The 112597-nt window shown below is 63.5% G+C and carries 111 protein-coding genes (2 of these 111 cut by a window edge); 54 read left to right on the forward strand and 57 right to left on the reverse strand.

Going from position 1 to position 112597, the window contains the following annotated elements; translation table 11 throughout:
* The 8 genes from P0D96_RS07540 to P0D96_RS07575 form a co-directional block, all read right to left on the reverse strand.
* Positions 1-3, reverse strand: partial view of an ion channel gene (locus P0D96_RS07540; protein ID WP_408180440.1) — the 5' portion only. 969 nt of this gene lie to the left of the window's left edge; 3 of the gene's 972 nt are visible here — the first part of the coding sequence; it begins with the start codon at positions 1-3; the stop codon falls past the left edge of the window.
* 232 nt (positions 4-235) lie between these two features.
* Entirely contained in the window at positions 236-481 is a 246-nt protein-coding gene (locus P0D96_RS07545) for a hypothetical protein (protein ID WP_012431489.1), read from the reverse strand.
* 68 nt (positions 482-549) lie between these two features.
* Positions 550-780 (reverse strand): hypothetical protein, encoded by a 231-nt coding sequence (locus P0D96_RS07550; RefSeq protein WP_132376293.1) that lies wholly within the window; start codon positions 778-780, stop codon positions 550-552.
* A gap of 121 nt (positions 781-901) precedes the next feature.
* The gene (locus P0D96_RS07555; RefSeq protein WP_132376292.1) at positions 902-1819 is read right to left on the reverse strand and encodes a carbohydrate kinase family protein; all 918 of its coding nucleotides are present in this window, start codon (positions 1817-1819) and stop codon (positions 902-904) included.
* Positions 1816-3099 carry an AGE family epimerase/isomerase gene (locus P0D96_RS07560; protein WP_408180442.1) on the reverse strand — a complete coding sequence of 428 codons (1284 nt, stop codon included), beginning with the start codon at positions 3097-3099 and terminating at the stop codon, positions 1816-1818. Before P0D96_RS07560 ends, P0D96_RS07555 begins: the two co-directional genes overlap by 4 nt.
* A complete protein-coding gene (locus P0D96_RS07565; protein ID WP_408180443.1) occupies positions 3096-4082 on the reverse strand; it encodes a LacI family DNA-binding transcriptional regulator in 987 nt (328 codons plus the stop codon). Before P0D96_RS07565 ends, P0D96_RS07560 begins: the two co-directional genes overlap by 4 nt.
* A 196-nt stretch (positions 4083-4278) precedes the next feature.
* Complete coding sequence (locus P0D96_RS07570) at positions 4279-6129, reverse strand: EAL domain-containing protein (protein ID WP_408312762.1); 1851 nt, start codon at positions 6127-6129, stop codon at positions 4279-4281.
* Between the two features lie 284 nt (positions 6130-6413).
* Positions 6414-7442 carry a bile acid:sodium symporter family protein gene (locus P0D96_RS07575; RefSeq protein ID WP_408180445.1) on the reverse strand — a complete coding sequence of 343 codons (1029 nt, stop codon included), beginning with the start codon at positions 7440-7442 and terminating at the stop codon, positions 6414-6416.
* Positions 7443-8006: 564 nt separating this feature from the next.
* On the opposite strand from P0D96_RS07575, the gene P0D96_RS07580 reads away from it, so the two are divergent.
* The gene (locus tag P0D96_RS07580; protein WP_408313008.1) at positions 8007-8549 is read left to right on the forward strand and encodes a hypothetical protein; all 543 of its coding nucleotides are present in this window, start codon (positions 8007-8009) and stop codon (positions 8547-8549) included.
* Between the two features lie 389 nt (positions 8550-8938).
* Here P0D96_RS07580 and P0D96_RS07585 read toward each other — a convergent pair whose 3' ends face one another.
* Positions 8939-9277 carry a hypothetical protein gene (locus P0D96_RS07585; RefSeq protein WP_408289696.1) on the reverse strand — a complete coding sequence of 113 codons (339 nt, stop codon included), beginning with the start codon at positions 9275-9277 and terminating at the stop codon, positions 8939-8941.
* Here P0D96_RS07585 and P0D96_RS07590 point away from each other — a divergent pair.
* The 3 genes from P0D96_RS07590 to P0D96_RS07600 all read left to right on the forward strand — a co-directional run bounded on the left by P0D96_RS07590 (position 9276) and on the right by P0D96_RS07600 (position 14995).
* A complete protein-coding gene (locus P0D96_RS07590) occupies positions 9276-10361 on the forward strand; it encodes a porin (protein WP_408180447.1) in 1086 nt (361 codons plus the stop codon). The genes P0D96_RS07585 and P0D96_RS07590 overlap by 2 nt on opposite strands.
* A 203-nt stretch (positions 10362-10564) precedes the next feature.
* Positions 10565-11503, forward strand: a complete 939-nt coding sequence (locus P0D96_RS07595; RefSeq protein WP_132376284.1) for a LysR family transcriptional regulator — start codon at positions 10565-10567, stop codon at positions 11501-11503.
* A gap of 81 nt (positions 11504-11584) precedes the next feature.
* Entirely contained in the window at positions 11585-14995 is a 3411-nt protein-coding gene (locus tag P0D96_RS07600) for a methylmalonyl-CoA mutase family protein (RefSeq protein ID WP_408312767.1), read from the forward strand.
* A gap of 105 nt (positions 14996-15100) precedes the next feature.
* Here the strand turns inward: P0D96_RS07600 and P0D96_RS07605 are convergent, their stop codons facing one another.
* Positions 15101-16060 carry an NAD(P)H-dependent flavin oxidoreductase gene (locus P0D96_RS07605; RefSeq protein WP_132376282.1) on the reverse strand — a complete coding sequence of 320 codons (960 nt, stop codon included), beginning with the start codon at positions 16058-16060 and terminating at the stop codon, positions 15101-15103.
* Positions 16061-16341: 281 nt separating this feature from the next.
* Between P0D96_RS07605 and P0D96_RS07610 the strand changes: the two genes are divergently transcribed.
* A complete protein-coding gene (locus P0D96_RS07610; protein ID WP_408312770.1) occupies positions 16342-17232 on the forward strand; it encodes an alpha/beta fold hydrolase in 891 nt (296 codons plus the stop codon).
* 53 nt (positions 17233-17285) lie between these two features.
* On the opposite strand, the gene P0D96_RS07615 is transcribed toward P0D96_RS07610, so the two are convergent.
* On the reverse strand, positions 17286-17756 hold the full coding sequence (locus P0D96_RS07615; RefSeq protein ID WP_408289683.1) for an Lrp/AsnC family transcriptional regulator: 471 nt from the start codon (positions 17754-17756) through the stop codon (positions 17286-17288).
* 113 nt (positions 17757-17869) lie between these two features.
* On the opposite strand from P0D96_RS07615, the gene P0D96_RS07620 reads away from it, so the two are divergent.
* Positions 17870-18769 (forward strand): DMT family transporter, encoded by a 900-nt coding sequence (locus P0D96_RS07620; protein WP_408312773.1) that lies wholly within the window; start codon positions 17870-17872, stop codon positions 18767-18769.
* Between the two features lie 317 nt (positions 18770-19086).
* Here the strand turns inward: P0D96_RS07620 and P0D96_RS07625 are convergent, their stop codons facing one another.
* The 6 genes from P0D96_RS07625 to P0D96_RS07650 are packed head-to-tail and all read right to left on the reverse strand — an operon-like array spanning position 19087 to position 23228.
* Positions 19087-20007 carry an MBL fold metallo-hydrolase gene (locus P0D96_RS07625; RefSeq protein WP_408289679.1) on the reverse strand — a complete coding sequence of 307 codons (921 nt, stop codon included), beginning with the start codon at positions 20005-20007 and terminating at the stop codon, positions 19087-19089.
* A complete protein-coding gene (locus P0D96_RS07630; RefSeq protein WP_132376277.1) occupies positions 20004-20489 on the reverse strand; it encodes a MaoC family dehydratase in 486 nt (161 codons plus the stop codon). Before P0D96_RS07630 ends, P0D96_RS07625 begins: the two co-directional genes overlap by 4 nt.
* Complete coding sequence (locus P0D96_RS07635) at positions 20486-20710, reverse strand: DUF1289 domain-containing protein (RefSeq protein ID WP_408180465.1); 225 nt, start codon at positions 20708-20710, stop codon at positions 20486-20488. The genes P0D96_RS07630 and P0D96_RS07635 overlap by 4 nt, the downstream gene beginning before the upstream one ends.
* Before the next feature lie 13 nt (positions 20711-20723).
* Complete coding sequence (locus tag P0D96_RS07640) at positions 20724-21245, reverse strand: YbaK/EbsC family protein (protein WP_132376276.1); 522 nt, start codon at positions 21243-21245, stop codon at positions 20724-20726.
* 54 nt (positions 21246-21299) lie between these two features.
* On the reverse strand, positions 21300-22226 hold the full coding sequence (locus P0D96_RS07645) for a hydroxymethylglutaryl-CoA lyase (protein ID WP_408180454.1): 927 nt from the start codon (positions 22224-22226) through the stop codon (positions 21300-21302).
* Positions 22227-22286: 60 nt separating this feature from the next.
* The gene (locus P0D96_RS07650) at positions 22287-23228 is read right to left on the reverse strand and encodes a 2-hydroxyacid dehydrogenase (protein ID WP_408180455.1); all 942 of its coding nucleotides are present in this window, start codon (positions 23226-23228) and stop codon (positions 22287-22289) included.
* 349 nt (positions 23229-23577) lie between these two features.
* On the opposite strand from P0D96_RS07650, the gene P0D96_RS07655 reads away from it, so the two are divergent.
* Positions 23578-24180, forward strand: coding sequence for an RBBP9/YdeN family alpha/beta hydrolase (locus tag P0D96_RS07655; RefSeq protein ID WP_408180456.1), 603 nt, complete (start codon positions 23578-23580; stop codon positions 24178-24180).
* A 136-nt stretch (positions 24181-24316) separates the two neighbouring features.
* Positions 24317-25342 carry a sulfate ABC transporter substrate-binding protein gene (locus P0D96_RS07660; RefSeq protein ID WP_408180457.1) on the forward strand — a complete coding sequence of 342 codons (1026 nt, stop codon included), beginning with the start codon at positions 24317-24319 and terminating at the stop codon, positions 25340-25342.
* 90 nt (positions 25343-25432) lie between these two features.
* On the opposite strand, the gene bioB is transcribed toward P0D96_RS07660, so the two are convergent.
* The 5 genes from bioB to P0D96_RS07685 all read right to left on the reverse strand — a co-directional run bounded on the left by bioB (position 25433) and on the right by P0D96_RS07685 (position 32151).
* The gene (gene bioB / locus P0D96_RS07665; protein WP_408180458.1) at positions 25433-26515 is read right to left on the reverse strand and encodes a biotin synthase BioB; all 1083 of its coding nucleotides are present in this window, start codon (positions 26513-26515) and stop codon (positions 25433-25435) included.
* Between the two features lie 34 nt (positions 26516-26549).
* Positions 26550-27281, reverse strand: coding sequence for a dethiobiotin synthase (bioD, locus tag P0D96_RS07670; RefSeq protein ID WP_408180459.1), 732 nt, complete (start codon positions 27279-27281; stop codon positions 26550-26552).
* Positions 27278-28462: an 8-amino-7-oxononanoate synthase gene (gene bioF / locus P0D96_RS07675; protein WP_408312776.1), complete on the reverse strand. Its 1185-nt coding sequence runs from the start codon at positions 28460-28462 to the stop codon at positions 27278-27280. Before bioF ends, bioD begins: the two co-directional genes overlap by 4 nt.
* The gene (gene bioA, locus P0D96_RS07680; protein ID WP_408312779.1) at positions 28462-29823 is read right to left on the reverse strand and encodes an adenosylmethionine--8-amino-7-oxononanoate transaminase; all 1362 of its coding nucleotides are present in this window, start codon (positions 29821-29823) and stop codon (positions 28462-28464) included. The genes bioF and bioA overlap by 1 nt, the downstream gene beginning before the upstream one ends.
* Before the next feature lie 1050 nt (positions 29824-30873).
* The gene (locus P0D96_RS07685) at positions 30874-32151 is read right to left on the reverse strand and encodes a dienelactone hydrolase family protein (RefSeq protein ID WP_408312782.1); all 1278 of its coding nucleotides are present in this window, start codon (positions 32149-32151) and stop codon (positions 30874-30876) included.
* 286 nt (positions 32152-32437) lie between these two features.
* On the opposite strand from P0D96_RS07685, the gene P0D96_RS07690 reads away from it, so the two are divergent.
* A complete protein-coding gene (locus P0D96_RS07690) occupies positions 32438-32686 on the forward strand; it encodes a hypothetical protein (protein ID WP_408312784.1) in 249 nt (82 codons plus the stop codon).
* Between the two features lie 37 nt (positions 32687-32723).
* Here the strand turns inward: P0D96_RS07690 and P0D96_RS07695 are convergent, their stop codons facing one another.
* The 7 genes from P0D96_RS07695 to P0D96_RS07725 form a co-directional block, all read right to left on the reverse strand.
* Complete coding sequence (locus P0D96_RS07695; protein WP_132376266.1) at positions 32724-33173, reverse strand: YchJ family protein; 450 nt, start codon at positions 33171-33173, stop codon at positions 32724-32726.
* Positions 33174-33180: 7 nt separating this feature from the next.
* Complete coding sequence (locus P0D96_RS07700; protein ID WP_132376265.1) at positions 33181-34311, reverse strand: acyl-CoA dehydrogenase family protein; 1131 nt, start codon at positions 34309-34311, stop codon at positions 33181-33183.
* Positions 34312-34378: 67 nt separating this feature from the next.
* Positions 34379-35056, reverse strand: coding sequence for an SDR family oxidoreductase (locus P0D96_RS07705; RefSeq protein ID WP_408181140.1), 678 nt, complete (start codon positions 35054-35056; stop codon positions 34379-34381).
* Between the two features lie 44 nt (positions 35057-35100).
* On the reverse strand, positions 35101-36294 hold the full coding sequence (locus P0D96_RS07710) for an acetyl-CoA C-acetyltransferase (protein WP_408312789.1): 1194 nt from the start codon (positions 36292-36294) through the stop codon (positions 35101-35103).
* Positions 36287-37063 carry a carbonate dehydratase gene (gene can / locus P0D96_RS07715; protein ID WP_408312792.1) on the reverse strand — a complete coding sequence of 259 codons (777 nt, stop codon included), beginning with the start codon at positions 37061-37063 and terminating at the stop codon, positions 36287-36289. Before can ends, P0D96_RS07710 begins: the two co-directional genes overlap by 8 nt.
* Before the next feature lie 94 nt (positions 37064-37157).
* Entirely contained in the window at positions 37158-38996 is a 1839-nt protein-coding gene (aceK, locus tag P0D96_RS07720) for a bifunctional isocitrate dehydrogenase kinase/phosphatase (RefSeq protein ID WP_408181143.1), read from the reverse strand.
* Positions 38997-39207: 211 nt separating this feature from the next.
* A complete protein-coding gene (locus P0D96_RS07725) occupies positions 39208-39612 on the reverse strand; it encodes a MerR family transcriptional regulator (protein ID WP_408248749.1) in 405 nt (134 codons plus the stop codon).
* 187 nt (positions 39613-39799) lie between these two features.
* On the opposite strand from P0D96_RS07725, the gene P0D96_RS07730 reads away from it, so the two are divergent.
* A complete protein-coding gene (locus P0D96_RS07730; protein ID WP_408284023.1) occupies positions 39800-40873 on the forward strand; it encodes an MBL fold metallo-hydrolase in 1074 nt (357 codons plus the stop codon).
* A gap of 78 nt (positions 40874-40951) precedes the next feature.
* Here P0D96_RS07730 and P0D96_RS07735 read toward each other — a convergent pair whose 3' ends face one another.
* The 6 genes from P0D96_RS07735 to argS all read right to left on the reverse strand — a co-directional run bounded on the left by P0D96_RS07735 (position 40952) and on the right by argS (position 47873).
* Positions 40952-42538, reverse strand: a complete 1587-nt coding sequence (locus P0D96_RS07735) for an ABC transporter substrate-binding protein (protein ID WP_408181145.1) — start codon at positions 42536-42538, stop codon at positions 40952-40954.
* A gap of 245 nt (positions 42539-42783) precedes the next feature.
* A complete protein-coding gene (locus tag P0D96_RS07740; RefSeq protein ID WP_408284029.1) occupies positions 42784-43602 on the reverse strand; it encodes a cobalamin-binding protein in 819 nt (272 codons plus the stop codon).
* 3 nt (positions 43603-43605) lie between these two features.
* Positions 43606-44385: an SDR family oxidoreductase gene (locus P0D96_RS07745; protein ID WP_408284031.1), complete on the reverse strand. Its 780-nt coding sequence runs from the start codon at positions 44383-44385 to the stop codon at positions 43606-43608.
* Positions 44386-44400: 15 nt separating this feature from the next.
* Positions 44401-45039, reverse strand: coding sequence for a thiol:disulfide interchange protein DsbA/DsbL (locus P0D96_RS07750; RefSeq protein WP_408312794.1), 639 nt, complete (start codon positions 45037-45039; stop codon positions 44401-44403).
* A 172-nt stretch (positions 45040-45211) separates the two neighbouring features.
* Complete coding sequence (locus tag P0D96_RS07755; protein WP_408181148.1) at positions 45212-46021, reverse strand: SPOR domain-containing protein; 810 nt, start codon at positions 46019-46021, stop codon at positions 45212-45214.
* A gap of 61 nt (positions 46022-46082) precedes the next feature.
* A complete protein-coding gene (argS, locus tag P0D96_RS07760; RefSeq protein ID WP_408312797.1) occupies positions 46083-47873 on the reverse strand; it encodes an arginine--tRNA ligase in 1791 nt (596 codons plus the stop codon).
* Positions 47874-48309: 436 nt separating this feature from the next.
* Between argS and P0D96_RS07765 the strand changes: the two genes are divergently transcribed.
* Positions 48310-48636, forward strand: coding sequence for a DUF1840 domain-containing protein (locus P0D96_RS07765; protein ID WP_408284039.1), 327 nt, complete (start codon positions 48310-48312; stop codon positions 48634-48636).
* A gap of 146 nt (positions 48637-48782) precedes the next feature.
* On the opposite strand, the gene P0D96_RS07770 is transcribed toward P0D96_RS07765, so the two are convergent.
* The 7 genes from P0D96_RS07770 to P0D96_RS07800 form a co-directional block, all read right to left on the reverse strand.
* A complete protein-coding gene (locus tag P0D96_RS07770; RefSeq protein WP_012431543.1) occupies positions 48783-48992 on the reverse strand; it encodes a hypothetical protein in 210 nt (69 codons plus the stop codon).
* 159 nt (positions 48993-49151) lie between these two features.
* The gene (gene metH / locus P0D96_RS07775; RefSeq protein ID WP_408181152.1) at positions 49152-51869 is read right to left on the reverse strand and encodes a methionine synthase; all 2718 of its coding nucleotides are present in this window, start codon (positions 51867-51869) and stop codon (positions 49152-49154) included.
* A gap of 87 nt (positions 51870-51956) precedes the next feature.
* On the reverse strand, positions 51957-53027 hold the full coding sequence (locus P0D96_RS07780; RefSeq protein WP_132376251.1) for a homocysteine S-methyltransferase family protein: 1071 nt from the start codon (positions 53025-53027) through the stop codon (positions 51957-51959).
* A 311-nt stretch (positions 53028-53338) separates the two neighbouring features.
* The gene (locus P0D96_RS07785) at positions 53339-53596 is read right to left on the reverse strand and encodes a BTH_I0359 family protein (RefSeq protein WP_007179533.1); all 258 of its coding nucleotides are present in this window, start codon (positions 53594-53596) and stop codon (positions 53339-53341) included.
* Between the two features lie 117 nt (positions 53597-53713).
* Entirely contained in the window at positions 53714-54502 is a 789-nt protein-coding gene (locus P0D96_RS07790) for an alpha/beta fold hydrolase (RefSeq protein ID WP_408312802.1), read from the reverse strand.
* Between the two features lie 187 nt (positions 54503-54689).
* Positions 54690-55979, reverse strand: coding sequence for a DUF3108 domain-containing protein (locus tag P0D96_RS07795; RefSeq protein WP_408181154.1), 1290 nt, complete (start codon positions 55977-55979; stop codon positions 54690-54692).
* A 277-nt stretch (positions 55980-56256) separates the two neighbouring features.
* Complete coding sequence (locus P0D96_RS07800) at positions 56257-57150, reverse strand: IclR family transcriptional regulator (RefSeq protein ID WP_408312806.1); 894 nt, start codon at positions 57148-57150, stop codon at positions 56257-56259.
* 128 nt (positions 57151-57278) lie between these two features.
* Here P0D96_RS07800 and P0D96_RS07805 point away from each other — a divergent pair, with 128 nt between their 5' ends.
* From P0D96_RS07805 to rfaE2, 6 genes are all read left to right on the forward strand, one after another.
* On the forward strand, positions 57279-58262 hold the full coding sequence (locus P0D96_RS07805) for a fumarylacetoacetate hydrolase family protein (protein ID WP_408181156.1): 984 nt from the start codon (positions 57279-57281) through the stop codon (positions 58260-58262).
* A 254-nt stretch (positions 58263-58516) separates the two neighbouring features.
* Complete coding sequence (locus P0D96_RS07810; RefSeq protein ID WP_408312810.1) at positions 58517-59752, forward strand: ABC transporter substrate-binding protein; 1236 nt, start codon at positions 58517-58519, stop codon at positions 59750-59752.
* Between the two features lie 49 nt (positions 59753-59801).
* Entirely contained in the window at positions 59802-60689 is an 888-nt protein-coding gene (locus P0D96_RS07815; RefSeq protein ID WP_408181158.1) for an enoyl-CoA hydratase/isomerase family protein, read from the forward strand.
* Positions 60690-60771: 82 nt separating this feature from the next.
* Complete coding sequence (locus P0D96_RS07820; RefSeq protein ID WP_408312813.1) at positions 60772-61578, forward strand: PhaM family polyhydroxyalkanoate granule multifunctional regulatory protein; 807 nt, start codon at positions 60772-60774, stop codon at positions 61576-61578.
* A 555-nt stretch (positions 61579-62133) separates the two neighbouring features.
* Positions 62134-63006 carry a ferritin family protein gene (locus P0D96_RS07825; RefSeq protein WP_132376243.1) on the forward strand — a complete coding sequence of 291 codons (873 nt, stop codon included), beginning with the start codon at positions 62134-62136 and terminating at the stop codon, positions 63004-63006.
* A 156-nt stretch (positions 63007-63162) separates the two neighbouring features.
* Positions 63163-63645 (forward strand): D-glycero-beta-D-manno-heptose 1-phosphate adenylyltransferase, encoded by a 483-nt coding sequence (rfaE2, locus tag P0D96_RS07830; protein ID WP_012431554.1) that lies wholly within the window; start codon positions 63163-63165, stop codon positions 63643-63645.
* A 114-nt stretch (positions 63646-63759) separates the two neighbouring features.
* Here the strand turns inward: rfaE2 and P0D96_RS07835 are convergent, their stop codons facing one another.
* From P0D96_RS07835 to P0D96_RS07845, 3 genes are read right to left on the reverse strand one after another with little or no spacing between them, the layout of a single operon-like run.
* Positions 63760-63999 carry a hypothetical protein gene (locus tag P0D96_RS07835; protein WP_132376242.1) on the reverse strand — a complete coding sequence of 80 codons (240 nt, stop codon included), beginning with the start codon at positions 63997-63999 and terminating at the stop codon, positions 63760-63762.
* Between the two features lie 53 nt (positions 64000-64052).
* On the reverse strand, positions 64053-64865 hold the full coding sequence (locus P0D96_RS07840; RefSeq protein WP_408312818.1) for a type III pantothenate kinase: 813 nt from the start codon (positions 64863-64865) through the stop codon (positions 64053-64055).
* Positions 64862-65755, reverse strand: a complete 894-nt coding sequence (locus P0D96_RS07845; RefSeq protein ID WP_408312820.1) for a biotin--[acetyl-CoA-carboxylase] ligase — start codon at positions 65753-65755, stop codon at positions 64862-64864. Before P0D96_RS07845 ends, P0D96_RS07840 begins: the two co-directional genes overlap by 4 nt.
* A 105-nt stretch (positions 65756-65860) precedes the next feature.
* On the opposite strand from P0D96_RS07845, the gene P0D96_RS07850 reads away from it, so the two are divergent.
* The 7 genes from P0D96_RS07850 to P0D96_RS07880 all read left to right on the forward strand — a co-directional run bounded on the left by P0D96_RS07850 (position 65861) and on the right by P0D96_RS07880 (position 71811).
* Positions 65861-66994 carry an MlaE family ABC transporter permease gene (locus tag P0D96_RS07850; RefSeq protein WP_132376239.1) on the forward strand — a complete coding sequence of 378 codons (1134 nt, stop codon included), beginning with the start codon at positions 65861-65863 and terminating at the stop codon, positions 66992-66994.
* Positions 66991-67869, forward strand: a complete 879-nt coding sequence (locus P0D96_RS07855) for an ABC transporter ATP-binding protein (protein ID WP_132376238.1) — start codon at positions 66991-66993, stop codon at positions 67867-67869. Before P0D96_RS07850 ends, P0D96_RS07855 begins: the two co-directional genes overlap by 4 nt.
* A 16-nt stretch (positions 67870-67885) precedes the next feature.
* The gene (locus P0D96_RS07860; protein WP_132376237.1) at positions 67886-68848 is read left to right on the forward strand and encodes an MlaD family protein; all 963 of its coding nucleotides are present in this window, start codon (positions 67886-67888) and stop codon (positions 68846-68848) included.
* 30 nt (positions 68849-68878) lie between these two features.
* Entirely contained in the window at positions 68879-69505 is a 627-nt protein-coding gene (locus tag P0D96_RS07865; RefSeq protein WP_132376236.1) for an ABC-type transport auxiliary lipoprotein family protein, read from the forward strand.
* Between the two features lie 31 nt (positions 69506-69536).
* Positions 69537-70694, forward strand: coding sequence for a VanZ family protein (locus P0D96_RS07870; RefSeq protein WP_132376235.1), 1158 nt, complete (start codon positions 69537-69539; stop codon positions 70692-70694).
* Positions 70695-70833: 139 nt separating this feature from the next.
* Positions 70834-71157, forward strand: a complete 324-nt coding sequence (locus P0D96_RS07875) for a (2Fe-2S) ferredoxin domain-containing protein (RefSeq protein WP_408312825.1) — start codon at positions 70834-70836, stop codon at positions 71155-71157.
* Positions 71158-71166: 9 nt separating this feature from the next.
* Positions 71167-71811 (forward strand): alpha/beta hydrolase, encoded by a 645-nt coding sequence (locus P0D96_RS07880; protein ID WP_132376233.1) that lies wholly within the window; start codon positions 71167-71169, stop codon positions 71809-71811.
* Positions 71812-71860: 49 nt separating this feature from the next.
* Here the strand turns inward: P0D96_RS07880 and P0D96_RS07885 are convergent, their stop codons facing one another.
* Complete coding sequence (locus tag P0D96_RS07885; RefSeq protein WP_408313012.1) at positions 71861-72235, reverse strand: hypothetical protein; 375 nt, start codon at positions 72233-72235, stop codon at positions 71861-71863.
* On the opposite strand from P0D96_RS07885, the gene P0D96_RS07890 reads away from it, so the two are divergent.
* From P0D96_RS07890 to P0D96_RS07900, 3 genes are read left to right on the forward strand one after another with little or no spacing between them, the layout of a single operon-like run.
* Positions 72132-73361 carry a D-alanyl-D-alanine carboxypeptidase family protein gene (locus tag P0D96_RS07890; RefSeq protein WP_132376232.1) on the forward strand — a complete coding sequence of 410 codons (1230 nt, stop codon included), beginning with the start codon at positions 72132-72134 and terminating at the stop codon, positions 73359-73361. The genes P0D96_RS07885 and P0D96_RS07890 overlap by 104 nt on opposite strands.
* 13 nt (positions 73362-73374) lie before the next feature.
* Positions 73375-74340, forward strand: a complete 966-nt coding sequence (locus P0D96_RS07895; protein ID WP_408312827.1) for a D-amino acid aminotransferase — start codon at positions 73375-73377, stop codon at positions 74338-74340.
* A complete protein-coding gene (locus P0D96_RS07900) occupies positions 74312-74581 on the forward strand; it encodes a DUF493 family protein (RefSeq protein ID WP_132376230.1) in 270 nt (89 codons plus the stop codon). The genes P0D96_RS07895 and P0D96_RS07900 overlap by 29 nt, the downstream gene beginning before the upstream one ends.
* 24 nt (positions 74582-74605) lie before the next feature.
* Here P0D96_RS07900 and P0D96_RS07905 read toward each other — a convergent pair whose 3' ends face one another.
* A complete protein-coding gene (locus tag P0D96_RS07905) occupies positions 74606-75574 on the reverse strand; it encodes a transcriptional regulator GcvA (protein WP_408181167.1) in 969 nt (322 codons plus the stop codon).
* Between the two features lie 98 nt (positions 75575-75672).
* On the opposite strand from P0D96_RS07905, the gene P0D96_RS07910 reads away from it, so the two are divergent.
* From P0D96_RS07910 to lipA, 3 genes are all read left to right on the forward strand, one after another.
* Positions 75673-75999, forward strand: a complete 327-nt coding sequence (locus P0D96_RS07910) for a DUF2917 domain-containing protein (RefSeq protein WP_132376228.1) — start codon at positions 75673-75675, stop codon at positions 75997-75999.
* Positions 76000-76153: 154 nt separating this feature from the next.
* Positions 76154-76879, forward strand: coding sequence for a lipoyl(octanoyl) transferase LipB (gene lipB / locus P0D96_RS07915; protein ID WP_408312831.1), 726 nt, complete (start codon positions 76154-76156; stop codon positions 76877-76879).
* Positions 76880-76892: 13 nt separating this feature from the next.
* Positions 76893-77888, forward strand: coding sequence for a lipoyl synthase (gene lipA, locus P0D96_RS07920; RefSeq protein ID WP_408284102.1), 996 nt, complete (start codon positions 76893-76895; stop codon positions 77886-77888).
* Between the two features lie 117 nt (positions 77889-78005).
* On the opposite strand, the gene P0D96_RS07925 is transcribed toward lipA, so the two are convergent.
* Both P0D96_RS07925 and P0D96_RS07930 read right to left on the reverse strand, forming a co-directional pair.
* Complete coding sequence (locus P0D96_RS07925; RefSeq protein ID WP_279388592.1) at positions 78006-78140, reverse strand: hypothetical protein; 135 nt, start codon at positions 78138-78140, stop codon at positions 78006-78008.
* A gap of 56 nt (positions 78141-78196) precedes the next feature.
* Entirely contained in the window at positions 78197-78559 is a 363-nt protein-coding gene (locus tag P0D96_RS07930; RefSeq protein WP_408312834.1) for a hypothetical protein, read from the reverse strand.
* 358 nt (positions 78560-78917) lie between these two features.
* Between P0D96_RS07930 and tauA the strand changes: the two genes are divergently transcribed.
* The 3 genes from tauA to P0D96_RS07945 are packed head-to-tail and all read left to right on the forward strand — an operon-like array spanning position 78918 to position 81645.
* A complete protein-coding gene (gene tauA / locus P0D96_RS07935) occupies positions 78918-79940 on the forward strand; it encodes a taurine ABC transporter substrate-binding protein (protein ID WP_408312837.1) in 1023 nt (340 codons plus the stop codon).
* Between the two features lie 41 nt (positions 79941-79981).
* Positions 79982-80779, forward strand: coding sequence for a taurine ABC transporter ATP-binding protein (locus tag P0D96_RS07940; RefSeq protein WP_408312840.1), 798 nt, complete (start codon positions 79982-79984; stop codon positions 80777-80779).
* Positions 80776-81645, forward strand: coding sequence for an ABC transporter permease subunit (locus P0D96_RS07945; RefSeq protein WP_408312843.1), 870 nt, complete (start codon positions 80776-80778; stop codon positions 81643-81645). Before P0D96_RS07940 ends, P0D96_RS07945 begins: the two co-directional genes overlap by 4 nt.
* 27 nt (positions 81646-81672) lie before the next feature.
* On the opposite strand, the gene P0D96_RS07950 is transcribed toward P0D96_RS07945, so the two are convergent.
* A complete protein-coding gene (locus P0D96_RS07950; RefSeq protein ID WP_408312846.1) occupies positions 81673-82356 on the reverse strand; it encodes a histidinol-phosphatase in 684 nt (227 codons plus the stop codon).
* A gap of 226 nt (positions 82357-82582) precedes the next feature.
* Here P0D96_RS07950 and P0D96_RS07955 point away from each other — a divergent pair, with 226 nt between their 5' ends.
* On the forward strand, positions 82583-84250 hold the full coding sequence (locus tag P0D96_RS07955) for a Na/Pi cotransporter family protein (protein WP_408312848.1): 1668 nt from the start codon (positions 82583-82585) through the stop codon (positions 84248-84250).
* 31 nt (positions 84251-84281) lie between these two features.
* Here the strand turns inward: P0D96_RS07955 and P0D96_RS07960 are convergent, their stop codons facing one another.
* Positions 84282-85052: a DeoR/GlpR family DNA-binding transcription regulator gene (locus tag P0D96_RS07960; protein ID WP_408181176.1), complete on the reverse strand. Its 771-nt coding sequence runs from the start codon at positions 85050-85052 to the stop codon at positions 84282-84284.
* Between the two features lie 566 nt (positions 85053-85618).
* On the opposite strand from P0D96_RS07960, the gene ugpQ reads away from it, so the two are divergent.
* From ugpQ to P0D96_RS08000, 8 genes are all read left to right on the forward strand, one after another.
* Positions 85619-86404: a glycerophosphodiester phosphodiesterase gene (gene ugpQ / locus P0D96_RS07965; RefSeq protein WP_408181177.1), complete on the forward strand. Its 786-nt coding sequence runs from the start codon at positions 85619-85621 to the stop codon at positions 86402-86404.
* A 102-nt stretch (positions 86405-86506) separates the two neighbouring features.
* Positions 86507-87622: an ABC transporter substrate-binding protein gene (locus P0D96_RS07970; protein WP_408312852.1), complete on the forward strand. Its 1116-nt coding sequence runs from the start codon at positions 86507-86509 to the stop codon at positions 87620-87622.
* 146 nt (positions 87623-87768) lie between these two features.
* Positions 87769-88707: an ABC transporter permease gene (locus tag P0D96_RS07975; protein WP_132376216.1), complete on the forward strand. Its 939-nt coding sequence runs from the start codon at positions 87769-87771 to the stop codon at positions 88705-88707.
* Positions 88704-89495: an ABC transporter permease gene (locus P0D96_RS07980; protein ID WP_095417604.1), complete on the forward strand. Its 792-nt coding sequence runs from the start codon at positions 88704-88706 to the stop codon at positions 89493-89495. The genes P0D96_RS07975 and P0D96_RS07980 overlap by 4 nt, the downstream gene beginning before the upstream one ends.
* A gap of 32 nt (positions 89496-89527) precedes the next feature.
* Positions 89528-90598 carry an ABC transporter ATP-binding protein gene (locus P0D96_RS07985; RefSeq protein ID WP_408181180.1) on the forward strand — a complete coding sequence of 357 codons (1071 nt, stop codon included), beginning with the start codon at positions 89528-89530 and terminating at the stop codon, positions 90596-90598.
* Between the two features lie 401 nt (positions 90599-90999).
* The gene (locus P0D96_RS07990; protein WP_132376214.1) at positions 91000-92280 is read left to right on the forward strand and encodes a dicarboxylate/amino acid:cation symporter; all 1281 of its coding nucleotides are present in this window, start codon (positions 91000-91002) and stop codon (positions 92278-92280) included.
* A gap of 55 nt (positions 92281-92335) precedes the next feature.
* Entirely contained in the window at positions 92336-94336 is a 2001-nt protein-coding gene (locus P0D96_RS07995; protein ID WP_408284127.1) for a sensor histidine kinase, read from the forward strand.
* A gap of 17 nt (positions 94337-94353) precedes the next feature.
* Positions 94354-95706, forward strand: a complete 1353-nt coding sequence (locus P0D96_RS08000) for a sigma-54-dependent transcriptional regulator (protein ID WP_408181182.1) — start codon at positions 94354-94356, stop codon at positions 95704-95706.
* A 61-nt stretch (positions 95707-95767) separates the two neighbouring features.
* On the opposite strand, the gene P0D96_RS08005 is transcribed toward P0D96_RS08000, so the two are convergent.
* Entirely contained in the window at positions 95768-96298 is a 531-nt protein-coding gene (locus P0D96_RS08005; protein WP_132376212.1) for a TlpA disulfide reductase family protein, read from the reverse strand.
* Between the two features lie 171 nt (positions 96299-96469).
* On the opposite strand from P0D96_RS08005, the gene P0D96_RS08010 reads away from it, so the two are divergent.
* Positions 96470-97156: a hypothetical protein gene (locus P0D96_RS08010; protein WP_408181183.1), complete on the forward strand. Its 687-nt coding sequence runs from the start codon at positions 96470-96472 to the stop codon at positions 97154-97156.
* Positions 97157-97499: 343 nt separating this feature from the next.
* On the opposite strand, the gene P0D96_RS08015 is transcribed toward P0D96_RS08010, so the two are convergent.
* Both P0D96_RS08015 and P0D96_RS08020 read right to left on the reverse strand, forming a co-directional pair.
* Positions 97500-99104, reverse strand: coding sequence for a YifB family Mg chelatase-like AAA ATPase (locus tag P0D96_RS08015; RefSeq protein ID WP_408312855.1), 1605 nt, complete (start codon positions 99102-99104; stop codon positions 97500-97502).
* Positions 99105-99225: 121 nt separating this feature from the next.
* On the reverse strand, positions 99226-99480 hold the full coding sequence (locus P0D96_RS08020; RefSeq protein WP_012431591.1) for an accessory factor UbiK family protein: 255 nt from the start codon (positions 99478-99480) through the stop codon (positions 99226-99228).
* 427 nt (positions 99481-99907) lie between these two features.
* On the opposite strand from P0D96_RS08020, the gene P0D96_RS08025 reads away from it, so the two are divergent.
* From P0D96_RS08025 to ptsP, 7 genes are all read left to right on the forward strand, one after another.
* Positions 99908-100246 carry a P-II family nitrogen regulator gene (locus P0D96_RS08025; RefSeq protein ID WP_006048089.1) on the forward strand — a complete coding sequence of 113 codons (339 nt, stop codon included), beginning with the start codon at positions 99908-99910 and terminating at the stop codon, positions 100244-100246.
* 44 nt (positions 100247-100290) lie between these two features.
* Complete coding sequence (locus P0D96_RS08030; RefSeq protein ID WP_408178249.1) at positions 100291-101799, forward strand: ammonium transporter; 1509 nt, start codon at positions 100291-100293, stop codon at positions 101797-101799.
* 236 nt (positions 101800-102035) lie between these two features.
* Complete coding sequence (gene gshA / locus P0D96_RS08035; RefSeq protein WP_012431593.1) at positions 102036-103325, forward strand: glutamate--cysteine ligase; 1290 nt, start codon at positions 102036-102038, stop codon at positions 103323-103325.
* A gap of 102 nt (positions 103326-103427) precedes the next feature.
* Positions 103428-104384: a glutathione synthase gene (gshB, locus tag P0D96_RS08040; RefSeq protein ID WP_132376167.1), complete on the forward strand. Its 957-nt coding sequence runs from the start codon at positions 103428-103430 to the stop codon at positions 104382-104384.
* Positions 104385-104727: 343 nt separating this feature from the next.
* Complete coding sequence (locus P0D96_RS08045; RefSeq protein WP_132376166.1) at positions 104728-105258, forward strand: PTS sugar transporter subunit IIA; 531 nt, start codon at positions 104728-104730, stop codon at positions 105256-105258.
* A gap of 92 nt (positions 105259-105350) precedes the next feature.
* A complete protein-coding gene (locus P0D96_RS08050; RefSeq protein ID WP_012431596.1) occupies positions 105351-105620 on the forward strand; it encodes an HPr family phosphocarrier protein in 270 nt (89 codons plus the stop codon).
* A 303-nt stretch (positions 105621-105923) separates the two neighbouring features.
* Positions 105924-107672 carry a phosphoenolpyruvate--protein phosphotransferase gene (ptsP, locus tag P0D96_RS08055; RefSeq protein WP_408178250.1) on the forward strand — a complete coding sequence of 583 codons (1749 nt, stop codon included), beginning with the start codon at positions 105924-105926 and terminating at the stop codon, positions 107670-107672.
* 83 nt (positions 107673-107755) lie between these two features.
* Here ptsP and P0D96_RS08060 read toward each other — a convergent pair whose 3' ends face one another.
* The 3 genes from P0D96_RS08060 to gpmA all read right to left on the reverse strand — a co-directional run bounded on the left by P0D96_RS08060 (position 107756) and on the right by gpmA (position 111316).
* A complete protein-coding gene (locus P0D96_RS08060; protein WP_408284139.1) occupies positions 107756-108514 on the reverse strand; it encodes a HesA/MoeB/ThiF family protein in 759 nt (252 codons plus the stop codon).
* Between the two features lie 167 nt (positions 108515-108681).
* Positions 108682-110262 (reverse strand): S41 family peptidase, encoded by a 1581-nt coding sequence (locus P0D96_RS08065; protein ID WP_132376163.1) that lies wholly within the window; start codon positions 110260-110262, stop codon positions 108682-108684.
* A gap of 304 nt (positions 110263-110566) precedes the next feature.
* Positions 110567-111316, reverse strand: coding sequence for a 2,3-diphosphoglycerate-dependent phosphoglycerate mutase (gene gpmA, locus P0D96_RS08070; RefSeq protein ID WP_132376162.1), 750 nt, complete (start codon positions 111314-111316; stop codon positions 110567-110569).
* Between gpmA and P0D96_RS08075 the strand changes: the two genes are divergently transcribed.
* The 4 genes from P0D96_RS08075 to secB all read left to right on the forward strand — a co-directional run.
* The gene (locus P0D96_RS08075) at positions 111315-111470 is read left to right on the forward strand and encodes a hypothetical protein (protein ID WP_408312860.1); all 156 of its coding nucleotides are present in this window, start codon (positions 111315-111317) and stop codon (positions 111468-111470) included. The genes gpmA and P0D96_RS08075 overlap by 2 nt on opposite strands.
* Positions 111454-111879, forward strand: a complete 426-nt coding sequence (locus tag P0D96_RS08080; protein ID WP_012431601.1) for a rhodanese-like domain-containing protein — start codon at positions 111454-111456, stop codon at positions 111877-111879. Before P0D96_RS08075 ends, P0D96_RS08080 begins: the two co-directional genes overlap by 17 nt.
* Entirely contained in the window at positions 111876-112139 is a 264-nt protein-coding gene (gene grxC / locus P0D96_RS08085) for a glutaredoxin 3 (RefSeq protein ID WP_007179466.1), read from the forward strand. Before P0D96_RS08080 ends, grxC begins: the two co-directional genes overlap by 4 nt.
* Before the next feature lie 151 nt (positions 112140-112290).
* Positions 112291-112597, forward strand: the 5' portion of a protein-coding gene (gene secB, locus P0D96_RS08090) for a protein-export chaperone SecB (protein ID WP_007179465.1). The gene runs 164 nt beyond the window's last position; 307 of the gene's 471 nt are visible here — the first part of the coding sequence; its start codon is at positions 112291-112293; its stop codon lies off the right edge, out of view.

A 112597-nucleotide genomic window follows, 5' to 3' on the forward strand; every position in this document is an offset into this window, starting at 1 on the left:
CATCGCAGGCTCGTGGAAATGAAAACGGCCAAAGCGTAGCACGCCGCTTCGTCCGCGGAAGGTGATTTTCGGCGTGGTGCGCGGGCGCGTGAAAGCGCGCCGCTGCCGTGTGCTCGCCGTGCATGCACGGCGTTTCAGCGAGGCATATCAACACGGCCTCACGGTGCGCTTGTACCGCGCACTGAAGCAATCACGCAATCACGCACGCGCGCCACAGCGTACGCGCGCTTCGGACTTACGGGAAGGCTCGCGGCTTGGGAATGCCAGCGCCGTGTTCGATATCATCGACGGCTTGCTGATGAGCTGCCGCGACAGCTTCGGTTTCGTCGCCGTAGCCGTTGTCGCCGCCCACCGTCGTCCACGATTTGACGGCTTTCTCGCGATGGCGGATTTCGTATTCCGCGTCCCAGCGCGCACCGTTGAGTTCGAGTGGGCGGACGTGAATCGAATACACGCCGTAGAGGAAGAGCTGTTCAGCCATGACCGCCTCCGGCCGGTTGGTTCAGGGTGGCGCAACGCGAACGCAAACGCGCGGCGCCGGTTTTCTACCTAGAGTTCGATTTCCCCAAGGATGCGGTGAGCGAGCGCTTTGGCTTCCTCGAGCGCTTCTTCCGGCGTCGACGAAGTGGCTTCGACTTCGTAGAGCGTGGTTTCCTGATCTTCCGTGGCGTCGCCTTCGTCGCGCGAGAGGGTGACCACGCCTTGCCAGGTATCTTTTTCTATTTCTCTGGTCGAGGCCGTGGCCGTGTAGATGCCTTTGGTGTAGGTGATGTCGTCCATGGCGTCTCTCCGTCTTCCAAAGGTTTCGGTTTTTTCATCCTAGCACGATGACGGAGCTTCGGTTCTCCGCCCTGGCGGCGCGCCATGCCGGTGACAATGCGCGCCGCACAAGGCAACAGAATTACAGCAGCGCGACGACTTCATCGAGCGACGGCGCGTGCGCGCCGGCATGGCGGCAAGCGGCCGCGCCGGCGGCCAGCGCGAACGCCAGGTGCTCCGGCCACGCCCGCTGCGGCGCAGTCATCAGGCTGAATAGCAGGCCGCCGATCGACGCGTCGCCCGCACCGACCGTATCGACCACCTCGACGCGCGGCGGCCGCGCTTCGCTCACCATAGCGCCGTCGATCAGCACGGCGGTCTCCGGTCCGCGCGTCACCAGCACGGTGGCGGCCGGATTCATGGCTCGCAACTGCGCAAGTGCGCCGGCCTCGTCGTCGGTCTTGAACAGCAGGCGCAAGTCCTCGTCCGACACCTTGATCAGATCGGCGAGCGCGGCCATTTTCCGCAGCGTGGGTTCGTAGCCGTGCTCCATCAGATTCCGATAGTTCGGATCGAAGCTGATCTTCACGCCTTGCGAACGCAACTCGGCCGCCAAAGTGGCGAGCGTGTTGCCGATGGGTTGGCGAACGAGGCTGATGCAGCCGAAGTGCGCCCACTTCACCTGACCGATCCAACCCGCCGGCAGGCGGGCCGGATCGAAGGCCAGATCGGCGCTGTTCTCGCCCATGAAGAAGTACGCGGGCGGATGCGTCTGATGCACGATCGCCAGCAAGGGCGGCTGCTCCACGCGCTGCATGAAGCGCATGTCGAGCCCGGCCGCGACGCTCGCGTTCCACAACTCATCGGAGAAGTTATCGACGCCCAGCGAGCCGGCGCACGCGGTCGGCAGACCGAGCCGCGCCACGCAGCGCGCCACGTTCCAGCCGGCGCCGCCGGGGCGCGAGAGCCATTGCGAAGTGCCGGTGCGCACGAGATCGGTGAGGATGTCGCCGGCTGAGACGAAGAAGGGAAATTCGTGGTTCGCGCTGGGATTGCTCATTTTGTTTGCTCCGCGGATTCGGGCGCAGCGGCCGCCCCGTCGGGCAGCGCGTGGGCCAGTACTTCGTAGCACGCGCCCATGGTGTGATAGTCGGTCTTGCCGGCCGGACTCTTTTCGTCGCTGTACTTGCGGTTGTCGCACGTGAGGATGCGGTACCACGCACCATACTTGTGATCGACGAAATGCGCCCAGCTATAGCGCCAGATCTCGTCGTACCAGTCCCAGAAGCGTTCGTTGCCGGTGCGCTTGCCGAGCAGCGCTGCCGTGGCGAAGGTTTCCGCCTGGACCCAGAAATACTTGTCATGGTCGCACACGGTGCCGTCGGGGCCGAAGCCGTAATAGAGGCCGCCGTGGTCTTCGTCCCATGCGTGCGTCATGGCGGCGTCGAACAGTTCGATGGCGCGCGGCAGCAGCCACGGCAATGGACGGAAGCGCTCGAGAATCAGCAGCAGCTTCGCCCATTCCGTCTGGTGTCCCGGCTGGAAGCCCCACGGGCGGAAGATGTTCGAGCTGTCCTCCTCGTTATAGTGCCAGTCGACCGACCAGTCCGCGTGAAAGTGCTCCCACACCAGACCCTGCGACAGCTTCGCCTGACGCAGCGTGATATTCGACGCCACCCGTTCCGCGCGATCCAGATAGACGAGATGGCCGGTCGCTTCATGCGCGGCGAGCAGGGCCTCCGTGGTATGCATGTTCGCGTTTTGCCCACGGTACGAACTGACCCGCCACTCGGGCGACGCTTCGTCGGCGTAGAGGCCCGCGGCGGCGTCCCAGAAGCGATGTTCCATCAGTTCGAAGGTCGCGCCGATCATCGGCTTCGCTTCCTCGATGCCGGCCATCGCCGCATGCGAATAGGCGAGCAGCACGAACGCGAGGCCGTAGCAGTGGCGCGTCGCGTCGAGCGTGCGCTTCTTGCCGTCGTGCCATTCGAGCTCCCAGTCGTAGCCTTCGTGCTGGGCGTCCCAATGCGCTTCGCGCAGGAACTGCAAGCCGTGGCGCGCGTATTCGAGATGCTGCGGGTCGCCGAACTGGCGATACGCCATCGCGTAGTTGAACACGTAGCGGCAACTGCTCACCAGATGCCGTGTGGTTTTGTCGTAGACCGAACCGTCGTCGCGGAAGAAATGGAAAAAGCCGCCGCTCGGATCGAACACGTTCGGTGCGTAAAAGCGCAGCGTGTCCTCCACATGCGCGAGCAGAAAGTCGCGTGTGCGGAAGCTCTCGACGGGCGGCGCCGGGGTGGCACCGTTGGCAGGGTGAAGCGGATCGGATTGCGTCATGGCATTTTCACCAAAGTACTGGCACGGGCAATGAGATGGACGGGCAAACGGACTTCCAGTTCAGCAGGGGCGTCTTCGAGCAGAAGCTCGACGCCGCGCCGGCCGAGCGCTTCCTTGTCGACCGAAATGGTCGACAGCGGCGGCGTGGCATGGGCGGCGGCGGGAATGTCGTCGAAACCGATGATGGCAATGTCCTCGGGCACGCGCAGTCCGCGTGCGAGGCACGCGCGCAGCGCGGCGAGCGCGGCGGCGTCGTTATAGGCAAACACGGCGTCGGGGCGCGTGCCCGGTGCATCGAGCAACTGATGCATCGCACGCGCGGCGCCGCTGTCGGGGTCGAGGCCGGCATCTATCGTCACTTCCAGCGACGGGTCGAACAGCAAGCCCGCTTCGAAGAACGCGCGCCGGTAGCCGAGCGCGCGCTGCGCGATGCTGAAGTGCGCGAGCGAGCCGCCGATGAACGCGACACGCTTGCGCTGCTGCTCGAACAGATGCCGCATGGCGAGCGTGGCGCCCGCGGCGTTGTCGAGATTCACCGAGCGCATGCCGGGCGCCCACAGGTCGATCAGCACGAGTGGGCGCTGCATCGCCACCAGCGTGGTTAGCGTTTCCGGTTCGACGAAACCGGCAATTGCCACCGCGTCGGGCGCGTGCAGGCGCATCTGCTGGATCACGTCTTCGGTGGGGCCGGCGGTCAGCACGGACGGCACGATGCCGCGTTCGCGGCAGGCGTCTTCCACACCGTGCAGCACGTGCGAAAAGAACGGGCTGACGGCGAAATTGTTGTGCTGACGGTGCAGCAGGAACGTGAGACGGCGAATGCGCGGGCGCAGTTGGGCGGCGTCATAGCCGAGCTTGCGCGCCGCTTCGACGACGCGCTCGCGGGTGGCCTCGGAAAGGCCCGGCTGGTTCTTCAATGCGCGTGAGACGGTGCCGATCGACACGCTGGCCGCGCGGGCGACGTCGCGGATGGTTGTGGCCATCGAATGAAGCGGACGCGCAAGGGCGGCCGCACGGTGTTTGGGTTCGGGCGATTGTATAGTAAAACCGCGCTAAAACCGCCCGAAAAACACTTGCACGACACAGGGAAATACCCGTAGGCGTTGGAGTTGGCCCGGAATATGCTGTTTAGTAAAATTAGCTAAACAATGTCCGATGCTTAGTCTCGACGACGCGCGTTCACTCCAGCGAAACGTGAGCGGCTTCGGCCTGTCCGCGCAGCAAGGCCACGCTTTCGTCGGCGCCGATCAGCACGAAACCGCTTGTCTCATGCTTCGCGCGCCGCTTGGCCAGCGCCGCGACGGACGCAATTTCCTCGCTGCTATAGAGCGATGGGCCATCGGCGGGCTCGACGCGCACGCAGCCGATCGCCATCGTCACGAAACCGAAGAAGGTCGGATTGCCGCGCCGGTCCTCACCGTGGATGCCGCCGGCGAGGCGGTCGGTCGGCGCATAGAACCGCTGCGCGCCTTCGTTGAACACGTGGATCGCACGCAGCACGCGATCGCGCCAGTCGTCGCTCTGGAACAGAATCAGGAAGTCGTCGCCGCCCACGTGGCCGAGGAAGTCACGGGTTGGGTCGCACACGTCGGCGAGTACGACGGCGGCGAATTTCAGTACTTCGTCACCTTGCCAGTAGCCGTACTGGTCGTTGAACGGCTTGAAGTGGTTCAGGTCGACGTAGCACGCGTAGAAACCGGCGTCGTTGCCGAGCAGCCGGGCAATGTGCGAGCTGATCGGAATGTTGCCCGGCAGGAAGGTCAGCGGGTTCGCGTAGCGCGCGGCTTCGATGCGCACCTCGGTCACCGCGCGCACGAGCTTCTCGCCGGTGCCGAGGCCGACATACTTGCCGTTGTCGGTGATGACGAAGCCGTCGGCGAGATAACGCTGGTCGTCGCTCGCGAGGAGCTTGGCCATCTGCTCGACCGTCATCGATTTCTCGATGATGACTGGCGACGCATTGGCGAACAGCAGGCAAGGGCGCTTGCCGAACAGCTCGCGGTGATACGGCAGTGCGTAGCGGTCCATGAAGCTGCGGCGGTTGATCAGCGCGACCGGCTCGTCCTGCTCGACCACCGCGACCGCATGCAGGTCGGGCAGGCGGTTGAACAGTTCGAGCACGTCGTTGTTGGTCGCGTGGCGCGGCAGCGCGGGCGCGTGCACCAGCATCTTTTCTGACGCCATGCCGCCCGAAGGTGACGCACTGCTCACCGCGCGTGTTGTCTCCGGGAACACAGCGATGTGGCCGGCGCGCAGTGCGTCGCGGGCGTCGTCGGTCACCTGGCGAGCCGGCTGCGCGTGCGGACGGCCGAAGAAAAAACCCTGTCCGCAGCCGATCCCCATGTCGCGCACCACGATCAGATCGGCTTCGTTTTCGATGCCCTCTGCGACCAGCCGCGCGCCGCTTGCGCTGGCGAAGTGCTGCATCGCGCGCACGGCCTCGAACTTGAGCGGATCGCAGGCAATGTCGTGAATGAAAAAGCGGTCGATCTTCACGACGTCCGGTTGCAGCCGCACCCACAAGTTCATGCTGGCGTTCGCGGTGCCGTAGTCGTCGAGCGCGAATTGCGCGCCGGCCGTGCGCAGAGTCGAGATCACCGGCAGGAAACTGCCGACATCCAGAATCGTGCTTTGCTCGGTCAACTCGATCACGATCCGCTGCGGATCGACGCCGCGATGACGCAGCAGCGCGAGTGTGTCGTCGCGCGCCTCGGCCAACTGGCGCATCGCGTCCGCGCTGAAATTGAGGAACAGCTTGCCGTCGAAGTCGAGCTGCGCGAACGCTTCGATGCAAGTGCGCGCGGCGGCGCGTTCGAGCTCGATCGTGCAGCCCTCGGCGAGCGCTTGCGAAAACAGGGCGAACGGCGCTTCGAGCGACGTGCCGGCCGGGCCGCGGATCAGACCTTCGTAGCCGAGGATCGCACCGTCTTCGAAATCGATGATCGGCTGGAACACGGCGGACAGATCACGCCGGGCGATCAACTCCTCGATGCGCGGCGCGGCGGATCGGGAGGGCGAGCGAGGGTGCATGGCAGGTAGGCGTAGCGATCGACCTTCGGCTTATCGGCACGGGTTGCCTGGAGTTAAGTGAACTTTTAGTGAACCGTTGCACTGGGATGGTGCGCTCGCTTGTGTTCGATCGAGTCATTCTGAAGGCGGGATCCGCTTTGCCAGGAATTGGCCTATGCCATCCGGCCGAGGCGACAGCGGCGGCGTTTGCGCGTGAAATAACAAAAAAGCCGCGCGAGGCGGCTTTCTTCAAATGACGCTCAGGGAGGGCGCTTATGAATGTCCTGTTTGCATTGCGCGCGTATTCACCGGCGCGCGACGGCGGCGGCGGTCCGCTCGCGCGAGGCGGCGTGAGTCTCGCCACTGATGTCGCGCGCGCCCCAGCGCTGCGCGAGCGCGGCGCACACCATCAGCTGGATCTGGTGGAACAGCATCAGCGGCAAGACTACGGCGCCCACCGCATGCGAGGCGAAAATCACCTTGGCCATCGGCACGCCGGCGGCAAGGCTCTTCTTCGAACCGCAGAAGATGATGGTGATTTGATCCGCACGGCTAAAGCCGAGCCGCTTGCTGACGAACATCGTCACGGCCAGGGCCAGGGCGAGCAGCACGACGCACAGCAGCAGCAGGCCGCCGAGCGCGGAGAGCGGAATCTGGTGCCACAGCCCTTCATTGACGGCCTCGCTGAACGCGCCGTACACCACCAGCAGGATCGAGCCTTGGTCGACGAACTTGAGCACGCCGCGATTGCGCTCGATCCACTTGCCGATCAACGGCCGCAGCAACTGCCCGGCCACGAACGGCACCAGCAGTTGCAGCACGATGTTGCCCACCGTATGCCACGGCGAAGCGCCGCCGCCAGCCGCCTGATTGGTGACGACGAAGCTGACGAGCGCGGGCGTGATGAAGATGCCGAGCAGGCTCGAGGCGGACGCGCTGCACACCGCAGCCGGCACGTTGCCTTTGGCGATGGACGTAAACGCGATCGACGACTGAACCGTAGACGGCAGCGTGCAGAGGAAGAGGACCCCCGCATAGAGCGCCGGCGTGACAAGTGGCGAAAGGAGCGGTTTAAGCGCGAGGCCGAGCAGCGGAAAGAGCGCGAACGTGCTGAGAAGCACCACCAGATGCAGGCGCCAATGCGTCGCGCCCGCAATGATCGCTTCGCGTGAGAGCTTGGCGCCGTGCAGGAAAAACAGCAGGCCGACCGCCACGTTGGTCACCCAGTTGAATCCGGCAGCGGCCTGCCCATGAACCGGCAGCAAGCTGGCAAGGATCACGGTGCTGACGAGGCATAAGGTGAAGTTGTCGGGAAGCAGTTTCGGGCGAGCCATGTCGGAATCTCGATTCGGTAATGCGGAAAAGCGCGCGGGACGCGCGCCTGAAGGCGCCGTCCCAGCCTATGGGAAAGAGCTATTGTTGATGATTTTTGATTAAATATGCAAATTCATTTACCGAATCGATTAATGAGGGCTGCGCATCGAAAGACGCGTCCCGGAAAATTTGGACGGCGCGGCGACCCAAGTTTTCAGTATTGGCGACGTGATCTGTTTGGTCCATGCAGTTTTGACATTTGAGGTGAAAATGCGGCTGCGATTCGTCATACGCAAGAGCTCGTAAGTTGTCTCTCCAAGTCCTTGAAAGCAAGCGGTTTCAGGGTTTTCGCGCAAGGACTCTGTCGTAGAAAAACGTCGCAGTAACAAGGTGTTACATCCGCGTCCGAGGCCTAACACTTTTTGGCTCGACACCCTTTGCCGGCACCCATAAATTACGGTTCAAAGGCCATCGGGATGCCCCGCGCCGCGATATCGTCGCAGCGCTCGTGCCAGTCCCAAAACAAGTCCACCGCAGCTCGAACGGTGGTCTTCAGGCAAGTCTTCGGGCATGTGAGTCACTGGGTGGACGGGTTGTCGAGAACGAGGCACTGGGCGTTAGGCGCGGTCATCGCTGCGCTGTGCTCGTTCGCCTATGCGAAAGCGCCAGGCATGCCGCACGGCGGTGGTGGCGGCTATTCGCATGCCGGAGCGAATCACGCTGTGCGTGGCGAAATGCATAACGGTGACCGCTCCTACAGCGCAGCAGCAGCACCGGCCCGCAATACGATGGTCGATCGCAGCGCGCGCCCGGCGCGTGGCGGAGCGAATTTCGCAGGCGGAAGTTACGCCGACGGCTATGACGTCTACAAGCCGGGCATGCGACGTGTCACCGGACCGGCTGGATACGCCGGCGACGGCCGCGGCGGCATGCAGTACGCCGGCGCTATTACGCCGGTCAGTGCCGAGTCGCGCACGGTGCCTCGGCCACCGGCCAATGCGCCGGTTCGCGCCGGCTCGATTCGCGCCGACGTCGCCCGCTACAACGAGGAGCGCGGTTCGTCGCGCGGCATACAGCGTCAGTCCGATGATCCGCGTCAGCCGGAAGGCTCGCCTTACCGGAACTAGGCGTTCGTGCTTCGTGGACTATGCGTTGCGTTCGTTGCGTGAGCAACCAATGTTTGCCGTTTAGTCTGTGTCCAGACAGCGCACGTACACATCTACTTCTGTCTCCCTTCGCTGACTTCCCCGTGCCGCTTCGACATTGTTCGAGTGCCGGCCATTCGGGTATCTGACTCCGCCTTCACGCCTGCATCATCCCGAACCGGGTCCGCGGCATCTCTGCCATTTCGTCCTCCCAAATTCTCAACGCTCCGTTTCGCTCGATCGCTGCTCCTGCCTTTCAAACCGCTTGACAGCGGCCTTCCGCCATAACGTCGTCCCAAAGCCCGCTATCAATGTGACGTTTCGACGCCACACTTTTTTGAAAACACTCGGCAGCAGACCCTCTCCCATCGTCAAATTTGGTCGTTTCTGCGGCGGTGCGTCATCCGCGTGTCATTTAAGGCGTTATCAACCCGTCGGCCGCAATGTGAGTAACGCTTTGCGCGGTGCCGCAAAATTTGCGGCGGCACGGCGAGCCCGCTGTCGGCCAAGGGTTTATCAGGCCGATAAGCGACAAAACTAATCAGACCGATATACCCGCAATAACCCACGATATTTTTGTTTATAAAAATGGTCCGCAAAGATGGTCCCGCCCAGATTGGCTCGATGATCGAACGGACAACAACAATGATTCGCGCGAGCTCCCCCTTTCGCACAGCCACACCCTTTTTGACAAAGACAGGAGAACCCATGAAAACAAGCATCAGCAGTGCGCTGAAGACCACCCTCAAGGCAACCGCGTGTGCCGCTCTGCTGGCCAGTGCATCGTCTGCTTTTGCGCAATCGAGCGTGCAACTCTACGGTCAGGTCGACGAATGGGTCGGTGCGCAGAAATTCCCGGGCGGCAAGACTTCGGTGCAGGTCGCGGGCGGCGGCATGTCGACTTCGTACTGGGGCTTGAAAGGGGCGGAGGATCTGGGCAACGGCTACAGGGCTATCTTCGCGCTGGAAGGGTTCTTCCTGGCGCAAAACGGCCAGTACGGCCGCTTCACGGGCGACACGATGTTTTCGCGTAACGCGTACGTCGGTATCGAATCGCCCTACGGCACGGTGACGGCAGGCCGTCTGACGACGCCGCTGTTCGTGTCGACGATTCTGTTCAACCCGTTCGTCGACTCGTACCAGTTCTCGCCGATGGTCTGGCACACGTACCTCGGCCTCGGCACGTTCCCGACCTACTCGACGGATCAGGGTGTGACGGGCGACTCCGGTTGGAGCAACGCGGTGTCGTACTCGTCGCCGAACTTCAACGGTCTGTCGGCGACGGCCATGTACGCGCTCGGCAACACGACCGAGAACGGCGCGAAGAAGTGGAGCGGCCAGGTGCTGTACTTCCACGGCCCGTTCGCGGCCACGGCGGTGTATCAGTACGTGAACTTCAACAACGTGCCGAGCGACCTCGGCAGCTTCAGCACGTCGGGCGTGCCCGGCCTGAAGAGCCAGAGCGTCGCGCAACTCGGCGTGTCGTACGACCTGAAGTTCGTGAAGTTCTTCGGCCAGTACATGTACACGTACAACGACCAGCAGGTCACGAGTTGGCACGTGAACACGGCGCAAGGCGGCGCGACGGTGCCGTTCGGCCCGGGCTCGGTGATGGCGTCGTACGCCTACTCGCGCGACGGCGGCGGGTTCGACCAAACCCGTCAGACGGCTTCGGTCGGCTACGACTATCCGCTGTCCAAGCGCACGGACATCTACGCGGCCTACATGTACGACCACATCTCCAGCATGTCGAGCGGCAACACCTACGGCGTCGGCCTGCGCGCCAAGTTCTAAGCGTCCCGGCCGCGCCGCGCGACGCCTGCTCGCAGGCTTCGCGCACTGGCCGCATCAGCTTGATTTCCAAGCCCGCTTTCTTCGGAAGGCGGGTTTTTTTGCTTTTGCGCCGCTGTATTCATTCGTTGGGAAGCGTTTTGCCGACCAGTCTTTGATAAACCCGGCAAAATGACGTCGATTGATTCCTGAAGCGAGCGATTGAGATGGATACCCTCGTCAGCATGAAAGTGTTCCGCCACGTGGTCGAAGTCGGCAGCTTTGTCGGCGCGGCCGAACGGATGGAGATGTCGGCGGCCATGGCGAGCAAGCACGTGATGCACCTCGAACAGCAACTCGGCGCGCGTCTGTTGAACCGCACCACGCGGCGGGTCGCGCCGACCGAAGCGGGCCGCGAGTACTACGAGCGTCTGAGCCAGGTGCTCACCGAACTCGAGGAGGCCGAGCAGGTGGTCGGCGCGGCGAGCGTCGTGCCGCAGGGACGCTTGCGGGTGTCGTCGCTGTCGGCGTTCGGCCTGAGCCACGTGATGGCCGCGGTGGCCGACTACGCCGCGCAATATCCGCAGGTCATCGTCGATATGACCTTGTCGGACCGCGTGGTCGAACTGATCGACGAGGGTTTCGATGTCGCGATCCGCGCTTCACCGAGCGGGCTGAAGTCTTCTTCATTGATTGCGCGGCAGATCGCGACCGCGCACCTCGTGCTGTGCGCGTCGCCGGCGTATTTGAAGCGGCACGGCACGCCGAAGACAGTCGCCGATCTGGCGCGCCACAACTATCTGCAATACGCGGGCGTGTCGGCGCTCGAAATCGCGCCCGCAACCGGCGATGCCTCGCCGCGCGTGCGTCTGACGGGCAATCTGATCGTCAATCATCTGGAAGCGCAGCGCGTGATCGTGCTGCAAGGCGCGGGCATCGCGATGCTCGGCACCGAAGTGATCGGCGACGATCTGGCCGCGGGGCGTCTCGTGCCGCTGCTGGTGGACGACGTGCCGCCGCGCGAACTGCCGATTCACGTGGTCTATGCGAGCCGCCGGCATCTGTCGGCCAAGGTGCGCTCGTTCGTCGACTTTCTCGCCGAGCGGTTCGCGAACGAGTCGCTGTGGCCGTCGCTCGAACAGATCAAGGCGTTGGCGGTGCGCTAGGCCGCCCACGCCACCGAGGCGTCTCGACCCGTTTCGCTATACTGGTTGGCAACACCCATACGCGAACGATCTGGGGGAGACATGACCGATCTGTCCACGCCGCAGCGCGCGGGCAGCCACAAGCTGCCCGCGGGCCGGCGCCTGCGCTTTGTCACGGCGGCCGCTTTGTTCGATGGCCACGATGCGTCGATCAACATCATGCGGCGCATTCTGCAGGCGAGCGGCGTCGAGGTGATCCACCTCGGCCACAACCGCTCCGTCGATGAAGTCGCCACCGCCGCGCTGCACGAGGACGCCGATGGCGTCGCGGTGTCCAGCTACCAGGGCGGCCATAACGAATACTTCCGCTATCTGGTCGACTTGCTGCGGACGCGTGGCGGCGAGCGCATCAAGGTGTTCGGTGGAGGCGGTGGGGTGATCGTCCCTGAGGAAATTGCAGAACTCGAGCGTTACGGCGTCGAGAAGATCTATTCGCCGCAGGACGGGCAGCGGCTTGGTCTGCAAGGCATGATCGACGATATGATCGCGCGCTGCGCCGAAGGCGCGCGCGTCAGCGCCGCCGATGTCGCCAACGCGCCCAGCATTGCCGACACGGCTAACGCGGCCGACCCAGCATCCCTCACCTTCCGCCGCCTCGCGCAACTCATCAGCGCATTCGAAGCAGGCGCTATCGACGCATCCGCCCGCGAAAAACTGTCCGCGCAGGCCAAAGCAACCACAACCCCCATCCTTGGCATCACCGGAACCGGCGGCGCCGGCAAATCCTCGCTCACCGACGAACTGATCCGGCGCTTTCGCCTCGACTACGGCGACGCTCTCACCATCGCCGTGCTCGCCATTGACCCATCGCGCCGCAAGTCCGGCGGCGCGCTGCTGGGCGACCGCATCCGCATGAACGCCATCGGCGACTGGGGCGGCGGCGCGCGCGTGTATATGCGTTCGATGGCGACGCGCGAGGCATCGAGCGAAATCTCCGACTCGCTGCCCGACGCGCTGATGCTGTGTAAGGCGGCGGGCTTCGATCTGATCGTCGTCGAAACATCCGGCATCGGCCAAGGCAATGCGGCGATCGTGCCGTTCGTCGACGAATCGCTGTATGTGATGACGCCGGAGTTCGGCGCAGCGAGCCAGTTGGAGAAGATCGACATGCTCGACTTCGCCGGCTTCGTCGCGATCAACAAGTTCGATCGCAAGGGTGCGCCGGACGCGTTGCGCGACGTTGCCAAGCAGGTGCAGCGCAATCGCGGCGACTTCGCGAAGGCGCCGGAAGCGATGCCGGTGTTCGGCACGATCGCCTCGCGCTTTAACGACGACGGCGTGACCGCGCTCTACCGGCACGTTGCCGAGGCGCTGCGCAAGCACGGCTTGCGCGCTGGCGGCGACCGGCTGGCCGCGCCCGAAGGTCTGCGCTTTTCGAGCGACCGCAACGCCATCGTGCCGCCGGCGCGAGTGCGCTATCTGGCGGATATCGCGCAGACAGTTCACGCTTATCGCGAGCGAGCCGACGCGCAAGCGCGCGTGGCGCGTGAGCGCTGGCAACTTGTCGAGGCGCGTCGGATGATGGGCGAGGTGGATGCGGCTGCGAGGGCGGTTGCGAACCCGGACGCCGGCGCAAACACGTCGGCGAACTCAATTGCAGCTTCAGCGGCAAACACAGAAGGCGTTGGCGCCAATCCGTCGCTTCAGCAACTCGACGCTCTCATCACCCAACGCACCACCTCTCTCGGCGAACGCGAGCGCGCCCTGCTGGACGCCTGGCCGCAAACCGTCGCTGCCTACTCAGGCGCCGAACACATCGTCCGAATCCGCGACCGCGAGATCCACACCGCGCTCACCGTCACCACGCTGTCGGGCTCCGAGGTCCGCAAAGTCTCCCTGCCGAAGTTCGTCGACCAAGGCGAGATTCTGCGCTGGCTGATGCTCGACAATCTGCCCGGCTACTTTCCCTTCACAGCGGGCGTGTTCCCATTCCGCCGCGAAAACGAAGACCCGACGCGGATGTTCGCCGGCGAAGGCGATCCGCAACGCACCAACCGCCGCTTCAAGCTGCTCTCAGAAGGCATGCCGGCCAAACGTCTGTCGACCGCCTTCGACTCGGTCACGCTCTACGGCGAAGAACCGGACGAGCGCCCCGACATCTACGGCAAGGTGGGCAATTCGGGCGTCTCGGTAGCGACGCTCGACGACATGAAGACGCTTTACGACGGCTTCGACCTCTGCGCGCCGGAAACCTCGGTCTCGATGACGATCAACGGACCCGCGCCGACCATCCTCGCAATGTTCTTTAACGTCGCGATCGATCAGCAGATTGCGCGCATGACGCAGCAGCAAGGCCGCCCGCTCACGGACGACGAACTCGCCGCGACGCGCCGCACGGCGCTGGAAAACGTGCGCGGCACCGTGCAGGCCGACATCCTCAAGGAAGACCAAGGCCAGAACACCTGCATCTTCTCGACCGAATTCAGCCTGAAAGTGATGGGCGATATTCAGGCGTACTTCGTCGAGCACGGCGTGCGCAATTTCTATTCGGTGTCGATCTCCGGCTATCACATAGCCGAAGCCGGCGCGAACCCGATCTCGCAACTTGCCTACACGCTCGCGAATGGCTTCACCTATGTCGAGGCCTATCTGGCCCGCGGCATGTCGATCGACGACTTCGCACCGAATCTGTCGTTCTTCTTTTCGAACGGCATGGACCCGGAGTACACGGTGCTGGGCCGAGTCGCGCGACGCGTCTGGGCCGTTGCCATGCGCGAGCGCTACGGCGCGAACGAACGCAGCCAGAAGCTCAAGTATCACGTGCAGACTTCGGGCCGCAGCCTGCACGCGCAGGAGATCGACTTCAACGATATCCGCACCACGTTGCAGGCGTTGATTGCGATCTACGACAACTGCAACTCGCTGCACACGAACGCCTTCGACGAAGCGATCACCACGCCCACCGAGGATTCGGTGCGCCGCGCGGTGGCGATCCAGTTGATCATCAACCGTGAATGGGGGCTTGCGAAGAATCAGAATCCGAACCAGGGCAGCTTCGTGATCGAGGAACTGACCGATTTGGTGGAAGCGGCGGTGCTCGCCGAATTCGACCGGCTGACCGAGCGCGGCGGCGTGCTCGGCGCGATGGAAACCGGCTATCAGCGCGGGCGCATCCAGGACGAGTCGATGCTGTACGAGCATCGCAAGCATGACGGCTCGTATCCGATCGTCGGCGTGAATACGTTTTTGAGCGCGCATCCGCACGAGGCGCCGCAGCCGATCGCGCTGGCCCGTTCCACCGACGATGAAAAGCAAGGTCAGTTGCAACGTCTGCGCGCTTTCCAGGCGCAGCATCGCGACGCGGCGCCCGCCGCGCTCGAACGCCTGAAGCGCGCGGTGATCGACGATGAAAACGTGTTCGCGGCGCTGATGGACGTCGTGCGTGTCTGCTCGCTCGGGCAGATCACGCACGCGTTGTTTGAAGTGGGCGGGCAGTACCGCCGCAATATGTAAGCCCTGCTGCGTGGCGATCGCTGCTGCGGCCTGGCGTGAAGCCAAGCCGCAGCATACGAAACCGCTTAACGCCGGCACCTCACCCGAGGCGCTCCAACATGATGCTCAGCGCGCGATGCCCAGCCGCGCCTTCGCATCGTCATATTCCTTCGTCAAACGCCGCACCAGCTCGCTCACGCTCGGCACGTCGTCCATCAGGCCGACGCCTTGGCCTGCGCCCCAGATGTCTTTCCACGCCTTCGCCTTGTCGCTGCCGAAGTTCATCTTGGTCTTGTCCGATTCCGGCAGCGCGTCCGGGTCCAGCCCCGCGTTCAGGATACTTTCGCGGATGTAGTTGCCATGCACGCCGGTGAACAGGTTCGTGTAGATGATGTCCGACGCCGTGGAGTTGACGATCGCCTGCTTGTAGCTGTCGACAGCGTGAGCTTCCTTGGTCGCGATGAAGCGCGTGCCCATATAGGCGAGGTCCGCGCCCATGGCCTGCGCCGCGAGAATTGAGCCGCCGTTGGCGATCGAGCCCGACAGTACGATCGGGCCGTCGAACATGCGCCGCACTTCGCCGACCAGCGCGAAGGGCGAGGTCGTGCCGGCATGGCCGCCGGCGCCGGACGCCACCAGGATCAGGCCGTCGACGCCTGCTTCCAGCGCCTTTTGCGCATGGCGCAGATTGATCACGTCATGCAGCACGATGCCGCCGTAGCTATGCACCGCATCTACGATTTCCCGCGCCGGCGCCCGCAGGCTCGTGATGAAAATCGGCACCTTGTGTTCGACGCACACGCGCACGTCGTGTTCGAGCCGCGTATTCGACTGATGGACGATCTGGTTGACGGCGATCGGCCCGATGACCGCCTCGGGGTTGGCCGCCTTGTGCTCGGCGAGCTGCGCCTGAATCTGCGTGAGCCATTCATCGAGCAGTTCGGCCGGGCGGGCATTCAGCGCGGGGAACGAGCCGACGATCCCAGCCTTACATTGAGCCAACACGAGCTCTGGGTAACTGACGATGAACATCGGCGAAGCGACGACGGGCAGCGCAAGTTTTTGCAGGACGGCGGGCAATGCCATAGTGCGAGTCTCCTGATTTAAGCGAGCCGGTGCGTCGTTGCGCGCCGGCGATGACTGAGTTTAGCGGCACATGGCTTGCGGCGCTTTTGCCAGCCGCAGCCATCCGAAAATTTAAGAACGATCGTTCGATTATAGGCGAAGCGCGGCGTACGCGTTCGGTTGGGTCGTTTGGAACAGTTGGAAGGAGTGTTCAGGTTCTATGTTTGCGTGGGCTATCCCACCTCGCGTGGACACATTGGGCTTTTACAATGCAGGGACTCCAAAATCACGAGAGAGACGTCATGGCCTTCGAGGATTTCACGCCCTTTCGCGTCGCCGTGGGCGATGTCGATATTTTCGGAGTGAAGGGCGGGGCGGGGCCGCCTCTTCTGTTGCTGCACGGTCATCCGCAGTCGCATCTGATCTGGCAAAAGTGCGCCGCGCAACTGGCGCAGCATTTCACGGTGATCGCCACTGACTTGCGCGGCTACGGCGCATCGGGCAAGCCGCCGAGCGACGCCGCGCACACGCCGTATTCCAAGCGCGTGATGGCGGCCGATCAGGTCGCCGTGATGCGCCATTTCGGCTTCGAACGTTTTCTCGTGTGCGCGCACGATCGCGGCGCGCGCGTCGCGCATCGCATGGCGCTCGATCATGCCGATGCCGTCGAGCGTCTGATGCTGCTCGACATCGCGCCGACGCTCGCCATGTACGAGGCCACCGACCGCACCTTTGCGACGCACTACTTCCACTGGTTCTTCCTGATCCAGCCCGAGCCGCTGCCCGAAACGCTGATCGGCGCGAATCCGGCGGCATATGTCGACGCGGTGATGGGCAGCCGTCACGCGGGCCTGGCGCCGTTCGAGCCCGCCGCGCTCGACGCCTATCGCTCGGCCCTCGCGCAACCGGGCGCGGTGCACGCGATGTGCGAGGACTACCGCGCGTCGGCGAGCATCGACCTGGAACACGATCGTGCCGACATCGAGCGCGGTCACAAGATCGGCTGTCCGCTGCGCGTGCTGTGGGGCGACAAGGGCGTGATCGAGAAGTGCTTCGACGCGCTGGCGGAATGGCGTCACGTGGCGCGTGACGTGAGTGGCCGCGCGCTGTCTTGCGGCCACTACATACCTGAAGAAGCGTCGGACGAACTGGTCGCCGAAATGCTGTCTTTCTTTGAAGCGGTCGAACAGTAGGCCTTTCCGTCCGTTCCGGTTTGCTCATACGCGAAGCCGCGCCCGCGCGTAGCTCAACCGAGCGGCGGCAAGCGGCGCGCGACCGGCGTCGACTTGACGATCGCGGTGCTGGTTTCCGCGCGCTCGGTGACTTTCGACAGAATTGCGTCGAGCTGTTCGATCGAATGGAGATACAGGCGGCAGATGAAGCAATCGTCGCCCGTCACCTTGTCGCATTCGACGAACTCCGGAATCCGCCGGATCACCTCTTCCACCAGATGCAACTGACCGGGCAACGGCTTCACGCGCACGATGGCCTGCAGCGTGTAGCCGAGCGCGCGCGGATCGATCTGCACCGTGAAGCGCTCGATCACGCCTTGCGCTTCGAGCCTGCGCACGCGCTCCGCCGTGCTCGGCGCCGACAGGCCGACCTGACGCGCCAGTTCGCTGACCGGCTGACGCGCGTCTTCCGCGAGCGCGGCGAGGAGCGCCCGGTCCGTATCGTCGAGCAGGGCGGGTGTTGGAGGAGTAAGGCGTTTGGTCATGACGGCCTTCGATTATTAGACTGCATCGCGTGAATACTTAAGTTTAGCCATGTATTCGGACGATCGGATTAATTACACTGCTCGTCATGCAGGGATCAATCGAGGATCGAATCATGGCGTCAAATGAAATCCGCCGCGGAGCCGCGGAAATGACCATGGCGATGCTGATGTCCGGCACCATCGGCTGGCTGGTGGTGTCGTCGCAGCAAAGCCCGTTCAATGTGGTGTTCTTCCGCTGCATTTTCGGCGGAGCGACGCTCGCGCTCGTGTGCGCCGTGCTGGGGCTGTTCCGGCGCCGGCTCTTCTCGTGGAAGATGCTCGGCCTCGCGTTGCTCGGCGGCGCGGCGATCGTCATCAACTGGGTGTTGCTGTTCGCCGCGTATTCGCGCGCGTCGATCTCGATGGCGACGGCCGTCTACAACACACAGCCGTTCATGCTGGTGGCGCTGGGCGCGTTGGTGTTCCGCGAGCGCATCGGCGCGTCGACGGTGGCCTGGCTGGTGGTCGCGTTCATCGGTCTCGTGTTCGTCGTGAAGGTCGAGCCGGCGGTGTTGGCGGTGCCGGGGCAATATCTGGTCGGCGTCGCGTACGCGGTGGGCGCGGCGGCGATGTATGCGGTGTCGTCGATCATTACGAAGCGGCTCAAGGGCACGCCGCCGCATCTGATCGCGTTGATCCAGGTGTCGCTCGGCGTGCTGATGCTCGCGCCGTTCGTGCGCTTCGACGCGTTGCCCACAACCGGCGTGCAATGGCTCGAACTGATCGTGCTCGGCATCGTCAATACCGGCCTCATGTACGTGCTGCTGTACGGCGCGATCCAGAAGCTGCCGACTTCGATGACGGGCGCGCTCTCGTTCATCTATCCGGTGGTGGCGATCATCGTCGACCGGGTTGCGTTCGGACAAACGCTCGCGTGGATTCAGGTGCTCGGCGCAGTGCTGATTCTGGTGGCCGCGGCCGGCGTCAATCTCGGCTGGCGGATCGTGCCGCAAAAGCGCCTGTCGTCGACCTGACGGGCGTCGCGCCGTTGCGATCAATCACAATGCTACGGATTCCAGAGTAACCGGATGCGCAGATTGTTCATATCCGCGGACTAATGATTCGAAAGATACGCGACTGCGGGGCCTCGTCACGTGACGTGTATGCAGCTTTAAAAGCAGGCGTCAAACTTCTGTAGGGAAATCACCGATGCGGTCAAAAAACAGGCACGCGTATCATGCGTCTTGACGCTGATCACGTCCGACAGAATTTCCGCCGCTCGCCTGTATTGGTCGAGCGGCTTTCTTTTTGTAGCGACGGTATCTAGCGTGCCTGTGTCAGCGGCGGCGCGTCAGGCCGCACGCGCGACGATGCGCGCTCCATCCACTTCCAGCGGTCCATTCTTCCCCGCCAGCTCTTCGACGATCCCTCGCACCAGCGCGGGCCACTCGCCGCGCGGCTTGAGCATCGACGCGGCGGCGCGCATCACACTGGCGTCGTCGAGCATTTGCAGTAACGTGTCGAAGCCCATCGCACGGACTTCGAGCAGCTTGAACACGATCAGCACCTTCAGCGCATTCTTTGCATTGCGTGCCGGATCGGCGCGCAGCCACGCAACACGCGAAAACGCGCGTTCAAGCGCCTGTTCGACATTCGTGAAGGGTGAGCCATGGCCGGGGATCACGAGGCGCACGTCGAGCCTCGCAATGGCTTCCAGCACGGCTTGCTCCTCGGCGAAACCGCTTTCGCCTTCCAGCTCGGGAAAGATCACGCCGAAACCGTTTTCCCAGAGCGCGTCCGCGCTGATCAGGATGCGTTCGCTCGCGCAGTACAGCATCAGCGAATGCGGATCGTGGCCGGGTGCGCCGAGCACGTCCCAGTTGAGCGCGCCGAGCCGCAACTGCGCGCCGGGCGCGATCGTCCCGGTGAAGGTGAAGCGCTCGCAGGTCTGGCCGGTGGCGCGAAACGTCAGGCGCGCTTCGTCCCAATCCTGCACGGCGCCGGCTTCCGAGGCCGGAATGACGGTGCGGCACGGCCACGTCGCCTGCAAAAGCGCGTTGCCGCCGCAGTGATCCGAATGCAGATGCGTGTTGACGATCAGATCGAGCGGCCGCGCGCCGAGTGCTTGCCGCACCAAGGCGAGCGTTTGCGGCGCGTGCGTGGCATAGCCGGTATCGACGAGCGCGGCGCAGGCGTCGCCCACCAGCAGCACGTTGTTCGACGAGAGCCAGCCGCGCTCGAAAACCCGAATCGATTCCGGCAGCGCGATCATGGCGAGTTGGGCGCTGCGTTAGCCTCAGCGTCCGCATTCGCGGACGCTTCGGGTTTCGGCATCACGAGAATCGTCGACGATCCGACCAGCATGGTCTCGCCACGCTGATTCACGACCGAGCCTTCGAGATGCGTCAGATCGCCGTTCAGGCTCGGCTTCCAGTAAGCATGCTTCACGCGCCAGGTGATCGTGAGCGTGTCGTTCGCATGGACGGCTTTCTTCAGCTTGATATCGAACTCCAGACCGAGCGGTTGCGCGTAGGTCGAGTAATGCGTCGCGAGCAGCGCCATGAAATGTGCGGTCGGTTGCGTGCCGGACGCGATCAGGCCGCCGAAGCGGCTTTGCGCGGCATACGCTTCATCGTGATGCAGCGGGTTGTAGTCGTTGACGAGCGCAGCGAACGATTTCACCGACTCCGCCGATAGCGCCAACGTCGAACTGAACGTTTCGCCAACCGTGACGATGCGTGGCGCGGCGTTCATCGCCGCACCTTCGGCTGGCTCGCGACGAACTCCGCGTGGCGCGCCTCGATCGCGTCCCAGACCGCGCGCTTCGCGTCGTCGTCGAACAAAGACCAGCCGGCGATTTCGTCGATGGTGCGCAGGCATCCTTCGCACCAGCCGGTCGACGCGTCCATCCTGCATACGTTGATGCATGGCGACGGCACGGCGTGGTCGTCTTCGTTATTGGGACCTGCTGTCATCATCGTCATCGCGTCACGCCGTCTCGCGCAGCGCCACGTCGATCACCGGCGCGCCCGTCAGCGCGATCAGTTCCTGCGCCGTCAGATTGAACACCGCATGCGGATGACCCGCGGCAGCCCACAGACTGTCTAGTTCGAGCAGATCCGCGTCGATCAGCGTGACCGGCTCGGTCGCATGACCGATCGGGCAAACGCCGCCGATCGCATAGCCGGTTTTTTCGCGGACGAACTTCGCGTCCGCCCGGCCGATGTCGCCGACCTGCGCGGCGACCTTCTTTTCGTCGACGCGATTCGCGCCGCTCGCGATCACTAATACCGGCACGTCGTCTTCACGGCGGCGAAACAGGATCGACTTGGCGATCTGCGCGACCGAGCAGCCGAGGCCTGCCGCGGCTTCGGCGGAGGTCTTGCCGGTTTCCGGCAGCATCACGATCCGGCCCGCGTGACCGCGTTCGCGCAATAGCAGCGCGACTCGGCGTGCCGAGTCGGGCAGCGCGGTGAGATCGTCGGATTCGAGAGAAGCGTGGTCCGTCATCGTTTCAGGTCCTGATTGATTGCATGAGTGTTCAGCCAACGCGTCGAGCCAACGTCAGACGCAGTTGGCCGCTTCGCTGCGCGCTTTGGCGAGCAGCGCTTTACCGGCGCGCGAGACATTGGGCTTACCGATCGACGTCGAGATGAAATCGCCGATCGCCACGACTTGCGCGAGGTCGATGCCGGTCTCGATGCCGAGGCCGTTCATCAGATACAGCACGTCTTCGGTCGCAACGTTGCCGGTCGCGCCCTTCGCATACGGACAGCCGCCGAGGCCCGCCACCGACGCGTGATAAATCTCGATGCCTTCCTGCAACGCCGCGTAGATGTTGGCGAGCGCCTGACCATAAGTGTCGTGGAAGTGGCCGGATAGACGCTCGCGCGGAAATACCTGGGTGACCGCCTCGAACACTTCGCGCGTGCGCTTCGGCGTGCCGACGCCGATCGTGTCGGCGATATCGATCTCGTCGCAGCCGAGCGCCGCGAAACGCTGGACCACATCCACTACTGACGCGACCGGCACTTCGCCCTGATACGGACAGCCCAACGCGCACGACACGCTGCCGCGAATCCGCAGGCCGTGTTCCTTCGCCGCCTGCGCGACAGGCGCGAACCGGTCGATGCTTTCCGCGATGCTGCAGTTGATGTTCTTCTGCGAAAACGCTTCGCTGGCCGCGCCGAAGATCACGATCTCGTCGGCACGCGCGGCGAGCGCGCCCTCGAAACCGCGCAGGTTCGGTGTCAGCACCGAGTAGATCGTGCCGGGACGCCGTTCGATGCCGGCCATCACGTCGGCGCCGTCGGCCATCTGCGGCACCCATTTCGGCGACACGAACGAAGCGGCCTCGACGTTGCGGAAGCCCGCGGCCGACAAACGGTTGATCAACTCGATCTTGGTCGCGGTAGGGACGAACTCTTTTTCGTTCTGCAGTCCGTCACGCGGACCGACTTCGACGATTTTCACTTGCTGGGGTAGGGCCATGATGTGTCTCCTATGTCGACGCCGCGCGTGGCGGCGCTCCTTCAATGGGATTCGATGGGTTCAGTATCCACGTTCGATATTCACCACGCCGCTGACCGTGTCGCCGCGCACGAGCGCGGTGATCTTCCGCGCGACCTGGGCGACGCTTTCTTCGCGCAACGTCAGCGCGGACACGTGCGGCGTGATCGTGATGCGCGGCTCCTGCCAGAACAGATGATCCGGTGGCAATGGTTCCTCGCGGAACACGTCGAGCGTGGCGGCGGTGAGCTGCCCGCTCGCGAGCGCGTCGAGCAAATCCTGTTCGACCAGATGGCCGCCGCGCGCCACGTTGATCAGATACGCGCCGTGCGCGAGCTTCGCGAAGGTGCGCGCGTTCAGCACATCGCTCGTCTCCGGAGTATGCGGCAGCAGATTGACCAGCACTTTCACGCCGTCGAGAAACGCGTCGAATTGGGCTTCGCCGGCGAACGTCGTGATGCCGTCGATCTGCCGCGGGCTGCGGCTGTAGCCGCGCACCGGCATACCGAACGCCGCGAGCGCTTGTGCGACATGCGCGCCGAGCACGCCGAGTCCCAGCACGCCGACCGTGAAGGTGTCGCGCGGGTGCGGTTCGAGCACTTCCCAGCGGCGCTCGTTCTGCAGCGTCTGATACTCGTCGAAACGGCGCAGGTAGCGCAGCACCGCGTGCGTCACATACTCGGCCATTTGCAGCGCCATGCCGGTGTCTTCGAGACGGATCAACTGCGCGTTGCACGGCAACGTGCCGGGCTGTTCGTGTTCGAGCGCGAGGATCGCATCGACGCCCGCGCCGAGATTGAAGATCGCGCGCAGATCGTCGCGGCCGGCCAGCATCTCACGCGGGGGACGCCACACGACCGCGAAGTCGGCCGGCGCGCTGTCGCCAGGCTGCCATTCACGCAGATCGGCGTCCGGCAGGGCGCGGGCGAAGTCGTGCAGCCACACTGCGGCGTCGGCATGCGGCATGTAGAAGAGGATTTTCATACGGTGCGGAAGGCGCCTGCGAGTTCGGGTCGAGTGACGAAGAAGCCACGGCATGACCGGCGCGACGGCTGCGGCGTTGCGGACGACGCTTGCGGCATGAGGCCTCCTCCTTTTATGGATAGGCTTCATTCTACTTTTTCAACGCGAATCGCGCGCGTTTGCGTACGGGCGTGCGGTTCGGTGGTGAGTTTTCCGCCGCGCGGCCCATAGGTGGCGGCGCCTTTGCCTGCGCATTTATCCTCGCATTTGCTCGCTCATTTGCCCGATAACCAAAGCACAAAAACTTGGTTCGTCCGCGCGGCGCCCGGCGGGACAATCATTACCCGGATTCCCGCAGCGAGGCACACACATGCTTTCATGCACCAAATCGACATGGCCGCCGCGGCTCGTCACCGTTCCCGGTTTGCACGGCAGCGAGGGCGCGCACTGGCAGAGCTGGCTGGAGCGGCAGTTCGCGCGCTCGCTGCGCGTCGAGCAAGCCGACTGGGACGCGCCGGACCTCGCGCTGTGGTCGAAATCGCTGCGCGATCTGCTGGCGCGCGAACGCGGGCCATTCGTGCTGGCCGCGCATAGCTTCGGTTGCCTCGCGACTGCGCATGCGTTGCAGCAGGCCTCATATGCGAACGACGTGGTCGGCGTGCTGTTCGTCGCGCCCGCGAGTCCGCAGAAATTCGCCTTCGCGGGACCGTTCGACGCGCGGCGTCTCGGCGTGCCCTCGATTATGATCGGCAGCGAAACCGATCCGTGGATGCCGCTCGCCGGTTCGCGCGATCTCGCGCAGCGTTTCGGCAGCGCGTTCGTCAATCTCGGCGACGCGGGGCATATCAACACCGCGGCCGGTTTCGGTCCGTGGCCGCGCGCCAAGTATTTCGTCGATACGCTGGTGCACTGCGCGGCGCCGCTGCGTTTTCGCGAGGAGCCGTTCGAGGCCGCACAGCACGCGTTTGTGTGAGTGATTGGGCCGCGGCGTTCGCGCATCGAGTCACGCGCGAACGGACGGCTGGCCAAGTAAGCGATCCGTTAGAATCCCGCTTCACGCTGCACGTTCGTGCGGCCACTGGTTTTCATCATCGATAGGCGGGGACAAGATGGCAGGCAAGACGGGGACATCGCGCTGGCTGGCAGCCGGCATGACGGCAATCACGCTCGCGCTGGCGGGCATGTCGACGGCGCACGCGGATACATCGCTGCTCAACGTGTCGTACGACGTGACGCGCGAGCTGTACAAGGACATCAACGCCGGCTTCATCGCGGCGTATAAGCAGAAGAGCGGCGAGAACGTGTCGATCCGCCAGTCGCACGGCGCATCGAGCGCGCAGGCGCTGTCGGTGCTGCAAGGCCTGCAGGCCGACGTGGTGACGATGAACCAGCCGAACGACATCGACCTGCTCGCCGAGAAAGGCCAACTGGTGCCGGCCAACTGGCGCGCGCGTCTGCCGGACGACAGCGCGCCGTACACCACGACGATGGTGTTCCTGGTACGCAAGGGCAATCCGAAGCACATCAAGGACTGGGACGATCTCGCCAAGCCGGGCGTGCAGGTGATCATCGCGAATCCGAAGACATCGGGCAACGGACGCTACTCGTATCTCGCCGCATGGGGTTATCGCAAGCAGCATGGCGGCACCGACGCGCAGGCGCTCGATTTCGAAAAAGAGATCTTCAAGAACGTGCCGGTGCTCGACACGGGCGGCCGCGGCGCGACGACCACGTTCACGCAACGCGGCATCGGCGACGTGCTGGTGACTTTCGAAAACGAAGTGGCGCTGATGGACACGGGCGTGGGCGGGGGCAATTTCGAGGCGGTGTATCCGTCGGTGAGCTTGCTGGCGGCGCCGCCGGTGTCGATCGTCGACAAGGTGGTCGACAAGCGCGGAACGCGCAAGGAAGCGCAGGCGTATCTCGACTATCTGTGGTCGCCGGCCGCGCAGGACATCATCGCGCAGCATCATCTGCGTCCGCGTGACAAGACCGTGCTCGCGAAGCATGCGGCGGAGTTCAAGCCGATCAAGACGTTCACGGTGGAAGAGATGTTCGGTAGCTGGCAGAAAGCGCAGCAAACGCATTTCTCCGATGGCGGGACGTTTGATCAGATCATCGTCGACAAGAAGTAAAGCTCCAGTCGTGTAGTAAGTAAAAAAGCTGCCTCAAAAACGAGGCAGCCTTTTTTATTGCGCGTGCTTTATCTCACGCGATACAAACGCTCAGTTCGGCGCAGCGTGTTTATCGCAGCCATGCTCGCAGCCGCTTTGATCGAGTGGCATCTGTTGCGCGGCCTCGGCGCGAATGCCGAGACGTTCGAGCAGCTTGCGGTCCGCTTCTGCTTGCGGGTTGCTGGTGGTCAGCAACTGATCGCCGTAAAAAATCGAATTCGCGCCAGCGAGGAAGCACAATGCCTGCAGCGCTTCGTCCATCTGCTCGCGTCCGGCCGACAAACGCACCATCGCGCGCGGCATGGTGATGCGCGCAACCGCGATCGTACGCACGAATTCGAACGGGTCGATCGCTTCGGTGCCGGTCAGCGGCGTGCCTTCCACCTGCACCAGATTGTTGATGGGCACCGATTCCGGATACGGCTCCATGTTCGCGAGTTGCGCGATCAGGCCGGCGCGCTCACGGCGCGATTCACCCAGGCCGACAATCCCGCCGCAGCACACGTTGATGCCTGCATCGCGCACGCGTTCGAGCGTGTCGAGGCGATCCTGATACGTGCGCGTCGAAATGATCTGCCCGTAGAATTCCGGCGACGTATCGAGGTTGTGGTTGTAGTAGTCGAGGCCCGCTTCGCGCAGTCCTTGCGCCTGATGCGTTTCGAGCATGCCGAGCGTCACGCAGGTTTCCAGACCCATGGCCTTTACGCCGCGAATCATGTCCTTGATCGGTTCGAGGTGACGGTCTTTCGGATTGCGCCACGCGGCGCCCATGCAGAAGCGCGTCGCGCCGTTTTCCTTGGCGACTTTCGCGGCGGCGAGCACTTCGTCGACCGGCATCAGCTTATCGGCTTGCAGGCCCGTGTCGTGATGCACCGACTGCGGACAGTACGCGCAATCTTCTTCGCAGCCGCCGGTCTTGATCGACAGCAGCGTCGACAGTTGCACGGTGTTCGCATCGAAATGCTCGCGATGGGTTTGCTGTGCCTTGAACATCAGATCGTTGAACGGCAGTTCGTACAACGCGACGATGTCGGCGACGCGCCAGCGCGCGACCTGCTTGGTTGCCGCGGCGTTGGCATTGTTGTTTGCCACTGCCGTGTCGGCAGCCGTGGGAGCGATGTTCAGTTGTGTCATGTCGTCAATCCTCATGGATGGATGTGTGAGTTTTTCAGCGCTGCGTGTGCCGCAGCGTCTGCAAAAGCCGGTTGATGTCGAGTTGCGCCGCTGCGAGTTCGGACGAAGCCGGACTCAGATGCGGCACGATGCCGAGCAGCGGCGCGTCGTATTCGCGGGCGAGATGCTCGCGGATCGACGCGATGTTTTCATCAGGGAACGTCATGTCCGGATCGATGCGGTTCGCGACCCAGCCGGCGAGCGTGAGCCCGCGCGCGGCGATTGCTTCGGCGGTGAGCAACGCATGGCTGATGCAGCCGAGCCGCATGCCGACCACCAGCACGACCGGTAGCTTCAAGGCAACGGCTAGATCGGCGGTGTCCTGAGTGGCCGTCAACGGCACACGAAAGCCGCCGACGCCTTCCACCACGACGATCTCCGCGCGCTTGAGAGCTTGCGCATGACAGTCGACGATATGGTCGAGATCGAATGTCACGTTTTCCAGCGCGGCCGCGATATGCGGCGCGGCCGGTTCCTTCAGCAGATAGGGCGTGCGCATTTCGGGCGGCAGCAGGACGTTCGACGCGGCATCGAGTTGATCCGCGTCTTCGTTGTGCAGCACGCCGTTCAGTTCGAATGCGCCGGCGGCGATCGGCTTCATCGCGGCGGCTTGCAGGCCTTCGCGGACGAAGCCGCGCAACAACGCCGACGAGACGAACGTCTTGCCGATTTCCGTATCGGTGCCAGTGACGAATAAGGACAGTGCGTTTTGACTCGAGCCACTCATGCCGCTTTCGCTCCGAGTTGCTGCAAGCCTGCTTCGAGCCGGTCGAGGTCCGCTTGCGAGTGCGCGGCCGATAGCGAAATACGCAAACGCGACGTGCCGGTGGGCACGGTCGGCGGACGGATCGCCGGCACCCACAGACCCGCGCGATCGAGCGTGGCCGCGATGTCGAGCGTGGCTTCGTTCGCGCCGATGATGAGCGGTTGCACGGCCGTATGCGAGTCGACCGGCAGCCACGGCGTCGCCTTCAGCATGGCGCGCGTGCGTTCGATCAATTGCTGAAGATGCGCGCGCCGCGCGTCGCCTTCCTCGCCACCGATGATGCGCAGGCTCGCCGACACCGCGTGCGCCGCGGCCGGCACCGATGCCGTGGTGAAGATGTACGGGCGCGCGCGCTGCACGAGCCACTCGATCACCGTCTCATGCGCCGTGACGAACGCGCCGGAGACGCCGGCCGCCTTGCCGAGCGTACCGATCGAAATGAGGTTTGGCGAGCGCAGCGCGGCTTGCGCGATCGCGCCGCGGCCTTGCGGGCCGAGCACGCCGAAACCGTGCGCGTCGTCGACGATCAGCCACGCGCCGTGTTGCTCCGCGAGTTCGAGCAGGCGCGGCAGTGGCGCGATATCGCCGTCCATGCTGAAGACGGTATCGGAGACGATCACCTTGACGTCGGCGTCCGAGGCTTCGAGCATCGCACTCAGCGCTTCTGTATCGCAGTGCGGGTAGATCTGCACGTCGGCGCGTGACAGACGCGCGCCGTCGATCAGCGACGCGTGATTCAGCGCATCGGAGAAGAGCGTCGTGCCGCGGCCCGCGAGCGCGGTGAGGGTGGCGAGATTCGCCATGTAGCCGGTGCTGAAGTAGAGCGCGCGCGCGTTGTCGACGAAGCCGCCCGCGAATTCCGCGAGATCGTCTTCGAGTTGCGCATGCGCGCGCGAGTGGCCGCCGAGCAGATGCGAGCCGCCGCTACCCGCGCCATAACGTTGCGCGCCTTCCGCGATCGCCGCGATGAGCTGCGGATGCGCGGCGAGGCCCAGATAGTCGTTACTGGCGAAGCCGATGATTTCGCGGCCGTCCACTGTCATGTGCGCCGCGCACGGTGTGTCGGCGGTGCGGCGGCGACGGCGCAGGCCGCGCGCGTCGATTTCCTTCAGGCCTTCGGTGAGCGTGTCGAGCAGGTGCATCAGCGGGTCTCCGCGAGCGTGGCTTCGAAGGTTTCGCGCGTGCGCGAGGCGAGCAGCGCGAGTTCTTCGTCGTCGAGGATATAAGGAGGCATCAGATACACCGTAGTCGAAATCGGGCGCAGAAGCAGTTCGCGCTGCAACGCGTTTTCGAAGAAGCGGCGCGAGAATGTTTTGGCTTGCTGGGCATCGTCGATCACGGTGTCGAACGCGAAGATCGTGCCGCATTGGCGCAGATTGCGGACTTGCTTGTGCTCCGCGAGCGGCGCGAGCGCGGCCTTCAGCTTCGCGGATTTTTGCGCGTTGACGGCGAGCACGTTGTCGCTCGCGAACAGATCGAGCGTGGCGAGCGCCGCACGGCAGGCGAGCGGATTGCCGGTGTACGAATGCGAGTGCAGGAAGCCGCGCGCGGTGTCGTCGTGATAGAAGGCTTCGAAAATTTCATCACGGGACAGCACGATCGAGAGCGGCAGATAGCCGCCGCTGATGCCTTTCGACAGACAGAGAAAGTCCGGCCAGATGCCGGCCTGTTCGCATGCGAAGAAGGTGCCGGTGCGTCCGCAGCCGACGGCGATTTCATCGGCGATCAGATGCACGCCGTATTGATCGCACAAGGCGCGCAATCCCGCGATATACGACGCGTCGTGCATGGCCATGCCGGCCGCGCACTGCACCAGCGGCTCGACGATCAGCGCGGCGATTTTCGTGGCGCGTGCGTCGAACAGCGAGCGAACGTGATCGAGCGCACGGCGTGCGACATCGGCGGCGGTTTCGTCGGCTTGCGCGAGGCGCGCGTCGGGTGATGCCACGACGTGCGCGTGGCGGATCAACGGATCGTAGGCGTCCTTGAAGAGCGCGACATCGGTGACGCCGAGCGCGCCGATGGTTTCGCCGTGATAGCTGTTGGCGACGCACACGAATTCCTGCTTATCGGCGAAACCGCGATTGCGCCACGAGTGGAAGCTCATCTTCAGGGCGATTTCGACGGCGGACGCGCCATCCGACGCGAAGAATGCGTGGCCCAGCGTGTTGTTCGTGAGCGCGCTGAGCCGCTCCGCGAGTTCGATGGCCGGTTCGTGCGTGCAGCCGGCGAGCATGGCGTGTTCGAGCGTGTCGAGTTGGTCTTTCAGTGCCGCGTTGATGCGCGGATTGGCGTGACCGAACAGGTTGACCCACCAGGAGCTGATGGCATCCAGATAACGATGACCGGCGCGATCGTAGAGCCACGCGCCTTGACCGCGCGCGACGGGCACCAGCGGCAGGCGTTCGTGGTGCTTCATCTGCGTGCAGGGGTGCCAGACAGCTCGGAGGCTGCGGGCGATCCAGTCTTCGGGGGCTGCTGATGGTGGTGCTGGGTTTTCCAAAGGGGTACTCCACGGGGTGCTTTTTTGCCGCTGCGCGGCGTGGCTTTTTTAGGGCCTTTTCGAGCCTCATGCGCACTTTTTTCTGCGCTGCGCGCGGCCCTTGGCGGGCTTGCGGGGTCGAGATTAGCGGTTTATTTCGTGCTCTGCACTAGGGGTGTGAGCGCGGTTTTTTGCCCGCGGGGCTGGGGTTTGGCGATGTTCGGAGCAGGTGGTTTCTGTTTCTGCGTGAAGGTGAATGATCGGCGGAGTTGACGACGGCAAAGTAGTTGCAAGTTACTGGCGGGGATTTGGGGTTTGTGCCTGCTCGGCGGGTGTTTTTTTGTCTGTGTTCTCTGAGGTGTTGGCCTTTCCTTGAATTCACGGTGGTCTATTGGCGTTGCCCCTGTGCGGGGCGGCACCTACTTTCTTTGCATGCCGCAAAGAAAGTAGGCAAAGAAAGCGGCTTCACACCGCCAGCTTATAAGCGGGTCCCCTGGCTTGGAGGAGGCAGTGGTGCATCTGGAATTCGTGCCCCCGCACATTCGATGTGAGTGACAAGGCAGTCATACTTCCCGCCTCGCACTACGTGCTCGCCGGAACGGCCTGCCTGAAACCAGTGGCTTTGTTTGTGCGCGGTGGGGGCCGTCGGGCTTGCCTCGGCGTCGCGCCGAAGGACGTTGCTGCATCGAAGGCTGTGGACGCGAAGATCGCTGGCGCAAAAATGGGCGGCCAGCCAAAAAGTACCGCTGGCGCGAGAGCTAACTGATGGTTCGATGAATTACCGCGACGGCGCGCGTAGCGCTGCCGGAAGAATGACGGCTTTGTCACTGGGGCTGAATGTGCGGGGGCACGGATTCCAGATGCACCACTACCGCGACTGCGCGAGGGATCCGCTTAAGAGTTAGCGGTGTGAAGCCGCTTTCTTTGCCTACTTTCTTTGCGGCATGCAAAGAAAGTAGGTGCCGCCCCGCACAGGGGCAACGCCAATAGACCACCATGAATTCAAGGGAAGGCCAACGCCTCAGAGAACACAGACAAAAAAAGAGCCGAGCAGGCACAAATCCTCAACCCTTATTCCCGACTAGCAATAGCCCGCCGCGCATCGGCGCCACCAGCAGCAACCCCACCATCAGCCGTCTGGGAAGACCGATCCCCCCAAACAACCGCATTATTCACCGCATACAACCGGCAAGGCGCGGAAGACTGCTTCTGGCAATTCGCGACCGCGACAGACATCGGATCATCACCACCTTCAGCCCAGGACCAGGCCCCTGAATCAGAAACAGCAAACGCCCGACTAGGAAACTGATGCAAGAAATTCCGATACCCATTACGCCCGGCTTCATCGACAAACGGCACGGCGTCGACCGCATCGACAGCAGCAAACCCGCTCGCCTTTGGCATGGACGGATCCGACACCCGATACTGCACACCAGTCGGCATCCCCACTTGCGCAAGGAACGCCTCGACAGCCGGCCACCATACGTGCACACCATCGCGATCACCGACCAGACGATGCGCGTCGTTCTTGTAGTTGCCGAAATCCACCATCTTCGCGCTCGCGCCATGCGCGCCATAAGCGGCGTACATGCCCGCCACCAACGGCGCGTTCCAGACCGAATCGTTATCGCCGTACATCCACAGCGACGGCACCTTGGTCTTCTCGCCATACGCGCCGAACGCACGCGTCAGATTGCCTTGCCAGTCACTGCACGCATCCTGCCGCAAGCCGCCCGAGAAATTGATCAGCGCCCGCACGCCCGACGCGGCTTCCGTGCCGTATGCCATCGTTGCAAGACCGCCGTGCGAGGTACCGGCCACGACGATATGCGTGGCGTCCACGTAAGGCTGCTTCGACATGAAGTCGACCGTCGCGGCGACATCGCCGGCCTGGCCGATGCCGTTCTTTTCGACGTCGCAACCATCCTGCTGATACACGCCGTCCGAGTGGCCGAAACCCTGGCGGTTCGGCGCCACCACCACGTAGCCGCGCCGCACGAATTCGCGCGCGAACGGCAGCGGGTCGCTGCGTTCCTGCGTGTGCGGATCGCCGGGGATCTTGCCGTGGTTGAAAACGATCATCGGAAACGGGCCAGCGCCGTCCGGTTTGTAGATCGTCGTTTCAAGGGTGACGGTGCCGGCTGCGTCAACCGGTACGCGGATGATCTGTTCGTTCAGACCTGCGGTGGGCAGATAGACGTCGTCGTCGAGCGCGATGCGCGGCACGTGCGCGCGGGTCAACGGCCCCGCCTGGGTGTCCGCGAGCGGATCGGCATGTGCGAGTGCGACAGCGCACGCAGCCGCTGCACAGATCACCGCACACTTCGTCAGAACCTTGCTGAACACCATTCACGCACCTGCCTCAAAAACCTGCCCTGAACACCGTGATGCCTGTTCGTCGAAAGTCATTGCTGACATTTGCCTTTCGGGCAGGTTTTCGACAAACAAAAACACACTCGCGTACGGAGTGCGCCAGAGGCGCACGCACGCTAATCGAGATCGCACGGGATGAACCCAAACGGCCGACGCGACCCCACGCGCCGATGATGAGCGTCACGGCTGCTGCCTGAAACCGCCGCCGGAACCACACTGTCTGGTGTCCGGCAGGGCTTCCTGCGCATTTTGCGGAGTTGGTATGGACCGGCTCTCGCAACGTGACGTCATGAAGCTACAGCCTCATCCTGGCACGACAATTTTGTTTTGTGCAATCAAGGAGAACCCGCGAACCATCAGTTGCGGCGTGCTGATTTGCCGCCTCAGGCCGCTCGATACAGGCCTCGCCGGTGTTTGGCGCAACGAAACAATCAGGCGCGGCGCGGGTCTTGTGGCATCGAGCCAACAAAAAATGGCCCTGCTATCAGGGCCATATGTGAGCGCGGCGTAAGGACGCTGTGGCGTCTTGTAAGGGGCAGAAAGGGACTTTATTCGCTGACGTCGCCGTCGACATAGCGCCAGCGGCCATCGTCGCCGCGAACGAAGCGGCTCAGTTCGTGCAGCCGGTGTGCGCGGCCGCCCACCTTATAACGTGCGACGAATTCGACCGTGGCGTGATCGGCGCCGGTTTCAGCGAACGCCTTGATTTGCAGTCCGAGCCAACGCGGCGCGTCGGGTGCGGCCAGGTCGACGTCGAGATCGGCGGGGCAGGTGTGAGGCGCCCACGTGGCGCGCAGATAATCCGTTGCGCCGACAACATACGCGCTATAGCGCGAACGCATCAGTTCAAGGGCGCGTGGCGCCGCTTCGCCGCCGTCGATATAGCGCCCGCAGCACTGCGCGAAGCGCGGCGCCCTGGCGCCGCTGCGCTGGTCGGGCGCGGCGCCGCCGCAGGGACAGTCGGATGGTCGTTGCATTGCCAACAGTTGCTTATTCATCAGACTTTCAGCCAAGACCGCGCGCGATCAAAATTTTCTGGATGTCGCTGGTGCCTTCGTAGATCTGGCACACGCGCACATCGCGGTAAATGCGCTCGACCGGGAAGTCGCTCAGGTAGCCGTAGCCGCCATGAATCTGTAAGGCGGCCGAACAGATCCGCTCCGCGGCTTCGGAAGCGAATAGCTTGGCCATCGCGGCTTCGGTCAGACACGGTTGGCCGGCGTCCTTCAACGACGCGGCGTGCCAGATCAACTGACGCGCGGCTTCGAGTTGCGTCGCCATGTCGGCGAGGCGGAATTGCACGGCCTGGTGCGAAAAGAGCGGCGCGCCGAAGCTTTCGCGCTCCTTCGCATAGCTCAACGCCGCTTCGAACGCGGCGCGCGCCATGCCGACGCTTTGCGCGGCAATACCGATGCGGCCGCCTTCGAGCCCCGACAGTGCGATCCGGTAGCCTTCGCCTTCCGCGCCGATCAGGTTCGCGGCTGGCACGCGGCAGTCCTCGAAGATGATCTGCGCCGTATCCGACGAATGCTGCCCGAGCTTGTCTTCCACCCGTGCGACGACGTAGCCCTTCGTATCGGTGGGCACGATAAACGCGCTGATGCCGCGCTTGCCCGCGGCTTTGTCGGTCACGGCCATCACGATCGCGACGTTGCCGTTCTTGCCGCTCGTGATGAACTGTTTGACGCCGTTCAGCACATACGCGTCGCCGTCGCGTGTCGCAGTGGTTCGTAGCGCGGAAGCATCGGAACCGGCTTGCGGTTCGGTCAGGCAAAACGCGCCGAGCATTTCGCCGCGTGCGAGCGGCGTCAGCCAGTCGCGTTTCTGCGCATCGTTGCCATAGGTCAGCAGAATGCTGCACACCGGGCAGTTGTTGACGGAGATGGCCGTCGAGGTGCCGCCGTCGCCGGCAGCGATCTCTTCGAGAATCAAAGCGAGCGCCAGCGCGTCCATGCCGGCGCCGCCGTACGTTTCGGGCACCAGCACGCCGTATGCGCCGAGTCCGGCGAGTTGCCGATGCACGTCCTTTGGAAAAGTGCGCTCGCGATCCCACGCCGCCGCATGCGGCGTGATCGCTTCGCGCACGAAGGTGCGCAGCGCGTCGCGGACCATCAAGTGATCCTGATCAAGCACCATGAGTCTGTCTCCTGTCGACCAGAGTTGGCGCTTTAGCGCTTACTTTGGTCCCATGCAAGCTCGTTGTTCACCAGTCGAGCAGCGTGCCGTCGTATTGATAGAAGCGGCCGTTGAACTCGTCGTGCGCGGCCGCGGCCTGCGCCAGCACTTCACGCATGCCGGTGACGCTGCGCGCCGGATCGATCGCCGCCTGGGCGCCGCCCATATCGGTGCGCACCCAGCCCGGATGCAACGAAACGCACACGGCGCGCTTTGCTTCCAGCGACGCGAGTTTCAGCGCGTCGTTCAACGCCGCCTTGCTCGCCCGATACAGCCAGCCGGTCGTGCCGCTCGCGTCGCCGATGCTGCCCATCTTGCTCGAAATCACCGCGAACACGCCGTCGGCCTCTTCGACGAGCGGCAGCAGGATCGGCATCAATTGCATCGGTCCGCGCACGTTGGTGTGCATGACGTGGTCGAAGTCTTCTGCGGTAATCGTCTCGATGCCTTCCGTGCGCGGGCCGTACACGCCCGACACCAGGATCGCCGCATCGAGCCGTTCACCGTCGAGCTTCCAGCCGAGCGCGGCGATCTCCTCGGGCGCGCTCACATCGAGCGAAAACGTTTCGGCGCCGAGTTCGTTCAACGCGTCGAGCGCGGCGCCGTCGCGCGCGGTGGCGAGCACGCGCCAGCCGCTCTTTTTGTACTGCCGTACAAACTCCTGGCCGATGCCGCGCGACGCACCGACGATCAACACTGTCTTCATCGAATACCCCAGGCCGTCAAAATAAAGCGCTGTGGAAACGCGCGTTACACCAGTTCGATACCCATTGCCGTCGCTTCGCCGCCGCCGATGCACAGCGTCGCGACGCCACGCTTCAGCCCGCGCTTCTTCAGCGCGCCGATCAGCGTGACGAGAATCCGCGCACCCGACGCGCCGATCGGATGGCCGAGCGCACAGGCGCCGCCATTCACGTTGACCTTCTCGTGCGGCAGATGGTGTTCCTTCATGGCCGCCATCGTCACCACGGCGAACGCCTCGTTGACCTCATACAGATCGACCTCGTCGGCGCGCCAGCCGTTCTTCTCGAACAGTTTGCGAATCGCCCCGACCGGCGCGGTGGTGAACTTCGCCGGTTCCTGCGCGAAGGTCGAGTGACCGACCACGCGCGCGATCGGCTCGACGCCGAGACGCTTCGCTGTCGACTCGCGCATCATGACGAGTGCGGCCGCGCCGTCGGAAATCGACGACGAGTTCGCCGCCGTCACCGTGCCGGTTTTGCTGAACGCGGGTTTGAGCGTCGGAATCTTTTCGAGATTCGCCTTGAACGGCTGTTCGTCGCGATCGATGGTGACATCGCCTTTGCGGCTCTCTACTTTCACCGGCGCGATTTCCCAGGCGAACGAGCCGTCTTCGTTCGCGCGCTTCGCACGATTGAGCGACTCGACGGCAAACGCGTCCTGCGCCTCGCGCGTGAAGTCGAACGACGCCGCGCATTCTTCGGCGAAGGTACCCATCAGACGGCCTTTTTCGTAGGCGTCTTCGAGGCCGTCGTAGAACATGTGGTCGATCACCTGGCCGTGGCCCATGCGCATGCCGCCGCGCGCTTTGGGCAGGAGGTACGGCGCATTCGACATGCTTTCCATGCCGCCCGCGACGATCACGTCGACGGAGCCCGCGGCGAGCATGTCGTGCGCGAACATCGCCGCGCGCATGCCGGAGCCGCACATCTTGTTCACCGTGGTGCTGCCGGTGGCGAGCGGCAAGCCGGCGCCGAGCGCGGCCTGACGCGCGGGCGCCTGGCCGAGGCCGGCGGGCAGCACGCAGCCCATTACCACTTCGTCGATCTGTTCGGGCTTCAGGCCCGCGCGCTGCACGGCCGCCTGGATCGCCACCGAGCCCAACTGCGGTGCGGTCAGCGCGGCGAAGTCGCCTTGAAATGCCGCCATTGGCGTGCGAGCCACGCCTACGATGACGATCGGATCACCTTTTGTCTCACTCATGATTAAGCTCCTTGATTACGCCTTCGACGATAGCCGGCACGTCGCCGAGCTGCGCCGCATCGGCGGCGACCACGTCGTTCTCTGCCTTGTGCGCGCCGCTCGCCGACACCGCCGCGACGCACTTCTGATAGGTTGCATCGAGCGCAGCCGGCTCGCTGATCGTCATGCCGAGGTTGCGCACCTTGCCGTCATGCACGCCGTACGCCCAGCCGTGCACCGTCAACTCCTGGCCACGCGCCCACGCATCGTTGACGATGGTGGTGCGGCACACGTTCATCACCTGTTCGATCGCGTTCAGTTCGACCAGCCGCCGGTGCCGAACCTCGCCGAGCGGCCATTCCTCGATCAGCGCCGCATGCTTGGTGCGCACGTCCTGCACGTGATGCAGCCAGTTGTCCGCGAGACCCACGCGACGGCCATGCAGCGCCGCGCCGACACCCGAGCAGCCGTAGTGGCCGACCACCATGATGTGCTTGACCTTCAGCAGATCGACGGCGAACTGGATCACCGAGAGACAGTTCAGATCGGTATGCACCACTACGTTGGCGATGTTTCTGTGCACGAACACTTCGCCCGGCGGCAAGCCGATGATCTGGTTTGCCGGCACGCGCGAATCGGAGCAGCCGATCCACAGATACTCGGGCGTCTGCTGATGCGCGAGACGCGAGAAATACTCGGGGTCTTCGGACAACTTGCGGGCGACCCACGCTTCGTTGTTGTCGAACAGATGCGAGAGCGGATTGTCGGGAGTGGAATCGTTTGTGTTCATGTTGCGTCTTGGCGGTTGCTCGACCGATTGACCGGTCGATGTCGTTACATAAGGTTCGGACGCGGCAGTCAACGCTGCCGGGTGCGTATGAGCTTCACGCCACCCGCACGCTGCGCTCGTCGGCTGGCGCGTCCGGCGCGGGCGATGCGCGGCCGGCGGCATCGGCAAAGCGTTCCGGATAGCGGTTGCAGAAGCGCACGCTGTCGTCGTACGGGAAAAAGTCGGGCAGTTCGCCTTTCAATAGATGATCCTTGTGCCGTTGCCATAGCGCAGGATCGAAGAAGTCCGCGTGATGCTGCATGAAGGAACGGCGCACGCGTGGGTCGCCGAGCAAAAATGTGCCGTACGTTTCCGGGAAGATGTCGTGCGGGCCGACGGAGTACCACGGCTCGCCTGACATTTCGTCCTCCTCGTTACGCGGCGCCGGCACCGCGCGCACGTTGCAGTCGGTCAGATATTCGATTTCGTCGTAGTCGTAGAACACGACGCGGCCATGACGCGTCACGCCGAAGTTCTTGTACAGCATGTCGCCTGGGAAGATGTTCGCCTGCATCAGTTCCTTCACCGCGTTGCCGTATTCCTTGATGCCGTGCTCGACGTCCTCGTCGTTGCCGTTCTGCAGGAACAGGTTGAGCGGCACCATGCGGCGCTCGATATACATATGTCGAATCACCAGGTTGTCGCCGTCGTATTCGATCAGCGACGGCACTTCCCTTTCGAGCTCGCGCACCAGCGCGTCGTCGAGGCGAGAGCGGGGCAACGCGACGCTCGAATATTCGAGCGTGTCGGCCATGCGACCCAAGCGGTCGTGCCGCTTGACGAGCTGATACTTGCCCTGGATCTGCGCACGCGTGGTTTCCTTAGGCGGTGGGAAGTTGTCCTTGATCAACTTGAACACGTACGGAAACGACGGCAGCGTAAACACCAGCATCACGAGCCCCTTGATGCCGGGCGCGACGATGAACTGATCGCTCGAATGCGACAGATGGTGCAGCAGGTCGCGATAGAACAGATTCTTGCCCTGCTTCTGCAAACCCACCGACGTATAGATTTCCGCCTTCGGCTTGCCCTGCATGATCGTGCCGAGAAATTCGACGTACGCGGACGGCACTTCCATGTCCACCAGGAAGTACGAATGCGAGAAGCTGAAAATGATCAGCAACTGGTCGCGCTTGAGCAGCACCGTGTCGAGCGCGAGCACGCCCGGCGTCACGTGACGCAAGGGCACGGCGAACGGCAGCAGCAGATCGCCGTTGATGATCCGTCCGACGATATATGCCGACTTGTTCCGGTAAAACAGCGACGAGAGCACGTGAATCTGGAAGTTGGCCGCTTCGTCGAACACGCCGAACGCGTCGTGGATCGCCTGCATCACGCAGCTGGCGTCGCGCGTCAGGTCTTCGAACGGCGGCTCCAGCTGGAAGTTCGTGACGATGCGTTCGAGCGTCGCCGCGAGCCCGTCCTTGCCGGGATAGTATGCACGGTAAGTCGGCTTCGCGGCCGGCTCGTCGTTCTCGATGTATTCGGTCGAGATGGCCGGGCGCACGAAAATGAAGTCGTTGTTGAAGTACGAGCGGTGCAGGATCTTGCAGCACACCGAATTGAAAAACGTTTCCGCGCACTCCGGCTGGCGGTGCGTGGTCAAAAGGCCGATGTAATGCAGCTTGATCTGCTGCCACACTTCGCTGTCGATTTTTTCCGCGTCGTATTCGTCTTCGAGCAATTCGACGCATTCGTCGACGCGCTCGTCGTATGAGGTAATGCGATCGCGCGCGAGCTTCTGCAGACCGTGCCAGTCGGCCTTTTCAAAGAGCGTTTTGGCATGGATCGCGGCGTCGCGAAAGATCCGGTAATGCCGGTCGAATCCTTCGAGCATTGTTTGCGCGAGGTCAAAGCCGATTTGCGACGACAACAGTTTGGGGAAGTGATTCATGTCGACCGTGCATTCGTCTCATGTCGTGAAGACACCCGTGATTGTATCGTTCGGGTGGACCCGCGACGCATCGCGCCGCTCGACTCGTGCCTTGGCGCCTTCGCGCGTTATCAGGCGTTCGCCGACTTTCAGACTATCTCCGCTTAATGCCTCAGTTTGGCATGCCTTAACAGGCGTAACTCTCGACAAAAAATATTTCGCCGAGCGCCGTTCATGCCGGTTTGGCTTCGCGCGTGCCGCTTTCCAGCAACGCGCGCGCCTGGGTTTCGTATTGCGCGAGGTCTTCGAGCGTCGCGTTCAGGTCCTCCAGTTGGCGCTCCAGCACTTCGCGATGACGCGCCACCGTGGCGAGGAACGCATGCAACTGCGGCACCGTGTCGGTGGGCGACTCGTACACGTCCAGCAGATCGCGAATCTCCGACAACGTGAAGCCGAGCCGTTTGCCGCGCAACGTGAGTTTCAGACGCGTTCGATCGCGGCCCGAATAAACGCGCCGCAATCCGCTCGATCCTTCGCGGCTTGGTGAGAGTAAACCCTGATCTTCGTAGAAGCGGATGGCGCGCGGCGTGACGTCGAATTCCCGCGCGAGCTCGGTGATCGTGTATTGCGTGTTCATCGGGGCATTCCGTGGCCGGGCAGAAAATCAGATTGAACGATAGAATCGACGTTTACGTTATCGTCAACTTGAGTTGAACGCAACCAGGCGCAGTACGGCGGCGGTACGTCACTCGCACGCCGCAACCACGCCGCCCGGCATCGCATACCTCGCCATGCCGGACGGCCGACGGAGGAAGACACCCACAATGAATGCACTCGAACATCAACTCGACTACCCGTTCAGCGACACCTTGCCGGACGCGGGCCACGCGATGGAAGTCGCGCCAGGTGTGTTCTGGCTGCGCATGCCGCTGCCTTTTGCCCTGGATCACATCAACCTCTGGCTGCTACGCGATGAGGTCGACGGCCAGCAGGGCTGGACGGTGGTCGATTGCGGCATCACCTCGGACACGATCAAGGAGAACTGGGAGAAAGTGTTCGACTCGGTGCTTGACGGCCTGCCGGTGCTGCGCGTGATCGTCACGCATTGCCATCCCGATCACATCGGCCTCGCGCACTGGATCTGCGCGGGTGGCGACAAGAAGCGCTGGGACGTGCGGCTATGGATGACGCTCGGCGAATACATGCAGGCGCGCGTAATGGGCGCCGGCGACGGTTCGAATGCGGGCGGCGAGGGCGCGGCGCGGCACTTCGCGCGGCACGGCGTGACCGACGAGGAATCGCTTGAGAAACTGCGCAATCGCAAGAGCTATTACGCGAGCCTCGTGCCGGCGATTCCGGGGCAGTATCGCCGCTTGCGCGAAGCCGATGGCGTGAAGATCGGCGGCAAAACGTGGCACGTGGTGACCGGTTTTGGCCATTCGCCGGAACACTGCGCGCTGTTCTGCGAAGAGACCGGTGTGCTGATTTCGGGCGACATGGTTCTACCGCGTATCTCGACTAACGTGTCGGTGTTCGATATGGAGCCGGAAGGCTCGCCGCTGGCGCTGTATCTGGAGTCGCTCGGCCGTTACGAGACGATGCCGGAAGATACGCTAGTGCTGCCGTCGCATGGCAAGCCGTTTCGCGGCGTGCGCACCCGCATCCGGCAATTGCGCGAGCATCACGACGCGCGTCTGGCCGAAGTGCGCGAGGCGTGTGCAGAGAAACCGCAGAGCGCCGCGGATATCGTGCCGCTCATGTTCAAGCGCCAACTCGATATCCATCAGATGACGTTTGCGATGGGGGAAGCGCTGGCGCACTTGCATCTGCTGTGGCTTGCGGGTGAGTTGAAGCGTAAGCAGGATGCGGATGGTGTGATTCGGTTTTCGCCGGCGTGAATGCGGTGGTGTATCGATAAAAAAAGCCCGGTACTTTCGCAACCGGGCTTTTTTTCACACGTTGAAACGCGAAGGCGATTACTGCACCGACACCGCCCCAAAGTTCTGCCGTCCAAACGGACTCACGTGATAACCGCTCACGTTCGTGCGCGTGATCGCCGCCGCAGTCGGATACCCGAGCGGAATCCACAGCGCCTGGTCGTGGATGATCTGCTGCGCCTGTTCATATGCCTTCGCGCGCTTGGCCTGATCCGGCGTTGCCTTGCCGTCGGCGATCAGCTTGTCCAGATCCTGGTCGCAGAAGCGCGCGAAGTTGATCCCCGACTTCACCGCGTTGCAACTGAAGAGCGGCGACAGGTAGTTGTCCGGGTCGCCGTTGTCGCCGGCCCAGCCCATGAAGAGTGAATCATGCTGGCCTTGCTTGGCCTGCTTGATCAACTCGCCCCATTCGATCACCTTCACGTCGGCCTTCACGCCAATCTTCGCGAAGTCGGCTTGCAGCAGTTCGGCCCCGGCCTTCGGATTCGGATTCAGCACGCTGCCGTTCGGCCGCACCCAGATCGTCGTTTCGAAGCCGTTGGGATAGCCCGCGTCGGCAAGCAGCTTCTTCGCCTTCGCCGGGTCGTATGGCCAGCCCTTCACGGCCTTGTCGTAGCTCCACGTGTTCGGCGGATACGGGTTCACGGCCGGTGTCGCCGTGTTGTCGAACACGGTCTTCAGATACGTGGTGCGGTCGAACGCCATGTTCAGCGCGGCGCGCACCTTCTGGCTGTCGAGCGGCTTCTTCTGCGTGTTCAACGCGACGAACGCCGTCATGAACGCGGGCGTCTGCACGATGGCGAGCGACTTGTCGCCCTTCGCATCGGCGAGATCCTGCGGCTTCGGCGACAAAGCGATCTGGCATTCACCGGCCTTCACTTTTTGCGCCCGCACCGTGGCGTCCGGCGTGATCGCGTAGATCAGACGGTCGATCTTCGGCTTCGGGCCCCAGTAGGTCGGGTTCACGTCGTAGCGGATGACCGCGTCTTTCGTATAGCTCTTCAGTTCGAACGGACCGGTGCCGATCGGCTTCGAATTCAGATCGACCTGCTTGCCGGCCTTCAGCAACTGGTCGGCATATTCGGCCGAATAGATCGAGGCGAAACCCATCGTCAGGATCGACACGAAGGTCGCGTCGGGCGCGTTCAGCTCGAACTTGACGGTGTTGTCGTCGACCTTGCTGATCGACTTGATGAGCTTCGGCAGACCCATCGACTGCGCATGCGGGAAGCCGCTCGCGCCCGTCACCTTGTGCCACGGATTGCTGTCGTTGAGCATGCGGTCGAACGTGAAGACGACGTCGTCGGCGGTAAGCGGCCGGGTGGGCTTGAAGTAGTCGGTGGTCTGGAACTGCACGTTCGGGCGGAGATGGAACGTGTAGGTGAGGCCGTCGGCGCTCACGTCCCACTTGTCGGCCAGCGCCGGCACCACTTTCTTCGTGGCCTCGTCGTACGAGACCAGCGAGTTGAAGATCACGTCGGCCGACGCATTGGTCGTGACGAGCGAATTGAACTGCACGACATCGAAGCCGTCGGGGCTCGACTCGGTACAGACGGTCAGCGGTTTGGCGAGCACGAGCGCGGGCGCCGTGAACAGTACGGCGGCTGCGAGCAGTTTGAAGCGCATAGGATCTCCCATAACAAGCGCAGTCAGGCAGTGCGTCTGGTTGTGTGGTTATGTTCCGTTGACGAGGGACGGGCGGCCTTGCGGCGTAGCCGTCGTCTTTATTGTGATACGTTTCCGGCGCTGGCGCATGGGTCGGGCAATGCCGCCTACGCGCGCGTCGGCCTTCGCGAAAGCTTATCGAAGGGTGGTTGCGGCGACAACAACATAATCCGCATATTCATATGGAGCGGGCAGCGGGCTTGCGCTCACGCCGTCGCCGCGTGTCGCAGCAGATAGGTGACGCCTTCAATCGCGCGCACGCCGTACCACGACACCATTTCCCCATCGATCAACTCGATGCGCTTGCCGGCCAGTCGCGGATCGCGTTTCAGCGCGTCGCAATGGACTTGCGTGAAGCGATACGGCTCGCTGGAGAGCAGGATGCGGTCGACCTGGGCGAGCCACGGCGCGGCGTCGAAGTCGAGTGTCGGGTAACGCGCGGCGCCTGCCGCACCGCCTTGCACGTCCGGCAGCGTGTGCCAGTTCACGAGCCGCAGCATCGTCGAGATATAGGTGTCGCGCGCCACGGTCATCCACGGCTCGCGCCAGATCAGATACAGCACGTTTTGCGGAGTGAACGCGCGCGCCGTCGCCTCGCTCAGACGGGCTTCGAGCGCATCGCTCAGGCGCCGCGCTTCCTGGGCGCGATCGAAGATCGCGCCCAGCAGCGTATAGAGCGCCAGATTGTCCCGCGGTGTTTGCGGATGTGTCACGACGATATGCGGCACGAACGCGCGCAATCGCTCGACGGTATCGCGCTCGTTTTCGTCGATATTGACGATCAGATGGGTGGGGCGCAACGCACGAATGGCGTCGGGATTCACGGCCTTGGTGCCGCCGACCTTGCGTACCTGCCGCACCTTGTCGTGAGGATGCACGCAAAAGCCGGTGCGGCCGACAATCTGGCTGTCGAGTCCGAGCGCGAACAGCAGTTCGGTGATGCTCGGCACCAGCGAAACGATGCGCGCTGCGGCGCCCGCTGGTTCGTGCGCGACGCCGGCTGCATCGACCGCACGAGGTTGCATGAGTTACTCGGCTTCGGCGGTGGCGCGCGGCTTGCGCGGCGCGCGTTCGAACGCGCGGTCGTAGAGCCAGCGCGGCAGCACGTGCAGCAGCATGGCCACCACGCGCATCTGCCAGGGGAACACCGCGAATGCCGTTTGACGCTCGATCGCCTGCGCCACCTTCACCGCGAAACGATCGGCGTCCATCAGGAAAGGCATGGTGTACGGATTGTGCTCGGTCATGGGCGTGCGGATATAGCCGGGCGCGATAGTGACCACGCCGACATCATACGGTCGCATTTCAACGCGCAACGCTTCCAGATACTTGAGCGCCGCCGATTTCGACGCGCTATACGCGCCGGAGCCCGGCAAGCCGCGCACGCTCGCGACGCTGGCGATACCGACCAGCGTGCCGCGTTTTGCGGCGCTCATCGCGGCGGCGAACGGCTCGAAGGTGGCGACCATGCCGAAGTAATTGATGTCCATCACTTCGCGGAAGGTGCGCAGATCGCCGTGACCAGTGACCGCGCCGCGGCTGATGCCGGCATTGGCGATCACGACATCGGGCAAGCCGTGCCGCGCGATGAACTGCGCGGCTGCATCGGCGAGCGCTTCGGCGTCGCGAACGTCGACGGAATAGATGGAGACGGTGTTCTGCGGATGGGACTGCTGGAAGGCGGCGAGAGCGTCGCCGCGGCGGGCAACGAGGCCGAGAATCGCGCCGCGCCGCGCATATTCGGCGGCGAGCGCGAGGCCTATGCCACTCGATGCGCCGGTAATGAAAACCTTCAGGGGTGAACTCATTCCGGCGCCTCGGCTTTACATCTTCTTGGCGCGGACCTGCGCGACCAGGTAGTCCAGCACCTGAATCGTGCCCGGCAGGCTGTTGGTCGCAGCCGGGCCGGTTTCATACTTGCCCTGCACGGCCAGCGTCGGCACGCCGTCGATCTTGTAGTCGTCCAGCAGCTTCTTGTCCTTCTGCAGCGCGCTTTGCGTCGAGAACGAGTTGTACGCGTCCATGTACTTCTTCGGATCGACGCCGTTCTTCGCGAGGAATTTGGCCTGATCTTCCGGCGTCAGCAGGTAGTCCTTGTTGACGTGGATTTCATTGAAGACCTTCGGCGTGAGCTGCGATGCCAGGCCGAGCGCGTCGAGCGCGTGATACATCTTGGAATGTGGAATGAAGTCGTCACGGAAGGCGACCGGCACGCGCTTGAACACCACGTCCGGACCTTGCTTCTTCACCCACGCTTCGAGGTACGGGTCGAATTCATTGCAGTGCGGGCAGCCGTACCAGAAGAATTCGGTGACTTCGATCTTGCCGGCCGGCACGTCGGTCGGCTGCGCGGTGGGCAGCACGGTGAAATCCTTGCCCGACACCGGTGCGGCCGGCGATGCCTGTGCCGAGGCTGCAACGAGGCCCAGCGAGAGGAACAGAATGCTCAGCAGTTTCTTCATGTTGTGTTGACCCAAGTAGGCGTAAAACGGTGGCGCCACGCAAATGCCCGTCACCGTCTTCAAGATTCGGCGTTGGACGGTTTGAACCGTCCGTCGTGTTTGTGACACGCGCCGCACGCCGATAGTTCGGCGGCGGCGCGTTCCGGCAAATCACCGTAGGTTTATTGTTGGCTTATTGCTTCGTGAAGCGGATCACTGCGGTATCCACGCCCGCGTCCGACAAACGCTGACGGCTCGAATTCATATCTTCGAACTTCGAGAACGGCCCGATGCGCACGCGGTAATACGTGACGCCGCCGGCATCGCGCTGCGTGACTTTCGATTCGAACCCCTGGAAGGCGAGACGCGCGCGCTGCTGTTCGGCATCCGCCGAGGTCTTGTACGCGCCCACTTGCAGGAAGTAGCCGGTGTTGGCATCGCCCGGCGCCGGCGCCGCGCCCGAACCGGGCTTGGCGTTGGCGGCCGTGGCGGACGAACCGCTCTTCGGCGCCGAACCTGCCGCGGTGGCGGCCGGTGCGCTGGAGGCTTGCGGCTTCTTCGCCTGCGTGGTGGCCGTGCCGTTGCCGTTATCCTGCGCGGGCTTCGGCGCTACCGCCGTGCCGTTCGCGTTGCCGTTGGCGGGCGGCACTTCGACGATCTGCGGTTCTTCCAGCATGCCCGACTGCGTCTGCGAGTTGGTCTGGCCCGGCGCGGTGTTCGGCGGCGCCGGCTGCGCGGCTTGCGGCACCGGCTGGCCCGGCGTCTTGCCTTGCAGCGGACGGTTCGGGTCGTACTGCGGCTGGCTCGCGCCCGAATCGGGTGCCGCCGGCGGCGCCACCTTCGAGACGAATGGCGTGGGCGCGCGGGTGATATACAGCGCCACCACTACCGCGATCGCAAGGCCGACGATCAGGCCCAGCACGATGCCGAGAAAAGTCCCCCCGGTTTGTTTCGATTGCTTTGTTGTGCGGCGTGGTTTTGCCATTGTATGAATCACCTGCAAAAAGAATCCTGGAACGGCCGTCGATTATAACGACGGCCGCATGCATGTTGCGCCGGAGGACTTACATCTTGACGGGAGCGGAGACGCCGATCGTCGCGAGACCGTTGGCCAGCACTTGACGCGTGGCCGCGAGCAGCGCGACGCGTGCATTGCGCTCGGCCGCATCGTCGACCAGCACGCGCTCGGCTCTGTCATTGTAGAACGAGTGGAATTCCCCGGCGAGGTCGCGCAGATAGAACGCGACGGCGTGCGGCGCGAGTTCGTCGGCGGCATGTTGCAGCATGTCCGGGAATTCGGCGAGCTTGTTCAGCAGGGCCATCGCGCGTTCGCTGGTGAGCGGCGCGACGTCCACGTCAGCCAGCGTGCTTTCGTCCGTGCTGTAGCGCGCCTTGCACTCGGCGATGACCGAGCAGATCCGCGCGTGCGCATACTGGACGTAGTGCACCGGATTCTCGTCGTTCTGCTTCAGCGCGAGGTCGATGTCGAACACGAATTCCGTATCGGCCTTGCGCGAGATGAGGAAAAAGCGCACCGCGTCGCGGCCACGGCGAATCGTTTCCTCGTCGATCAGATCGAGGGCGGCTTCCGAGCCCGGCGTCGCGCCGCCCGACCATTCGATCAGGTCGCGCACCGTCACGTAGCTGCCGGCGCGCTTGGAGATTTTCACCTCTTCGCCGTTGCGCATGACCGTGACCATCTTGTGCAGGATGTAGTCGGGATAGCCCTTCGGAATGCCGATGCCGAGACCCTGCAGGCCGGCGCGCACCCGCGCGATCGTGCCGTGGTGGTCCGAACCCTGAATGTTGATGACCTTGGTGAAGCCGCGTTCCCACTTGGCGACGTGATAGGCGACGTCCGGCACGAAGTACGTGTAGGTGCCGTCGCTCTTGCGCATCACGCGGTCTTTGTCGTCGCCGTCGTCGGTGGTGCGCAGCCACAGCGCGCCTTCCTGCTCGTAGGTCTTGCCGGCGGCGATCAATGCGTCGACGGTTTTCTCGACGCGGCCTTCCTTGTACAGCGACGACTCTAGGTAGTACTGGTCGAACTTCACGCCGAACGCCTGCAAGTCCATGTCCTGCTCGCGGCGCAGGTACGCCACGGCGAAACGGCGGATCGCTTCGAGGTCTTCGACGTCGCGCGCGCCGGTGACCGGCTCGCCGTCGCTCGCGGCCACGGTGGCGCCGCTCAGATAGTCTTGCGCGATCTCGGCGATGTACTCGCCGTTGTACGCCGAAGCCGGCCAGCCTTCGTCGCCGGGCGCGAGGCCGCGGGCGCGTGCCTGAGTCGACAGCGCGAGCGTCTGGATCTGCACGCCGGCGTCGTTGTAGTAGAACTCGCGATGCACGTCCCAGCCTTGCGAGGCCAGCACGTTCGAGAGCGCGTCGCCGAGCGCGGCCTGACGGCCATGGCCGACGTGCAGCGGGCCGGTCGGGTTGGCCGAGACGAATTCGATCAGCACATGCTTGCCGGCGTCGCGTTGCGAGCGGCCGAAAGCCTCTTTCTCAGCGAACACGGCGGCGATCACCGCCTGCTTGGCAGCGGACGCGAGGCGCAGGTTGATGAAGCCGGGGCCGGCCACTTCGGCGGCTTCGATGAGGCCCTTGGCCTGCGGTTGCGCGAGCAGCGCGTCGACGATCTGTTGCGCCAGCTGGCGCGGATTGGCGCGCAGCGGCTTGGCGAGTTGCATCGCCACGTTGCACGCGACGTCGCCGTGCGCGGCGACCTTGGGGCGCTCCAGCGTGATGGTGGGCGACACGAACGCGGCTTCGGCCGCGCCTTGCGAGGCGGTCGCGACTTGCTTCACCGTGTCGGCGAGCAGTGTTTCGAGGGTATGTTTATGTGCAGGCAGCATGCTTGTTGCGAGTCCAGTGAGGCAATCCGGTGATGCGGGAGAGGCGCCGGCCGCGCGGCAGGCGCGGCCGGTTCGTCAGAAGCGTGGAAAGCGGCATGCATTTGCCGAAGCGCAGCGGTCGCAATGGGTGCGGTATCAGGCACGTTGCCTGCAACGCATCAAGCGCGGTGCGCGCCGGCTTGCCGTGGCGTTGGCTGGCGCGGCATGCGGGTTGCGCCCAACCGGCCGGGCCACGCTCCCTGCGCTTCGCCGCACACGGCGCATTGCGGCACGCTTTTCCGTCCAGACGGATTTTAGCAGGTGCTAATATGTTCAATGAGATGCCCAACAAGGGCCGTGGCCGCCGCGCCTGATCGGCGAGCCAACGTAACGCGCGCTGGCAGCCGCCTTTGAGCCGCTCGCGCGCCAATCCAACATAACGAAAAAGGGAACAGTCATGTTGATTACTTTCAAATGCCGAGCCAGCCCGGACGTGATGATGCTGGAAAACCTTGCCCAGTACCTGGTCGGCATCGTCGGCAAGCGGCTGGGTCAACGCGGCGTCATCACTCACGACGAACTGGCCCCCGCCATCGAGAAACTCGAGGCAGCGATTTCCGTCGACAAGCAGGAACGTGCCGAGCACGACGGCCATTTCCACGAAGGCGAAGACGGCCACGAGCATCACGAGATTCCGCCGGGACTCGCGCAGCGCGCGTATCCGTTCCTCGACATGCTGCGCGCGGCGCAGAAGGAAAACGCGGATATCGTCTGGGGTATCTGAGCCGGCGCTGAACCGCTGTGCGCGGCGCTTTAGATAGAGCCGCGGCGCCCGGCGGCGCGAACCTTGCGCACCAACGAAAAGAGCCCGCTCGATGCGGGCTCTTTTTCGTTCAGAGATTCAGACCGACCGGCGCTGCCGTACTGTGCTTACTGGCTGGCGGCGTCCGCCGGCGCGGCCGCGGGAGCCGACGCACCCTTCTTCGCTTTCTGTTTCTTCGGTTTCTTGACGTGTTTCACCGTGGGCGGCGAATACGAACTGACCGAGCTGGAACCGCCAGGCGCGGCGGGCTGGGCCAGCGCCGCCGTGGCGCCCAAGGCAAGCGAAACAGCGGTCAACAACAGCGTCAGCTTCTTCATACGATTTTCTCCGTTGACGATTGCAATTAGTAAGCCGACGCGTTTTGGCCGCGTCTGGCGGGGTCAAGCCGCCTCAGTCTACAAAGCCGAAAATTACGTTGCCGCAAATATTCAGTCTTTCAAGGCCGATATAGTGGGCTTCCCGCCACGCCCGAAGGCTTACAGCAAAGGCGCCAAGGCCCGTTCCGCATCCGTTTTCGACAGCGACATGCGCTTTGCGTAGTCTTCCAACTGGTCCTGACCGATCTTGCCAACCGAGAAGTAAGTGCTGTCCGGATGCGCCAGATAGAAGCCGGAGACGCTCGCCGCCGGCAGCATGGCCAGCGATTCGGTCACGCTCATGCCGATATCGGTGGCTTGCAGCACGTCGAACATGTCGCGCTTCACCAAGTGATCCGGGCAGGCCGGATAGCCGGGCGCCGGACGGATGCCGTGGTACTTTTCCGCGATCAGGTCGTCGTTGGAGAGGGTTTCGGCGTTCGCGTAGCCCCACAGGTCGCGCCGCACGCGCGCATGCAGCGCTTCGGCGAAGGCTTCGGCGAAACGGTCGGCGAGTGCCTTCAGCATGATCGCGCTGTAGTCGTCGTGGTCCTTTTCGAACTGTTTTTCCTTCACGTCGACACCCAGACCCGCCGTCACCGCGAACATGCCGATGTAGTCGGCCACGCCCGAATCCTTCGGCGCGATGAAGTCGGCAAGCGAGCGGTTCGGCCGCATCACGCCGTCCACCACCGGACGCACGCTCTGCTGGCGCAGATTGCGCCACGTGAGCGCGACTTCCGAGCGCGATTCGTCCGTGTAGATTTCGATGTCGTCGTCGTTCACGGTGTTGGCCGGCAGCAGCGCGATTACGCCGTTCGCTTGCAGCCAGCGACCCTGGATCAGACGCGCGAGCATCGACTTGCCGTCCGAGAATACACGCCGCGCCGATTCGCCGACGATCTCATCGTTCAGGATGGCCGGATACGGGCCGGCCAGGTCCCACGTCTGGAAGAACGGACCCCAGTCGATATAGTTCGCCAGGTCGCTCAGATCGAAGTTCTTGAACACGCGGCGGCCGATAAACTTCGGCTTGACCGGCTGGTAGCTCGCCCAATCGACCTTGGTTTTGTTGGCGCGGGCTTCGGCCAGTGTCACCATCGGCAGCGCTTTCTTGTTGGCGTGCTGATCGCGGATCCGGTCGTAATCGGACTTGAGTTCGTCGAGGTACTTCGCCGCGCCTTCGTCGGACAGCAGGCTCGATGCCACCGAGACCGAGCGCGACGCGTCCGGCACGTAGACCACCGGCCCTTCGTAATGCGGCGCAATCTTCACGGCGGTGTGCACGCGCGAGGTGGTCGCGCCGCCGATCAAAAGCGGAATCTTCTTGATGCGGAAGTAGTCGTCGCGCTGCATTTCCGAGGCGACATACGCCATCTCTTCGAGGCTCGGCGTGATCAGGCCGGAGAGCCCGATGATGTCCGCGCCTTCGACCTTCGCCTTGGCGAGAATGTCGTTGCAGGAAACCATCACGCCCATGTTGACCACTTCGAAGTTATTGCACTGAAGCACCACCGAGACGATGTTCTTGCCGATGTCGTGCACGTCGCCCTTCACCGTGGCGATGACGATCTTGCCCTTCGCGCGCACGTCGGCGCCCGCTTCGGCCATCAGCTTCTTTTCTTCTTCGATGTACGGAATCAGATGCGCGACGGCCTGCTTCATCACGCGCGCCGACTTCACCACTTGCGGCAAGAACATCTTGCCCTGGCCGAACAGGTCGCCGACGATGTTCATGCCGTCCATCAACGGCCCTTCGATCACGTTGATCGGGCGGCCGCCGTCCGCGGCGATCTTCGCGCGGACTTCTTCGGTGTCTTCGACGATGAAGTTGGTGATGCCATGCACGAGCGCGTGCGACAGACGCTTCTCGACCGGCTGGTTGCGCCACTCGAGGTTTTCTTCCTTCTTCGCCGCGCCGGTCTTGAACTTGTCGGCGATTTCGAGCAGCCGGTCGGTGCCGTCTTCACGGCGGTTCAACACGACGTCTTCAACGCGTTCGCGCAACTCCGGATCGAGGTCGGCATACACGCCGAGCTGGCCCGCGTTGACGATGCCCATGTCCATGCCCGCCTGGATCGCGTGATAGAGGAACACGGTGTGGATCGCTTCGCGCACGGGATCGTTGCCGCGGAACGAGAACGACACGTTCGACACGCCGCCGCTCACCTTTGCGTATGGCAGATTCTCTTTGATCCAGCGCGTGGCGTTGATGAAGTCGACGGCGTAGTTGTTGTGCTCTTCGATGCCGGTTGCGATCGCGAAGATGTTCGGATCGAAGACGATGTCTTCCGGCGGAAAACCGACTTCGTTCACCAGAAAGTCATACGAGCGCTTGCAGATCTGCGTCTTGCGCTCGAAGGTATCGGCCTGGCCCTTTTCGTCGAAGGCCATCACCACCGCGGCCGCGCCATAGCGGCGAATCAGGTTCGCGTGGTGGCGAAACGCTTCTTCGCCTTCCTTCAGCGAGATCGAGTTGACGATCGCTTTGCCTTGCACGCACTTCAGGCCCGCTTCGATCACTTCCCACTTCGACGAGTCGATCATGATCGGCACGCGCGCGATATCCGGTTCCGACGCGATCAGATTCATGAAGCGCACCATCGCCGCTTTCGAATCGAGCATCGCCTCGTCCATGTTGACGTCGATGACCTGCGCGCCGTTTTCGACCTGCTGCCGCGCCACCGCGATCGCGTCGTCGAACTGGTCGTTCAGGATCATTCGCGCGAACGCCTTCGAGCCGGTCACGTTGGTGCGTTCACCGACGTTGATGAAAAGCGTCCCGGACGTGACGTTGAACGGCTCGAGGCCGGAAAGGCGCATGGTGTGATCGGTCATGGCGTATGTGCTCGATTGCTGCGATTAAGTGCGTCGTGTTCGATAGCGGAAGTGCGGCGGCGCCTGCTCGGCGAGGCGCCGCTGGGCTCAGGCTGCGTCGCGGTATTGCGTGGGCCACGCGCGCGGCTTCACTTCGGCCAGCGCCTGCGCAATCGCCGCGATATGCTCCGGCGTCGTGCCACAGCAACCGCCGGCAATATTCACAAGCCCGGCCTGCGCGAATTCCTTCAGTAGACCCGACGTATCCGCGGGCAGTTCGTCGAAGCCCGTATCGCTCATCGGATTCGGCAAGCCGGCGTTCGGATAGCACGACACGTAAGTGTCGCAAAGCTTGGCCAATTCGGCGATATACGGGCGCATCAAAGCCGCGCCCAACGCGCAATTCAAACCGAACGTGAGCGGCTTCGCATGACGCAGCGAGTTCCAGAACGCTTCAACCGTTTGACCCGACAGAATGCGGCCCGACGCATCGGTGACGGTGCCGGAGATCATGATCGGCAAACGCTCGCCGGTGTCTTCGAACAGTTCGTCGAGAGCAAACAGCGCAGCCTTCGCATTGAGCGTGTCGAAAATGGTCTCGACGAGGAACAGATCCGCGCCGCCGTCGAGCAAAGCCTTGGCCTGGTCGTAGTAGGCCGCGCGTAGTTCGTCGAACGTCACATTGCGCGCGCCCGGATCGTTCACGTCAGGGGAAATGCTCGCGGTCTTCGGCGTCGGTCCGATCGCGCCGGCCACGAAGCGCGGCTTGTCGGGCGTCGAAAATTTGTCGCAGGCGGCACGCGCCAGTTTCGCCGATTCGAGATTCATCTCAACGGCGAGCGCTTCCATGCCGTAGTCCGCCTGGGCAACCGTGGTCGCACCGAACGTGTTGGTTTCGATGATGTCCGCGCCCGCCGCCAGATACTGCTCGTGGATCTCGCTGATGATTTGCGGCTGCGTGATCGACAGCAGTTCGTTGTTGCCTTTGATGTCGCGCCCGTAGTCCTTAAAGCGCTCGCCGCGATAGCGGGCTTCGTCGAGCTTGTAGCGCTGGATCATCGTGCCCATTGCGCCGTCCAGGATCAGGATGCGCGACTTGAGCAGCGCGGGCAGCCCCGTGCCGCGCGTGTAGGCGGCGTCGGGACGGACTGGCGTGGCGGTTTGAGCGGGCTGGTTCATGGCGGACGAGGGCTTGCGCCGGCTTTTTCGGGAAACCTGTCATTGTAGCCGCTGCCGGGCAGATCCGCCCGGCGCGGGCGAGGCGCAGTCACCCGGGCTGTCGAGGTGCGCTGCATGGAAAAGAACGTAAAAGCGAACGTTAAAGCAAACGTTAAACCGGCATGGCAAAGAAAACGGCCCAGCGAGGCAAAAGCCTGCTGGGCCGCTTCATATTTGCCGACCGACTTGTAAAAGCCGCCGGGTTACCCGGTTACGGGGCCGGACGGCGCGGTCGATGTATGTCGCCAAAAACGTTAAATCGAACCCTGCCGTTAGTGAAGAATCACCGGTTGATGCATCAGGCTGTCGAACTGGCCGAGGAATTCGTCTACTTCATCCAGCGACGGCTCCTCTTCGATCAACTTCTGCACGTGCTCGCGAAAACGCGCCGCCATTGCTCCGTCGATATAGATCTCACGCTGCATGTTTTTGTCGACGATCTCGTAGCCGCCCGACTTCATGGCCAGCGGGCCTTCCTGCGGCGGAAACTCGACGACACAATAGTTGGGGCTGTTGTAGATCATTTGCATGGCGACACTCCTTATTTCCGTTGGCTCCTGGCCATTCCTGCGCCATAGGTGGAGCGTATGGTTTGGAATTCAAGGGGTGGGTCCGGATTGACGCTTGTAAAGTTCCGAACCTACCGGTTAGACCGGCCTTTCAAGAAACGTTTCAAGCAGTGCAGCAAAACGGTGAGATTGCTCGATGGGCGCGAGATGAGCGGCATCCAGCAGTTCGAAACGTGCGCCTTCGATGGCGTCTGCTATTGCCTGTGTAGAAGCAGGCGGCGTGCCCGTGTCGTGGCGGCCCGCCACGGTCAATGTTGGGCATCGGATTGCTCCCAGCTTACTGCGTACGTCGAAATCGCGCAGGGCTTCGCACGCCATGGCGTAGCCTTCTGACAACGTGTGGGTCAACACGTCGCGGATCTGCTCGACCGCTTCGGGATGCGCGGTCTGAAAATCGGGCGTCAGCCAGCGGCTCAATGTCGCGGGCACGAGCGACGCCATCCCGTCGCGGCGGGCCGCCGCGGCGCGCTGATCCCACGTGGCGCGGGCTTCCGGCGGCGTGCCGGCGCTGCTGTCGGCGATCGTCAAGGAGTCGACGCGCGCGGGATGATCGAGTGTAAATTGCTGGGCGATCATGCCGCCCATCGACATGCCGACCAGATGCGTACTGGGTGCGTCGAGTGCATCGAGCAGCGTGACGAGATCGTGCGACAGATCGGCGATGCTGAAGGGCGCGCCGGATGCGGCGGTCTTGCCGTGGCCGCGCACGTCGTAGCGCAGCACGGTGTAGTCGTCGCGGAAATAGCCTGCGAGCTGGTCCCACACGGACAAATCACCACCGAGCTGATGGATGAACGTCAGCCACGGGCCGCCGCCCTCGTTGCTCAGCACATAGCGCGTCTCGATACCGTTGATGTTCACTTGCATGCGGGCTCCTTTGAAGGGGAACGCAGTGGAAGGGTCCATTCGCGCGCGCTGTGTCCCATCTGTCATGGGCTAATTACCGCTGATCCATATACGCAGCATAGGCGCGAACGGTTGCAGCAGGTGGTGCGAGTCAACCTTAATGCGGAAGTTTCGCCGATCTGATGGAGACCTAGTTCGGATTCGTCGCTTAGGGTTTGATGATGCCGGGTGTATTGGCGGGATCGGTCGGATCGACCGGAGATGAGGGCATGGCCTCGGGCGTAACTGCCGATGCGGCCGGCGCTGGCGGGCTGGTCGAAATATCAGGGGAAGCCGTGCTTGCATCGCCATTGCTGCTGGGCGGGCTGCCGGCCGTGTCGGCATTGAGCTTGCCGCGCCACACCAGTTCGAATTGCGTGCCGTTAGGTTCCGTCTGAACGATACGCGCGGGCAGCCAGCCGAGCGACGGCGCAAGCCACACGTCGATGCGGCGCAAATCGCCATCACGGCGGGGCAGGCGCTTGAAATGGCGCGTGTCGAGGAAACCTTGGGCGGTGCGGATGGTTTCATCGCCGATCGTCTCGACCGGCCAGTTTTCGCCGCTATCGTTATCCACCACGAAGAACTGCCGCGTCACGCCCGGTTTGTAGGCGGCCGGGTCACCGCGCACGAGGCTGGCGAGTTGCATCACCATGCTGAAACGGTCCTGCGCGCCGTCGGGCAACTGCAGCGTGGTCGGGGTGCGGGTAAAGGCGATTTTCTTGTCAGTGCGGTTGAAGATCGCGATGTCTTCCGGCCGGCGGCCGCGTTTTTCGACGTACTGCTCTGGCGCGAGGCCGAATGCGTCGATGCGGCCGTGGCTCGAATACACGAATGTACCGATGAAAGGCAGCGGCACGGAGACGACCATTTCGTAGCTTTGCGCGTTGCTGGTCCAGTGGATCGTGCCGGGCTGGTTGCGCACACCGTTGTAGAACGTGTCGTATTGCAGTTCGCCCGATGGCGGGACGGAGAACTTCACGCCGGGCGACGCTTGCGGCGCGCTCGCGGCAGCGGGCGCGCTGGCTGTGCCGGCGGCGCTGGCGGTGGCATTGGGTGCCGCGGTGGGGCCTGCTGCGGCCGGGGAGCTTGCCATGACGTCAGATGCCGCGGCAGGTGCTGCTGGCGCGGCCTGCTTTGCCGGTTGCAAGGCGGTGAGCACATGTTCGCGCGGCTTGCTCGCCGCGGCGTGGCGCGCCGGTGCCGGTTCAGGCACGGGTGACGCGGCGGCCGGTTTGCGTTCGATGCGTTCGGGCGTCAGCAACGCGACCTGCACGGGAACATGCTCATTGTCCGAGGGGTTGAGCGTCGCGCGATTGCGCTCGACCCATTGCGCGGCGATCCAGTGCAAAACGGCCACGACCAGCAGCACCACGATCCAGCGCCACACGCGCAAACCGGTGCGCGGCCCGCTGGGCGGCGTGCGATCGGAACGGCGGGTCACGGGAGCTGAGGACATCGGTCAGTGAATGTGTGCGGGCGGAAAGCTTCGGGATCGACGAGCAGCACGTGCGAGCGGCGATTATTGCGAAAAAGGCGCCAGGCCTGATGCCTGATGCGTACGAGGCAGGCAGCGAACCGATTCGACCGCACAGCCGCGAGCGATGTTCCGCGCCGATGAAAACAGGCGTACGTTCAGTACGCAGAACCACGCATGCAACGCCGTATCGTCGCCTTGCCGACTGAGTTCGCTTCAAGTCTTGCGACCAACAAGCGCCCAACGCGCAACAACACGCCTATTCGTCGCGTGGCGACGCACTATACCCCAGCTCATACGACAGCTTTTCCGCGCACTCGCGCAACGCCGTATCGATCTCGCCGCCCCAGCGAATATCGAACGCGCCTTCATGACCGAGCGCGACGAGGCCGAGCGCGAGTTCGCCGGTCGAATCGAACACCGGCATGCAGAACGCGTGAATGGTCGGCAGCAACATGCCTTCCACGCGCGCCGCCTGATGCTCCCGCACTTGCGCGAGGATCTGCTCGACTTCGTCGCGCGTGCGCGGGCCACCCATATGCGACGAACGGCGCGAGTCGGCCAGTTCGCGTTCGAGCATCGCAGCGGTCTTGCTCGATGGCAGGTACGCGGCGAACAGCAGACCGGTGGCGGAACTGAGCAGCGGCATCACATCGCCGAGTTTCAGCGACGCCTTGGCCGGATAGCTCGATTCCATCCAATGCACCATGGTCGGCCCCTGATTGCCCCATACCGCGATGCCCACCGTGAGATCGAGCCGGTCGCGCAGTTCCGACAGCGCGACGCGTGCGAGCTTGACGCCGTCGACCCGAGCCAGCCGCGCGAGTCCCAATTGCAGCGCGAACCCGCCAAGCTCATAGCGGCCCGACAGCGGGTCTTGCGACACCACACCGAGGCGCAGAAAACTCACGAGATAACGATGCGCCTTCGCCGGGCTCATGCCCGCACGCTGGGCGAGATCGCGCAGCATCATGGCGCGCGGCTCGTGGGTCAGCACGTCGAGCAATTTGAAGCCGACTTCGATCGACTGGATGCCCGAGCGCAGCTTTTCCTCGCCGCTCTCGACGCTGTCGTCGTCGGGTTCGGTCGGGTCGAGCGGTGGAGCGGAGTCGGCGTCGGTACGGATCGCGCCGGAGCGGGCATTTGGAGGCATGAGCGAGGCGCACGCAGCGCATTCAAAAAGTGGTACACGGATGACGCAGACTGCGGGCACTTGGGCCGCGCCGATTCACCATCGTAGAATAGATTCCTTCTATCGTCACTAACACGGTTCATTCCTCTATGAAACTTGCCACGCTGAAGGACGGCACGCGCGACGGCCAGCTGATCGTCGTGTCCCGCGACCTGCACACCGCGGCTATCGCCGACGTGATCGCGCCCACGTTGCAGCGCGTGCTCGACGACTGGGCCTTCTACGCGCCGCAATTGCACGATCTGTACGACGCGCTCAATCAGGGCCGCGCGCGCAACACCTTCTCGTTCGACGCCAAGGAATGCATGGCGCCGCTGCCGCGCGCGTTTCAATGGGCCGACGGCTCGTCGTATGTGAATCATGTCGAACTGGTGCGGCGCGCGCGCGGCGCGGAAATGCCGCCGGAATTCTGGACCGATCCGCTGATGTACCAAGGCGGCAGCGACGACTTCATCGGGCCGAAAGACGACGTGCTGTGCGCATCCGAAGCATTCGGTATCGACTTCGAGGCGGAAGTCGCCGTGATCACCTCCGACGTGCCGATGGGCGCCACGCCCGACCAGGCGCTCAGAAGCGTGCGTCTGATCACGCTCGTCAACGACGTCTCGCTGCGCAATCTGATTCCCGCCGAACTCGCGAAAGGTTTCGGCTTTTTCCAGAGCAAGCCGGCCACCTCGTTCGCGCCGGTCGCGGTGACGCCCGACGAACTCGGCGAACACTGGCGCGAAGGCCGCGTGCATCGGCCGATGATCGTCCACTGGAACAACAGGAAGGTCGGTCAGCCGGACGCCGGCACTGACATGGTGTTTCACTTCGGCCAGTTGATCGCGCACGCGGCGAAGACACGCAACCTGCGAGCAGGCGCGATCGTCGGCTCGGGCACGGTGTCGAACAAGGACGCCAAGCGCGGCTACTGCTGTATCGCCGAGAAGCGCTGCCTCGAAACCATCGAGCACGGCGCGCCACAGACCGAGTTCATGAAGTACGGCGATACGGTGAAGATCGAAATGTTCGACGAAGCGGGCAAGTCGATTTTCGGTTCGATCGACCAGGGCATCGCGCCGCTGGATTGAAGCACCGCTTTTGTGCGGAGTGCGGCGTCCGGGCCGCGTTCCGCAGCGCGCCGCGCCGGATTCGAAAGGGTTTCGCCCGATGCCGCGGCGAGTGCGCGCGGCTACACTGACTGGCGCGACGGCGTGGCGGGGGTGGCCGACTGCGGGTTCATCGCAGGACCGTCGCAAAGCCGCGTGTGAACGGCACGTGAGCAGGGCATGAGCCGGGACATCGGCAGCACATCAAAAACGAAAAACCAACGTGAGGAGACAGCATGCCGCGATTCGAATCTCTTGAACCTGGAACCCGGCGCGCTCGCGCATCCAACCACTTGGGCTTGACGCCCTGGCGCAATCGGCTTGCGCGCCGCGCCGTTGCGTTATGCGCGACGCTTGCCGGCGTGTTGCCCGGCATCGCGCTGGCGCAAGTGAAAATCGGCCTCGTGTTGTCGCTCACCGGGCCGGCAGCGTCGCTCGGCATTCCCGCGCGCGATACGGTCGCGCTGCTGCCCAAACAGATCGGCGGTCAGAGCGTCGAATACATCGTGCTCGACGACGCGTCCGACACGACCCAGGCCGTACAGGACACCAAGAAGCTGATCTCCGAAAATCACGTCGACGCGATCATCGGTTCGTCGATTACGCCGAATTCGCTGGCGATGATCGACGTGGTCGCCGAAGCTCAAACGCCGATGATCTCGCTGGCGTCGTCGGCGAAGATCATCGAGCCGGTGGACGCAAAACGCCACTGGGTCTTCAAGACGCCGCAAACCGACGCAATGATGGCGTCGGCGATCGCCGAACATGCGAGCCTGCACGGCGTCAAAACCATCGCGTTCATCGGCCAGGCCGACGCGCTCGGCGAGACCTTCTACGCCGAGGTCGCGAAGTTCGCGCAACTGCATCACATCGAGATGGTGGCGAGCGAGCGCTTCAATCGCACTGATCCGAGCGTGACTGGCCAGGTCCTCAAGATTCTCGCGACGCACCCAGACGCGGTAGTGGTCGGCGCGGCCGGCACGCCCGCCGCGTTGCCGCCGAAGACGCTCAGGGAGCGTGGCTACAAAGGCATGATTTATCACAATCACGGAGTCGGAAATAACGATTTCCTGCGCGTGTGCGGCGCCGACTGCAACGGCACGTTCCTGCCCGCGAGTCCGGTGCTGGTCGCCGCGCAATTGCCGGCGGATCATCCGGCCAAGCGCCTCGCGCTCGACTACATCGCGCGCTTCGAAGCGGTGCGTGGCGCGGGCAGCGTGTCGGCGTTCGGCTCGTACACATGGGACGCCGGCATGCTGCTCAGCAACGCTGTGCCGATCGCGCTGAAAAGCGGCACGCCGGGCACGCCGGAATTTCGTCGCGCGCTGCGCGATGCGCTCGAGGCGACGCGCGGTCTCGCGGACACCAACGGCGTCGTCAACATGAGCGCCACGGATCACCTCGGGCTCGATCAACGGGCGCGTGTGATGGTCGAAATCAAGAATGCAAAGTGGGTTTATCAGCCGCGTTGAATGAACGCGGCACGGTTCAACCGATACACCGATACACGGATTGCTCATCATGTCTCAGGCACCACACCGTAACGACGCGTTTTACGCGCACTACCAGTCGCTCCAGTTGCATCGCCATCCGCACGGCGTGCTCGAAGTCGTGATGAGCGGCGAGGGCGCCAACAAGAGCGCGCTCGCCACCGCCAACGCGCGCATGCACTTCGAACTCGCGGAGATCTGGCGCGACATCGACCGCGATCCCGATACGCGTGTGGCAATCATTCGCGGTGAAGGCAAGGGCTTTTCGGCGGGCGGCGACCTGCAACTCGTCGAAGACATGGCGACCGATTTCGACGTGCGCGCGCGAGTGTGGCGCGAGGCGCGCGATCTCGTCTACAACGTAATCAATTGCAGCAAGCCGGTTGTGTCCGCCATGCACGGACCGGCGGTGGGTGCCGGGCTCGTCGCGGGCCTCCTCGCCGACATCTCGATCGCGACGAAGACGGCGCGCATCATCGACGGGCATACGCGTCTGGGCGTGGCCGCGGGCGATCATGCGGCGATCGTCTGGCCGCTCCTGTGCGGCATGGCGAAAGCCAAGTACTACCTGATGCTGTGCGAGCCGGTGAGCGGCGAGGAGGCGGAGCGCATTGGGCTCGTCTCGCTCGCCGTCGACGAGAACGATTTGTTGCCCAAAGCATTCGAGGTCGCGCAGAAGCTGGCCAACGGCTCGCAAACGGCGATTCGCTGGACCAAGTACGCGTTGAACAACTGGCTGCGCTCGGCGGGACCGGCGTTCGATACGTCGCTCGCGCTGGAATTCATGGGCTTTGCCGGGCCGGACGTGCGCGAAGGCGTGAACTCGCTGCGCGAGCGGCGCGCGCCGGATTTCGGCGGCGCCGACCCGTGGCGCGCACCGCCGTCGAACGGCGGCGCGACAGGCGGCGAGGGCTCCTGAGGCCGCCTGCCGCACGGTATGATCGAAACAGACGCGCGCGGGACGGCGCTCCTTCTTTACTTTACGCAGCGAGGCGACAAGCATGACCGATACTCCTGGCTCCACGCCGCCCTTTCCCGGCTTTCCCGGTTTCCCGCCCGCTGAAATGCTCGAACGCATGTGGGGCATGATGCGGCTGTCGCCGTTCGGCTCGGCTTTTTCCGGCGCGCAGCCGGCCGGCGGCGGCCTCGGACCGTCGCTCTCGATGATGTCCGACATGATGGCGCCGCTCACCAACGTCGAGGAACTCGACAAGCGCATCACCGACATGCGCGCGGTCGAGCAATGGCTCAAGCTGAACCTGAGCATGTTGCAATCCGCGATTCAGGCGCTCGAAGTGCAACGCGCGACGCTCGCGACACTACGCGCGTTCGGCGCTTTCGCGCAGTCGTCGATGGCGCAACCCGCAGAGTCGGCCGCGCCGAGTCCCGCGCCGGCGACGGGCTGGCCGCATCCGGCGGCGCCTGCCCCGGCGCCAGCGCCGGCCGCTTCGGCGAGCGCCGCTTCGTCGGCTGAGGAGCCGGCCGGCGGGGAAGAGGAGGCGCCCGGCACGCCGCCCTTCGACGCATCCGCGTGGTGGAATCTGCTGCAATCCCAATTCAACCAGATCGCCCAGTTCGCGATGACGCAACCGCCGAACGCCGGTGCGGGTGCCGAGGCATCTGATTTTGTGCCCGACGATGCGGAGGCTTCGGCAGCCGGCGGCGGGCCAGCGGCCGACGCGCCGCAGGCGCCGGCACAGGACGCGGAATCCGCGGCCAGGCGACCGGCGGCGAAGCGGGCGCCGGTGGCCGCGAAGCGCACGAGCGGCGCGAGCGCCAGCCCGAAAGCCACGAAAAAGTCTGTCTAAAGGCGGGAATGAAACGCGGTGGCGTGACGCGGGTGACGACGCAGCACAGAAAGGCGAGTTCGCCGTCTGTCATGGTTTTGACCCCGATCGTCCGCCACACTCCGCGAATCGCGCGTTTTCTTGCGCAAGGTCAGCAGGCACCGGAATTGCGGCTGTTACGGCGCGGGTTCGGCCAGGTCAGCGTGCTATCATTGTGTAAGCTTTATTTTTGGCTTTTGGGCGTGCGCTGAAAACTACCAATCCAGCCGCCCTTGCTCCATTCACCGCCGGCAACACCGGCGCAGGGCTGGACGGTGCGGTTTTCATCGCAAACTGGCTCGACCTCAGGCACAGGGTATCCCTCACCCACGGTTGGCCGCGCAGCGCGTAACGTAGGGGTAGGCGCGCGGGCGCAAATGCCTGGACTTCTTTGCCGTCGGGTGCATCTAGGCGGCCGATTACCGCGTAAAATTGAATGCTTGGCCGGCAAACGGTGCACATCCGTTCGTCGTGAGCAAAAGTACTACACGTAGTAGTGACAGACACACACAGTATGCGCAGAACAGGGGTGGGACTATGAACACCATGCTTTATCCGGAACTTTATAAATCGCTCGAATCCGTTCGATGGGACATGGAGAAAGACATTCCCTGGGACAAATTCGATGCATCGCTATTGACCGACGAGCAGGCAGCGACGATCAAGATGAACGCGATCACCGAATGGTCGGCGTTGCCCGCCACGGAAATGTTTCTGCGTGACAACCATCACGACAGCGATTTCTCCGCGTTCATGAGCGTGTGGTTCTTCGAAGAACAGAAGCATTCGCTGGTGCTGATGGAATATCTGCGCCGCTTCAAGCCGGAAATGTGTCCGACCGAAGAGGAGCTGCACGCCGTGCGCTTCGAATTCGATCCGGCGCCGCCGCTGGAAACGCTGATGCTCCACTTCTGCGGCGAAATCCGCCTGAATCACTGGTATCGCCGTGCCGCCGAATGGCACACCGAGCCGGTCATCAAGCACATCTACGAAACCATTTCGCGCGACGAAGCGCGTCATGGCGGCGCGTACCTGCGCTACATGAAGAAGGCGATGGCGCAAACCGGCGACATCGCGCGTGCCGCGTTTGCGAAGATCGGTGTCCTGATGGCATCGGCTCGCCGCACGGAAAAGCCGCTGCACCCCACCAACTTGCACGTGAACCAGGCACTGTTCCCGCGCGACACGATTCAATCGCGTTTGCCGGATCCGGAATGGCTCGAACGCTGGCTCGACGAACAGATCCGTTTCGACGACGGCTGGGAAAAGAAGGTGGTGGAGCGCATTCTGCACAACCTTTCCATTCTGTTCGAGCGCACGTTCAACACGGCGCAGGAACTGAATCGCTACCGCAAGGAAGTGGTCGCGCGTCTGCAGGCGGATCAGAAGTCGGCTGAACAGCCAGCCTGATGGTCACGAGCAGGTGACTCGGCTTCGCGGCGCCAGGCGCTGCGAACTGGTTTGAAAAAAAGAACGGCCTAGCGCACTTATGTGCGCCAGGCCGTTTTGTTTCATGCGGCCCATCGTGTATGGTGACGGCACCTTCCTGTCCTTTCCGATTCCTCCATGGCTGCCATTTTTGAACGCAAGATTCTGACGCGCGACGCACTGGTGACGCTGCGTCCTTCGCTGAACGCGCCGGTGGTGTTTACCAACGGCGTGTTCGATATCCTGCATCGCGGGCATGTGACTTATCTCGCGGATGCGAAGGCTTTGGGCGCTTGCCTGATCGTCGGCGTGAATAGCGATGCGTCGGTTCGTATGCTGGGCAAAGGCGACGATCGGCCTATCAATAACGAGGCTGACCGGATGGCGTTGCTGGCGGCGCTAGAGAGTGTCGACTACGTGGTGTGCTTCGGCGAAAAGACGCCCGTCGAGTTGATTTCGGCGGTGCGGCCGGACGTGCTCGTGAAGGGCGGCGACTACGACATGGATGTGCTGCCCGAGTCGGCCATCGTGCGAAGCTGGGGCGGAAAGGCGTTGGCGATTCCCTTCGAACACGACCGCTCGACTACCGCACTGCTGAAAAAAGTTCGTACGCAGGGCTAAAGGCCAACTGCCGCGCGAACAACGCACCGACTTCGCGTCTCGCGTCGCCCGCCGCCCGCCGCCCGCCGCGAAGTCTGTCCGCTCGTTGCGTGACTGCTCGAGTTACTGCTTGCGTTACTGCGACAGCGCGGACGCCGCGATCGGCGCCACCGGCGCTGGGCCGCCGACAACAGCCTGATCGGCAGCGTCCGACGCCGTGACCGGCTGCACCTTCAACCATTCCTGATGAACCTGGCGATTCAGATGGTTGGGCTCGCGTCCGCCGGCTGTAGGCGTCGGGCCGAATACGCCGCGCACCGCGACGAATGCCAGCATGTTGGCAAGAAACAGTATGGCGATCAGCCAGCGCAGCATTGTTGGTTTTCCCCGTCCAGAAGTTGAGCCGCCGTTATCCCTATGGCCGCGATTCAGTTGCCGCGTTCCATGACGCGCTCGGCAGCAATCAGCGCAAGACCGGAGAGCACGAGCGAATCGTGGCGAGTATGCGGCACTTTCAGCGCGCTCGCCACTTCGTCCACGGCGCCGCCGCTGACCAGGAGGCGCACCGGAACCTGCCATTCATCCTGCAGATCGCGCCACATGCGCTCGATCAAGCCCGCTTGCGCCAACGTGCAACCGGCGGATAGCGAGCGCGGCGTGTCCGTCGCGAAGAACGGGCCGCGGCGCGTCGTATCGGGCATGCTGCCGTCGAGCAGGCCGCGCGCGGCTTGGGCGTCGAGCGTCGGCAGTTGCGCCGTGTGCTCGCCGAGCGAGCGCATCATCAAGCTCCACCCCGGCGCGATCAGGCCGCCGACAAAGCAGCCGTCCGCGCGCAATGCTTCGAGCGTGGTCGCCGTGCCGAAAGTCGCTATCAGCAGATGTTCACCGGGAAACGCCGCGTGCGCGCCGATCATGCCGGCCCAGCGGTCGCTGCCGAGTGCATCCGGCGTGGTGTAGCTGTTGGTCACGCCGCATTGCCGCGCGCAGGCGCGAATCGTCGTAAGCGGCAGTTGCGGCCAGCGCGCGTCGAGCAATGCGGCAATCCGTGCCGCGACGTTTTCGCCCGCCACATTCGACAACCACGCGCCGCCGGGCGCCGGCAAATCCGACCAGTCCGGCTGATCCGCGCCGCCATGCGTCAGCGCGCCGGCCGCGATCTGGGAGGCGTCCGCCTGCACCAGCGCCCACTTGATGCGGCTATTGCCCGCGTCGATCAACAGCCAGGGCGCGCCGCTCGTCATGCGGCACCGTCGGCCAGACGCAGCGAGACGTCGCCGGTCGCCACGGTCTCGCGGCCGGTCGGCGTGTCGAGCAGCAACTGGCCGCGCTCGTCGACGCCCGTCGCCACGCCGCGCATCTGTTCTTCGCCTTGTTCCAGCAACACCACTTCGCGGCCCGCGTAGGCGTGCACCGCGTTCCAGCGCGCCTGGAACGGCGCGAAGCCTTCAGCGCCGAAGCGCTGCAAGGCCGGTTCGAGCGCGTTCAGCTCGGCGGCGAGCGTGTCGGTGAGGTTGGCGTTGGGCAGCGCGCGCTGCAGCGCGGTCGGCGCGGTGCCGCGCGCTTGCGGCGGCACGCCGGCGTTCAGCGCGCCGACCTTGGCCGCGAGTTCGTCCGCGCCCTTGACGTTGGTGCCGATGCCGATCACCACCGCGCTGGTGTCGTCGGTGCTCCACGCGGTCTCGATCAGGATGCCGGCCAGCTTGTCGCCTTCGAGCAGGACGTCGTTCGGCCACTTCAGCGCGATCTGGCCGGGGCCAGCGACGGGCAGCGAGCGCAGCCCGTCGACCAGCGCGACGCCCACCGCGAGACTCAGACCCGCGAGCCCTTCGAGCGGACACGGCAGCACGCACGCCACGGAAAACAGCAGCGCATTGCCCGGCTCCGCATACCACGGACGGCCACGGCGGCCACGCCCGGCGGTTTGCAGATACGCGACCCGCACGATCGGCCGCGGCAGCGCGCCGGCCTTGCGCGGCAGCGCTTTGACGCGTGCCATCAGGTCGGCGTTGGTCGAGCCGGTTTCCTCGACGATTTCGATCGGCCAGTCATGCGCGTGCGGGCCGAACAGGGCGACGGCGCGCTCGCGATCGATGCGCCAGTCTGCTTGAGGGGGAGTCTTGGAAGCGTTCATGGTTCATATTGTAGCGACAGCGAACCCGGTAAGCCCGCGCGCACGGTTCCTGCGCCGCGCCTTCGTTACAATGGCCGCTAATCCGATAACCAGATTCAACGATCCTTGAACTACGACACTCCGCCCGGCCTCGAAGTCGCGGCAGGCAGCCAAGGCAAGATCGTCCGGCTCTCGGGCCAGTGGACGGCGCTCGCGCTCGCGCGCGACAAGGCCACCGGGCACGTGATCCCTCTATTGCGGTCGCTGGTCGGCGCCGAAGGCATCGGTCAATGGGACCTGTCGCGTATCGACCGGATGGACCACGTCGGCGGCCAGGCGCTGTGGCGCGTGTGGGGCCACAAGATGCCGCCGGACACCACGCTCACCGACACGCAACGCGACATTTTCGAGCGCATCGCCCTGCTGGACACCGTGCGCGAAACCGCCGAGCCGGTGATCAAGTTCGATCCGTTCACGCGGCTGGGGCTCGCGATCTTCTCTTTCTTCGAGCATCTGTATGGCGGCGTGGCCATGCTCGGGCGCGTCGTGCTCGATCTGTTGGCGATCGCGCGCAAACCGAAAATCACGCCGTGGACCGAGATCTCCGCGAACATCTATAACGCCGGCACCAAAGCCATGCCGATCACCGCGCTGGTCGCGTTCCTGATCGGCATCGTGCTCAGCTATCTGTCGGCGCAGCAACTGCGGCTGTTTGGCGCGAACCAGTACATCGTCAATATTCTTGGCCTTTCGGTGATTCGCGAACTCGGGCCCGTGCTCGCGGCGATTCTGGTGGCAGGCCGCTCGGGCTCGGCGATCACCGCGCAGATCGGCGTGATGCGCGTGACCGAGGAACTCGACGCGATGCGCGTGATGGGCATCCCGCACGGCCTGCGGCTGATCCTCCCGCGCGTGGTCGCGCTCGGCGTGGCCATGCCGCTGCTCGTGATGTGGACTAACATCATTGCGCTGGCGGGCGGCGCGCTCGCCGCCAAGATCGCGCTCGGCATCGACATGAACTACTTCGCGCGGGCCTTGCCGAGCGTGGTGCCGGTCGCGAATCTGTGGATCGGCTTGGGTAAGGGCGTCGCGTTCGGTATGCTGATCGCGATCGTCGGCTGTCATTTCGGTTTCCGTATCAAGGCCAATTCGCAGAGTCTTGGCGAAGGCACGACGACCTCGGTGGTGACCTCGATTACCATCGTGATTCTCGCGGACGCCGTGTTCGCGATTCTCTTCCAGAACGTGGGGCTCGGATGATCGCGCCACTCACTCAGGCCGTGCGCGGCCAGCCAATGCCCTCGATCGCCGAGCCGGTGATCGAAGTGATCGACGTGACCAAGCGCTACGGCCGCAACATCGTGCACCAGCATCTGAACCTGGACGTGCGGCGCGGCGAGATCGTGTCGATCGTCGGCGGCTCGGGTTCCGGCAAGACCACGCTGGTGCGGCAGATTCTCGGTCTCGAACGTCCTTCGTCGGGCACCATCAAGCTGTTCGGCGAGAATCTCGCGACCATTTCGCCGGAAACCGCGCTGCTGATGCGCAGCCGCTCCGGCATGCTGTTTCAGCGCGGCGCGCTATTCTCGTCGCTGTCGGTGTTCGACAACATCGCGCAGCCGGTGCGCGAACTCGGCAAGGTGCCCGAAGATCTGTTGCGCGACATTGTGATGCTCAAGCTCGAGATGGTCGGTCTGCCGTGCAAGCACGCGTCGAAAATGCCGTCGGCGCTGTCGGGCGGCATGATCAAACGCGTGGGCATTGCGCGGGCGATCGCGCTCGAACCCGAGTTGCTGTTTCTCGACGAACCGACCGCCGGGCTCGATCCGCAGGCGTCGGATGAATTCGTCGAACTGATCTCCGCGCTGCATCGCGCGCTCGGCCTGACGGTGGTGATGGTCACGCACGATCTCGACACGATGATCGCGCTGTCCACCCGCGTCGCCGTGCTGGCCGATCGCAAGGTGCTGGTCGCCGCGCCGGTGGAGGAGGCCGCGGGGGTCGATCATCCTTTCATCCGCGAATATTTCCTCGGCCTGCGCGGACGCCGCGCGTTGCAGGCGCTGCCGCCGGAGCGCCGCGCGAGGCTGCCGCGGGCGGCGCTCGAGCCGGCATCGTCCGAATTGCCGCTGTGAACCAGGGAACCTGACAATGGAAAACAAATCACATGCCTTCTGGGCCGGGCTCTTCACGATCGTTCTGCTGGTGGCCATTGCGCTGGCGGCATTTTTGTTCAACGTCGACCGTGCCGTGCGGGTGCCGTACGATCTGATTGCGCGCACCAACGTGACGGGCCTGTTTACCGACGCAGCGGTGCGTTATCGCGGGCTCGACGTCGGCAAGGTGCAGTCGATCAAATTCGACCCGGCTCATCCGGGGCAGATTCTGATCCGCATCCTTGTCGATACGCACGCGCCGATTACCCATTCGACGTTCGGCAGCCTGGGGTTCCAGGGCGTGACGGGTATTGCCTTCATCCAGCTGGATGACAATGGGCGCGACCCGTCGCCGCTGCCGTCGTCGGCCAAACAGGTGGCGCAGTTGCCGATGCGCCCCGGCTTGCTCGATCAACTGCAGCAACGCGGCGACGTGTTGCTGCGCAAACTCGAAAAAGTCGCGGACGACGTCGACAATTTGCTGTCGCCGGAAATGGCCGACCAGTTGCAAGGTACGGCCGCAAGCCTGCAGAAAGCCGCCGACGGCGTGGCCACGCTGAGCCAGAAAATGACGCCGGCCGCCGGCATGCTGCCCGACACGATCAAACAGTTGGATCGCACGCTGGTGTCGACAAATCAGCTGATCACCGGCCTGAACCAGCCGAACGGCCCGTTCGAGACCAACCTGAACAAGGTCGGCACGGCCGCGCAGCAGGCCGGCGACGCGCTGGTGTCGATCAATGGCGTCGTGCAGGAACTGTCGGCGCGAGTCGGCTACGACACCTTGCCGCGCGTCAACTCGCTCGCGGAAGACGTGCGCTCCGCGGCCCGCTCGGTGGACCGCGCCGCCGATACGTTCAGCACCAGCCCGCGCAGCGTCCTGTTCGGCGCGCCGGGTGCGGCGCCCGGCCCCGGTGAAGCAGGCTTCAAGTGGCCCGCCGCCCGCGCTGCTCAATGATTTTGAAGGTTTGAAGAAAGGAAGATTGTCATGTCACGTTCGATTCACCGATTCTTGTCCTCGCGCGCCGCGTTCGCGGTGCTGCTCGCATTCGGCGTGCTCGCCGCGGGCTGCGCCGGTACGCCCGCAGCGCTCTCGGACATCCGCTACGACTTCGGCCCGCCGAGTCCGGCAGCGTCAGCGGGCACGTCGCCGGCTGTGAAGGTGCTCGATGTGAGCGCGCCCGACGTGCTCGAGTCGGACAAGCTGATTTACCGCCTGAGCTACGCCGACGCACAGCAGACGGCCGCGTACGCGAACAGCCACTGGACCATGACGCCTTCGCAGTTGCTGACCCAGCGTCTGCGTGGCGCGCTCAGTTCGCGCGGCACCGTGCTGACGGGCGCCGACGGCGTCGCCGCGCCGGTGCTGAAGGTCGATCTGAGCGAATTCGAACAGGTCTTCGACAGCCAGTCCCAGAGTCACGCCGCGGTCACCGCGCGCGCCACCCTGACGCAGAACGGCAAGGTGCTCAGCCAGCGCACGTTCATCGCGCGCGCGCCGTCCAGTTCGGCGGACGCCGCCGGCGGCGCGCAAGCGCTCGCCACCGCCAGCGACGATCTGGTCGCGCAAATCGGCGCATGGCTCGGCGTGCAGGCGCTGGTCGCCGCGCAATGACCGGCTTGCAGCGCACACACAGGAGCGCTGCATGAGCGTAAAACCCTGGGCGCGCCGTCCGTCGGTGCTCGCCCGGCAGGCGCTGGTGCTGTATACCGCGTTGATCGTCTACGGTTCGTGGTATCCGTTTACGGGCTGGCGTTCGCTCGGCCTCGGCCCGTTTGCCTACCTGTCCGATCCCATGCCGCAGTACCTGACGGCGTTCGACGTCGTCACCAACGTGCTCGGCTATATGCCGTTCGGCGCGCTCGTGGTGCTCGCGGTCTATCCGCGCTGGCGCGGCACGCTGGCGGTCGCGTTTGCCTTCGTGCTCGGCGGGTTGCTGTCCGGCGTGATGGAAGCCGTGCAAACCTATCTGCCGACGCGTGTCGCCTCCAACCTCGATCTCGCCGCCAATGCGCTCGGCGCGTTGCTCGGCGCGGCGATCATGTCGCCGGCGACGGGCGCGCTGCTCGATCGCGGCTTGCTGCGGCGCGTGCGGCTTCTGTGGTTCGAGCGCGACCGAGCGGCGCTCGCGTGCCTGGTGCTGGCGTGGCCTTTCGCGACGATGTATCCGGCGCCGCGTCTGTTCGGTCTCGGCAACTGGCCGCGCGCGCTCTGGCTGCGTTTCGATTCGACGACGCAAGATGCCTTGCTCGCGTGGACGCCACCGGGCTGGCACGTCGGTACATGGCCGGCGCTCGCCGCCGCCTGGATGCCTGACGACGTGTGGGAAGCCGTGATCACCACGCTCAACCTGTTCGCCGCGCTCGCGCTGGCGTCGTTGCCGGTGCGCCGCCATGCGCCGCGCGTGCGCCTGTTGCTGCTGTTTATCGTGATGACCTTGTGCGTAAAGGTGGGCGCGACCTTTCTGCAGTCGCAGTCCGGTCTCGCATTCGACTGGGCGACGCCCGGCGCGTTGGCGGGCCTCGTGTGCGGTACCGGCGCGGCACTCTTCACGTTGCGTCTGCGGCGCAGATCACGCGCGGCGCTGGCGGGCGCCGCGCTGACGGTCGCATTGGTGTTCGTCAATCTGCTGCCGGTGAATCCGTATTTCGATGCCGTGCTGGCCGACTGGCGGCAAGGGCGTTATCTGCACTTCAACGGTCTGGCGCACTGGCTCGCGTGGATCTGGCCATATGCCGCACTCGTGTGGCTCGCCTATATCGTCGAGCAGGCATGGCTCAAACGGCGCATGAAGCACACGTGAAGCGCGCACTCGGAGCGTGGGGCAAGCGTGGCCAGCATCAGCGACCGCCAGCCCCGCTCGTTATAATCGTTCGCACAACAGGCGCGCCGCCGTGCATCCAGCGCCGTTCCCCACATTGACAGCCTCGCCCCCGGACATCATGGACTCCTTCTACAAGTATCACGTCTTCTTCTGTCTCAATCAGCGCGAGCCCGGCGCCGAGCGCCCGAGCTGCGCGAACTGCAACGCGCAGGTGATGCAGGAGTACGCGAAAAAACGCGTGAAGAAACTCGGTCTCGCAGGTCCGGGCCAGGTGCGCATCAACAAGGCCGGTTGCCTCGACCGCTGTGAACTCGGCCCGACGGTCGTCGTGTATCCGGAAGGTATCTGGTACACGTACGTCGACGAGAGCGACATCGACGAAATCGTCGACTCCCACCTCGCGAACGGCAAGATTGTCGAGCGTCTGAAAATCGATCAATAAAGCGTCGCCATGAACGTACATACCAGGAAGTATCTGATCGACGGCCCGGTCGGCAAGATCGAGGTCGCGCTGGATCTGCCCGACGAGACGCGCGAGAACGGCGCCGCGCCGCGCGGCATCGCGCTGGTCGCGCATCCGCATCCGCTGTTCGGCGGCACCATGGACAACAAGGTCGCGCAGACGCTCGCGCGCACGCTCGTGCAGTTGAACTACGTGACGTATCGCTCGAATTTTCGCGGTGTCGGCGAAACGCAAGGCGAGCATGACGCGGGCATCGGCGAGCGCGACGACCTGCGCGCCGTGCTCGATCACATGCGCGCCGAACCGGGTCAAGGCGATCTGCCCCTCGTGCTGGCGGGTTTTTCGTTCGGCACGTTCGTGTTGTCGCACGTGGCCGCGCAGTTGCGCGAAGAAGGTCAGGAGATCGAGCGAATGGTGCTGGTCGGCACCGCGGCGAGCCGCTGGGACGTCGCGCCCGTGCCGGAAAACACGCTCGTGATTCACGGTGAAACCGACGAGACGGTTCCCATTCAATCCGTTTACGACTGGGCGCGGCCGCAGGAATTGCCGGTCGTCGTGATTCCGGGGGCGGAGCATTTTCTGCATCGCAAGCTGCACGTGCTGAAGCGGATCATCGTCGACGCGTGGCGGTAATCGGCAGGCGATGTGTGTTTTCCGGGGTACAGGTACGCACAAACGCAAATTAATCGCCGACCTTGGCGCAAAGTAACCGGGATAGCGCGCGTATAATGGCGACTCTTTTTTGGGCGCAGCGCCGCCCATCCGGCAGTTCGCGCGACGCGTAGCGTCTTTTCGCGCGCAGCGGTGCCGGATGCAAGGCGTGCTGCGCGAACCGATCGCGTGGCCGGAAGTCCAATGGGCGCCGCGCCGTTTTTACGGCCAGACGCTCGCCGACCGGCTCTTCCAAACTTTGCGCCCTGCGCGCGATGTATTTTTCTGCACCAATCGACCCTATGCGTTTCTCCACCTCCGGCCGCACGTCATTCCCTTCAGTTGCTTCCTTCGTTCCTTCCGCGCTTAGCCGTGCCGTGACCCTCGGTGTCGTGCTGCCGGCCACGCTCGTCGCCAGCACCGCGTTTGCGCAAGTGCCGCCGCCGGCCGTGAACGCGCGCTCATGGGTGCTCGTCGACGCGACCAGCAACCAGGTGCTCGCCTCGGGCAACCCCGACGAGCGCGTGGAACCGGCGTCGCTGACCAAGCTGATGACGGCGTACCTCGTCTTCGAAGCACTGCAGACGAAGAAGATCAACATGGACCAGACGGTCATGCCGAGCGAAGCGGTGCGCCGCGTGCGCACCGACGAATCGCGCATGTTCATCGAAGCGAACAAGCCGGTGACCGTGCACGATCTGGTGTACGGCATGATCGTCCAGTCGGGTAACGACGCGGCGATCGCGCTGGCCGAACTGGTCGGCGGCAGCGAGTCGCAGTTCGTCAACATGATGAACACGGAAGCGCAGCGCCTCGGCATGAAGAACACGCATTTCGCCGATGTGAACGGCATGCCCGATCCGCAGCACTACACCACGGCGGGCGACCTCGCGGTGCTGTCGGCGCGTCTGATTCGCGACTTCCCTGACTACTACAACATCTTCTCGGTCAGGGATTTCACGTACAACAAGATCAAGCAGCCGAACCGCAACCGCCTGCTGTGGATCGACCCGACGGTCGACGGTCTGAAGACCGGTCACACGCAAGCCGCCGGTTACTGCCTGATCGCGAGCGCGAAGCGCTCGCTGCCGGGCGCGACCGATGCGTCGCGCCGTCTCGTCTCGGTCATGATGGGCGAGACCAAGGAACACGACCGCGTGCAGGACAGCCTGAAGATGCTGAACTACGGCTACAGCGCGTACGACACGGTGCGTCTGTACAAGGCGAATCAGGTGGTGGGCACGCCGCGCGTCTACAAGGGTGCGCAGGACACCGTGCAGATCGGCGTGAAGAGCGATCAGTACATCACCGTGCCGAAGGGCATGGGCGACAAGGTGAAGCCGCAGATCGAGCAGGTCGATCCGCTGATCGCACCGATCGCAAACGGTCAGCAGGTCGGCACGGCGAAGCTGGTCGCCGACGGCAAGGTGCTGGCGCAATTCCCGATCGTGGCGTTGCAGGCTGTGCCGCAAGCCGGCGTGGTCGGCCGCGTGTGGGATTCCCTGATGCTCATGTTCAACAAGAAGAAGTAAGAGCCCGATTGCGATGACCGCTGTTTCCGATGTGTCGCCTGATCCGATTGTCTACCTGAACGGCGAGTTGGTGCCGTTGTCCGAAGCGCGCGTGCCGGTTCTAGATCGCGGCTTTATTTTCGGCGACGGCATTTACGAAGTCGCGCCGTTGTATGCGCAAACCGGGGCCGCGCGCGGCCGTACGCCGTTTCGCTTTCAGCAGCACCTGGCGCGGCTCGCGCGTTCCGTCGACAAGATCGGCATCGTCAATCCGTTCGACGACGCCGGCTGGCGCGCGCTGATCGAGCGCGTGGTCGCGGCGAACGAGGCGGACGGCAGTCTGCGTGCCGATCAGGACGCAATTGCCTATATTCAGGTCACGCGTGGTGTCGCCAAACGCGGTCACGCATTTCCGGCCGGCATCCGGCCAACCGTGTTCGTGATGGTCACGCCGCTGAACCTGCCGAACGCGGCGCAGCGTGCAGAAGGCGTACGCTGCGTGAGCGCGGAAGATCGTCGCTGGCTCAATTGCGACATCAAGTCCGTGTCGCTGCTCGGCAATGTGCTGATGGCGCAATATGCCGCGGAGAACGACGCGTTCGAGACGATCCAGTTTCGCGACGGCATGCTGACCGAGGGATCGTCGTCGAATGTGTGGATGGTGAAGGACGGCGTGTTGTCCGCGCCGCCGCGCAGCCACAAGATCCTCGAAGGGATCCGCTACGGTCTGATCGAGGAGCTGACGGGCGAGTGCGGCATCCGTTTCGAAGCGCGTGAGATTAGCGAAGCCGAACTGCGCGCGGCTGACGAGATCATCGTCAGTTCGGCAACCAAGGAAGTGCTGCCGGTCACGCAGCTCGACGGCCAAGCGGTCGGCGAGGGCAAGCCGGGTGCGGTCTTTGCGGCGCTGTACGCTGCTTATCAGCGAGCTAAGACCCAGGAAGCGCGCGAGGCGCAGCAAGGAGTAGAGAATGAGTCCCGTGAACGAGTCACTGTTTGAGTTTCCTTGCGATTTCCCGATCAAGATCATGGGCAAATCGCATCCCGAGTTCGCCGAGACGATCGTCACGGTTGTGCGGCAGTTCGACAATGAAGTCGATGCCTCGCGCATCGAAACGCGCCCGTCCAGCGGCGGCAACTATACGGGCCTGACGGTCACGGTGCGCGCTACGAGCCGTGAGCAGCTCGACGACATCTATCGCGCGCTCACTGGCCATCCGATGGTCAAAGTGGTGCTTTAAGCCCCGCTCGCCGCCTCGTTCGTATTACGGCGTGACGCGCAATGCGTCCTCGGACAGATCGGCGCTTGCGGCGGGTCTCAACTCGCAAGCCCGGTCGAAAAGCTGCTTGAAGCGTCCCACCTCCTCGAACACCCAGTCGCGAAACGCCTTCACGCGGGCGGTCTCGAGCATCTGCGGCGGGCAGATGAGGTAGTACTGCCACGGACTCGGCCCATCCACATCGAATAGCCGCACGAGGCGGCCCGCCGCGATCTCGTGCATGGCCAGCGAGCGGCGCGTGAGCGCGACGCCTTGGCCGTCGATGGCCGCCTGCAACAGGTTCGACGAATCCTGATACAGCACGCCGCGCTTCGGCTCGGGCCAGTCGGTGAGGCCGGCGGCGTCGAACCAGGGGCGCCAGAGTTCGTCGTCGGAGCGCAGGAGCGGGACTTTCGCTAAATCGGCCGGCGTTTTCGGCAGCTTGCCGCCGTTGAAGTTCGGCGCGCAGGCGGGAAAGAAAATCTCCTCCAGCAGCAACTCCGAATGCAAACCCGAATATTTGCCGAAGCCGAAACGGATTGCCACGTCGACGTCGTCGCGCGCAAAGTCCGTGAGCGCGTTGGTGGACAGCAGTTCGAGGTCCCACTGCGGATGCGCCTCGATAAAGCTGCCCACGCGCGGCGTCACCCAGCGCGCCGCAAACGACGACAGCATGGACACCACCAGCCGCCGCTCGCGGTCGCCGGCGCGGATTTCGCGAGTGGCATCGGCGAGCGCCATCAGCGCCGAGCGCACGTGCGTGGCGTAGCGCCGGCCGGTCTCGGTGAGCCGCACACGCTTGCCGTCACGCGCGAACAGCGAGACGCCCAGTTCGGCCTCGAGCGCGCGAATCTGGTGGCTGACGGCGCCGTGGGTGACGAACAGCTCGTCGGCGGCGCGCGAAAAGCTTTCGTGGCGGGCGGCGGCCTCGAATGCCTTGATCGCGTTCAGTGGCGGTAATTGCCGAAGGTCCATGGCAATATTTCTCACATAGAGGTGAAAATAGATCGTTTTGCGTAAACCCTTGTTACGCCTAGGATTGTAGTCATGAAACGATTTTTGGCGAGGGCATCATGCGAGAAATTTCCTCTAGCATCGCGTTTGAAATCCGCAGTGGCGAAACAGTTCCCCTGAAGGTGGCGCGCAGCACCAAGCTGGTCGTTCGTGGCGGTGCGGTGTGGGTCACGCGCAGCGACGATACGGAAGACTACTGGCTGCAGCCCGGCCATACGCTGAGACTGCGGCGCGGCGAACGTTTGTGGTTGAGCGCCGAGGGCAACGGACAGGCGAGAGTGGCGTTTTCCGTGCCGACGCGCTGCGACGAGCGTGCGCTGAACTGGTTTGCGCGCATCGGCGAACGGTTGGCGGCGCGTATGCGAGGCGGCTGGCGCACGGTTTGATCGAAGGACGCGGCGCGCCGGTTCGGCGGAACGGCGCGCCGCGCAATTGATTCTGGCGGCGGCCCGGCGCGGCCACGCCGCCGCGCGATTTAACACATTCCTAATGTAGCCGCCTCCGGCGGGAATTCCCAGATTTCGGTAAACTGCCGGGATCATGTGCGCCACCCCGGTTTCCCCGACTCCCTTGCCCCTCGCGGTGCCGCTCACGCTGCGCTGGCGTGGCCGCGAACCCTATGAAGCCAGTTTCGAAGCCATGCGCGCATTCACGGACGGGCGCACGGCCGACACTCCCGACGAAATCTGGCTGGTCGAACACCCACCCGTCTTCACGCTAGGCCAGGCGGGCGATCCCGCCCATCTGCTCGCCGCCGACAGCGGCATTCCTCTGGTCAAAGTCGACCGGGGAGGGCAGATCACGTATCACGGGCCCGGCCAGGTGGTGGCCTACCTGCTGCTCGATTTGCGCCGCCGCAAGTTGATGGTGCGCGAGTTGGTCACGCGGATCGAGCAAGCCGTGATCGACACCCTTGCGGCGTATAATCTCGCCGGAGAACGAAAGGCGGGCGCTCCCGGTATCTACGTGGCGCCTGGGCCGGACGCCGGGCTGCACGCCGGCGCCAAGATTGCGGCGCTGGGTTTGAAGATCCGCAACGGCTGCAGCTATCACGGCGTGAGCCTGAACGTGAACATGGATTTGCGGCCGTTTCTGGCCATCAATCCATGTGGCTACGCAGGGCTCGAAACAGTCGATATGGCCACGCTTGGCGTGACCGCCGGCTGGGACGACGTGGCCCGTACCTTTGCAGAACGCCTCACCGCAAACCTCGACGGCAGTCCCGCGGCCGTCGCCCAACCACGGGCCGGTGCCCTCACCGCCTGACTGGACCGAACGAATGACTGACGTTACCGCGAACCTCGCAGCTTCCCCCACTCCTGACGCCGTGCCGGCCTACGACGCCACCGCGAAGCAGAAGGCGCAAGCCAAGACCGCCCGTATTCCGATCAAGATCATCCCGATCGAAAAGCTGAAGAAACCCGACTGGATCCGCGTCAAAGCGGCGACCGGCAATTCTCGCTTCTACGAAATCAAGCAGATTCTGCGCGAGCACAATCTTCATACGGTGTGTGAAGAGGCGAGCTGCCCGAACATTGGCGAATGCTTCGGCAAGGGCACGGCGACCTTCATGATCATGGGCGACAAGTGCACGCGCCGCTGCCCATTCTGCGACGTCGGCCACGGCCGCCCGGATCCACTCGATGTGGACGAGCCGGGTAACCTCGCGCGCACCATCGCCGCGCTGAAGCTGAAGTATGTGGTGATCACCAGCGTCGACCGCGACGATTTGCGCGACGGCGGTGCGGCCCACTTCGTGGAATGTATCCGTCAGACGCGCGAGCTTTCGCCCGAGACGCGCATCGAAATTCTGACGCCGGACTTCCGCGGCCGTCTGGATCGCGCGCTCGGTATTCTGAACGCCGCCCCGCCCGATGTGATGAATCACAACCTCGAAACGGTGCCGCGTCTGTACAAGGAAGCGCGCCCGGGTTCCGACTACGCGCATTCGCTGAAGCTGCTGAAGGACTTCAAGGCGCTGCACCCTGACGTCGCCACCAAGTCCGGTCTGATGGTCGGCCTCGGCGAAACCGAAGAAGAGATTCTGCAAGTGATGCGCGACCTGCGCGAACACGACGTGGACATGCTGACGATCGGCCAGTACCTGCAACCGTCGGAACACCATCTGCCGGTGCGCTCGTACGTGCATCCGGACACGTTCAAGATGTACGAGGAAGAAGCGTACAAGATGGGTTTTACACACGCAGCCGTGGGCGCGATGGTTCGTTCGAGCTACCACGCCGATTTGCAGGCGCATGGAGCTGGCGTGGTCTGAATGTCTTAGCTAGAGCTGTCAGTTTGAGAAAAGCCTGCACGTGTGGCAGGCTTTTTCTTTTGGACGGTCAGACTTTGACTGCCGGCACTGCGCATCTTTGCGCTTCTCTGCGAAGCGTTACCGGTAATGCCGTGCGAGCAGCATGCAGATCGAGGCAATCGTGCTACCGATGATTGAAAAAGGAGCGGCAAGTTCGATCAGGCGATTGCGCAGTTCGCGATTTTCCATGACGTAGTCGATCAGATTGGGCATTTAAGTTCTCCCTGTTAGACGTGCTTGAAAGTATAGCTCTGACGATTGCCAATTAGTTAGTTTAACGAATAATGAGATAGGGAAAATGAGGCAACCACCGCTGCAGTCATGATCGCCGATGTCCACATCAACCTTCGTTCGCGTGCCTCGTCGCCGCGATGATAATCAAGATGCGGCGCCGAGTCAGCCGCGCCGAACGTGACGAGGATGGACGCCACGACGAGAAACAGAACATGCCAGAGCAATCCGGCCAGCATGAAGGCTAGCGTGCTATTTGTCGAAGCCTCGCCCAGCGCGCTGCCGATCTCGTAGTACGCGCCGGCGCGCATCGAAATGACGACCCAGAGAAGTTGTCCGTTCTGCGCGGAACGTATCGCAATACCTTTCGACGACTCCCGATAGAAGCGCGAGAAGCTCAACAGAGGCAGCCGCGCAAAGGGCGCGCACACTGGCACGCCGACGTTGAAAAGCAATCAGCAAATGCGCCCAATAAAATCGATCATAGGAATGCGAAGCTTTGGCAACGCAAAGATGATCCCGCTCCGGTCAATTGCAGGTCAATCTCCCGAACGGCCAGCTTGCATATAAGCGCCACGATCCGCCATCATTCGCTGGAACCGTCCGCCCCCCGCAACAGCAGTCGCCGCTAACCAACCGAACGTGAAAAGCAATGCTCGAACAGCGTGATTAGCAATCGCGGATTAATTAGAACCGGCCGCGAACAAACTGCCTATAGTCGAAAGCCTCCCGAACAACACCTGCTCAAGGGGCTTTCCGATGAACCGCTTCCGCCGTCCGCTTGCCGCGTTCGCTACGCTGCTTGCACTGTCCGCGTCGTTTGTTTCCACGGCGCACGCCGACACCAAAGAAGTCGTGATCGCGTATCAGGACATGGTGGTGCCGTGGCGCTACGCGCAGGCCACCGGCGAAGTGGAGAAAGCCACCGGCTACAAGGTCACCTATCGCAAACTCGGCAGCGGCGCCGACGTGATCCGCGCGCTTGCGTCCGGCTCGGTGCAACTTGGTGAAGCCGGTTCGAGTCCGATCGCAGCGGGTTTGTCGCAAGGCGTGGATATTTCGCTGTTCTGGATTCTCGACAATATCAACGACGCCGAAGCGCTAGTCGCACGCGACGGCTCCAATGTAACGAGCGTCGCCGGTCTCAAAGGCAAGAAGATCGGCGTGCCGTTCGTGTCGACGTCGCACTTTCACACGCTGGTCGCGTTGCAGAGCGCCGGCGTGAATACGTCCGATGTCAAGATCGTCAACTTGCGTCCGCCTGAAGTCGCGGCGGCGTGGGAGCGCGGCGACATCGACGCGACGTATATCTGGGACCCGGTGCTCGCCAAGGTCAAGAAGAACGGCAAGGTGCTCATCACCTCGGGGCAGGTTGCGCAGCAGACCGGCAAGGCGACCTTCGACGGTTTCGTCGTCGATCGCAAGTTCGCCGGTCAGAATGCTGAGTTCGTCGCGCGTTTCGTGAAGGTGCTGGCCGCGACGGACGCGAATTACCGCGATCACACGTCGGCATGGACGGCAGCGTCGCCGCAGGTCGAGGCGGTCGCCAAAGAGTCCGGCGCGAACGCGCAGGAAGTGCCGGCGAGCCTCGCGTTGTACGCGTTCCCGACGCCGGCCCAACAGGCTTCGAATGCGTGGCTTGGCGGCGGCGCGCAATCGGGTGCGGCGAAGTCGCTGGCCGCCACCGCGGCGTTTCTCAAGACCCAAGGCACGATCCAGAACGTGCTGGCCGACTATTCGACCGGCGTCGATCCGCAGTTCGTGCAACGCGCGGCGCATTGATCGTCGCGCGCTGTCTCCTATCGACATCATGAGGTGCGGCGATGAGCGGTCTTGAAATCCGGCGACTGCACGTCGCCTACGAAGGCGCGCGCGGCGCGGCGCCGCATGTCGCGCTGGCCGATGTCGATCTGCGTATCGAACCCGGCGAGTTCGTGGTCGCGCTGGGCGCGTCGGGCTGCGGCAAGACGACCTTGCTCAATTGCATTGCCGGCTTCATCCCGCCGACCGAAGGCGAGGTGCGGCTGAACGGCGAGCCCGTGCTCGGGCCGGGCGCGGACCGTGGCGTCGTGTTCCAGAAGTACGCGTTGATGCCGTGGCTCGACGTGCTCGACAACGTCGCGCTCGGTTTGCGCTTTCAGCGCGTGCCGAAGGCGGAGCGCGAGCGCATTGCGTTCGAGATGCTGAAGCTCGTCGGGCTTGAGAAGCATGCGCGCTCGCGGGTCTATGAGTTGTCGGGCGGCATGCAGCAGCGTGTGGGTATCGCCCGTGCACTCGCAAGCGATCCGCACGTGCTGCTGATGGACGAACCGATGGGCGCGCTCGACGCCATGACGCGCGAGTCGATGCAGGAACTCGTACTCGATGTCTGGGGCCGCACACGCAAAACGGTGTTCTTCATCACGCACAGCGTCGAGGAGGCGCTTTTTCTCGCGACCCGTCTCGTCGTCATGACGCCGGGCCCGGGCCGCATCGCCGATAGCTACGACTTGCCGTTCGCGCGGCGTTTTCTACAGACACGCGACGCACGCGCGGTGAAGTCGTCGGCGGATTTCATCGTATGGCGCGAGCGGCTGGTGCATCGGCTGCATGAGCGCAATCAGGAAGAGGTGCTGTCGTGACGGCTTCGCGGGAATCTTTGGGCAAGGTGCCGCTCGCCCAGACCGGCAAGCGGCCGCAGCGGGCCGCGCGCCCCGTGCGCGGCTGGCGTTTGCCGGGCGAAGGTCCGAGCGCGGCGCTTAGCGCGGTCTCGGTCTCGACGCTCGCGGCGTTGTGGTGGCTTGCCACGCATCTGCACTGGTTGCCGCCGCTATTTCTGCCCACACCCGAAGCGGTGTGGAGCGCATTTCTCGACGCGTGGCACGGCCGCATTCAAGGCGGCTTGCCGCTCTCCGAGCATCTCGCGTGGAGCGCCTTGCGTGTGTTCGGCGCGTTTGCGCTGGCTGCGGTCACGGCCGTGCCGGTCGGCATTCTGATGGGAGTGAGCCGGGTCGCGCGCGGCCTTCTCGATCCGCCGCTCGAGTTCTATCGACCGCTGCCGCCGCTCGCGTATCTGCCGCTCGTGGTGATCTGGTTCGGCATCGACGAAACGGCGAAGATCGTCGTGATTTATCTGGCCTGCTTCGCACCTATTGCCATGGCCGCGCGGGCCGGCGTGCGCAGCGCGACCATCGAGCAGATTCATGCGGCGTATTCGCTGGGCGGCCGCTTCTCGCAGATCGTGCGGCACGTGGTTTTGCCTGCGGCGTTGCCGGAGATTCTGACCGGCCTGCGCATCGCGATCGGCTTCGGCTGGACTACGCTGGTCGCCGCCGAAATGGTTGCGGCCACTGCGGGGTTGGGTCAGATGGTGTTGAACGCATCGAGCTTTCTACGCACCGACGTGGTGGTGATGGGCATCGTGCTGATCGGGCTGATCGCGTGGCTCTTCGATCTCGGTATGCGTGCGCTGGAACGGCGGCTCGTGCCGTGGAAAGGGCGCGCGTAGCGCGGCGGCTCAGGCTCAGGTCAAGACTCAGGCAAACAGTTCAATCACCGGCCAGCCGCGTTCTGAGGCGATGGCCCGCAGCCGCGCGTCAGGATTGGTCGCAACCGGATTCGTAACGCGTTCCAGCAACGGCACGTCGTTGATCGAATCGCTATAGAACCAGCTCTGCGGGAAATCCTGCAGACGATGCCCGAGCGAGGCCAGCCAACTCTCGGTGCGCGTGATCTTGCCTTCGCGAAAGGTCGGTGTGCCGACAGCCATTCCCGTAAAGCGCGCCAACGGATCGCCGCCTTCGGTGCCAAGCTCGATTCCCAGCAGATGCTCGAAGCCGAGCGCCTTACCGATCGGCTCCGTGATGAACACATTAGTGGCGGTAACGATGCAACACAGGTCGCCCGCATCCAGATGGCGTTGTACGAGCGCACGCGCTGCCGGCAGGATCGCAGGCGCAATCACCTGCTGCATGAACTCCGTATGCCACGTGTCGAGCTGCTCGCGCGAGTGGCGGGCAAGCGGCGCGAGCGTGTAGTTCAGGTAAGCAGCCATGTCGAGCGTGCCGGCCACATATTGCCGGTAGTAATCGTCGATTTCCTGCGCGTGCCGCGCGGCGCCTTCTATACCCAATCCCGCAATGAAGTGGGCCCACGCCTGATCGCTATCCAGCGGCAGCAACGTGTGATCCAGGTCGAACAGCGCAAGGTTGCGGCTCATCCAGAGTCCTCGTGATTAAGTGGGCGAGCGGTCGAGTGGTCGAACTCCCCGTATGACTGACCATGAGCCGGCACACAGCCATCCACAGCTTGACACGAGCCTATATTTAAAAGCACAAAATTACAATAAGGCAAAAATGTGCAACACTACTGTCATACGCCCCGGGTGCCGGTTCGCGCGGCATGCGGTTCGGGTCATGGCAGCAGGAACGGATGCGCAGTGCATTATGTTGATTCTCCTAAACCTTCTGGCCGGTGTGGCGCTCCTCGTGTGGGGTTCGCACATTGTGCGCACCGGCATCCTGCGAGTCCTCGGCGCCGACCTGCGCAGCGTGTTGGGGCGCAGCACCAGTAGCCGCTGGCGAGCTTTCCTCTCGGGTGTTGGCGTCACGAGTCTCGTGCAAAGCAGTAATGCCACTGCGGTGATCGTCACGTCGTTCGCGGCGCAGGGACTATTGCCGCTCACCAGTGGTCTCGCGATCATGCTCGGCGCCGACGTCGGCACCGCGTTGATGGCGCGGATCCTCACCCTCGATCTGTCCTGGTTGTCGCCGATCCTGATTCTGCTCGGCGTGCCGCTGTTCCTTTCGCGAAAGCAAACCCGTCTCGGCCAGGCCGGCCGAACGTTGATCGGCCTCGGCTTGATTCTGCTGGCGCTGCGTCTGATCGTCGAAGCTGCTCAGCCGATGATGCAAGGCGCCGGCGTGCGCGTGATGTTCGGTGCACTGACTGGCGACACCATGCTCGACGCATTGGTCGGCGCCGCGTTCGCCATGCTGTCCTATTCGAGCCTTGCCGCGGTGTTGCTGACCGCGACGCTCGCCTCGTCCGGTGTGATTTCGCTGAAGGTCGCCCTGTGCCTCGTGATCGGCGCTAATCTTGGCAGCGGCTTGCTCGCGCTCCTTGGCACCGTCGCACAAAATGCGGCGGCGCGGCGTCTCGCGTTGGGCAGCTTTGCGTTCAAGCTGGCCGGCGCGCTGCTGATCCTGCCGTTCACTTCGCTGCTCGCGCGCGGTCTGCCCGTGCTGATCGCGAATCCGCGTGAAGCCACGGTCGGCTTCCATCTGATCTACAACACGCTGCGTTGCTGCGCGTGCCTCTCGCTGATCGATCCGGTGGCGCGCGTCTGTGTGCGCATCTTGCCCGACCGGCCGATGCCGAATGGCGAGCTGCGGCCGCTCCATCTGGATACCGCGGCGCTGTCCACGCCGACGCTTGCGCTCGCGCATGCCGCACGCGAGGTGCTGCGGATCGGCGACATTGTGCGCACTATGCTCGACAACGTCGCGGACCTGATCCATAACAACAATCTGGACAAAGCGCGCGAAACGGCGCGCATGGACGACGACGTGGACGAGCTCTACGCCGCCGTCAAAACCTATCTGACGCTGATCTCGCGCGAGCAACTCGACGAAGCCGACAGCCGCCGCTGGACCGACATCATTTCATTGACGATCAACCTGGAGCATGCGGGCGACATCATCGAGCGGATCGTGCGCGACATCGAGGAAAAGAAGATCGCCCACCGTTTGTCGTTTTCGGAGGAAGGGCTGGGTGAACTGGACGACTTGCAGACGCGGCTCGTCAGCAATTTGCAGCTTGGCTTATCGGTCTTTCTGAACAACGATCTGCGTTGTGCCGAGCGCCTGCTCGCGGAGAAGGAGCGCTTTCGTGATCTGGAGCGCGCGTATTCATACCGGCATCTGGACCGGCTCACCGGACAGACCCTGCGAAGCATCGAAACCAGTGCGCTGCATCTCGATCTGATCAGCGACATGAAGCGGCTCAACTCGTTGTTCTGCTCGACCGCCTATCCGGTACTCGACGCAGCCGGCGCATTGCACGACACCCGCTTGCGCAAGCGTTCGCTCGACACGATGCATGTGAAGGAATAGACCTCGAGTCTTCTGACCTAAGGCCCAAGCCCTAAGCGAGCACGATCTCTTCGAGCTTCTTTTTCAGCGATGCAAACTCGGCGGCTTCGGCCGCCTTTTTGTTGGTGACGAGCACGTCGATCCGCTCGACCGGGCAGTACGAGATACGGCTGCGCTGGCCGATCTTGCTGTAGTCGGCGAGGATCACCACGCGGTCCGCGTTGGCGACCATCGCGCGCGCGACTTCGGTTTCGGCGTGATCGTAGTTGGTCGCGCCATGCCGGTGATCGATGCCGACCGGCGACAGCAGCGCGAGGTCCGCGCGATAGCGCTGGATGTCGAGCACGGTGGTGGCGCCGGTGGTCGCCATGGCGCGGTCGCTGATCGATCCGCCCAGCAGAATGACTTCGTTGGCGGCTTCGGTTTGATCGACTGCGCCGCGCATCTTCAACGCGACATCGATCGAATTGGTGACGATGGTGAGGTTCGCGAGTTTCGCCAGTTCTTCGGCTAGCGCGGCGGTGGTGGTGCCGGCGTCGATGAAAAGCGTCTGGCCGCTCGCGATCAAACGCGTAGCCGCCTTCGCAATCGCCGTTTTGGATTTGACACGCATGTGGGCGCGTTCCGCGATCGGCGCTTCGTCGGCGGGCTTGATCGCGCCGCCGTGCACGCGCCGCAGTTCACCTAGCGCTTCGAGATCGAGCAGGTCGCGCCGCACGGTTTCGCGCGACACCCCGAGATCCGCCATGATCCGTTCCGTGGACACACGTTGCAGCGTGGACAGCAACGCGCGAATTCTTTGATGCCGGTCTTCCTGCCACATGCATTTTTCCCTGGATGCGTACGCGCGTTGATTCAGCTTGTATTTAACTGCGACATCGTGGTCACGAATGTGTGTCCGGAGGATGTCAAGCGTACTACTTTAGCCGGATTGTGTTGTATTTTTTTGGCAGCTTGCAAGTTTGTGTATTTCAACTTAGCCTTCGCAGATCGAAGCGCTGAGTCTATTTCGAACATCAAATGTTCGAAAAGGAATTGAAATGTCCGGTTCCGAGCATTTCGCGGCGTTTTTGGCAATTTGATTGACCCGTGCCGCCGCCATAATGGCTCTTGGGGTTTGCCGTCCGGGCGATAGGCCGGTGATGTTTCGCGCTGCGGGATGACTCCACGCTTCGTCATCCTGACAATGACATTGCAGTGTGCGGCGCGATGAGAACATGCAGCGTACGCCCGGGTATCGCCGCGCTCGCCTTAGCGCGATACTACGCACGGACTCGCGCGTGGAGACAGCATGGGGCCTCGCATGCCTCATGATGGCCGGGGCGACGGTGATGGCCGGGAACGTGTCGAGAGCATAGTCAACCCGCTCTATCTGAAAGGTAACGAGACGTGGGAAACGGGATTAATCGCACCTTATCCGCAGACTGGCCTTATCCGCGACTGGCCGCGCATCGCTGTGGCGGCACGCTGGCGCCGGAAAACACGCTAGCCGGTTTCGACGCCTGCGTGCGCTATGGGTACCGCATGGTCGAATTCGACGCCAAGCTATCCGCCGACAACCAACTCTTCCTGCTGCACGACGACACACTCGAGCGGACCACCAACGGCCACGGCGCCGCCGCCGAACACACATGGCAGCAACTGGCAACGCTCGACGCCGGCGCCTGGTACGGACCGCAGTTCGCCGGCACGCGTTTGCCGACGCTCGCCGAGGCGGCCGAGCGTTGTGCGCGCGACGGCATTGCCGCCAACATCGAAATCAAACCGTGTCCGGGCCGCGACGAGATCACCGGCACTTTGGTGGCAAGCGGCGCGCTGACGTTATGGCAAGGCCAGACGCCGCCGTTGCTGTCGTCGTTTTCGTTCGAGGCGCTCGCCGCGGCGCGCGACGCGGCGCCGTCGGTGCAACGCGGCATGCTGTTCGACGAGGTGCCTGACGACTGGCTGCGCATCGTGCGTGAACTGGACTGCGTGTCCTTTCACGCGAACCAACGCTATCTCACGGAGCGGCTGGTTGCGGAGATTCACTGCGCCGGCCTGCGCGTGCTCGCCTACACGGTCAACGACACGGCGCGCGCGCAACTGCTCGCGCAATGGGGCGTCGACATGATTTGTACAGATCGCATCGATACACTGCGACCCGACATGTTCTCGGCGCCGGCCAATCCGGCCTGAACATGGCGCGGGCGCGCAAGTGCAGGAGTGCACGACGCGCCCCGAAGCTCGAATTAGAAATTTTCCAAACGTAGCAATTTCGGCAGAGGATGGGGAAAGACTATGAACCGCACCGCGTTAGCTCGCATACTTTCGATGTCGGCCGTTGCGGGTGTCACCGCCGCCGGCGTCAGCAGCAGCGCTTCGGCCGCGCCGCTCGACGCACTGATCGCCGCCGCCAAGCAGGAAGGCCAACTCACCGTGATCGCGCTGCCGCACGACTGGTGCAATTACGGTGAACTGGTGGCCGGCTTTCAGAAGAAGTACGGCATCAAGATCAACGAATTGAATCCGGACGCGGGTTCGGGCGATGAAATCGAAGCCATCAAGGCGAACAAGGGCAACAAGGGTCCGCAGGCGCCCGACGTGATCGACGTGGGTCTGTCGTTCGGTCCGTCGGCGAAGGCGGAAGGTCTGCTGCAGCCGTACAAGGTCGCCACGTGGAACTCGATTCCGAAAGAGTCGAAGGATGCCGACGGCTATTGGTATGGCGATTACTACGGCGTGCTCGCGTTCGAAGTCAACGCCGACATGATCGACAAGGCGCCGTCCGACTGGAGCGACCTGCTCAAGCCGGACTATAAGAACGCGGTCTCGCTGGCCGGCGACCCGCGCTCGGCCAACCAGGCGATTCAAGCCGTGTACGCCGCCGGTCTGTCGCAAAGCAAAGGCGATGCGAGCAAAGCCGGACAGGCCGGCCTCACGTATTTCGCCAACCTGAACAAGAGCGGCAACTTCGTGCCGGTGATCGGCAAGGCCGCATCGCTCGCGCAAGGTACTACGCCGATCATCGTGCGTTGGGACTACAACGCGCTGGCCGACCGCGACACGCTGAAGGGCAATCCGAAGGTGGAAGTGGTGGTACCGAAAACGGGCGTGGTCGCCGGCGTGTATGTTCAGGCGATCAGCGCCTACGCCCCGCATCCGAACGCAGCCAAGCTGTGGATGGAGTATCTGTACTCCGACGAAGGCCAGATCGGCTGGCTGAAGGGTTACTGCCATCCGATGCGCTACAACGAACTGGTGAGCGGCAAGAAAGTGCCGCAAGCGCTGCTCGACAAGCTGCCGCCGCCGTCGGCTTACAAGAACGTGGTGTTCCCGACGCTCTCGCAACAGGACGCGTACAAGGAGACCATCACGAAGCACTGGGACGAAGCGGTTGGCGCGAACGTCAAGTAAGCGGCATAGCGTGAGTCGCGGCGGCAACGCTGCACGCGCGCCGCGACGCCGAACCGAAGCCTGAAGTTTTGTCGCCCCGGCGCGCCGCCGCTCGTGATGAGCGCTGCGCGCCGGGTGCGTTTGCCAGATTGCCTCAAGGGTGAGCTATGAGCGCTTCATCGGATGCTGGATCGGTGCAGCCGGAATTGCTGGTTCCGCCTGTGCCCACCCCAACGCCTCGCGTCAACGGTCCAAGCCGCGCGTCGTCGTTGCTCGCCTGGATCGGCGTGGTGCCGTTTTTCACGTTCGCGCTGCTGTTCCTGATTCTGCCGACCGGCTTTCTGATGGTCGGCGCGTTCCAGGATTCGCAAGGCCATTTCACGCTCGCCAATTTCCGCGACCTGCTCCAGCCGACCGTGATGGATGCGTACTGGATCAGCTTCAAGGTGAGCGCCGCCTCCTCGATCGGCGGCGCGGTGATCGGCTCGCTGCTCGCATGGGCGGCGGTGCAGGGCAAATTGCCCGGGTGGATTCGTCCGACCTTGATGACGTTTTCGGGCGTCGCGTCGAACTTTGCCGGCGTGCCGCTCGCGTTCGCTTTCATCTGCACGTTGGGGCGGGTCGGGCTCGTCACTGTGCTGCTGAAGAAATACCTCGGCTTCAATCTGTACTCGACCGGCTTCAGCATCCTGAGCTTTTCCGGTCTGACGCTGACCTATCTGTATTTCCAGATTCCGTTGATGGTGCTGATCGTCACGCCCGCGCTCGACGGCCTGAAGCGCGAATGGCGCGAGGCCTGCGATTGCCTCGGCGGCACCGCATATCAATACTGGCGCTACGTCGCGCTGCCGGTGCTGTGGCCGAGCGTGCTCGGCGCCGCGCTGCTGCTGTTCGCCAATTCGTTCGGCGCGGTCGCCACGGCCTATGCGCTGACCGGCAGTTCGCTGAACATCGTGACGATCCTGTTGTACGCGCAGATTCGCGGCGACGTGATGCACAACCAGAATCTCGGCTATGCACTCGCGCTCGGCATGGTGCTTGTCACCGGCCTTTCGAATGGCGGCTACATCTGGCTGCGCTCGCGCGCTGAAAGGGGACGTCGATGAAAAGCCAATCGCGTGTGGGTGCGTGGACCGCGATGATCGTCGGTTCGCTGTACTTTCTCATTCCGTTGATCGCGACATTCGAGTTCAGCCTGCGCATGAAGCGCGGCACCTATAGCTTCGAAGCGTACAGCGTCGTGCTCGGCGATCCGCGCTTTCAGGCCTCGTTCGGCTACTCGATTCTGATGGCGCTGCTGACGATCGTCGTCGGCGTGTTGCTGGTTGTGCCGACCGCGTACTGGGTGCAGTTGCGCTTGCCAAAGCTGCGGCCGCTGGTCGAATTCATCACGCTGTTGCCGCTGGTGGTGCCGGCGATTGTGATCGTGTTCGGTTATCTGCGCATCTATAACAGCAGTTCGATTCTGCCGCTCACGGGCAACGAGCGCGCCACCGATCTGCTGCTGGTGTTCGGCTATGTGACGCTCTCGCTGCCGTACATGTACCGCGCCGTCGATGCCGGGCTGCGTGCGGTCGACGTGCGCTCGCTCACCGAAGCGGCAGAGTGTCTCGGCGCGAACTGGCCGACGATTCTCTTCAAGGTGATCTTCCCGAACATCCGCTCGGGCATTCTGTCCGGCGCGTTTCTCACCTTTGCGGTGGTGATCGGCGAGTTCACGCTGGCGAGCCTGCTCGACCGTCCCGCGTTCGGTCCCTACCTGCAATTGATCGGTGCGAACCGCGCGTACGAGCCGTCGGCGCTCGCGATCATCGCGTTCGTGATCACGTGGGCGTCGATGGGATTGATTCAGGTATTCGGCTCGGCCCGCGCGATGAGCGGCCAGAAAGTGTGACCAATGAGTTTGACGGACTGAGGCGGCGAATCATGGCATTTCTTGAGATCGAAAATCTGCATAAGTCCTTCGGGGCGAACATTGCGCTGCATCACTTCGACATGCAGATCGAACGCGGCGAATTCATTACTTTCCTCGGACCGTCAGGCTGCGGCAAGACGACGGTGCTGCGCATGATCGCCGGCTTCGAAACGCCGACGCGCGGCATCATCCGGCTCGACAACAAGGACGTCACGCACCTTCGCACGCGGCAACGCAAGGTCGGCATGGTGTTCCAGTCGTATGCGCTGTTTCCGAACATGACGGTGGCCGAGAACATCGGCTTCGGACTGAAGATCACGCATCGGCCGCAGGCGGAGATCAGTCAGCGCGTGGAGGAGATGCTGCAACTGATCAAGCTGCCGCATCTCGGCGGGCGTTATCCGTGGCAATTGTCCGGCGGCCAGCAGCAGCGCGTGGCGCTCGCGCGCGCGCTCGCCGGCAAGCCGCAGGTGTTGCTGCTCGACGAACCGCTCTCCGCACTCGACGCCAAGATTCGCATCTCGTTGCGCCAGGACATTCGCGCGTTGCAGCGCGAACTCGGCATCACGTCGATTTTCGTCACGCACGACCAGGAAGAGGCGCTGTCGATTTCCGACCGCATCGTCGTGATGAACGAGGGCCGCGTCGAACAGATCGGCACGCCCTCGGAGATCTACAACTTTCCGCGCACACGCTTCGTTGCATCGTTCGTCGGCACGCTGAATATCCTGGCCGGACATGTGGTCGATCCGGCGACCGGCAAGATGATCGTGGACGGCCAGGAGCTGACCACCACGCAGGAGTTGCCGTCGAACGATGCGGGCAAGAAACGCCTGCTCGCGCTGCGGCCCGAAGCTATCGTGCTGGAGCCGGCCGCGCCTGGCCGCAACACGTTGAACGCCACCGTCGAGGAAGTGAATTTCCTCGGCGCCGTAGTGCGCATCCGAACCCGCGTGAAAGACGCCGTGATTTCGCTCGACATATTCAACGACCCGAATCGCGGTTTGCCCGAACGCGGGCAGCCGGTGTCGCTCGGTTTCTCGCACGAGAATCTGCTGGTGCTGGAAGAGGGCAGCGTTTAAACGATACGAGTCAGGCGGCGCTTGCGTCCGGCAGTGCACGCCGTAGAAAGCCCTACGGGTTATCCCGAGGCTGCCGCCACAATGGATTCCGGATTCCCCGACAGCCCTTGTCCGGATTTCCGGAATCCCGGACGGCACATAGGATGAAGCGCCAGAAAACCCATAAGAATCAAGGCGCCGAGCCCGGCATCAAGCTGGCATCGACCTTGCGAAATAGAAGCCGCGGCCGCAACGGTCCGACAACTAAAGCAAGGAGACAACGATGTCCGATTTCCCTTCCCGGTATTTCTGAATTCGTCGTCTTGTCGCGGCCTAATGCCGTGCACAGGCGTGACGACTATTCGTTCGCATGATGCGCAGCGTGGCAGGCCATTGAGCTCATCCACATCGCAGGAACCATCGTGAAGAAACCTATCCACAAAGTGCTGTACGTCCAGGTGATCGTGGCGATCATCATCGGCATCGCGCTCGGGCATTTCTACCCGAATTTAGCCGTCGACATGAAGCCGCTCGGCGACGGCTTCATCAAGCTGATCAAGATGGTGATCGGGCCGATCATCTTCTGCACGGTGGTGACGGGCATCGCCGGCATGGAAGACATGAAGAAGGTCGGGCGCGTCGGTGGCAAGGCGCTGCTGTACTTCGAAATCGTCTCGACCTTCGCGCTGGTGCTCGGCCTGATCGCCACGCACGTGTTGAAGCCGGGCGTCGGCTTCAACATCGACCCGGCGACTCTCGACGGCAAGTCGGTCGCGTCGTACGCCGCCAAGGCGCACGGCCAGACCACGGTCGACTTCCTGATGCACATCATTCCGGACACGCTCTCGTCGGCATTCGCGCAGGGTGAAATCCTGCAGATTCTGCTGATCGCGCTGCTGTTCGGTGCGGTGCTCGCGACGGCCGGCGAGAAGGGCAAGGTCGTGACGAACTTCATCGACGGGCTCTCGCATATCCTGTTCGGCATTGTGCGGATCATCACGAAGCTGGCGCCGATCGGCGCGTTCGGCGCGATGGCCTTCACGATCGGCAAGTACGGTATCGGCTCGCTGCTGCCGATGCTGAAACTGATCGGCACGTTCTATCTGACCTCGATCGTGTTCGTGGTGGTGGTGCTTGGCATCATCGCGCGTGCGGTGGGCTTCAACATCCTGCGCTTCGTGGCGTACATCAAGGAAGAGATGCTGATCGTGCTCGGCACGAGCTCGTCCGAAGCCGCGCTGCCGCAACTGATGCTGAAGCTCGAAAAGCTCGGCTGCTCGCGTTCGGTGGTGGGCCTCGTGGTGCCGACCGGTTATTCGTTCAACCTCGACGGCACCAACATCTACATGACGATGGCCGTGCTGTTCATCGCGCAAGCCACCAACACCGACCTTACGTGGACGCAGCAGCTCACGCTGCTGGCGGTGACGATGCTGACCTCGAAGGGCGCGAGCGGGGTGACCGGCGCGGGCTTCATCACGCTGGCCGCGACGCTGGCCGTGGTGCCGACCATTCCGCTGTCGGGCATGGTGCTGATTCTCGGTATCGACCGCTTCATGAGCGAATGCCGCGCGCTGACGAACATCGTTGGCAACGGCGTGGCGACCGTGGTGGTGTCGGCGTGGGAAAAGGAACTGGACCGCAACAAGCTGAACGCCGCCTTGCGTGGCGACGTGACGGTCAAAGAGCCGGCCGGCGTTTAAGCCGCGCATCGGCAACGTCTTGTAACGCAACCCTCCCGGCCGCGGACACCAGCGTATGAATCCGGTGCCCGCCGGCCAGACTCCCGCGCCGTCGGCCGACGAGGCTAGCGCCGACGACGCGTCGCCTTATGCCACAATAAACGATCCTCATCGATCGGATATTGCCAACGTGACGCGACGCCTGCTGATCCTCTTCGCGCTCGTCGCCGGGCTCGTGGTGGCGTGCGGGCTCACGTACAGCATCGCGTGGCAAAGCGGCATCGACCATTTGCGGCGCAACGCCTCGGTACGGGTCGACCGTACGACCAGCGCGCTGAAGAGCACGCTCGAACGCTACGAATCGCTGCCTTATCTGCTGGCCGAACATCCCATCGTGCAGGACGTGCTGGTTAGTCCCACTCCGGCCAATGTCGCGCGCGCCAATGTTTATCTTGAAGACCTGAACCGCCACGCGCGCGCCACGGTCACCTACATCATTCCGCTCGACGGCTTTTGCGTCGCGGCGAGCAACTGGCGCGGGCCGGGCAGCTTCGTCGGCGCGGGCTATCAATTCCGGCCGTATTTTCTCGATGCGGTCAAAGGCAGCGTGGGGCGCTTCTTCGGCATCGGCACGATCTCGCAGGCGCCGGGCTACTACATCTCGCAGCCGGTGCGGCGCGAGGGCAAGATCGTCGGCGTGGCGGTCGTCAAACTCGACCTCGAATGGTTTCAGGGCGCGGATGCGTCCGAGCCGCTCGTCGTGACCGACGACCACGGCGTGATCTTTCTGTCGTCGGTACCGGCGTGGAAATACCATACGATCCGGCCGCTGTCGGGGCCCATCGCCGATTCGATCTACCAGGCGCGTCAATACGCGCAGCAGCCGATCGCGGCGCTGCCGGTGTCGATCGAACGCACGCTCGAAGGCAACGCGCAGATCGTGCGCATTGGCGGCGGCCGCTACGCTCCGCGTTATCTGGCATCGCGGCGCGGCATGGGCGAGCCGGACTGGCATCTGATCACCCTGTCGCCCGTCGATCCGGTCGACGCCGACGCGCGCAAGGCGACCATCGTGACCGCCTTCGGCTACGTGTCGCTGGTGTTGCTCGCGTTCTACTGGAGAATGCGCCGGGCGCGCGTGCGCGAGGTGATGCGCAGCCGCGCGCTTCTGCAAAAAGCCTACGCTGAACTGAACCGGCGAGTGGCCGAGCGCACCGCGGATCTTTCTCAGGCGAATGAACAGTTGCAGAAGGAAGTGGCCGAACGCACGCGCGCCGAGCAGGAGTTGCGCGCCGCGCACGACGAGCTCATCCAGGCGAGCAAGCTCGCCGCGCTCGGTCAGATGGCCGCCGGTATCACGCACGAACTGAATCAGCCGCTCGCCGCGTTGCGCGGTTTCTCGGACAACACGCGTGTGCTGCTCGAGCGCGGCGACCAGGCGTCGGCGCGCGAAAATCTCGAAGCGATCGCCGCGCTCACGGAGCGCATGGGCAAGATCACCAATCAGTTGAAACTGTTCGTCGGACGCGCGCGGCCACGCAGTGCGCGCGCGCCGATCGTGCGGGCGTTGCGCAATGTCGTCGCGCTGTTGCAAAAGCGCTTGCAGGGCGTCGAGGTCGAATTTGCTTTGCTCGATGCGGACAGCGGCATGCGCACGCCGCTGAATCTCGCCGACGATCATCCCGAACTGATCGCGCATTGCGACGATCTGCGGCTCGAACAGGTGTTGATCAACCTGCTCGGCAACGCGCTCGATGCAACCGCCGACGTGCACCCGCCGCGCATTTCGATCGAGATCGAAGTCGCCGATGCGAATCTGTCGTTCGCCGTGAGCGATAACGGCCCCGGCATTCCCGACGATGTCCTGCCGCATCTGTTCGAACCGTTCTTCACCACCAAGGAAATGGGCCACGGGCTGGGGCTCGGCCTCGCGATCTCGTCGTCGATCGCGCGCGATTGCGGCGGCACGCTGGTGGCGCGCAACGCGCAGGACGGCGGTGCATTATTCGTGTTGACGCTGCGCCGTGCGCGCGTGCAGACGAACCACACATCGGACCCGCTGACCACGGGCTCCTGAATCACACGGAAGACGCCATGCTGAACCACGGCCTGCAAGTGCTGTATATCGAAGACGACGAACTGGTGCGGCGCGCCAGCGTGCAGAGTTTGCAACTGGCGGGTTTCGACGTGATCGGCCATGCCTCGGTGGAGTCCGCGGCGAAGACGATCAGCGCGGACTTCTCCGGCGTGATCGTCAGCGACATTCGCCTGCCGGGCGCGAGCGGCCTCGATTTGCTCGCGCAATGCCACGAGCGCGCGCCCGACGTGCCGGTGATTCTGGTGACGGGCCACGGCGATATTTCGATGGCCGTTCAGGCGATGCGCGACGGCGCATACGACTTCATCGAAAAGCCTTTCGCGTCCGAACGTCTGATCGAAACCGTGCGGCGCGCGTTGGAGCGTCGCAAGCTGGTGCTGGAGAACCTCGCGCTGCGACGGGAGTTGGCGGAACAGAACTCGGTGGCGCCTCGCATCATCGGCAGGAGTCCGGCCATCGAACAGGTGCGGCGGCTGATCGCCAATGTCGCGCCGACCGACGCCTCGGTGCTGATCAACGGCGACACCGGCGCGGGCAAGGAATTGATCGCGCGCAGCCTGCACGAACTGTCGCCGCGCCGTGACAAACCGTTTATCGCGGTGAACTGCGGCGCGTTGCCGGAGCCTATGTTCGAGTCGGAAATGTTCGGCTACGAGCCGGGCGCTTTCACCGGTGCGGCGAAACGCCGCATCGGCAAGCTCGAACATGCGTCGGGCGGCACGCTGTTTCTGGATGAAATCGAAAGCATGCCGCTCGCCTTGCAGGTCAAGCTGCTGCGCGTGCTGCAGGACGGCGTGCTGGAGCGGCTCGGCTCGAATCAGCCGATTCGCGTGAATTGCCGCGTGGTCGCCGCCGCCAAGGGCGACATGGCCGAGCATGTTGCGGACGGCTCGTTCCGGCGCGATCTGTTGTACCGGCTGAACGTGGTGACGATCGCGCTGCCGCCGTTGGGCGAGCGTCGCGAGGATATCGTGCCGCTCTTCGAGCACTTCCTGCTGGACGCGGCCGTGCGTTATCAACGTCCCGCGCCGATCCTCACCGATCGTCAGCGCGCGAGCCTGATGCAGCGCGACTGGCCGGGCAACGTGCGGGAGTTGCGCAACGCCGCCGACCGCTTTGTGCTCGGCATCGCCGACGATCCGGTCATGTCTTTCGGCGACGACGGTGCGGACACGCAGCCCTTGAAGGAGCGCGTCGAGCAATTCGAGCGGGCGGTGATCGCGGAGGCGTTGGAGCAGACCGGCGGCGTGGTCGCGGTCGCGGCAGACAAGCTGCAACTCGGCAAGGCGACGCTCTACGAAAAGATCAAGCGATATGGCCTCGCGGCCAAAGGGGAAGGGGAACGGTGAGGATATGAAAACGCCGGCCTTGAGATGCGAGGCCGGCGTTTTTTGAATCAACTGAATCCGGTCAAGCCGCTTTGAGCGCCTTTTCCAGCAACTGGTCGAGTTCCGCGAATTGCGGTTCGCCGACATAGCGCTTCAGAATCTTGCCGTCCTTGTCGATGAGGAACGTGGTCGGCGTGAGCTGGACGTTGCCGAACTGCTTGGCGGCCGAGCCGTCGTCCATTGCCACCTTGAACGGCAACTGGCGAGTTTGCGTGTAGTTGGCCACGTACATCGGCGCGTCGTAGTTCATGGCCACGGCGACGAATTCGAGACCTTGACCCTTGAAGCGGTTATAGGTCTGGACCATCTGCGGCATTTCCTTCATGCAGGTATCGCAGCTCGTCGCCCAGAAGTTGACGAGGTAGACCTTCCCTTTCAGGTCGGCGGTCGAGACTTTCTGGCCGGACAGCAACGTGAAGGTCGCATCAGGCACGCGCTGCTGGCCGGCAAACGCGAAATAACCGGCGATGGCGATCGCAACGGCCACGGCGGCGATGATGATGTAGCGAAGCGGACTCGCGCGCCGGGCGGCGGTGGACGGGGTGGAGCTCATGAACGGAACCTCGAGAGTCGCGCGGAACGCGCGGGACAGTGCGTCGGTTTGGGCTTTCGGCCCGTGCTGAACAGCGTCGCTATTGTAGCCCCATTCCGGCGGCGCGGCAGGACGTCGGCCGGGAGCGGATAATAGGGTTTTACGTTCTCGTCAGTCCGATCTTCTGTCCCCATGTTCCGAACTGTTTTTCGCGTCAGTCGCGTTGGCCGCGTCAGTCACTTCCTCGCTCGAATTCCGTCCCGTCCTACTTCTGCCAGCCGCTCAACGGAGCGCTCTTCGCGTTGTGTGGCGGCCGACTCCACGTCTCGGCTGTCGAGCGCGCGTGCAATCCTCGGCACGCTGGCTTGCACGGTCGTTTTGGGTGCCGCGCTGAGCGCCTGCTCGCCGACCTTCGACTGGCGGACCATCATGAATAACGACAACGGTTATACCGTCGACTTGCCCGCCAAGCCGGGCAACGATCAGCGGGCTGTGCAGATCAACGGCACGCCGATGCAGATGGCGATGCAGACGGCCGAAGCCGGCGACGCCGTCTTCGCGGTCGGCACCGTGATGCTGCCCAACGACGACGCGGCCACGCAACGCGCCGCACTCGATTTCCTGCGCAACGGCCTGGCCCGCAACGTGGGCGCCGCGCCCGAAGCGCGTGCCGTGCAGATCCCGCTGGCGGCCGGCGGCCAGGTGCTTGGCCTGGAAATGAAGCTGAGCGGCGAGGCGGGTTCGCAACACGAAGCGCGCACCGTCTACGCACGACTCGTCGCGCGCGGCCGGCACGTCTATCAGGCGGCGATCATTGCATCCAAGCCGATGCAACAGGAACAGATCGACCAATTTTTTTCGTCCTTCCAACTGTATTGAGAGCGGTATTTTTGTCCGATTCGGCGCGTGATGGGGCTCAACTGAGGCGCTGCGCACAGTGAAAGTTCCTTCGCAGCATCGCGCGCTAATTCCCGGTTTACGTTGAAGTTTTCCTGTTACTCACCGCGCCTGTGGATAACTCTGTTGAGAACTCGGGCAAATTGGCCGGAGATGCCCATTCTATGGGCACTCTGTCAGATTCGTCTCGCACAAGGTCGTTAAAAAAAGTCAATTAAATCAATGCTTTTTGGATGCTGCCCGCGACGTACCTTTCAGTTGTTTCAAAATCTATCTGGAACGTGCGCGTGTGCATAAGTCAAGTCTTGACAGCAGATTTTTCACCTCATAGGGAGCCAAAAGCCCGGCGATATTGGATCGCTTCGCCGATCTGCGCGGCGCTCGGCATGGTCGCGCCGGCGAGGTCGGCGATGGTGCGCGCCACCTTCAGAACCCGGTAGTACGCACGCGCTGACCAGCCGAAGCGCTCGCCTGCTTCGCGCAGCAAGGCTTCGCCCGCCGAGTCGGGGCGGCAGACCTCGTCCACTTCTCGTCCTCCCAGTTCGCGATTGGTTTTGCCCTGACGGCTCAATTGCCGCTCGCGGGCGCGGCTGACGCGTGCCGCAATGGCCGCGCTTGTCTCGCCGGCCGCCGTTGAACGGGCGGACAGTTCCGCCGGCGTGAGCGCTGGTATCTCAAGTTGGATGTCGATCCGGTCGAGCAGCGGCCCGGAAAGCTTGCGCAAATAGCGCGCAGCGATCTCGGGTGTGCAGCGGCAGCGGCCGTTGGGATCGCCGCGCCAGCCGCATGGGCACGGATTCATGGCGGCGATTAACTGGCAGGCTGCCGGAAAATCCGCCTGCAAGGCGGCGCGTGAGATCGTGATGCGCCCGGCTTCAAGCGGCTCACGCAGCGTTTCGAGGACTTGGCGATCGAATTCAGGAAGTTCGTCGAGAAAGAGCACGCCCAAATGCGCCAGCGTGATTTCACCGGCCTGCGGCGGATTGCGCCCGCCGACCAGCGCCGCGGCGCTCGACGAATGATGCGGGGCGCGAAACGGCCGTCGACGCCATTGCGAGGGCGCGAAACCGGCCCGGCTGGCGGATAGCAAGGCAGCGGAGGCGAGCGCTTCGTCGTCGGTCATGGGCGGCAGCAGGCCCGGCAGGCGGGCGGCGAGCATCGATTTGCCCGCGCCCGGCGGCCCGACCAGCAAGACGTGATGGCCGCCGGCCGCGGCGACTTCAAGCGCCCGGCGCGCGCCGCGTTGCCCGATGACATCGCCCATATCCGGTACGACGGCGGCTGGGCTTTCGGCGAGGTCCGGCACGGCGACTGGATAGAGCCGCGCGTCCGGCGCTCCCGCGAGATGAGCGCACAACGAAGGCAGATCGGCCGCGCCGTAGACATCGACGCCGGGTACGAGCGCCGCTTCCGCCGCGCTCGCAGCGGGCAGATAGAGCTGCGGCGTGGAATGAGCGGGCGTCTCGCATGCGGCAAGCTCGCTTGCAATCTCGCCGGACTGCGCCGCACCGTCGCCTTGAGCCACGGCGCTGCGCGCCGTTCCGCACGCCATGGCGAAAGCGCCGCGCATCGGCCTGAGCGCGCCGGTCAACGACAGTTCGCCCGCGAATTCACGATGCAGCAAGGACTCGGCGGGAATCTGGCCGCTCGCGGCGAGGATGCCCAACGCGATTGGCAGATCGAAGCGGCCGGATTCCTTCGGCAGATCGGCGGGCGCTAGATTCACGGTGATGCGTCGGACGGGGAAGTCGAAATTGCAGTTCTGCAGCGCCGCGCGCACGCGCTCGCGCTCGCGGCTTTCGCGCACTTCCAGATCAGGCAGGCCGACGATCGAAAAAGAGGGTAATCCGTTCGCGAGGTGGACCTCGACGGTTACTTCGGGCGCGCGGCCAGAGGCCGGCGCGCGACTGCGCACCACGGCAAGCGACATGTTTTCTCCCGTCGGACGGCGCGCCGAGGGCGCGCGCAAGTCCCCTAAAACGCTGATGACGTCACGGCTCGCTTGCCTGTGATGTGCAGCACTGCGCGGCGACTCCGCCGCGAGCAAAGCGTTACGGCGTTTGCGTGACCGGCAGCTTCTGTTCGAGCTCGGCAACGCGGCGTTCCAGCTCTTCCAGACGAGCGCGCGTGCGCACCAGCACCTGGGTCTGGGTATCGAATTCCTCACGCGTGACCAGATCGAGCTTCGAGAAACCCTGCGACAGCATGGCTTTGACGTTGCGTTCGACATCTTTGGCCGGCGAGTTCTTGAACAGCTCGCTCATGCGGGCCTGAAAGTCGTTAAAAACATCGTTCGGTTGTTTCATGGTGTTCCCCTAGGTGCACAAAAACTGTGCATGTTTCGTTACGCCTGTGCTTTGTGACGGCAAATGGGCGGTGTTGGTGCATGGCCCGTTGCGTTCCGCTGCCGCATGAGCCCCTTTGGTGCGCGCCCGTGCGTTCAAAACCTTCGAACACTCTAGCAACGATCCATACGCCGCGCCAGCGTGCCCCCGCCAACGTTGGCCGTCCGGCCAGGGCGGCTTGCGCCCCTTTTGCGACGGCCACGGTGCGGAGTCTGACACAACATGGCATGCGAGTTGCTGTTACTGCCCCGCGCGCACTGCCGGCGCCTTTTTACCGGCAGCGGAACGAGACCACGCGAACGTGTTACGGGAACGCACGAGAGTTACGCAACGAAAGTCAGGCAACACGGGTTACGCAAACGGGTTACGCAACTAAGCGAGGGATTTCATGAAACTCATTACCGCAATCATCAAGCCGTTCAAGCTCGATGAGGCGCGCGAAGCCTTGTCGGCCATCGGCGTCTCGGGCATCACGGTGACGGAAGTCAAAGGCTTCGGTCGCCAGAAGGGCCATACGGAGCTGTATCGCGGCGCTGAATACGTCGTCGATTTTCTGCCGAAGGTGAAGATTGAGGCCGCTGTCTCGGACGACATCGTCGACCAGGCGATCGAGGCGCTCGAACGCGCGGCACGCACCGGCAAGATCGGCGACGGCAAGATCTTCGTCACGCCGATCGAACAAGTGATTCGGATCCGTACCGGGGAGACCGGCGCGGACGCTCTGTAATACCAAAAGATAGCGACACAGATAGCGACAAGAGGAAACGAAAGATGCGCAAATTAATGATGTCCTTGCTGATGGCCGGTTCGCTGCTCGCGGGCGGTATCGGCGCCGCCCTCGCGGACGACGCTTCCGCCCCCGCAGCCGCCTCGGCCGCTGCTTCCGATACGACGGCGAGCGCGCCGGCGCCGGACGCTTCGGCAGCACCTGCTGCCGCCGCGGCCTCGGCACCGGCCGCTGACGCGTCCGCCGCACCGGCTGCCAGCGCGGCTGCCGCCGCACCCGCAGCATCGGACGCTGCGCCGGCTGCCCCGACCGCGCCGTTCTCGGTCGATTCGTCGAAGATCAATTCGGGCGACACCGCCTGGATGCTGACCTCCACCGCGCTCGTGCTGTTCATGACGATTCCGGGTCTGGCGCTGTTTTACGGCGGCATGGTCCGCAAGAAGAGCGTGCTCGCGATCCTGATGCAAAGCTTCGCGATCACCTGCCTCGTGTCGATCATCTGGGTCGTGGTGGGCTACAGCCTCGCCTTCACGCCTGGCGGATCGTTCATTGGCGGCTTCTCGCGCTTCTTCATGTCGGGCATGAACTACATCAAGGGCGACAAGGCCACGACGCTGACCGTTAGCCACCTCGCGCCGACGATCCCGGAAACGGTCTACGTCGTCTATCAGATGACGTTCGCGATCATTACCCCGGCGCTGATCACGGGCGCGTTCGCCGACCGTATGAAGTTCTCGGCCATGCTGGTGTTCATGACGCTGTGGTCGATCATCGTCTACTCGCCGATCGCGCACATGGTCTGGGAACCGACCGGCTGGCTGGCTAGCGCGGGCATCCTCGACTTCGCGGGCGGCACGGTGGTGCACATCAACGCCGGTATCGCGGCGCTGGTCTGCGCTCTGGTGCTCGGCAAGCGTGTCGGCTACGGCAAGGAAGCGATGGCGCCGCACAACCTGACGCTCACGCTGATCGGTGGCGCCATGCTGTGGGTAGGCTGGTTCGGCTTCAACGCGGGTTCGGCAGTGGCGGCTGACGGCCGTGCCGGTTTCGCGATGTTCGCCACGCAAGTGGCAACGGCGGCAGCAGCACTCGCATGGATGTTCGCCGAATGGGCAGCCAAGGGTAAGCCGTCGGTGCTCGGTATCGTGTCGGGCGCAGTGGCGGGTCTCGTGGCGATCACGCCGGCTTCGGGCTTCGTCGGTATGGCGGGTTCGCTGGTGATCGGTATCGTGGCAGGCGTGGTCTGCTTCTGGTCGGCAACCTGGCTTAAGCACAAGCTCGGTTACGACGACTCGCTCGACGCGTTCGGCGTGCACTGCATCGGCGGTATCGTGGGTGCGCTGCTGACCGGTGTGTTCGCGGTGAAGGACATCGGCGGCGCGGACGGCAGCGTGATCCTGCAAGCCAAGGGCGTGCTGACGACGCTGATCTACAGCGGTGTGGTGAGCTACATCCTGCTGAAGGTGATCGACATGGTGATGGGCCTGCGTGTAACCGAAGAACAGGAACGCGAAGGTCTGGACGTGACGCTGCACGGCGAACACGTCGAATAAGCAACGCACCGCGAGCCCGCGCTCCCGGGCTCGTTGGATCACGAATAAGCGCAGCGATTTTGGCCCGCCTTCATGGCGGGCTTTTTTCTTGCGGGCTATCTTGTAAACGGTAGTTTTCCCCGCCTATCATGGCGATAGCGAGAATGCATTCGCGTCCGCTTGCGAATGGAGAAACCGTCCCCAAATGGACAAAGCATTTGCTCTACAATCTTTTTTCTCCAGTCTGCGAGTGATCAATGGTTCCGCACCTAGTTACGGCGTTAAACGGCCCGCTGCTCGATCTTGAGCGGAAGATCCTCGACGCTACCCCCGCCATCGAACGCTGGTTCCGGCTCGAATGGCAGGAGCACACGCCGCCGTTCTACTGTTCCGTCGATCTGCGCAACGCGGGCTTCAAGCTCGCGCCGGTCGACACCAATCTGTTTCCCGGCGCATTCAACAATCTGCCGCAGGAAGTGTTGCCGCTCGCCGTGCAGGCCGCGATGGCATCGATCGAGAAGATCTGCCCGGACGCCAAGAACCTGCTGGTGATTCCCGAACGCCACACGCGCAATGCGTTTTATCTCGAGAATGTCGCCCGTCTGGCCGCGATCATGCGCCAGGCCGGCTTGAACGTGCGTTTCGGCACGCTCGACGAAACCATCAACGGGCCGGTCACGATCGCCCTCTCCGACGGCCAGAAGCTCGTGCTCGAACCGCTCGAGCGCTCGCAGCGGCGCCTCGGCCTGAAGAATTTCGACCCGTGCTCGATTCTGCTGAATAACGATCTGTCGGGCGGCATTCCGCCCGTGCTCGAAAATCTGCACGAGCAGTATCTGCTGCCGCCGCTGCATGCGGGCTGGGCCGTGCGCCGTAAATCGACGCATTTTTCCTGCTACGACGACGTCGCGAAAAAGTTCGCGAAGATGGTCGAGATCGATCCGTGGATGATCAATCCGTACTTCGCGCACGTGGAAGGCGTCGACTTCCAGGAACGCACCGGCGAGGAAGCGCTGACGGACGCGATCGACGGGGTGCTGAAGAAGATCGCCAAGAAGTATCGCGAGTACGGCATCTCCGAAAAACCGTATGTCGTCATCAAGTCGGATGCGGGCACGTACGGCATGGGTGTGATGACCGTGCACGACGCGTCGGAAGTCGCCGCGCTTACCAAGCGCGAACGCGCCAAGATGGCCGCGACCAAAGATGGCCTCGAAGTGCATGACGTGATCGTGCAGGAAGGCGTGTACACCTTCGAGCGCATCGGGGAAGAAGTGGCCGAGCCGGTCGTGTACATGATCGACCGCTATGTCGTGGGCGGCTTCTATCGCGTGCACGGCAGCCGCGAGCGCGATCAGAATCTGAACGCGCCGGGCATGCACTTCGTGCCGCTCGGCTTCGAGCATACGGCGCTGCCCGACGCGCACGCCAAGCCCGGCGCGGCGCCGCCGAACCGCTTCTATATGTACGGCGTGGTGGCGCGGCTCGGACTGCTGGCCGCATCGGTGGAACTGGAAAAGACCGATCCGGAAGCGATTCAGGTCTAAGCCACCTTGGGTGGTCGATGGCGGCATGCGTGCCGCCATCGCCATTTTCAACGACTATATTTACGATCAATGCCAAGCCCGTCAGGGCGCACCGGGACCTTCATGGACATTCTTTTCATCGCCGATCCGCTCACGCAATTCAAGATCTACAAAGACTCGACCTACGCGATGATGGCCGAAGCGGCGCGCCGCGGTCACGTGGTGTACACGTGCGAGCCGAAGCATCTGGCGTGGACGGGGGGCGACGTCGAGGCGAACGTGCAGCGCTTTGCGATTGTCGGCGACGTCACCGATCTGCATCGCGAAGTCTGGTACGACGCCGAACCGGCCGCGCCGCGCACGCTCAAAAGCTTCAGCGCCGTGGTGATGCGCAAAGACCCGCCGTTCGACATGGAATACGTCACGTCGACGTGGCTGCTCGAAATGGCCGAACGCGGCGGCGCGCGCATCTTCAACAAACCGCAGGCGATTCGCGATCACTCGGAAAAGCTCGCGATCGGCGAGTTCGCGGAGTTCGTCGCGCCCACGCTGGTTACGCGCGACGCAACCCGCTTGCGCGCCTTCCATGAGGAGCACGGCGACGTGATCCTGAAGCCGCTCGACGGCATGGGCGGCATGGGCGTGTTTCGCGTGAAGGCCGACGGCATGAACCTCGGTTCGATCATCGAAATGCTGAGTCATGATGGCGCGCGTTCGGTGATGGCGCAAAAATTCATCCCCGAGATCAAGGAGGGCGACAAGCGCATCCTGCTGATCGGTGGCGAAGCCGTGCCGTATTCGCTCGCGCGTATTCCTCAGGGCAATGAAGTGCGCGGCAATCTCGCGGCCGGTGGCCTCGGCGTGGCGCGTCCGCTGACCGAGCATGACCGCAAGATCGCCGATACGCTGGCGCCGGTGCTGGCCGCGCGCGGTTTGGTGCTGGTGGGGCTGGACGCGATCGGCGACTGGCTGACCGAAGTGAACGTGACCAGCCCGACGTGTTTCCGCGAGATCATGGATCAAACCGGCTTCGACGTCGCCGCCATGTTCATCGACGCCTTGGAGCGCGCGGCGGCTTGATGGCGCGGCCGATTGGCGGCACTTGAATGCCCGCCATGTCCCCCAAACTGTGTAGTAAATCCGCATCACGCAGCACGCCCGATTTGGCGCGAAAATGAGCCTGATACAATGCCCGCTCCTCCGCGCCAGGCGCAATCGCTGGCACCTGACGGGTGTCATAGGCATGGTTTGCGGACTGTAGGCGAGCAGTGTTTCGCCGGCGCAGGCACGAGGCCATGCGCGGCGGGCCGCTCGTCAAACGATGCGTTCCGGCCCTCATGGCCCACGGCCGGCAGAGGGCGCTGACGAACCGGGCTTGAGCCCGGTCCACGGTTCGGGGCCGTTCTTTTGCAGTAAGGCTGACATGGCAGGCATTCTGATCATTGCGCACGCTCCGTTCGCCACCGCGTTGCGCGATTGTATTTCGCACATCTATGGTGGTTTGCCGGCTCGCATCGGCGTAATCGACGTATCGCCGGATTGCGATCCCGTACAGCAGGTTGCGTTTGCGAACTCGGAAATCGAGCGCCTCAAGGAAGAAAACGGCGCGCTCGTCCTCACGGATATGTTCGGCGCCACGCCGGCGAATATCGCCGGACGGCTCGCGTCGCTGCCGGACGTGCGCGTACTGTGCGGCGTCAACTTGCCGATGCTGGTGCGCGCGGTCTGTTATCGCGCCACGCCACTCGACACGCTGGTCGACAAGGCACTCGCCGGCGCCACCAAGGGCGTGCATGCGATCGGACCGGCGACCCCGGCGCCCGTCGCGCCGACTGCGGAGTCCGGCGACTGTTTGCCGGCTCTGCCGCCCGATGCGGCGTGCGGTGGCGCGTGCTTGCCCGCCTTGCCGGCCGACGCCGACCTGACGCAGAAAGCCGACTCGGCTGGCTTGTAAGTAGCTCGGCCGGCGTGTCAGGGTGTCAAACGCATTGCAACCGCTTAGCAGTTTCACTTTTCACAACACTTACCCGCGCTTCGGACCATCACATGCTGCAACAGGAAACGACTATTGTGAACAAGCTGGGGCTGCACGCGCGCGCGTCGGCCAAGTTGACCCAACTCGCGGGCAACTACCAGGCGGAAATCTGGATGAGCCGCAATGGCCGCCGCATCAATGCCAAGAGCATCATGGGTGTGATGATGTTGGCCGCGGGCATCGGCAGCACGGTGCTGATCGAAACGGAAGGCTCGGACGAAAAAGAAGCGATGGACGCATTGTTGAAACTGATTGCCGATAAATTCGGCGAAGGGCAGTGAGCTAACGCGTCCACGTTGCGATGAGCAAAAAACGCCGCGGTTGTCCGCGGCGTTTTTTTTAGCGCGTGACAATGGCCGGACGAAACGCGCGTGAGGGCGCGCGCGTCGAGATGCACATGCAGGATTCGCATTGCCGAAACGCGAGACGGATGAAGGCGTATCACTACGGCTGCTTACGGTATTCGTGCTGCACTGCACACAGCCCCAGCGCACCTGCAAAGGGCGCGGAATTTATAATGACGACCAGTGTCTGAGAGCATTGCAGCGGTTTGCCGCGGCATTACACAACTAGAGGAGGTGCGCGTGTCCTTCACGCTGCATGGAATTCCCGTGTCACGCGGTATCGCCATCGGGCGGGCTTATCTGATCGCCCCGGCTGCACTTGACGTAGACCACTATCTGATCGAACCCGCCCAGATCGAGAGCGAGATCGAACGCTTTCGCGCGGCCCAGCAACACGTGCATCAAGAGCTCGACACGCTGCGCGCCGATCTCGCCGCGGACGCGCCCAGTGAAATGGGCGCGTTCATCACCGTTCATTCAATGATCCTGAACGATGCGATGCTCGTGCAGGAAACCTTCGACCTGATCCGCACGCGCCGCTACAACGTGGAGTGGGCGCTGACCGAACAACTCGAGCGCCTGTCGCGTCATTTCGACGATATCGAAGACGAGTACCTGCGCGAGCGCAAAGCCGACATCGAACAGGTGGTGGAGCGCGTGCTGAAGGCGCTTGCCGGTGCGTCGGTGGCGCTGGGCGCTGGCGTGCACGGCGCCTGCGACGAGATGATCGTGGTCGCCCACGACATCGCGCCGGCCGACATGATGCAGTTCAAGACCCAGACGTTTCAGGGTTTCGTCACGGACCTCGGTGGCCGCACGTCGCATACGGCGATCGTCGCGCGCAGCCTGGGCATTCCGGCCGCAGTCGGCGTGCAGCACGCGAGCGCGCTGATTCGTCAGGACGACCTGATCATCGTCGACGGCGATCACGGCATTGTGATCGTCGACCCCGCGCCGATCGTGCTGGAAGAGTACTCATATCGGCAGAGCGAGAAAGCGCTCGAACAGCGCAAGCTGCAGCGGCTGAAGTTTTCGCCCACGCAGACGCTATGCGGCACCCGCATCGAACTGTGCGCGAACATCGAGTTGCCGGACGACGCGCTCGCCGCGATCGACGCGGGTGCGACGGGCGTCGGCCTGTTCCGCACCGAGTTCCTGTTCATGAATCACAAGGACCGTTTGCCGGAAGAGGACGAGCAGTTCGGCGCGTACCGTCGCGCGGTCGAGTTGATGAACGGCCTGCCGGTCACGATCCGCACGATCGACGTGGGCGCCGACAAGCCGCTCGATTCGATGAGCGGGGGCGACGGCTACGAAACCGCAGCGAACCCGGCCTTGGGGCTGAGAGCGATTCGCTGGAGCCTCTCCGAGCCGCAGATGTTCCTCACGCAGTTGCGCGCGATTCTGCGTGCGTCGGCGTTCGGCTCGGTGAAGATTCTGATTCCGATGCTCGCGCATGCGCAGGAAATCGACCAGACGCTCGATCTGATTCGCGAAGCCAAGCGCCAGCTCGACGACGCGGGCATGGCCTACGATCCGAACGTGCAGGTCGGCGCGATGATCGAGATCCCGGCTGCCGCGATCGCGTTGCCGCTGTTCCTGAAGCGGCTCGATTTTCTGTCGATCGGCACCAACGATCTGATCCAGTACACGCTCGCGATCGATCGCGCGGACAACTCGGTCGCGCATCTGTACGACCCGCTGCATCCGGCCGTGCTGTATCTGATCGCATTCACGCTGCGCGAAGCGAAGCGGGCCGGCGTACCGGTCTCGGTGTGCGGTGAGATGGCGGGGGATCCGGCCTTGACGCGTCTATTGCTCGGCATGGGCCTCACCGAGTTTTCGATGCATCCCAGCCAGTTGCTGGTGGTAAAACAGGAAGTGCTGCGCTCGCATCTGAAGACGCTGGAGAAGCCGGTGGCGGATGTGCTGGCTTCGTTCGAACCGGAAGAAGTGCAGGCTGCGCTCAAGCGCGTGATGCTGGCCTGAGTCGCCGCGCTCGCTCCGTCAGATAAAGAAACGCCGCACGTTGTGCGGCGTTTCTGTTTTAGCGTGCGGTTGAGGCGCTGGCGTCAAGCCGTGTGCGTCTGCCCGCATACCGGGCAATCCGGCTGGCGCGCGATGCGCATCGTGGTCCACTCCATCCGCAGCGAATCGAGCATCATCAGGCGGCCGAGCAACGGCGTGCCGATTGCGCCGATCACCTTGAGCGCTTCGGCGGCCTGCATCGAACCGACGATGCCGACCGTCGGCGCGAACACGCCCATGGTCGAACACGCGACTTCCTCGAACGGCTGGTCTTCGGGAAATACGCAGGCATAGCAGGGCGACGCTTCGTCGCGGAAATCGAAGGTGCTGATCTGGCCGTCGAAGCGCAACGCCGCGCCCGACACCAGCGGCACGCCGTGCTTAACACAGGCGCGGTTGATCGCATGGCGCGTCGCGAAGTTGTCGGTGCAATCGAGCACGACGGTCGCATTCGGCACGTGCGCGTCGAGCCACGCGTCGTCGACGCGCTCGGCCACCGCGTTCACCACGACCTCGGGATTGATCTGCGCGATCGCGTCGCGCCCGGACTCCACCTTCTTGCGTCCGACCGAAGCGGTCACGTGCAGGATCTGCCGCTGCAGGTTGGTCAGGTCGACCGTATCGGCATCGACGAGTGTCAAGCGGCCGACGCCGGCCGCCGCCAGATACATCGCAGCGGGCGAACCCAGGCCGCCAGCGCCGACGATGATCGCGTGCGCGTCGATAAAGCGCTGCTGCGCCTCGATACCGATTTCATCGACGAGGATGTGGCGGGAATAGCGAAGGAGTTGATCGTCGTTCATGGCGGGGCGCGTGAATGTGTCGCGCGCTGAGATGCAGGACCGATGGGCCTGCCGTGCGCGTTTTCGATATTTTAATCGCGCCGGGAGCGGGTGTTCTTGCTGGTGCCGGGTATGACAGCGTGTCTTCGCAGCATGTTCCGCTGCGAAGACACGTCAGGTTTTGCTGCTTAGTTGCTTTGCGAAGCAGGCGCCGGTACCGGGCCCGATGCGCCCGGCACCGGTTGCGTCGGCTTCACCGCGACCGGCGCGGACGCCGACGTGGCCGGCTTGTTCTGCGCGAGACGGCGCTCGGTCAGCGACTTCGATTCCTGCACCTGCTTGCCCTCCAGCTTGTTCAGAGCCTGTTGCAGCATGAAGTCGTCGGTCGAACCGAATTCCACCGGCTTGCGCTCACGATCCTTCTGACGCTGTTCCGGCGTCTTCTTATCGTTCTGCTCTTCGAGCTGGCGCAACTGGTCCATGCGTTCCTGTTCGCGCTGTTCCGCTTCCTTCTTCTCGTTCGGGTCTTGCGTGTTCGCAAGGTGATTCGAGTAGTCGACTTCGCGGGTGACGAGTGCGTCGTCCGGATCGCCTTCTGCGTATTGATCGACCGCGATGTCAGGACGGATGCCCTTGTTCTGGATCGAACGGCCGCTCGGCGTGTAGTAGTACGCCGTGGTCAGACGCAGCGCGGTGTCGGCCGTCATGGGGCGCACGGTCTGCACCGAACCCTTGCCGAACGTAGTCTTGCCGACGATCAGCGCACGATGCTGATCCTGCAGCGCGCCCGCGACGATTTCCGACGCCGACGCGGAGTACGCGTTGGTCAGTACGATCATCGGCACGGTCTTGAAGATCGGCGCTTCGTCTTTCAGCGGATCGCTGTCGAAGGATTGCAGGCGGTAGTTGTCGTAGGTGTCGCGATAGACCTGTTTCGAATCCGGAATCTGGCCGTTGGTGGACACCACAACCGAATTCGGCGGCAGGAACGCGCCGGCCACGCCGACTGCGCTTTGCAGCAGACCGCCGCCGTTGTTGCGCAGGTCGAGCACGAGGCCCTTCAGATTCGGCTGCTGACGCGCGATGTCTTGCAGTTTCGCGGCCAGATCAGGCGTGGTGCGCTCCTGGAAGCTGGTTACCCGCACATAGGCGTAGCCCGGCGCGAGGATCTTCATCTTGACCGACTGGACCTTGATGATTGCGCGCGTGACGGTGAGCGGGAACGTGCGGTCGTCGGTCTTGCGGAAGATCGTGAGCGTGACCTTGGTGCCCGGGTCGCCGCGCATCTGCTTGACCGCCTGGTCGAGCGTCATGCCGCGCACGGGTTTGTCGTTGATACGCGTGATCAGGTCGCCCGGACGGATGCCGGCGCGGAACGCGGGCGTGTCCTCGATCGGCGAAATCACCTTGATCAGCCCGTCTTCCGACGAAATTTCGATGCCGAGACCGGCGAAGCGACCCTTGGTCTGCTCCTGCAGTTCTTCGTAATCGGTCTTGTCGAGATACGACGAGTGCGGGTCGAGGCTCGACACCATGCCCTTGATGGCGGCGGTGAGAAGCTTTTTATCGTCGACCGGTTCGACGTACTCGTGCTTGATTTGCCCGAAGACTTCGGCAAAGAGCCTGAGCTGGTCCAGCGGCAGCGGTGCAACAGCGTTCGACGCTGCGCTGGCGGGTTGCTGGGCCGAAGCCGAGAGTTGCAGGGTGGCAAATACACCGGTAGCAAGGCCCGCGGCAATCAGGCCGATATTTTTCAGGTTCTTTCGCATAGAGTCTGTTGCGGTCGGAAGCGCGTGGCAGCGTCGATAGAGATGGGGACGGACAAGTATAACTGCACACCCGCCAACTCAGGGCGCGGCGCAGCCAATCGTGATTCGACAGCACGCGCCGGGCCCGGTTCGTGGGATTGCGCGCACAACTATGAAGTAATGTGCCGTAACGGACTGATGGCGGCCAGAAGGGCGCTCGCAAATGACGTGAGCCGCGCTGACCGGTGCGTCTTGCCGGGCGGCGCGGCCCTTCTGCCGCCATTGCGCTGCATTTCTGACAGCAGCATGGCGGCAAGATGGCAGATCAGCCCGCCGCCTTACCCTGCTTGGCGACGGCAGCCTGCGCTTTGGCGATCGCTTCCTGGTCGCCCAGATAGTAGTGCTTGATAGGCTTCAGGTTTTCGTCGAGTTCATAGACGAGCGGCACGCCGTTCGGAATATTCAGGCCGACGATGTCGTCGTCCGAAATATTGTCCAGGTATTTCACCAGTGCGCGGATCGAGTTGCCGTGAGCGGCGATCACGAGCTTGCGGCCCGACTTGATGGCCGGCGCAATCGACTCGTTCCACAGGGGCAGAACGCGCGCGACCGTGTCTTTCAGGCATTCGGTGAGCGGCAGTTGCTCGCGCGGGACCTTGGCGTAGCGCGGATCGTCGTACGGTGCGCGCTCGTCAGTCGGTTCGAGCGCCGGCGGCGGCGTGTCGTAGCTGCGGCGCCAGACCAGCACCTGCTCGTCGCCGAACTTGGCGGCCGTTTCCGCCTTGTTCAGCCCCGACAGCGCGCCGTAGTGGCGTTCATTCAGACGCCACGAATGCACCACCGGCAGGTACATCAGATCCATTTTGTCCTGCACGTGCCACAAGGTGCGGATCGCGCGTTTGAGCACCGACGTGTAGGCGATGTCGAACGTGTAGCCCGATTCCTTCAGCAGCACGCCCGCTTGCTGCGCCTCATTGTTGCCCTGCTCGGTGAGGTCGACGTCGACCCAGCCCGTGAAGCGGTTTTCCTTGTTCCACGTCGATTCGCCGTGGCGGATGAGAACGAGTTTGTACATGAGATTGCCGGTCGGTAGTGAAGAAGCCGTCAAGCGCCGCGGAGGTCCTCTAGAGGAGCGCCGCCATCGCGTCAGATGGTTATTTTATAATGGCTGGATTGCCCTTTCCGATTTCTCCCTTTTTCGGCGGATTTTCCGTGAAGTTTTTCACTGATTACACAAACCTTGTACTGATCGCGATCGTCCTCATCTCCGGTGGGTTGCTGCTGTGGCCGACGATCAGCCGGCGCGGCCGTGGCGGCCTGTCGGCCGCTGAAGCCACGCAACTGATCAACCGGCGCAATGCGGCGGTCATCGATCTGCGTCCGTCCGCCGACTACGCCAAAGGGCATTTGCCCGCGGCACGGCACCTTGAATTTGCAGAGTTGCAGGCAAAGGTCGCGCAACTCGTGAAAAACAAGAGCAACCCGGTGCTGCTGGTATGCCAGACCGGCCAGCAGTCGAACAAGGCAGCGCGTATCGTGCAGGATGCAGGTTATGCGGAAGTCCATGTTCTCGAAGGCGGTGTCGACGCCTGGCAGAAAGCCGGCATGCCGGTTGTGAAACAAGGAGCAGCGAAGTGAACAAAGTGATCATGTACAGCACCCAGGTGTGCCCGTATTGCCAGATGGCCGAACGTCTTTTAAAGTCGCGCGGCGTTGAGCACGTTGAAAAGGTACTGATCGACAAAGACCCGGCCCGTCGTGAGGAAATGATGACCCGGACCGGTCGCCGCACGGTGCCGCAAGTGTTCATCGGCGAGACGCATGTGGGCGGGTACGATGACCTCTCCGCGCTCGATCGCGCGGGCGGTTTGATGCCGCTGCTCGAAGCAACCGCCTGAATTCGCGCGCCCGCAGGCGCGTGAGCAGGGCGGGTGAACACCAAGCCGGCGCGGCCTCGCCTCTTCAGGGCGGGCGGCGCGCCGCAACGATCTGGCGGCCCGTGCAAGCATGGGCCGCCGCCATGCATACCTATCAGGGAATCACTTCATCATGTCCGACGAGAATAACCAGCCGTTCTTCAACATCCAGCGCATCTACCTGAAGGACATGTCGCTCGAGCAGCCGAATTCGCCGGGCATCTTCCTCGAGCAGGAAATGCCCTCGGTCGAAGTCGAAGTCGACGTGAAGGCCGAGCGCCTCGCCGACACCGTGTTCGAAATCCTCGTCACGGGCACGGTCACGGCCAAGGTGTCGGACAAGGTTGCGTTCCTGATCGAAGCCAAGCAAGCCGGCATTTTCGACATCCGCAACATTCCGGCTGAGCAGATCGATCCGCTGGTCGGCATTGCCTGCCCGA

It is taken from the genome of Paraburkholderia sp. RL17-347-BIC-D, assembly GCF_046027915.1.
Classification (GTDB): domain Bacteria; phylum Pseudomonadota; class Gammaproteobacteria; order Burkholderiales; family Burkholderiaceae; genus Paraburkholderia.

Excerpts from the sequence above, each read along its gene's own strand:
- P0D96_RS07545 (WP_012431489.1), bottom strand. The coding sequence starts at position 481 with ATGGCTGAACAGCTCTTCCTCTACGGCGTGTATTCGATTCACGTCCGC.
- P0D96_RS07550 (WP_132376293.1), bottom strand. The coding sequence starts at position 780 with ATGGACGACATCACCTACACCAAAGGCATCTACACGGCCACGGCCTCG.
- P0D96_RS07555 (WP_132376292.1), bottom strand. The coding sequence starts at position 1,819 with ATGAGCAATCCCAGCGCGAACCACGAATTTCCCTTCTTCGTCTCAGCC.
- P0D96_RS07560 (WP_408180442.1), bottom strand. The coding sequence starts at position 3,099 with ATGACGCAATCCGATCCGCTTCACCCTGCCAACGGTGCCACCCCGGCG.
- P0D96_RS07565 (WP_408180443.1), bottom strand. The coding sequence starts at position 4,082 with ATGGCCACAACCATCCGCGACGTCGCCCGCGCGGCCAGCGTGTCGATC.
- P0D96_RS07570 (WP_408312762.1), bottom strand. The coding sequence starts at position 6,129 with ATGCACCCTCGCTCGCCCTCCCGATCCGCCGCGCCGCGCATCGAGGAG.
- P0D96_RS07575 (WP_408180445.1), bottom strand. The coding sequence starts at position 7,442 with ATGGCTCGCCCGAAACTGCTTCCCGACAACTTCACCTTATGCCTCGTC.
- P0D96_RS07590 (WP_408180447.1), top strand. The coding sequence starts at position 9,276 with ATGAAAACAAGCATCAGCAGTGCGCTGAAGACCACCCTCAAGGCAACC.
- P0D96_RS07585 (WP_408289696.1), bottom strand. The coding sequence starts at position 9,277 with ATGGGTTCTCCTGTCTTTGTCAAAAAGGGTGTGGCTGTGCGAAAGGGG.
- P0D96_RS07595 (WP_132376284.1), top strand. The coding sequence starts at position 10,565 with ATGGATACCCTCGTCAGCATGAAAGTGTTCCGCCACGTGGTCGAAGTC.
- P0D96_RS07600 (WP_408312767.1), top strand. The coding sequence starts at position 11,585 with ATGACCGATCTGTCCACGCCGCAGCGCGCGGGCAGCCACAAGCTGCCC.
- P0D96_RS07605 (WP_132376282.1), bottom strand. The coding sequence starts at position 16,060 with ATGGCATTGCCCGCCGTCCTGCAAAAACTTGCGCTGCCCGTCGTCGCT.
- P0D96_RS07610 (WP_408312770.1), top strand. The coding sequence starts at position 16,342 with ATGGCCTTCGAGGATTTCACGCCCTTTCGCGTCGCCGTGGGCGATGTC.
- P0D96_RS07615 (WP_408289683.1), bottom strand. The coding sequence starts at position 17,756 with ATGACCAAACGCCTTACTCCTCCAACACCCGCCCTGCTCGACGATACG.
- P0D96_RS07620 (WP_408312773.1), top strand. The coding sequence starts at position 17,870 with ATGGCGTCAAATGAAATCCGCCGCGGAGCCGCGGAAATGACCATGGCG.
- P0D96_RS07625 (WP_408289679.1), bottom strand. The coding sequence starts at position 20,007 with ATGATCGCGCTGCCGGAATCGATTCGGGTTTTCGAGCGCGGCTGGCTC.
- P0D96_RS07630 (WP_132376277.1), bottom strand. The coding sequence starts at position 20,489 with ATGAACGCCGCGCCACGCATCGTCACGGTTGGCGAAACGTTCAGTTCG.
- P0D96_RS07635 (WP_408180465.1), bottom strand. The coding sequence starts at position 20,710 with ATGACAGCAGGTCCCAATAACGAAGACGACCACGCCGTGCCGTCGCCA.
- P0D96_RS07640 (WP_132376276.1), bottom strand. The coding sequence starts at position 21,245 with ATGACGGACCACGCTTCTCTCGAATCCGACGATCTCACCGCGCTGCCC.
- P0D96_RS07645 (WP_408180454.1), bottom strand. The coding sequence starts at position 22,226 with ATGGCCCTACCCCAGCAAGTGAAAATCGTCGAAGTCGGTCCGCGTGAC.
- P0D96_RS07650 (WP_408180455.1), bottom strand. The coding sequence starts at position 23,228 with ATGAAAATCCTCTTCTACATGCCGCATGCCGACGCCGCAGTGTGGCTG.
- P0D96_RS07655 (WP_408180456.1), top strand. The coding sequence starts at position 23,578 with ATGCTTTCATGCACCAAATCGACATGGCCGCCGCGGCTCGTCACCGTT.
- P0D96_RS07660 (WP_408180457.1), top strand. The coding sequence starts at position 24,317 with ATGGCAGGCAAGACGGGGACATCGCGCTGGCTGGCAGCCGGCATGACG.
- bioB (WP_408180458.1), bottom strand. The coding sequence starts at position 26,515 with ATGACACAACTGAACATCGCTCCCACGGCTGCCGACACGGCAGTGGCA.
- bioD (WP_408180459.1), bottom strand. The coding sequence starts at position 27,281 with ATGAGTGGCTCGAGTCAAAACGCACTGTCCTTATTCGTCACTGGCACC.
- bioF (WP_408312776.1), bottom strand. The coding sequence starts at position 28,462 with ATGCACCTGCTCGACACGCTCACCGAAGGCCTGAAGGAAATCGACGCG.
- P0D96_RS07685 (WP_408312782.1), bottom strand. The coding sequence starts at position 32,151 with ATGGTGTTCAGCAAGGTTCTGACGAAGTGTGCGGTGATCTGTGCAGCG.
- P0D96_RS07690 (WP_408312784.1), top strand. The coding sequence starts at position 32,438 with ATGGACCGGCTCTCGCAACGTGACGTCATGAAGCTACAGCCTCATCCT.
- P0D96_RS07695 (WP_132376266.1), bottom strand. The coding sequence starts at position 33,173 with ATGAATAAGCAACTGTTGGCAATGCAACGACCATCCGACTGTCCCTGC.
- P0D96_RS07700 (WP_132376265.1), bottom strand. The coding sequence starts at position 34,311 with ATGGTGCTTGATCAGGATCACTTGATGGTCCGCGACGCGCTGCGCACC.
- P0D96_RS07705 (WP_408181140.1), bottom strand. The coding sequence starts at position 35,056 with ATGAAGACAGTGTTGATCGTCGGTGCGTCGCGCGGCATCGGCCAGGAG.
- P0D96_RS07710 (WP_408312789.1), bottom strand. The coding sequence starts at position 36,294 with ATGAGTGAGACAAAAGGTGATCCGATCGTCATCGTAGGCGTGGCTCGC.
- can (WP_408312792.1), bottom strand. The coding sequence starts at position 37,063 with ATGAACACAAACGATTCCACTCCCGACAATCCGCTCTCGCATCTGTTC.
- aceK (WP_408181143.1), bottom strand. The coding sequence starts at position 38,996 with ATGAATCACTTCCCCAAACTGTTGTCGTCGCAAATCGGCTTTGACCTC.
- P0D96_RS07725 (WP_408248749.1), bottom strand. The coding sequence starts at position 39,612 with ATGAACACGCAATACACGATCACCGAGCTCGCGCGGGAATTCGACGTC.
- P0D96_RS07730 (WP_408284023.1), top strand. The coding sequence starts at position 39,800 with ATGAATGCACTCGAACATCAACTCGACTACCCGTTCAGCGACACCTTG.
- P0D96_RS07735 (WP_408181145.1), bottom strand. The coding sequence starts at position 42,538 with ATGCGCTTCAAACTGCTCGCAGCCGCCGTACTGTTCACGGCGCCCGCG.
- P0D96_RS07740 (WP_408284029.1), bottom strand. The coding sequence starts at position 43,602 with ATGCAACCTCGTGCGGTCGATGCAGCCGGCGTCGCGCACGAACCAGCG.
- P0D96_RS07745 (WP_408284031.1), bottom strand. The coding sequence starts at position 44,385 with ATGAGTTCACCCCTGAAGGTTTTCATTACCGGCGCATCGAGTGGCATA.
- P0D96_RS07750 (WP_408312794.1), bottom strand. The coding sequence starts at position 45,039 with ATGAAGAAACTGCTGAGCATTCTGTTCCTCTCGCTGGGCCTCGTTGCA.
- argS (WP_408312797.1), bottom strand. The coding sequence starts at position 47,873 with ATGCTGCCTGCACATAAACATACCCTCGAAACACTGCTCGCCGACACG.
- P0D96_RS07765 (WP_408284039.1), top strand. The coding sequence starts at position 48,310 with ATGTTGATTACTTTCAAATGCCGAGCCAGCCCGGACGTGATGATGCTG.
- P0D96_RS07770 (WP_012431543.1), bottom strand. The coding sequence starts at position 48,992 with ATGAAGAAGCTGACGCTGTTGTTGACCGCTGTTTCGCTTGCCTTGGGC.
- metH (WP_408181152.1), bottom strand. The coding sequence starts at position 51,869 with ATGACCGATCACACCATGCGCCTTTCCGGCCTCGAGCCGTTCAACGTC.
- P0D96_RS07780 (WP_132376251.1), bottom strand. The coding sequence starts at position 53,027 with ATGAACCAGCCCGCTCAAACCGCCACGCCAGTCCGTCCCGACGCCGCC.
- P0D96_RS07785 (WP_007179533.1), bottom strand. The coding sequence starts at position 53,596 with ATGCAAATGATCTACAACAGCCCCAACTATTGTGTCGTCGAGTTTCCG.
- P0D96_RS07790 (WP_408312802.1), bottom strand. The coding sequence starts at position 54,502 with ATGCAAGTGAACATCAACGGTATCGAGACGCGCTATGTGCTGAGCAAC.
- P0D96_RS07795 (WP_408181154.1), bottom strand. The coding sequence starts at position 55,979 with ATGTCCTCAGCTCCCGTGACCCGCCGTTCCGATCGCACGCCGCCCAGC.
- P0D96_RS07800 (WP_408312806.1), bottom strand. The coding sequence starts at position 57,150 with ATGCCTCCAAATGCCCGCTCCGGCGCGATCCGTACCGACGCCGACTCC.
- P0D96_RS07805 (WP_408181156.1), top strand. The coding sequence starts at position 57,279 with ATGAAACTTGCCACGCTGAAGGACGGCACGCGCGACGGCCAGCTGATC.
- P0D96_RS07810 (WP_408312810.1), top strand. The coding sequence starts at position 58,517 with ATGCCGCGATTCGAATCTCTTGAACCTGGAACCCGGCGCGCTCGCGCA.
- P0D96_RS07815 (WP_408181158.1), top strand. The coding sequence starts at position 59,802 with ATGTCTCAGGCACCACACCGTAACGACGCGTTTTACGCGCACTACCAG.
- P0D96_RS07820 (WP_408312813.1), top strand. The coding sequence starts at position 60,772 with ATGACCGATACTCCTGGCTCCACGCCGCCCTTTCCCGGCTTTCCCGGT.
- P0D96_RS07825 (WP_132376243.1), top strand. The coding sequence starts at position 62,134 with ATGAACACCATGCTTTATCCGGAACTTTATAAATCGCTCGAATCCGTT.
- rfaE2 (WP_012431554.1), top strand. The coding sequence starts at position 63,163 with ATGGCTGCCATTTTTGAACGCAAGATTCTGACGCGCGACGCACTGGTG.
- P0D96_RS07835 (WP_132376242.1), bottom strand. The coding sequence starts at position 63,999 with ATGCTGCGCTGGCTGATCGCCATACTGTTTCTTGCCAACATGCTGGCA.
- P0D96_RS07840 (WP_408312818.1), bottom strand. The coding sequence starts at position 64,865 with ATGACGAGCGGCGCGCCCTGGCTGTTGATCGACGCGGGCAATAGCCGC.
- P0D96_RS07845 (WP_408312820.1), bottom strand. The coding sequence starts at position 65,755 with ATGAACGCTTCCAAGACTCCCCCTCAAGCAGACTGGCGCATCGATCGC.
- P0D96_RS07855 (WP_132376238.1), top strand. The coding sequence starts at position 66,991 with ATGATCGCGCCACTCACTCAGGCCGTGCGCGGCCAGCCAATGCCCTCG.
- P0D96_RS07860 (WP_132376237.1), top strand. The coding sequence starts at position 67,886 with ATGGAAAACAAATCACATGCCTTCTGGGCCGGGCTCTTCACGATCGTT.
- P0D96_RS07865 (WP_132376236.1), top strand. The coding sequence starts at position 68,879 with ATGTCACGTTCGATTCACCGATTCTTGTCCTCGCGCGCCGCGTTCGCG.
- P0D96_RS07870 (WP_132376235.1), top strand. The coding sequence starts at position 69,537 with ATGAGCGTAAAACCCTGGGCGCGCCGTCCGTCGGTGCTCGCCCGGCAG.
- P0D96_RS07875 (WP_408312825.1), top strand. The coding sequence starts at position 70,834 with ATGGACTCCTTCTACAAGTATCACGTCTTCTTCTGTCTCAATCAGCGC.
- P0D96_RS07880 (WP_132376233.1), top strand. The coding sequence starts at position 71,167 with ATGAACGTACATACCAGGAAGTATCTGATCGACGGCCCGGTCGGCAAG.
- P0D96_RS07890 (WP_132376232.1), top strand. The coding sequence starts at position 72,132 with ATGCGTTTCTCCACCTCCGGCCGCACGTCATTCCCTTCAGTTGCTTCC.
- P0D96_RS07895 (WP_408312827.1), top strand. The coding sequence starts at position 73,375 with ATGACCGCTGTTTCCGATGTGTCGCCTGATCCGATTGTCTACCTGAAC.
- P0D96_RS07900 (WP_132376230.1), top strand. The coding sequence starts at position 74,312 with ATGAGTCCCGTGAACGAGTCACTGTTTGAGTTTCCTTGCGATTTCCCG.
- P0D96_RS07905 (WP_408181167.1), bottom strand. The coding sequence starts at position 75,574 with ATGGACCTTCGGCAATTACCGCCACTGAACGCGATCAAGGCATTCGAG.
- P0D96_RS07910 (WP_132376228.1), top strand. The coding sequence starts at position 75,673 with ATGCGAGAAATTTCCTCTAGCATCGCGTTTGAAATCCGCAGTGGCGAA.
- lipB (WP_408312831.1), top strand. The coding sequence starts at position 76,154 with ATGTGCGCCACCCCGGTTTCCCCGACTCCCTTGCCCCTCGCGGTGCCG.
- lipA (WP_408284102.1), top strand. The coding sequence starts at position 76,893 with ATGACTGACGTTACCGCGAACCTCGCAGCTTCCCCCACTCCTGACGCC.
- P0D96_RS07925 (WP_279388592.1), bottom strand. The coding sequence starts at position 78,140 with ATGCCCAATCTGATCGACTACGTCATGGAAAATCGCGAACTGCGCAAT.
- tauA (WP_408312837.1), top strand. The coding sequence starts at position 78,918 with ATGAACCGCTTCCGCCGTCCGCTTGCCGCGTTCGCTACGCTGCTTGCA.
- P0D96_RS07940 (WP_408312840.1), top strand. The coding sequence starts at position 79,982 with ATGAGCGGTCTTGAAATCCGGCGACTGCACGTCGCCTACGAAGGCGCG.
- P0D96_RS07950 (WP_408312846.1), bottom strand. The coding sequence starts at position 82,356 with ATGAGCCGCAACCTTGCGCTGTTCGACCTGGATCACACGTTGCTGCCG.
- P0D96_RS07955 (WP_408312848.1), top strand. The coding sequence starts at position 82,583 with ATGTTGATTCTCCTAAACCTTCTGGCCGGTGTGGCGCTCCTCGTGTGG.
- P0D96_RS07960 (WP_408181176.1), bottom strand. The coding sequence starts at position 85,052 with ATGTGGCAGGAAGACCGGCATCAAAGAATTCGCGCGTTGCTGTCCACG.
- P0D96_RS07970 (WP_408312852.1), top strand. The coding sequence starts at position 86,507 with ATGAACCGCACCGCGTTAGCTCGCATACTTTCGATGTCGGCCGTTGCG.
- P0D96_RS07975 (WP_132376216.1), top strand. The coding sequence starts at position 87,769 with ATGAGCGCTTCATCGGATGCTGGATCGGTGCAGCCGGAATTGCTGGTT.
- P0D96_RS07980 (WP_095417604.1), top strand. The coding sequence starts at position 88,704 with ATGAAAAGCCAATCGCGTGTGGGTGCGTGGACCGCGATGATCGTCGGT.
- P0D96_RS07985 (WP_408181180.1), top strand. The coding sequence starts at position 89,528 with ATGGCATTTCTTGAGATCGAAAATCTGCATAAGTCCTTCGGGGCGAAC.
- P0D96_RS07995 (WP_408284127.1), top strand. The coding sequence starts at position 92,336 with ATGAATCCGGTGCCCGCCGGCCAGACTCCCGCGCCGTCGGCCGACGAG.
- P0D96_RS08000 (WP_408181182.1), top strand. The coding sequence starts at position 94,354 with ATGCTGAACCACGGCCTGCAAGTGCTGTATATCGAAGACGACGAACTG.
- P0D96_RS08005 (WP_132376212.1), bottom strand. The coding sequence starts at position 96,298 with ATGAGCTCCACCCCGTCCACCGCCGCCCGGCGCGCGAGTCCGCTTCGC.
- P0D96_RS08010 (WP_408181183.1), top strand. The coding sequence starts at position 96,470 with ATGTTCCGAACTGTTTTTCGCGTCAGTCGCGTTGGCCGCGTCAGTCAC.
- P0D96_RS08015 (WP_408312855.1), bottom strand. The coding sequence starts at position 99,104 with ATGTCGCTTGCCGTGGTGCGCAGTCGCGCGCCGGCCTCTGGCCGCGCG.
- P0D96_RS08020 (WP_012431591.1), bottom strand. The coding sequence starts at position 99,480 with ATGAAACAACCGAACGATGTTTTTAACGACTTTCAGGCCCGCATGAGC.
- P0D96_RS08025 (WP_006048089.1), top strand. The coding sequence starts at position 99,908 with ATGAAACTCATTACCGCAATCATCAAGCCGTTCAAGCTCGATGAGGCG.
- P0D96_RS08030 (WP_408178249.1), top strand. The coding sequence starts at position 100,291 with ATGCGCAAATTAATGATGTCCTTGCTGATGGCCGGTTCGCTGCTCGCG.
- gshA (WP_012431593.1), top strand. The coding sequence starts at position 102,036 with ATGGTTCCGCACCTAGTTACGGCGTTAAACGGCCCGCTGCTCGATCTT.
- gshB (WP_132376167.1), top strand. The coding sequence starts at position 103,428 with ATGGACATTCTTTTCATCGCCGATCCGCTCACGCAATTCAAGATCTAC.
- P0D96_RS08045 (WP_132376166.1), top strand. The coding sequence starts at position 104,728 with ATGGCAGGCATTCTGATCATTGCGCACGCTCCGTTCGCCACCGCGTTG.
- P0D96_RS08050 (WP_012431596.1), top strand. The coding sequence starts at position 105,351 with ATGCTGCAACAGGAAACGACTATTGTGAACAAGCTGGGGCTGCACGCG.
- P0D96_RS08060 (WP_408284139.1), bottom strand. The coding sequence starts at position 108,514 with ATGAACGACGATCAACTCCTTCGCTATTCCCGCCACATCCTCGTCGAT.
- P0D96_RS08065 (WP_132376163.1), bottom strand. The coding sequence starts at position 110,262 with ATGCGAAAGAACCTGAAAAATATCGGCCTGATTGCCGCGGGCCTTGCT.
- P0D96_RS08075 (WP_408312860.1), top strand. The coding sequence starts at position 111,315 with ATGAGATTGCCGGTCGGTAGTGAAGAAGCCGTCAAGCGCCGCGGAGGT.
- gpmA (WP_132376162.1), bottom strand. The coding sequence starts at position 111,316 with ATGTACAAACTCGTTCTCATCCGCCACGGCGAATCGACGTGGAACAAG.